Source organism: Lutimonas saemankumensis, from assembly GCF_020171465.1.
In the GTDB taxonomy this organism is placed as follows: domain Bacteria; phylum Bacteroidota; class Bacteroidia; order Flavobacteriales; family Flavobacteriaceae; genus Lutimonas; species Lutimonas saemankumensis.
The window spans coordinates 1-115,343 of sequence record NZ_JAIUZR010000003.1 but is presented as its reverse complement, the minus strand read 5'-3'; the positions used below and the strand labels follow the sequence as shown (position 1 = coordinate 115,343).

General features: G+C 38.7%; 101 protein-coding genes (1 of these 101 running past the window's edge). 50 read left to right on the top strand and 51 right to left on the bottom strand.

All coding sequences use genetic code 11. The annotated features are described in order from the left end of the window. The 5 genes in view from hemC to hemN are tightly spaced (at most 55 nt apart) and all read left to right on the top strand, a layout consistent with a single transcriptional unit that may run on beyond the window. Positions 1-1,207, top strand: partial view of a hydroxymethylbilane synthase gene (gene hemC, locus LCM02_RS01870; RefSeq protein WP_224926618.1) — the 3' portion only. Its footprint begins 374 nt before the window's first position; the window shows 1,207 of its 1,581 coding nt (coding positions 375-1,581); its start codon lies off the left edge, out of view; the stop codon is at positions 1,205-1,207. Between the two features lie 11 nt (positions 1,208-1,218). Continuing rightward, entirely contained in the window at positions 1,219-2,187 is a 969-nt protein-coding gene (gene hemB, locus LCM02_RS01865) for a porphobilinogen synthase (protein WP_224926617.1), read from the top strand. Between the two features lie 19 nt (positions 2,188-2,206). Next, positions 2,207-3,505, top strand: coding sequence for a glutamate-1-semialdehyde 2,1-aminomutase (gene hemL, locus LCM02_RS01860; protein WP_224926616.1), 1,299 nt, complete (start codon positions 2,207-2,209; stop codon positions 3,503-3,505). 37 nt (positions 3,506-3,542) lie between these two features. Then, on the top strand, positions 3,543-4,568 hold the full coding sequence (hemE, locus tag LCM02_RS01855; protein ID WP_224926615.1) for a uroporphyrinogen decarboxylase: 1,026 nt from the start codon (positions 3,543-3,545) through the stop codon (positions 4,566-4,568). 55 nt (positions 4,569-4,623) lie between these two features. Continuing rightward, entirely contained in the window at positions 4,624-5,985 is a 1,362-nt protein-coding gene (gene hemN, locus LCM02_RS01850; RefSeq protein WP_224926614.1) for an oxygen-independent coproporphyrinogen III oxidase, read from the top strand. Between the two features lie 42 nt (positions 5,986-6,027). Here hemN and msrA read toward each other — a convergent pair whose 3' ends face one another. From msrA to pxpA, 5 genes are all read right to left on the bottom strand, one after another. Continuing rightward, entirely contained in the window at positions 6,028-6,567 is a 540-nt protein-coding gene (msrA, locus tag LCM02_RS01845) for a peptide-methionine (S)-S-oxide reductase MsrA (protein WP_224926613.1), read from the bottom strand. A 167-nt stretch (positions 6,568-6,734) separates the two neighbouring features. Beyond that, positions 6,735-7,769, bottom strand: a complete 1,035-nt coding sequence (locus LCM02_RS01840; RefSeq protein WP_224926612.1) for a threonine aldolase family protein — start codon at positions 7,767-7,769, stop codon at positions 6,735-6,737. Between the two features lie 18 nt (positions 7,770-7,787). Next, on the bottom strand, positions 7,788-8,690 hold the full coding sequence (locus LCM02_RS01835) for a 5-oxoprolinase subunit C family protein (RefSeq protein ID WP_224926611.1): 903 nt from the start codon (positions 8,688-8,690) through the stop codon (positions 7,788-7,790). After that, a complete protein-coding gene (gene pxpB, locus LCM02_RS01830; RefSeq protein WP_224926610.1) occupies positions 8,683-9,414 on the bottom strand; it encodes a 5-oxoprolinase subunit PxpB in 732 nt (243 codons plus the stop codon). Before pxpB ends, LCM02_RS01835 begins: the two co-directional genes overlap by 8 nt. Next, a complete protein-coding gene (gene pxpA / locus LCM02_RS01825) occupies positions 9,411-10,121 on the bottom strand; it encodes a 5-oxoprolinase subunit PxpA (RefSeq protein WP_224926609.1) in 711 nt (236 codons plus the stop codon). The genes pxpB and pxpA overlap by 4 nt, the downstream gene beginning before the upstream one ends. Positions 10,122-10,244: 123 nt before the next feature. Here pxpA and prfB point away from each other — a divergent pair, with 123 nt between their 5' ends. The 8 genes from prfB (at position 10,245) to LCM02_RS01785 (ending at position 17,719) form a co-directional block, all read left to right on the top strand. Further along, complete coding sequence (gene prfB / locus LCM02_RS01820) at positions 10,245-11,354, top strand: peptide chain release factor 2 (RefSeq protein ID WP_224926608.1); 1,110 nt, start codon at positions 10,245-10,247, stop codon at positions 11,352-11,354. A gap of 1 nt (position 11,355) precedes the next feature. Next, positions 11,356-11,973: an HAD family hydrolase gene (locus LCM02_RS01815; RefSeq protein ID WP_224926607.1), complete on the top strand. Its 618-nt coding sequence runs from the start codon at positions 11,356-11,358 to the stop codon at positions 11,971-11,973. A 527-nt stretch (positions 11,974-12,500) separates the two neighbouring features. Continuing rightward, a complete protein-coding gene (locus LCM02_RS01810) occupies positions 12,501-13,817 on the top strand; it encodes a gluconate:H+ symporter (protein WP_224926606.1) in 1,317 nt (438 codons plus the stop codon). A gap of 12 nt (positions 13,818-13,829) precedes the next feature. Then, on the top strand, positions 13,830-14,294 hold the full coding sequence (locus LCM02_RS01805; RefSeq protein WP_224926605.1) for a RidA family protein: 465 nt from the start codon (positions 13,830-13,832) through the stop codon (positions 14,292-14,294). 8 nt (positions 14,295-14,302) lie between these two features. Further along, positions 14,303-15,403: a D-TA family PLP-dependent enzyme gene (locus LCM02_RS01800; RefSeq protein WP_224926604.1), complete on the top strand. Its 1,101-nt coding sequence runs from the start codon at positions 14,303-14,305 to the stop codon at positions 15,401-15,403. A 24-nt stretch (positions 15,404-15,427) separates the two neighbouring features. Then, positions 15,428-15,883: a hypothetical protein gene (locus LCM02_RS01795; protein ID WP_224926603.1), complete on the top strand. Its 456-nt coding sequence runs from the start codon at positions 15,428-15,430 to the stop codon at positions 15,881-15,883. Positions 15,884-15,890: 7 nt separating this feature from the next. Then, complete coding sequence (locus LCM02_RS01790; protein WP_224926602.1) at positions 15,891-16,955, top strand: dipeptidase; 1,065 nt, start codon at positions 15,891-15,893, stop codon at positions 16,953-16,955. A gap of 122 nt (positions 16,956-17,077) precedes the next feature. Next, positions 17,078-17,719: a toxin-antitoxin system YwqK family antitoxin gene (locus tag LCM02_RS01785; RefSeq protein WP_224926601.1), complete on the top strand. Its 642-nt coding sequence runs from the start codon at positions 17,078-17,080 to the stop codon at positions 17,717-17,719. A gap of 224 nt (positions 17,720-17,943) precedes the next feature. Here the strand turns inward: LCM02_RS01785 and LCM02_RS01780 are convergent, their stop codons facing one another. Then, on the bottom strand, positions 17,944-18,852 hold the full coding sequence (locus LCM02_RS01780) for a metallophosphoesterase (protein ID WP_224926600.1): 909 nt from the start codon (positions 18,850-18,852) through the stop codon (positions 17,944-17,946). A gap of 135 nt (positions 18,853-18,987) precedes the next feature. Between LCM02_RS01780 and LCM02_RS01775 the strand changes: the two genes are divergently transcribed. From LCM02_RS01775 to LCM02_RS01765, 3 genes are all read left to right on the top strand, one after another. Then, complete coding sequence (locus tag LCM02_RS01775) at positions 18,988-19,818, top strand: cyclase family protein (protein ID WP_224926599.1); 831 nt, start codon at positions 18,988-18,990, stop codon at positions 19,816-19,818. A 170-nt stretch (positions 19,819-19,988) separates the two neighbouring features. After that, complete coding sequence (locus tag LCM02_RS01770) at positions 19,989-20,384, top strand: PAS domain-containing protein (protein ID WP_224926598.1); 396 nt, start codon at positions 19,989-19,991, stop codon at positions 20,382-20,384. Beyond that, positions 20,381-21,214, top strand: coding sequence for an MBL fold metallo-hydrolase (locus LCM02_RS01765; RefSeq protein ID WP_224926597.1), 834 nt, complete (start codon positions 20,381-20,383; stop codon positions 21,212-21,214). The genes LCM02_RS01770 and LCM02_RS01765 overlap by 4 nt, the downstream gene beginning before the upstream one ends. A gap of 32 nt (positions 21,215-21,246) precedes the next feature. On the opposite strand, the gene LCM02_RS01760 is transcribed toward LCM02_RS01765, so the two are convergent. The 4 genes from LCM02_RS01760 to LCM02_RS01745 all read right to left on the bottom strand — a co-directional run bounded on the left by LCM02_RS01760 (position 21,247) and on the right by LCM02_RS01745 (position 25,615). Further along, positions 21,247-21,921 (bottom strand): luciferase domain-containing protein, encoded by a 675-nt coding sequence (locus LCM02_RS01760; protein WP_224926596.1) that lies wholly within the window; start codon positions 21,919-21,921, stop codon positions 21,247-21,249. A gap of 80 nt (positions 21,922-22,001) precedes the next feature. Then, positions 22,002-23,537 (bottom strand): YifB family Mg chelatase-like AAA ATPase, encoded by a 1,536-nt coding sequence (locus LCM02_RS01755; protein WP_224926595.1) that lies wholly within the window; start codon positions 23,535-23,537, stop codon positions 22,002-22,004. Between the two features lie 78 nt (positions 23,538-23,615). After that, on the bottom strand, positions 23,616-24,794 hold the full coding sequence (locus LCM02_RS01750; RefSeq protein ID WP_224926594.1) for a metallophosphoesterase: 1,179 nt from the start codon (positions 24,792-24,794) through the stop codon (positions 23,616-23,618). Positions 24,795-24,877: 83 nt separating this feature from the next. After that, positions 24,878-25,615, bottom strand: coding sequence for a hypothetical protein (locus LCM02_RS01745; RefSeq protein ID WP_224926593.1), 738 nt, complete (start codon positions 25,613-25,615; stop codon positions 24,878-24,880). Positions 25,616-25,756: 141 nt separating this feature from the next. Here LCM02_RS01745 and LCM02_RS01740 point away from each other — a divergent pair, with 141 nt between their 5' ends. Beyond that, positions 25,757-26,719: a hypothetical protein gene (locus LCM02_RS01740; RefSeq protein ID WP_224926592.1), complete on the top strand. Its 963-nt coding sequence runs from the start codon at positions 25,757-25,759 to the stop codon at positions 26,717-26,719. Positions 26,720-26,828: 109 nt separating this feature from the next. On the opposite strand, the gene hppD is transcribed toward LCM02_RS01740, so the two are convergent. The 6 genes from hppD to LCM02_RS01710 form a co-directional block, all read right to left on the bottom strand. Next, positions 26,829-27,986, bottom strand: coding sequence for a 4-hydroxyphenylpyruvate dioxygenase (hppD, locus tag LCM02_RS01735; protein WP_224926591.1), 1,158 nt, complete (start codon positions 27,984-27,986; stop codon positions 26,829-26,831). Positions 27,987-28,005: 19 nt separating this feature from the next. Then, positions 28,006-29,169, bottom strand: coding sequence for a homogentisate 1,2-dioxygenase (locus LCM02_RS01730; RefSeq protein ID WP_224926590.1), 1,164 nt, complete (start codon positions 29,167-29,169; stop codon positions 28,006-28,008). A gap of 201 nt (positions 29,170-29,370) precedes the next feature. After that, positions 29,371-29,607 (bottom strand): NifU family protein, encoded by a 237-nt coding sequence (locus LCM02_RS01725; protein ID WP_224926589.1) that lies wholly within the window; start codon positions 29,605-29,607, stop codon positions 29,371-29,373. Between the two features lie 45 nt (positions 29,608-29,652). Beyond that, positions 29,653-30,777, bottom strand: coding sequence for an Mrp/NBP35 family ATP-binding protein (locus tag LCM02_RS01720; protein ID WP_224926588.1), 1,125 nt, complete (start codon positions 30,775-30,777; stop codon positions 29,653-29,655). A 116-nt stretch (positions 30,778-30,893) separates the two neighbouring features. Continuing rightward, positions 30,894-32,492 (bottom strand): Ig-like domain-containing protein, encoded by a 1,599-nt coding sequence (locus tag LCM02_RS01715; RefSeq protein ID WP_224926587.1) that lies wholly within the window; start codon positions 32,490-32,492, stop codon positions 30,894-30,896. Between the two features lie 57 nt (positions 32,493-32,549). After that, on the bottom strand, positions 32,550-33,134 hold the full coding sequence (locus tag LCM02_RS01710; RefSeq protein WP_224926586.1) for a ComF family protein: 585 nt from the start codon (positions 33,132-33,134) through the stop codon (positions 32,550-32,552). Between the two features lie 253 nt (positions 33,135-33,387). Here LCM02_RS01710 and LCM02_RS01705 point away from each other — a divergent pair, with 253 nt between their 5' ends. Together LCM02_RS01705 and LCM02_RS01700 are read left to right on the top strand one after the other, a co-directional pair. Beyond that, the gene (locus LCM02_RS01705) at positions 33,388-34,293 is read left to right on the top strand and encodes a hypothetical protein (RefSeq protein WP_224926585.1); all 906 of its coding nucleotides are present in this window, start codon (positions 33,388-33,390) and stop codon (positions 34,291-34,293) included. 87 nt (positions 34,294-34,380) lie between these two features. Next, the gene (locus LCM02_RS01700) at positions 34,381-35,919 is read left to right on the top strand and encodes a glycine--tRNA ligase (RefSeq protein WP_224926584.1); all 1,539 of its coding nucleotides are present in this window, start codon (positions 34,381-34,383) and stop codon (positions 35,917-35,919) included. Here the strand turns inward: LCM02_RS01700 and LCM02_RS01695 are convergent. Genes LCM02_RS01695 through LCM02_RS01685 form a run of 3 tightly spaced genes read right to left on the bottom strand, consistent with a single transcriptional unit; the run spans position 35,909 to position 40,631 of the window. Further along, positions 35,909-39,325 (bottom strand): hypothetical protein, encoded by a 3,417-nt coding sequence (locus LCM02_RS01695; protein WP_224926583.1) that lies wholly within the window; start codon positions 39,323-39,325, stop codon positions 35,909-35,911. The genes LCM02_RS01700 and LCM02_RS01695 overlap by 11 nt on opposite strands. A 48-nt stretch (positions 39,326-39,373) precedes the next feature. Beyond that, positions 39,374-39,856, bottom strand: coding sequence for a methylated-DNA--[protein]-cysteine S-methyltransferase (locus LCM02_RS01690; RefSeq protein WP_224926582.1), 483 nt, complete (start codon positions 39,854-39,856; stop codon positions 39,374-39,376). 7 nt (positions 39,857-39,863) lie between these two features. Continuing rightward, positions 39,864-40,631, bottom strand: a complete 768-nt coding sequence (locus tag LCM02_RS01685; RefSeq protein WP_224926581.1) for a TatD family hydrolase — start codon at positions 40,629-40,631, stop codon at positions 39,864-39,866. A 72-nt stretch (positions 40,632-40,703) separates the two neighbouring features. Here LCM02_RS01685 and arsC point away from each other — a divergent pair, with 72 nt between their 5' ends. From arsC to LCM02_RS01655, 6 genes are all read left to right on the top strand, one after another. After that, positions 40,704-41,042 carry an arsenate reductase (glutaredoxin) gene (arsC, locus tag LCM02_RS01680; RefSeq protein ID WP_224926580.1) on the top strand — a complete coding sequence of 113 codons (339 nt, stop codon included), beginning with the start codon at positions 40,704-40,706 and terminating at the stop codon, positions 41,040-41,042. Between the two features lie 98 nt (positions 41,043-41,140). Beyond that, positions 41,141-43,576, top strand: coding sequence for an outer membrane beta-barrel family protein (locus tag LCM02_RS01675; RefSeq protein ID WP_224926579.1), 2,436 nt, complete (start codon positions 41,141-41,143; stop codon positions 43,574-43,576). 385 nt (positions 43,577-43,961) lie between these two features. Next, on the top strand, positions 43,962-46,433 hold the full coding sequence (locus LCM02_RS01670; RefSeq protein ID WP_224926578.1) for a TonB-dependent receptor domain-containing protein: 2,472 nt from the start codon (positions 43,962-43,964) through the stop codon (positions 46,431-46,433). Between the two features lie 126 nt (positions 46,434-46,559). Further along, positions 46,560-47,960: a class II fumarate hydratase gene (gene fumC, locus LCM02_RS01665; RefSeq protein WP_224926577.1), complete on the top strand. Its 1,401-nt coding sequence runs from the start codon at positions 46,560-46,562 to the stop codon at positions 47,958-47,960. A 63-nt stretch (positions 47,961-48,023) separates the two neighbouring features. Then, positions 48,024-48,569 (top strand): nucleoside deaminase, encoded by a 546-nt coding sequence (locus tag LCM02_RS01660; RefSeq protein ID WP_262902476.1) that lies wholly within the window; start codon positions 48,024-48,026, stop codon positions 48,567-48,569. A gap of 16 nt (positions 48,570-48,585) precedes the next feature. After that, a complete protein-coding gene (locus LCM02_RS01655; protein ID WP_224926576.1) occupies positions 48,586-48,993 on the top strand; it encodes a hypothetical protein in 408 nt (135 codons plus the stop codon). Here LCM02_RS01655 and LCM02_RS01650 read toward each other — a convergent pair whose 3' ends face one another. The 8 genes from LCM02_RS01650 to pta form a co-directional block, all read right to left on the bottom strand. Beyond that, positions 48,994-49,143, bottom strand: a complete 150-nt coding sequence (locus LCM02_RS01650) for a hypothetical protein (RefSeq protein WP_224926575.1) — start codon at positions 49,141-49,143, stop codon at positions 48,994-48,996. A 129-nt stretch (positions 49,144-49,272) separates the two neighbouring features. Further along, entirely contained in the window at positions 49,273-51,147 is a 1,875-nt protein-coding gene (gndA, locus tag LCM02_RS01645; protein ID WP_224926574.1) for an NADP-dependent phosphogluconate dehydrogenase, read from the bottom strand. 1 nt (position 51,148) lies between these two features. Beyond that, positions 51,149-52,108, bottom strand: a complete 960-nt coding sequence (locus LCM02_RS01640; protein ID WP_224926573.1) for an SMP-30/gluconolactonase/LRE family protein — start codon at positions 52,106-52,108, stop codon at positions 51,149-51,151. 23 nt (positions 52,109-52,131) lie between these two features. Beyond that, complete coding sequence (locus LCM02_RS01635; protein WP_224926572.1) at positions 52,132-52,755, bottom strand: gluconate 2-dehydrogenase subunit 3 family protein; 624 nt, start codon at positions 52,753-52,755, stop codon at positions 52,132-52,134. Next, positions 52,752-54,455, bottom strand: a complete 1,704-nt coding sequence (locus tag LCM02_RS01630) for a GMC oxidoreductase (protein ID WP_224926571.1) — start codon at positions 54,453-54,455, stop codon at positions 52,752-52,754. The genes LCM02_RS01635 and LCM02_RS01630 overlap by 4 nt, the downstream gene beginning before the upstream one ends. 176 nt (positions 54,456-54,631) lie before the next feature. Further along, positions 54,632-55,144: a DinB family protein gene (locus LCM02_RS01625; RefSeq protein WP_224926570.1), complete on the bottom strand. Its 513-nt coding sequence runs from the start codon at positions 55,142-55,144 to the stop codon at positions 54,632-54,634. Positions 55,145-55,250: 106 nt separating this feature from the next. Further along, positions 55,251-56,441, bottom strand: a complete 1,191-nt coding sequence (locus LCM02_RS01620; protein WP_224926569.1) for an acetate/propionate family kinase — start codon at positions 56,439-56,441, stop codon at positions 55,251-55,253. Positions 56,442-56,505: 64 nt separating this feature from the next. Beyond that, positions 56,506-58,599 (bottom strand): phosphate acetyltransferase, encoded by a 2,094-nt coding sequence (gene pta, locus LCM02_RS01615; protein ID WP_224926568.1) that lies wholly within the window; start codon positions 58,597-58,599, stop codon positions 56,506-56,508. 136 nt (positions 58,600-58,735) lie between these two features. On the opposite strand from pta, the gene hutI reads away from it, so the two are divergent. Continuing rightward, positions 58,736-59,971 (top strand): imidazolonepropionase, encoded by a 1,236-nt coding sequence (gene hutI / locus LCM02_RS01610; RefSeq protein WP_224926567.1) that lies wholly within the window; start codon positions 58,736-58,738, stop codon positions 59,969-59,971. Positions 59,972-60,094: 123 nt separating this feature from the next. After that, positions 60,095-60,964, top strand: coding sequence for a lipoyl synthase (gene lipA, locus LCM02_RS01605; protein ID WP_224926566.1), 870 nt, complete (start codon positions 60,095-60,097; stop codon positions 60,962-60,964). Positions 60,965-61,638: 674 nt separating this feature from the next. Here the strand turns inward: lipA and LCM02_RS01600 are convergent. The 13 genes from LCM02_RS01600 to LCM02_RS01540 all read right to left on the bottom strand — a co-directional run bounded on the left by LCM02_RS01600 (position 61,639) and on the right by LCM02_RS01540 (position 74,558). Next, positions 61,639-62,463 (bottom strand): purine-nucleoside phosphorylase, encoded by an 825-nt coding sequence (locus LCM02_RS01600; RefSeq protein ID WP_224926565.1) that lies wholly within the window; start codon positions 62,461-62,463, stop codon positions 61,639-61,641. Continuing rightward, positions 62,447-63,481 (bottom strand): tetraacyldisaccharide 4'-kinase, encoded by a 1,035-nt coding sequence (gene lpxK / locus LCM02_RS01595; RefSeq protein ID WP_224926564.1) that lies wholly within the window; start codon positions 63,479-63,481, stop codon positions 62,447-62,449. Before lpxK ends, LCM02_RS01600 begins: the two co-directional genes overlap by 17 nt. Positions 63,482-63,514: 33 nt before the next feature. Continuing rightward, the gene (ribB, locus tag LCM02_RS01590) at positions 63,515-64,660 is read right to left on the bottom strand and encodes a 3,4-dihydroxy-2-butanone-4-phosphate synthase (protein ID WP_224926563.1); all 1,146 of its coding nucleotides are present in this window, start codon (positions 64,658-64,660) and stop codon (positions 63,515-63,517) included. Between the two features lie 10 nt (positions 64,661-64,670). After that, the gene (locus LCM02_RS01585) at positions 64,671-66,107 is read right to left on the bottom strand and encodes an LptF/LptG family permease (protein WP_224926562.1); all 1,437 of its coding nucleotides are present in this window, start codon (positions 66,105-66,107) and stop codon (positions 64,671-64,673) included. 28 nt (positions 66,108-66,135) lie between these two features. Next, the gene (locus LCM02_RS01580; protein ID WP_224926561.1) at positions 66,136-66,801 is read right to left on the bottom strand and encodes a LolA family protein; all 666 of its coding nucleotides are present in this window, start codon (positions 66,799-66,801) and stop codon (positions 66,136-66,138) included. Further along, positions 66,788-69,214: an FtsK/SpoIIIE family DNA translocase gene (locus tag LCM02_RS01575; protein ID WP_224926560.1), complete on the bottom strand. Its 2,427-nt coding sequence runs from the start codon at positions 69,212-69,214 to the stop codon at positions 66,788-66,790. The genes LCM02_RS01580 and LCM02_RS01575 overlap by 14 nt, the downstream gene beginning before the upstream one ends. Before the next feature lie 67 nt (positions 69,215-69,281). Further along, a complete protein-coding gene (locus LCM02_RS01570) occupies positions 69,282-69,650 on the bottom strand; it encodes a diacylglycerol kinase family protein (protein ID WP_262902475.1) in 369 nt (122 codons plus the stop codon). A 55-nt stretch (positions 69,651-69,705) separates the two neighbouring features. Further along, entirely contained in the window at positions 69,706-70,206 is a 501-nt protein-coding gene (gene tpx / locus LCM02_RS01565) for a thiol peroxidase (protein ID WP_224926558.1), read from the bottom strand. Positions 70,207-70,302: 96 nt separating this feature from the next. Next, positions 70,303-70,560, bottom strand: a complete 258-nt coding sequence (locus tag LCM02_RS01560) for a DUF6952 family protein (RefSeq protein WP_224926557.1) — start codon at positions 70,558-70,560, stop codon at positions 70,303-70,305. 23 nt (positions 70,561-70,583) lie between these two features. Further along, positions 70,584-70,892 carry a thioredoxin family protein gene (locus LCM02_RS01555; RefSeq protein ID WP_224926556.1) on the bottom strand — a complete coding sequence of 103 codons (309 nt, stop codon included), beginning with the start codon at positions 70,890-70,892 and terminating at the stop codon, positions 70,584-70,586. Positions 70,893-70,929: 37 nt separating this feature from the next. Then, positions 70,930-71,568, bottom strand: coding sequence for a peroxiredoxin (locus tag LCM02_RS01550; RefSeq protein ID WP_224926555.1), 639 nt, complete (start codon positions 71,566-71,568; stop codon positions 70,930-70,932). Positions 71,569-71,866: 298 nt separating this feature from the next. Then, a complete protein-coding gene (lpdA, locus tag LCM02_RS01545; RefSeq protein ID WP_224926554.1) occupies positions 71,867-73,255 on the bottom strand; it encodes a dihydrolipoyl dehydrogenase in 1,389 nt (462 codons plus the stop codon). 67 nt (positions 73,256-73,322) lie between these two features. Then, positions 73,323-74,558, bottom strand: coding sequence for an ABC transporter permease (locus LCM02_RS01540; protein WP_224926553.1), 1,236 nt, complete (start codon positions 74,556-74,558; stop codon positions 73,323-73,325). Positions 74,559-74,564: 6 nt separating this feature from the next. On the opposite strand from LCM02_RS01540, the gene LCM02_RS01535 reads away from it, so the two are divergent. Continuing rightward, on the top strand, positions 74,565-75,833 hold the full coding sequence (locus tag LCM02_RS01535) for an exo-beta-N-acetylmuramidase NamZ family protein (RefSeq protein ID WP_224926552.1): 1,269 nt from the start codon (positions 74,565-74,567) through the stop codon (positions 75,831-75,833). Between the two features lie 35 nt (positions 75,834-75,868). Here the strand turns inward: LCM02_RS01535 and LCM02_RS01530 are convergent, their stop codons facing one another. Continuing rightward, positions 75,869-76,363 (bottom strand): YkgJ family cysteine cluster protein, encoded by a 495-nt coding sequence (locus LCM02_RS01530; protein ID WP_224927768.1) that lies wholly within the window; start codon positions 76,361-76,363, stop codon positions 75,869-75,871. Between the two features lie 89 nt (positions 76,364-76,452). Between LCM02_RS01530 and argS the strand changes: the two genes are divergently transcribed. Together argS and LCM02_RS01520 are read left to right on the top strand one after the other, a co-directional pair. Beyond that, a complete protein-coding gene (argS, locus tag LCM02_RS01525) occupies positions 76,453-78,222 on the top strand; it encodes an arginine--tRNA ligase (protein ID WP_394369930.1) in 1,770 nt (589 codons plus the stop codon). A gap of 123 nt (positions 78,223-78,345) precedes the next feature. After that, on the top strand, positions 78,346-78,876 hold the full coding sequence (locus tag LCM02_RS01520; protein WP_224926551.1) for a hypothetical protein: 531 nt from the start codon (positions 78,346-78,348) through the stop codon (positions 78,874-78,876). A gap of 19 nt (positions 78,877-78,895) precedes the next feature. Here LCM02_RS01520 and LCM02_RS01515 read toward each other — a convergent pair whose 3' ends face one another. Both LCM02_RS01515 and gldJ read right to left on the bottom strand, forming a co-directional pair. Then, on the bottom strand, positions 78,896-80,176 hold the full coding sequence (locus LCM02_RS01515) for a UDP-N-acetylmuramoyl-tripeptide--D-alanyl-D-alanine ligase (RefSeq protein WP_224926550.1): 1,281 nt from the start codon (positions 80,174-80,176) through the stop codon (positions 78,896-78,898). Positions 80,177-80,261: 85 nt separating this feature from the next. Then, positions 80,262-81,932 carry a gliding motility lipoprotein GldJ gene (gldJ, locus tag LCM02_RS01510; protein WP_224926549.1) on the bottom strand — a complete coding sequence of 557 codons (1,671 nt, stop codon included), beginning with the start codon at positions 81,930-81,932 and terminating at the stop codon, positions 80,262-80,264. A gap of 136 nt (positions 81,933-82,068) precedes the next feature. Between gldJ and porU the strand changes: the two genes are divergently transcribed. From porU to LCM02_RS01480, 6 genes are all read left to right on the top strand, one after another. Continuing rightward, the gene (gene porU, locus LCM02_RS01505; protein WP_449566799.1) at positions 82,069-85,926 is read left to right on the top strand and encodes a type IX secretion system sortase PorU; all 3,858 of its coding nucleotides are present in this window, start codon (positions 82,069-82,071) and stop codon (positions 85,924-85,926) included. A 37-nt stretch (positions 85,927-85,963) separates the two neighbouring features. After that, positions 85,964-87,109 carry a type IX secretion system outer membrane channel protein PorV gene (porV, locus tag LCM02_RS01500; protein WP_224926547.1) on the top strand — a complete coding sequence of 382 codons (1,146 nt, stop codon included), beginning with the start codon at positions 85,964-85,966 and terminating at the stop codon, positions 87,107-87,109. A gap of 108 nt (positions 87,110-87,217) precedes the next feature. Beyond that, positions 87,218-87,703 carry a cytidine deaminase gene (gene cdd / locus LCM02_RS01495; RefSeq protein WP_224926546.1) on the top strand — a complete coding sequence of 162 codons (486 nt, stop codon included), beginning with the start codon at positions 87,218-87,220 and terminating at the stop codon, positions 87,701-87,703. Further along, a complete protein-coding gene (locus tag LCM02_RS01490; protein WP_224926545.1) occupies positions 87,703-88,077 on the top strand; it encodes a group III truncated hemoglobin in 375 nt (124 codons plus the stop codon). The genes cdd and LCM02_RS01490 overlap by 1 nt, the downstream gene beginning before the upstream one ends. An 85-nt stretch (positions 88,078-88,162) precedes the next feature. Beyond that, the gene (locus LCM02_RS01485) at positions 88,163-89,224 is read left to right on the top strand and encodes a 3-oxoacyl-ACP synthase III family protein (protein ID WP_224926544.1); all 1,062 of its coding nucleotides are present in this window, start codon (positions 88,163-88,165) and stop codon (positions 89,222-89,224) included. An 89-nt stretch (positions 89,225-89,313) separates the two neighbouring features. Continuing rightward, positions 89,314-89,724, top strand: a complete 411-nt coding sequence (locus LCM02_RS01480; protein ID WP_224926543.1) for a hypothetical protein — start codon at positions 89,314-89,316, stop codon at positions 89,722-89,724. 1 nt (position 89,725) lies between these two features. On the opposite strand, the gene pepE is transcribed toward LCM02_RS01480, so the two are convergent. Continuing rightward, the gene (pepE, locus tag LCM02_RS01475; RefSeq protein WP_224926542.1) at positions 89,726-90,433 is read right to left on the bottom strand and encodes a dipeptidase PepE; all 708 of its coding nucleotides are present in this window, start codon (positions 90,431-90,433) and stop codon (positions 89,726-89,728) included. A gap of 96 nt (positions 90,434-90,529) precedes the next feature. Here pepE and LCM02_RS01470 point away from each other — a divergent pair, with 96 nt between their 5' ends. Then, entirely contained in the window at positions 90,530-91,312 is a 783-nt protein-coding gene (locus tag LCM02_RS01470) for a carboxypeptidase-like regulatory domain-containing protein (RefSeq protein WP_224926541.1), read from the top strand. Positions 91,313-91,351: 39 nt separating this feature from the next. Here LCM02_RS01470 and LCM02_RS01465 read toward each other — a convergent pair whose 3' ends face one another. Then, the gene (locus tag LCM02_RS01465) at positions 91,352-91,960 is read right to left on the bottom strand and encodes a DNA-3-methyladenine glycosylase family protein (protein ID WP_224926540.1); all 609 of its coding nucleotides are present in this window, start codon (positions 91,958-91,960) and stop codon (positions 91,352-91,354) included. Between the two features lie 76 nt (positions 91,961-92,036). Between LCM02_RS01465 and LCM02_RS01460 the strand changes: the two genes are divergently transcribed. The 3 genes from LCM02_RS01460 (at position 92,037) to LCM02_RS01450 (ending at position 95,486) form a co-directional block, all read left to right on the top strand. Next, positions 92,037-92,534 carry a DUF6702 family protein gene (locus tag LCM02_RS01460; RefSeq protein WP_224926539.1) on the top strand — a complete coding sequence of 166 codons (498 nt, stop codon included), beginning with the start codon at positions 92,037-92,039 and terminating at the stop codon, positions 92,532-92,534. Between the two features lie 66 nt (positions 92,535-92,600). Next, positions 92,601-94,874 carry a M1 family metallopeptidase gene (locus LCM02_RS01455; RefSeq protein WP_224926538.1) on the top strand — a complete coding sequence of 758 codons (2,274 nt, stop codon included), beginning with the start codon at positions 92,601-92,603 and terminating at the stop codon, positions 94,872-94,874. Positions 94,875-94,892: 18 nt separating this feature from the next. After that, on the top strand, positions 94,893-95,486 hold the full coding sequence (locus LCM02_RS01450) for a YceI family protein (RefSeq protein ID WP_224926537.1): 594 nt from the start codon (positions 94,893-94,895) through the stop codon (positions 95,484-95,486). A gap of 44 nt (positions 95,487-95,530) precedes the next feature. On the opposite strand, the gene LCM02_RS01445 is transcribed toward LCM02_RS01450, so the two are convergent. Next, on the bottom strand, positions 95,531-95,986 hold the full coding sequence (locus LCM02_RS01445) for an Lrp/AsnC family transcriptional regulator (protein ID WP_224926536.1): 456 nt from the start codon (positions 95,984-95,986) through the stop codon (positions 95,531-95,533). Positions 95,987-96,157: 171 nt separating this feature from the next. On the opposite strand from LCM02_RS01445, the gene LCM02_RS01440 reads away from it, so the two are divergent. After that, the gene (locus tag LCM02_RS01440) at positions 96,158-97,378 is read left to right on the top strand and encodes an aminotransferase class I/II-fold pyridoxal phosphate-dependent enzyme (RefSeq protein ID WP_224926535.1); all 1,221 of its coding nucleotides are present in this window, start codon (positions 96,158-96,160) and stop codon (positions 97,376-97,378) included. A 7-nt stretch (positions 97,379-97,385) separates the two neighbouring features. Here LCM02_RS01440 and LCM02_RS01435 read toward each other — a convergent pair whose 3' ends face one another. Together LCM02_RS01435 and LCM02_RS01430 are read right to left on the bottom strand one after the other, a co-directional pair. After that, entirely contained in the window at positions 97,386-98,339 is a 954-nt protein-coding gene (locus LCM02_RS01435; protein WP_224926534.1) for a phosphoribosylaminoimidazolesuccinocarboxamide synthase, read from the bottom strand. Between the two features lie 18 nt (positions 98,340-98,357). Beyond that, positions 98,358-99,302 (bottom strand): PhoH family protein, encoded by a 945-nt coding sequence (locus tag LCM02_RS01430; protein ID WP_224926533.1) that lies wholly within the window; start codon positions 99,300-99,302, stop codon positions 98,358-98,360. A gap of 152 nt (positions 99,303-99,454) precedes the next feature. Here LCM02_RS01430 and LCM02_RS01425 point away from each other — a divergent pair, with 152 nt between their 5' ends. The 6 genes from LCM02_RS01425 (at position 99,455) to LCM02_RS01400 (ending at position 104,481) form a co-directional block, all read left to right on the top strand. Then, a complete protein-coding gene (locus LCM02_RS01425; RefSeq protein ID WP_224926532.1) occupies positions 99,455-100,285 on the top strand; it encodes an SAM hydrolase/SAM-dependent halogenase family protein in 831 nt (276 codons plus the stop codon). A gap of 9 nt (positions 100,286-100,294) precedes the next feature. Further along, complete coding sequence (locus LCM02_RS01420) at positions 100,295-100,600, top strand: putative quinol monooxygenase (RefSeq protein ID WP_224926531.1); 306 nt, start codon at positions 100,295-100,297, stop codon at positions 100,598-100,600. A gap of 19 nt (positions 100,601-100,619) precedes the next feature. Next, entirely contained in the window at positions 100,620-101,342 is a 723-nt protein-coding gene (gene gldF / locus LCM02_RS01415; protein ID WP_224926530.1) for a gliding motility-associated ABC transporter permease subunit GldF, read from the top strand. Positions 101,343-101,378: 36 nt separating this feature from the next. Beyond that, entirely contained in the window at positions 101,379-103,004 is a 1,626-nt protein-coding gene (gene gldG / locus LCM02_RS01410) for a gliding motility-associated ABC transporter substrate-binding protein GldG (RefSeq protein ID WP_224926529.1), read from the top strand. Positions 103,005-103,136: 132 nt separating this feature from the next. Next, positions 103,137-103,979 (top strand): DUF2911 domain-containing protein, encoded by an 843-nt coding sequence (locus LCM02_RS01405; protein ID WP_224926528.1) that lies wholly within the window; start codon positions 103,137-103,139, stop codon positions 103,977-103,979. 10 nt (positions 103,980-103,989) lie between these two features. After that, positions 103,990-104,481, top strand: coding sequence for a DUF2911 domain-containing protein (locus tag LCM02_RS01400; protein WP_224926527.1), 492 nt, complete (start codon positions 103,990-103,992; stop codon positions 104,479-104,481). A gap of 108 nt (positions 104,482-104,589) precedes the next feature. Here LCM02_RS01400 and LCM02_RS01395 read toward each other — a convergent pair whose 3' ends face one another. Continuing rightward, positions 104,590-106,272 carry a sodium:solute symporter gene (locus LCM02_RS01395; RefSeq protein WP_224926526.1) on the bottom strand — a complete coding sequence of 561 codons (1,683 nt, stop codon included), beginning with the start codon at positions 106,270-106,272 and terminating at the stop codon, positions 104,590-104,592. 180 nt (positions 106,273-106,452) lie between these two features. After that, complete coding sequence (locus LCM02_RS01390) at positions 106,453-108,969, bottom strand: PIG-L family deacetylase (RefSeq protein WP_224926525.1); 2,517 nt, start codon at positions 108,967-108,969, stop codon at positions 106,453-106,455. Positions 108,970-109,326: 357 nt separating this feature from the next. Here LCM02_RS01390 and dnaN point away from each other — a divergent pair, with 357 nt between their 5' ends. From dnaN to LCM02_RS01375, 3 genes are all read left to right on the top strand, one after another. Beyond that, positions 109,327-110,445 carry a DNA polymerase III subunit beta gene (gene dnaN / locus LCM02_RS01385; protein WP_224926524.1) on the top strand — a complete coding sequence of 373 codons (1,119 nt, stop codon included), beginning with the start codon at positions 109,327-109,329 and terminating at the stop codon, positions 110,443-110,445. A gap of 238 nt (positions 110,446-110,683) precedes the next feature. After that, positions 110,684-111,379, top strand: a complete 696-nt coding sequence (locus LCM02_RS01380) for a hypothetical protein (RefSeq protein ID WP_224926523.1) — start codon at positions 110,684-110,686, stop codon at positions 111,377-111,379. A 130-nt stretch (positions 111,380-111,509) separates the two neighbouring features. Continuing rightward, on the top strand, positions 111,510-112,205 hold the full coding sequence (locus LCM02_RS01375) for a hypothetical protein (RefSeq protein WP_224926522.1): 696 nt from the start codon (positions 111,510-111,512) through the stop codon (positions 112,203-112,205). Between the two features lie 308 nt (positions 112,206-112,513). Here LCM02_RS01375 and LCM02_RS01370 read toward each other — a convergent pair. After that, positions 112,514-115,343: choice-of-anchor D domain-containing protein (locus tag LCM02_RS01370; RefSeq protein WP_224926521.1), on the bottom strand; the 2,830-nt coding region annotated here is incomplete at its 5' end.

Genomic DNA, 115,343 nt, shown 5'->3' with positions numbered 1-115,343 from the left:
TTTAAGGCGTAAGGCCCAATGGCTCTACAGATACCCGAATCATACAATTACAGACCTTCGAGGGAATGTAAATACAAGGCTTAAAAAGCTTCATGACAATGAATGGAACGGAGCCATATTTGCCCTGGCCGGGTTAAAAAGGATTGGGATCTTACCGGAAAATACGATAAAACTTGACTGGATGATCCCGGCACCGGCGCAAGGCGCGGTCATGGTAGCTGCTTTAGACCAGGACGAAGAGCTTTTAAAGGCCCTGTATGAACTTAATGACAAGGAAACTGAAATTTGTGTTGGAGTTGAAAGGGATTTTCTTAATAAACTGGAAGGTGGCTGCACGGCACCCATAGGGGCCCTTGCCACTATAAAAAACGAGGAACTAAATTTCAAGGGAGCTTTGTTCAGCACCGATGGAAAAAAGAAGATTGAATTTACAAAATCAGTTCCATTACATCGCGTCAATGATTTGTCCGAATTTGCCGCTTCTTATATCTTAGACCGGGGAGGAAAAAAATTAATGAGGAAGCTGGGAAAAGTTGAAAAAAGAATCAATATTTTCTCGACTAAAAACCTTTCCATAGGGCAAAAAAGTGCCTTAAACCCTGAAATTGGTGTAGACATGAGCGATTTTATAACGATAAGGCACAATCGTATAAAACCTGTTACTGTTAAGCAGCCCATTGAACACGTTATATTTACAAGCCAGAATGGTGTTGAAGCACTGCTTGATAATTTTATGGCGTCTGAACTTCAATTTGAAAAAATATATTGTGTTGGCAGACGCACCAAAAGATTAATCGAAAGAAAAATTGGAAAAGTTTCGCATGTAGAGAATTCTGCGGGTCAATTGGGAAAGTATCTTTCAAAAAACTTGAAAGACGTTGAGGTAACTTTTTTCTGCGGGGATAAAAGAAGGGATGAACTACCCGCTATTCTTGAAGAAAACGGAATTATTTTAAATGAGGTTATTGCCTATCAGACCCTTCTGAGCCCGAATCGTATGAATAAAGAATACGATGGCCTTCTCTTTTTCAGTCCTTCGGCAATTGAAAGTTATCTGAGCAAAAATGAACCTAAAAACGAAACAGCTTTTTGCATCGGTGGCACTACGGCCAAAGCTGCTCAAAATCACTTTAAACAGGTTGTAGAAGCTAAAATGCCCTCTGTGGAAAGTGTTTTAAAATCTGTAAATACACATTTTATTAAATAATACTTTTTGAGATGAACAGGACCAGAAGACTTCGAAAAAAGGAAAATATCAGGAGGCTCATCAGAGAAAACAGGCTTCACACGGATGATCTTATATATCCATTATTCATAGAGGAAGGCAAAGGAATTGAGAATGAAATTCCTTCTATGCCCGGAATTAAAAGATATTCACTGGACACGATATCCAAAGAACTTGACGAAGTCATCCAGTTAAATATTCCTGCCGTTCTTCTTTTTGGAATACCCACTGCGAAAGATGAAATTGGCTCGGAGACATGGAACGAACAGGGGATTATTCAACAAGCCATACGATTCATTAAGAAGCATTATCCCGACTTATATGTAATTACCGATGTGTGTTTTTGTGAATACACCAGCCATGGGCATTGCGGAATAATTCATAATAATGATGTTGATAATGACGCTACCCTGGTGAATCTTGCCAAGCAGGTAATATCTCACGCAAAGGCCGGGGCTGATATGGTAGCTCCCTCAGGTATGATGGACGGTATGATCGCAACGATAAGGGAGGCTCTTGATAATAAAGGTTACCCGGATCTGCCTGTGATGTCCTATGCAGTGAAATACGCATCCGCATTTTACGGGCCATTCAGGGATGCAGCGGATTCCACACCGAGTTTCGGAGACAGAAGGACTTACCAGATGGACCCTTCCAACAGAGATGAAGGATTGAGAGAAGCAAATTTTGACGATCAGGAAGGAGCCGACATCTTAATGGTAAAGCCTGCTCTTTCTTATCTTGACATTATCCGAGATTTAAAAAACAATTTTGACCGTCCGGTTGCCTGCTATAATGTGAGTGGTGAATACGCAATGATAAAGGCTGCTGCGGAAAAAGGATGGATCGATGAGAAAAAAGTGATGATGGAAAGTTTACTTTCCATGAAAAGAGCCGGAGCTGACATCATAATAACCTACTTTGCCAAAGATGTTGCAAAAGTGTTGAAAGAGCAGCTTTAGAAAATTAAAAGAGTAAAATATGAAACTGGATAAATCGATAGAATTATTTAACAAGGGACAAAAAAATCTTGTAGGTGCTGTTAATTCACCCGTGCGGGCGTTTAAATCCGTTGGTGGAATACCTGTTTTTATTGATCATGCAAAAGGCAGCAAGATATATGATGTTGATGGGAATGAATACATAGACCTCGTTTTGTCATACGGCCCAATGATACTTGGTCACAGACATGACAAAGTTGAAAAGTCGATTAGAAAAGCGTTGAAAAAAGGATATACTTTTGGTGCCTCGACGAACAAAGAAATAAAACTGGCCAAAATAGTTTGTGATGCCTTCCCGGGTATGGATAAAGTTCGGTTTGTCAATTCTGGTACCGAGGCCGTTCTCAGTGCTATACGTTTGGCACGGGCTTACACAGGCCATAATAAGATTATCAAATTTTCAGGATGTTATCACGGGCACACGGATGCACTGCTTGTTGCGGCAGGTTCCGGGCTGGCCACCCTAAGTCTTCCGGGGAGTAAGGGTGTACCGGATGAGGCCGTAAAAAATACACTGATCGCTGAGTTTAACAATCTTGAAAGTGTAAAACAGCACATGAACTCACATAATGATATTGCGGCGGTCATTTTGGAACCAATTGCCGGAAATATGGGAGTTGTTCAGCCCAGCAGTAAATTTCTTCATGAACTTAGGAAAATTACTCAGGAGGCTGGTGTGCTTCTGATTCTTGACGAAGTCATGACCGGCTTCCGATCTAAATTTGGAGGAGCCCAGGAATTACTTGGTATAGAGGCCGATATCACTTGCCTTGGCAAGGTCATTGGAGGAGGATTTCCTGTAGGTGCCTATGGGGCAAGAGATGAGATCATGAACATGGTTGCACCATTAGGAGGCATGTATCAGGCGGGAACACTTTCAGGCAATCCAATTGCAATGGCTTGTGGAATTGCAACCCTAAAAGAGCTTAAAAGACGAAACCCTTATAGAAAATTCAAAAAAAATGCTGCAAAAATTAAGGATATTCTCCTTAAAGCTGCCAAAAAACATGGTGTACCTCTGCAAGTAAATCATTTTGGATCGATGATCAACCCATTTTTTACCGATAAGGAGGTGATTGATTTTGAAACTGCACAAACATGTGACACCGAGAGTTTTAAAGTATTTTTCTGGCAAATGATGGAACATGGTGTATTCCTTCCTCCATCTCAGTTTGAAGCCTGGTTCCTTTCATCTGCCTTAAAGAAGAAGGACCTGAAAAAAATTGCAGAGGCCGTGGACATATCGATGGCAAAAGTTGCTGAAAAAAAGACAAATTAAGAACCACTAAAAAGACGATTTAATCGTACTGAAAATAATGTATAAAAACGATTTATATTTAAGAGCATTAAGAGGTGAATCTGTAAGCAGGCCTCCCGTATGGATGATGAGACAGGCAGGAAGGTATTTACCTGAATTCATTGCCATTCGAGAAAAATATGATTTTTTTACGCGCTGCAGAACCCCGGAACTGGCGTCAGAAATAACGGTTCAGCCCATTCGCAGGTATGGCATGGATGCAGCCATTTTGTTTTCTGATATTTTGGTAGTTCCCCAGGCCATGAACATTCCTTTTGAAATGAAACCGGGTGTTGGGCCTTATCTTCCAAATCCAATAAGGACGGCAAAAGATGTAAATGAAACCATTGTGCCCGACGTCAAAGATTCTTTAGGTTATGTTTTGGAGGCCATTAAGATGACAAAACAAATGTTAAATGATGAAATCCCTTTAATAGGATTTGCAGGGTCTCCCTGGACTGTATTTTGCTACTGTGTTCAGGGACAGGGATCCAAATCTTTTGACAAAGCAAAAGAATTTTGTTTTACCCAGCCAATTGCTGCGCATCAGCTTCTTCAAAAAATTACAGACACGACCATAACTTATCTAAAAGAAAAGGTTGCGGCAGGCGTGGATGCGGTGCAGATTTTTGATTCCTGGGGAGGAATGCTGTCCCCAGAGGACTATCAGGAATTTTCATGGAAATATATTCAGCAGATCGTTGACGCCCTTCATGAACTCGCACCCGTTATTGCATTTGGTAAAGGATGCTGGTTTGCCTTGGAAGAAATGTCAAAATCAAACGTTTCCGCATTAGGAGTAGACTGGACGGTCAGCCCGCAAACGGCAAGAAAACTCACAAATAATAGCGTGACACTTCAGGGAAACCTCGATCCTTCAAGGCTGCTATCTCCTCCGAAGGAGATCAAAAAATTAGTCACAAAAATGATCGATGACTTTGGAAAAGACAAATACATCGTAAATTTGGGGCACGGGATATTACCGAATATTCCTCTGGACAATGCGAAAGCTTTTATTGATGCCGTAAAGGAGTATGATGCTTAGATCCATAAAAAGGATCTGGCAGGAGATTTGAAAATAAAGGTTAATCTGATTTAAAATGAATAAGGAACTCATTCAGAAATACAATATACCAGGCCCGAGATACACAAGTTATCCAACGGTTCCGTTTTGGAACAAGGAAGGTATTTTACTTGACGACTGGAAGGAAACTGTTGTCAGAGCATTTAAGGAGAGTAATGAAAAAGAAGGAATCAGTCTTTATATCCACCTGCCCTTTTGTGAAAATCTATGTACGTTTTGTGCCTGTCATAAAAGAATTACCAAACGACATAGCGTTGAGCAGCCTTATATAGAAACCGTACTTAAAGAATGGGACCTTTATTGTGATCTTCTTGAGGAAAAGCCTTTGATAAGAGAGATCCATCTGGGTGGCGGGACACCTACTTTCTTCTCTTCCGAAAATCTTCGAAAACTCATTGACGGAATCTTTAAAAGAGCAGATAAATTCAAAGAATTCGAATTCAGCTACGAGGCACATCCCAACCACACTTCTGAAGAGCAGCTAAGAACACTGTATGAACTTGGATCAAGAAGGAACAGTTTCGGTATTCAGGACTATGATCCTGTAGTTCAGAAAGCCATAAATCGAGTGCAAAGTTTTGAACAGATTGAAAGAATTCATCGCCTTTCACAGGAAGTTGGCTATACTTCAATTAGTCACGATCTTGTATTTGGGCTGCCTTTTCAAACAGAAGACAGCATCCGAAATACCATAAAAAATACCATCGCCTTAAAACCTGACCGAATAGCCTATTACAGTTACGCGCATGTTCCATGGATCAAAGGAGTCGGACAACGTGGCTTTGATGAAAATGACCTCCCTAAAGACAAAGAAAAACGTCACCTGTATGAATTGGGTAAACAACTGTTCTTCGATGCGGGTTATGTGGAAATCGGAATGGATCATTTTGCACTGCCCACAGATTCACTGCACCAGGCAATGACCTCCCATAAACTGCATCGGAATTTTATGGGTTATACCGCGGGAAAAACAGAGCTCATGATCGGACTGGGAATGTCTTCTATCAGCGATTCCTGGTATGCCTTTGCGCAAAATGAGAAGTCAGTGGAGGCCTATACGGAAAGGGTAAATCAAGGGTTATTACCTGTTTTCAGAGGTCATTTGCTTACTGCTGAGGACCTTATCATCAGAAAACACATCCTTAACCTGATGTGCAATCTGGAAACAGAATGGAATGTGGGTCTCGATCCCGAAATAAAAGATCAGATAATGGAACGGCTGTCAGAAATATTTGAGGACGGGCTTATCAGATCAGAAGGGAACAAACTGATCGTAGAGGAAAAAGGTCGTATGTTCGTGAGAAATATTTGTATGGCCTTTGACCTTCGTCTGATCAACAACAAACCTGATACACGCATCTTTTCCATGACCATTTAAAAGCGTTGTATATCAAAAACTTCACCGAGGATGGAAGACCCGTTATTTGGTCTTTGCTCCGTACTTCTTCATAAATTTATCTAGCTTTGGATTTATGACCGCTCTGCAATAGCCCTGATTTTTATTGTTATTATAGTAGTTCTTATGATAGTCTTCAGCTTCATAAAAAATTTGAGCCGCTGTTACCTCCGTCACAATGGGATCGTCATAGACCCCTTCTGAGGTCAACTGGGCTATGATTGTATCAGCATCTTCTTTTTGCTTCTCGTTATGATAGAATATGGCAGACCGGTACTGCGTTCCCACATCCGCCCCCTGACGATTCAAAGTTGTAGGATCATGAGTATAAAAAAAGATATCCAGTAATTCTCTGTAACTGATGACAGAAGGGTCATATTTTATTTGAATGGCCTCGGCATGACCTGTGGTACCCGTACAAACTTCCTTGTAACTCGGATTCTTAACAGTCCCCCCTGTATAACCTGGAAGAACAGATTCTACACCTTTCAGCTGTTGAAAGATGGCCTCTGTACACCAAAAACATCCATTTCCAAATGTAGCTATTGCTAATTTTTCGTTCATTTTTCTATTATTTTGAGCATTCAAAGTAAAACTTAACACGAACACCAAAGGTAAAATAAATCCAGCTCTCCTCATTATTCAAATTTTTTCAATTGTGTCGTTACAATTACCTGTCCATTACATGCATTATTCAAAAATTCAACTTCACACCTATTTTCCCTAAAAAATCAAAAATCTATTTTTTTAAGGACCTCCAAAACACGATCGAGCATCTCATCATCAAATTCCAGATGAGTCACCACTCTAAGTTTTCCCTCCCCCATGGAAATCAATTTGATCTCATGTGCTTCGAGAAGTTCCATGAATTTATTTTCATCAAGTCCTTCTTTCAATTGAAAAATAACGATATTGGTCTCAATGGGTTCAACAGCATCCACCCAGTTGGATTCCTTGAGTGCTTTTCCGATAATGGCAGCCCGGCGATGATCTTCTTTTAAGCGGTCTATATGATGGTCCAGCGCATAAATACCTGCCGCGGCCAGGTACCCTACCTGCCTCATACCTCCTCCAAAAAGTTTTCGGATCCTTATGGCGCGCTGAATATTCTCTTCACTGGATAAAAGTAGGGAACCAATAGGCGCTCCAAGGCCTTTTGACAGACATACTGAAATGGTATCAAACAATTTACCATATAATTTCGGATCCTCTTTTTTGGCTACCAATGCATTAAAAATTCGCGCTCCATCAAGATGATAACGCAAATTATTATCTTTGCAAACCTTTTTGATCCTCACCAGTTCGTCATAATCCCAGCAGGCACCTCCGCCTTTATTGGTAGTATTCTCTACAACAACCAAACGCGTCATAGGAAGATAATACTTATCCGGATCATGAATCATTCCCTCCAGTTGCTGAGCCTTGAACATTCCCCTGTTCCCATCGATCAATTTGCAGGACACTCCGGAATGAAAAGACGCCCCGCCACTTTCATAATTATAAACATGAGAATATTTGTCACAGATAAGCTGATCCGAGGGCTGTGTATGCAATTTTATTGCAGTTTGGTTAGCCATGGTACCCGAAGGAAAAAACAAGGCGGATTCGACCCCAAAAATTGATGAAACTTTTTTTTGAAGTTCGATCACGGTTGGGTCAGAATGAAACACATCGTCACCTACTTCCGCTTCCATCATAAAGGAGAGCATCTCTTTCGTTGGCCGTGTAATGGTATCGCTGATTAGATTAATTTCTGTCTTTTTCATAATTTTCAATAATTCATATCAATCCTTAAAACGAAATACGAGCCTGCCCAGAAAATCAAAACTGCTTTCCAGGTCAAACTTAAACATATCATTTTCTTTCTTTTGAGCAAGTTGATTGATGGCCATATCCGTGAGCTGAAGAATTCTTGGGTACCCTCCGGTTGTAGGACAGTCTCGCATCATAATAATCAGTTTTCCCGAAGGAGTCAATTGAACAGTGCCCGGAATCGTGGATGAAGTAATGATTTCCTGATCCTTTATTGGTGGGAACTTATTTTTTAACTGGCAACCCATACGGTCATTCAGGCTTCCAATTTTAAACTGTTTTGAAAAAAGGTATTCTCTATGCTTTTTGGTCAGCCTGTGGAACTCAGGTCCCTTGGTTACTTCTAATTTTTTCGCTTCAAAATGAGAACGTTTCACTTTAATCTTTGAAGAGTATAATTCCATACCCGCCTCATAATTTTCAATTCTCAGACGATCTCCCTTATTCACTCTGCTTTGTGAGGTAATTCCTTCATAAAAGGAATAACTGTCCAATTTTTTTTCCGTAAGGAACCCTCCTTTTACCCCGAGATAAGTTCTTGCTCCACTTTTAAGTTTACCAAAACTAAGTACATCGCTTGTTTTCACCTCGTAAAGTACATTCATTTTGATTGGCTTATCGTTGATTTTGGGAGACATATCTGCTCCGGTAATGACGAGCAATGTAGCATCTTCAAATAATATTTTTGGCCCTGTATACGTCATTTCCATGACAGGAAGCTTTTCGTCATTATTCAGAAGCTTATTAGCAAGAATAGCACTGTATTTATCCATTGCCCCGGCAATGGGCACGCCATAGGCACGGTAACCTTTTCTACCAAGATCCTGAATGGAAGTCTGCATGCCTTCCGATAATATCAATATATTATTATCCATGAATTTCACTCTCCAGTCTGTATGCACCGGAATCTATTTCTTTTTTTATTCTAGCATGTGTTTCCAAATCGATGGGAACAAATTTCACCTTATCCCCGGGAACAGCAAAACAAGGAGGAAAACTATCGGGATCAAAAAAACGGATCGGCGAATTTCCCAGGATGTTCCAGCCTCCGGGGCTACTTCTGGGATAAACTCCTGTCTGAGACCCGGCAATTGCCACGTCGCCTTCATTTATTCTCAATCTCGGTCTTTTCTTTCTTGGAAATTCAAGCTCAGATGACATTCCTCCCAAGTATAAGAATCCAGGCAGAAAACCAATAAAATAAACATCATAGATGACCTTACTGTGCAAGGCAATTATTTTCTCTTTCTTTAACTTCTTCTCCTTAGAGATCAGATCCAGGTCCAACCCGAATTTTTCATCATAGCAAACGGGAATCTTCCAAATCTTATTTGCCGTGATTAATTTCTGGTCCTTGGAATCATAAATTTCCTTCAAATCAGTTACGACCGAAGAATATTTGGTTTTTGAGGTATCAAAAAAGACCGTTAAAGAATTATAGGCCGGGACGGTTTCCAAAACATATTCACCCATATCGACCTGAATCTTGTGCCTGAAAATACTGATGTTCTTAAGTATCTCCGGGTCTATTAGTTTTGGCCACTCCACAAGTACGGCGATACTTCCTAAAGGCTTATATTTTAACTTATATAAATTCAAGTTCTTTTCTTTAATTTGTTTAGTTCCATCAATATCTGCAATGCCTTTGGATGATCTCCGTGAACGCACAAGGTATCAAAATTAATATATAAGTTTTTACCTCCAACCGTCTCTATTACATTTTCTTTTAACATCCTTAAAGCACGCTTCCTGATTTTAACAGGATCATTAAGCACAGCCCTTGGATCGGACCTTGGCAAAAGATTCAATTCACGGTCATAATTTCGATCGGCAAAAGCTTCTGTCATATGAGAAATCCCGTTTTCCTTTGCGAGCCGTTCAAATACAGATCCGTAAGGGACTAAGATACAAAGATCCTTTTTGAAGTGTTTCACCGCCTCGATCAATACGCTTGCCATCTCCTCGGACCTGGCACAAAGGTTGTATAAAGCCCCATGTGGTTTTACGTGAAAAATCTCCACATTCAACCTGTCTGCCAAGTCAATCAGGCTTCCAATCTGCACGATCAGCTGATTTTTCAGAAGTTCCGGAGAAACTTTTAACTCTTTTCTTCCAAAATTCGCACGGTCGACAAATGAGGGGTGAGCCCCTGGTTTAACACCATGCTGTTTTGTCAGTTTCAGGGTCGCAATCATAGAATTATCATCACCTGCATGGCCACCGCATGCTATATTGCACAGATCGATCCAGGGCATAAGTTCGGCATCATTGCCCGTCCCTTCCCCTAAATCACAATTAATGTCCATTTTTCAGACTTTTTTGCCAATAATTTTTAAATGCCTTTGATTCTAATGACAGGGAATAAAAATAAGTCAACAATTTGAATTTCCTAAAAATCTCAATGTCAATTTTTAGTTTATTTTTGCCTCATGGTAACATCGGATCAAATAAAAGACGTTATACAGCGCATTGAAAACCTCAAGGATTATCTTGAGATTGACAAGAAACTGATTGAAATCTCGAATGAAGAAGAAAAAGCATCTGACCCTGAATTCTGGAACAACCCAAAAGAAGCCGAAAAAGTAATGAAGGTTTTGAGAGGAAAAAAGAAATGGGTTGAGGATTACAATCGAATAAATTCAGATGGTGAAGATCTTAGCGTACTTTTCGAGTTTTTTAAGGAGGATGAGGCTTCAGAGGAGGATGTCATCTCTCAGTTTGATAAAACTTTGGAGCTTTTAGAATCTCTGGAATTCAAAAATATGCTGTCAGAAGAAGGCGATAGCCTGAGTGCGATCCTTCAGATCACAGCAGGTGCCGGAGGAACGGAAAGTTGCGACTGGGCGCAGATGCTGATGCGTATGTATATGATGTGGAGTGAAAAACAAGGTTTTAAAATCAAAGAACTGAATTATCAGGAGGGAGACGTTGCAGGAATCAAAACCGTGACCCTCGAGATAGACGGAGAATATGCCTTTGGTTATCTAAAAGGAGAGAACGGTGTCCACCGACTGGTAAGGATTTCTCCTTTTGACAGTAATGCCAAGAGACATACCTCTTTTGCTTCAGTTTATGTTTACCCAATGGCAGATGAAACCATTGAGATCGATATTAATCCGGCAGATATCACCTGGGACTTTGCCAGATCCGGAGGTGCCGGTGGACAAAATGTGAATAAAGTGGAAACCAAGGCCATTTTAAGGCATAAACCGTCAGGTATCATGGTTGTAAACTCTGAAACGAGATCACAGCTGGAAAATCGGGAAAAAGCGATGCAGATGTTAAAGTCCCAGTTGTATGAGATCGAATTGCAAAAACAAAGAGAAAAACGGGACAGTATCGAAGCGGGAAAAATGAAAATTGACTTTGGCTCTCAGATACGCAACTATGTCATGCATCCCTACAAATTGGTCAAAGATGTAAGAACCGGAGAAGAAACCGGAAATGTTGATGCCGTGATGAACGGTGAAATTGATAATTTCATCAAGGCATTTTTGATGGAAAATTCCGACAGAACAAATCCAAAAAACGAACTCTAAAATGTCCGTAGGAATCACAACCGTTATTTTTGATCTTGGTGGGGTCCTGATAGACTGGAACCCTGAATACCTTTATCGGAAAATTTTTCCAAGTGATGAAAAAAAAATGAAATGGTTTCTTCAAAATGTCTGTACCCCGGAATGGAACATGGAACAGGATGCTGGAAGAAGTTTTGATGTTGCCTGCGATCTGTTGATTCAAAAGTATCCGGAATACAAAATGGAAATCAGAGCTTTTATTGATCGATGGGAAGAAATGATTATCGGAGAAATAGAAGATACTGTTCTTATTTTAAATGAGTTAAAAAGATTAAATAAAGTAAAGCTTTATGCTCTTACAAACTGGAGTGCTGAAACATTTCCCATAGCAAAACGGAAATATGCCTGCCTGGGTCTGTTTGAAGATATCGTTGTTTCAGGAAAGGAAAAGACCCGAAAACCCTTTGATAAAATCTATAATATTACGCTGGAAAGATTCAATCTTCAAGCTGAAAACTGCTTGTTTATCGATGACAGCTTTGATAATATAAACAAAGCTAATGATCTGAATTTTAATACTATACATTTTAAAAACCCTTCCCAACTCAAAAAAGAAATTACAATTCTGGGCCTATTGTAATCCTTTTCCTTAGTTTGAATATCAACCGATCCATTTAATTTCGTCGAAATCATCTATCTGTTTATTGCGATACGGCACGCATCCGATCCTGAATATTTACCCCGAAAATTTCTCATTTCGGAATTGGAAAATTTCCTTAGAAAACTCGATTAATTTTCCAATTCACAGACCAATTTACCCATAAAATCAATCATAGATATTTTTTATAATAAACACTTAATTTCATGTTTTTCAAATATTTGTTGATTTTACTTAATTCTTAACTTAAATTACTAAAAAAGAACTCCTCTTCCTCGTGTCAAGGTCCAAATTATTTACACTCATCTTAAATTTCAGCCCAATTTCATCATTCAAACCCGCCTTGATTTTCTCAATTCAGACTACAGGTATTGCATAAAAATTTTCAACCCTTCCGTCGATTTACAACCATTAGTCGACAACTTTAATCCTTCTGTCTATAGATATGTATTCTGACCGTTTTAATTTTTATTTTAGCGTAATCATTTTTCAATCCTTAAAATCAAGCTATGCCTCTACTAATTGCCATTACCGGAATCATCCTTTTATTTTTACTTATAGCGGTATTTAAACTGAATGCTTTTCTTTCTTTTATCATTGTTTGTCTATTGGTTGGAATACTTCAGGGAATGGAACTGGAAAGCGTGATTGTTTCAATTCAATCAGGAATTGGAAATACACTAGGGTTTCTTGTGCTGATTCTTGGATTGGGAGCCATGCTGGGCAAACTGGTGGCAGTGAGCGGTGCCGCTCAGCGAATCACGACCAAGTTAGTTGACAGTTTCGGAATTAAATATATTCAATGGGCAGTTGTCCTGGCTGGGTTTATTGTTGGTATCCCCATGTTTTACACAGTTGGGTTCGTCATACTCATACCTTTGGTATTTACAGTGGCGGCAGCAACCAACCTGCCGCTTATCTATGTTGGCTTACCAATGCTGACTTCTCTTTCGGTTACACACGGATTTTTACCTCCTCACCCGGCGCCAACGGCTATATCAGGAATGTTTAACGCAAGTATAGGAAAAACAATGCTTTACGGAATAATCGTGGCAATACCGGCCATCATTATCGCGGGTCCCTTGTTTGCAAGAACCATAAAAAAAGTAGTTGCCACTCCCTTACCCGAATTTTACAATCCGGTTGTTCTAAAGGATGAGGAAATGCCCAAAATGGGCGTCAGTATTTTCACAGCGCTCCTACCCGTAATACTGATTGGCCTTTCAACTGTGCTCGACTACGCACTGCCTGCCGATTTCCCGGCCCGAAAACTTATATTATTCATTGGAAATCCGGTCATGGCCATGTTATTGTCAGTTTTGGTTGCGATTTATACGCTTGGACTTGCCAGAGGAAAAAAAATGAAAGAAGTGATGGACTCTGTGGCAGCATCTGTTTCGAGCATTACGATGGTCCTGTTGATCATTGCCGGAGCCGGAGCCTTAAAACAAATCCTTGTGGATAGCGGGGTAAGTGATTATCTTGGCAACATACTCAGGGATTCAAGCATATCACCCCTTATACTGGGCTGGCTTATTGCGACACTCCTGAGAGTGTGCATTGGATCGGCCACGGTAGCAGGATTAACCGCCGCCGGAATAGTTTTACCTCTTGTGTCCGGGACAGGTGTTCAACCAGAATTAATGGTTCTGGCTATTGGATCCGGAAGTCTTATGCTTTCCCATGTCAATGACGGTGGGTTCTGGCTTTTTAAAGAATATTTTAACTTATCCGTAAAAGAAACACTTTCTACCTGGACAGTTATGGAAACAATGGTGGGAGTCATAGGGATAATCGGAGTACTTATTTTAAATCTATTTATCTAAAATACAGACACTATGGAAAATACAGTATCGCAAAAAATTAAGGAACTTCAGCTGAAATTCCCTCCACCTCCAAAGCCTGCAGGTGTTTACAGGCCCATTCTGGTCGTTGACAAATACCTTTATGTTTCCGGACAGGCTCCGGTTAACTTTGACGGCACACTCATGCAGGGAAGAGTTGGTGAGGACCTGGATATTGAGGCCGGCTATAAAGCCGCGAGGCAAGTAGGACTTACCATGCTCTCTACAATTATCACTCATTTTGGGGATATTGATCGAGTCAAAAGAGTTGTAAAAGTGTTGGGAATGGTCAATTCAACTCCGAATTTCCAGCGCCATCCTCTGGTTATGAATGGTTTTAGTGAGTTAATGGCAGAGGTATTTGGAAATGAACATGGAATCGGCGCAAGAAGTGCCGTTGGGATGATGCTTCCGGATGGAATCCCTGTAGAGGTTGAAGCCATGTTTGAATTGCATTAATGACGATCATGAAAGACCCCAATTGGTACCAGCTGAATGATACCAGCAATATAAAAAGTCCTTCGCTCCTGGTCTACCCTGACAGGATACAGTATAATGCCGAACTTATGTGTAAATTATCCGGCAATATCAGCAGGCTTCGGCCTCATATCAAGACCCATAAAACTTCTGAAATTGTCGATCTGCAATTAAAGCTTGGTATTGATAAATTTAAATGTGCCACTAACAGAGAAGCCGAACTTCTTGCAAAATGTGGTGCTCCTGATGTACTTTTAGCCATGCAACCCGTGGCAACTGAAATAGATTCTTATTTCAGGCTTCAGGAAAAGTATCCCAAAACTCTCTTCTCAACACTTTTTGATAACCGGGAAACCCTGGAACAACTGGCACGTATAGCGAAAAAAGAAAGGAAAAAAATTGCTTTGTGGATAGATATAAACAATGGGATGAACCGGACAGGGATTATCCCGGGAAAAGAGGCAGAATCACTTTATAAAAGGGCTTCACAGGAAAATTCAATTGACCTCAAAGGAATCCATGTTTATGACGGGCACATTCACGATAATAATTTAGCAGACAGGACGACCCGCTGCAACTCAGACTTTGAAGCCGTGGAAACATTCAAACTAAAACTTGAATCCTCTGGATTTGCTGTCCCGTTTGTGGTTGCCGGAGGAACCCCTACTTTTCCAATACACCAAAAAAGAGAAAGTGTTGAGCTGAGCCCGGGAACACCCTTACTGTGGGATGACGGGTATGCTCAGAATTATCAAGATTTAAAATTTAAATATGCGGCTGTTTTAATTACAAGGGTTATCAGTAAACCTGAAAATGACTTAATCTGCCTTGACCTGGGCCACAAATCTGTCGCATCTGAAATGCCTCTTCCACGAGTCAGGTTCTTGGGTAATCATGATTTGTCCCAGGTAAGCCAAAGTGAAGAGCATTTGGTGTTAAAATGTACAAATCCGGATCAATATCCTATTGGATCAGAACTATATGCGGTGCCGAAACATATTTGCCCCACGGTAACCAAGTACCACTCACTAATTACAGTAAATAATAATAAAATCACTGGCCAGTGGATAATAGGTGCCAGAGATCATTAATAAAGTAAAACATTAAATAATCAAATGAAAAAAATTGTAAATCTTTTGTTTATACTTATCATAATAAGTAGCTGTTCTCAAAAAACAGATGAAAAAGTTAATGAACCGGAAAAAGTGATGAACCAAATCGAAGGCTCCTGGAAACTTGTCTATGCAGACATATTTGAAAACGATTCTCTACAGATTAAAGACCTGGGGAATACGGATTTCATAAAAATCATTAATCGTACTCATTTTGCTTTTTTCAACCAAGACCGAGGCAGCAGTGAAAATTTTATGGCTGGTGGGGGAAGTTATACCTTTGATGGAAAATCGTATAAAGAAACCCTGAATTTCATAGCTTCACCAGACTACAGAGGTCACGTGTTCCCATTTGAGGTGGAGATAAAGGGAGATTCCCTGATTCAAAAAGGGCATGAGAAACTTGAAGAAGCAGGGCTTGATCGCTATATCGTAGAAAAATATATACGAATCAAATAAACGACATATGCTGATTTTCGACGCACATCTGGACCTCTCTATGAACGCCCTGGAATGGAACCGGGACCTCAGGTGGAATATTAACGACATCAGAAAGAGTGAAGCAGGCATGACAGACAAACCCGACAGAGGTTTAAATACAGTTACTTTTGAAGAAATGCGAAGGGGTAATATCGGAATCTGTGTTGCGACCCAGATTGCAAGGTATGTAAAGAAAGGGAGCCCTTTACCTGGCTGGAACTCCCCTCAACAGGCATGGGCTCAAACTCAGGGCCAACTCTCATGGTACAGGGAAATGGAAAAAGACGGGCAGTTAAGGTCCATTAAAAACCTGCAAGACCTTGATGAGCATTTAGTAAATTGGAAAAACTCTCAGGCAGAGACACCCATAGGCTATATTCTCAGCCTGGAAGGGGCAGATTCAATAATTACACCCGATTATCTTGAAATAGCCTGGCAGCAGGGCCTGAGAGCCATTGGGCCGGCACATTACGGTCCGGGAACATATGCGCATGGAACGGATTCTATTGGTGGAATAGGACAAAAAGGAAAAGATCTTTTAAAAAAGATTTCTGAACTGGGATTGATCCTTGATGCAACACATTTATGTGATCAAAGTTTTTGGGAAACCATGGATCACTATGATGGGCCGATTTGGGCAAGTCATAATAATTGCAGGAAATTCGTAAATCACAACAGGCAGTTTGCCGATGACCAGATCATGGAACTTATTAATAGGAAAGCAGTAATCGGAATGGCTCTTGATGCCTGGATGATGGTTCCGGGATGGATAAGAGGAGAATCTACCCCGGAATCCATGGGTGTTACACTTGATCTTATGGTAAATAATATTGACCATATATGCCAGCTTGCAGGAAATGCTGATCATGTGGGCATCGGTACTGATTTAGACGGAGCATTTGGAAAGGAACAATGCCCTTCAGATCTGGACACCATTGCAGATCTTCAAAAAATCCCTGAAAAACTCAGATCCAGGGGTTATAATGAATTCGATATTGAAAAAATCCTAAGTACTAATTTTATCACTTTTCTGAAAAGGTGCTGGAGCTGATCCAACATGGAATTAAAAAGAATAAAATAATGTCTCATTTCAAGACAATTACAAATAGGAATTAGCTAAATTTGGACAGAATAATTTTCATTAGAATTGTTGTTATAAAAAGATATATGAATATGAAAAATTTAATTTTCAGCATAGTTTTAGGTGGAACCCTGTTATTGGGATGTACTGAAAAGAAAACACGTATTGAGCGATCCCATTTTAGTTTTAAAAATGGAGTATTGCTCCTTGATGGTGATAAATATACAGGAATCGCTTATGAAAATTATACGAATGGCAGCCTTAAAAGTGAATGGACTTTATTGAATGGAATTGAGCATGGGCAAAGTACCACCTATTACACAAATGGACAGGTCAATGAAATATCCATTTGGAAAGATGGTGAGAAACACGGGAAGTATCAAAAATTCTATGATAACGGCCAGCAGGAAGTGAAAGGAAGTTTCAAGTTCAATGCCAAGGATGGTTATTTTGAAACTTATTATAAAAACGGTAATGTTTGGCGAAAAGGCTACTATGAAAATGGCAAGCTTGAAGGGGCCATTGAGGATTTTTTCGACAACGGAAAACTAAAGATCCTGATCACCTGGAAAAATGGCACGAAAGAAGGCCCTTATGAAGAATATTTTGATTCAGGCCAGCTTAAGACCTCCGGATATTATAAAAATAATAAGAAGGACGGAACCTTCGAAACCTTTTCTGAAAGCGGAAAGCTTTTGGAAAGGCTTGTTTTTGAAAATGGAAAACCAGTATAAAAAAAAGCACCCTGTTTCTGAATCAGGGTGTTTGCTTTTTCAAGGTATTTAGATCTAATACTTCCTTATACAATTCTTTTTCAATCGCCTGATCAATGTTTCTTTTTAGGGAAATTCTCACATACTTGTGAACTTATTTACTTTATGTTTCACTGATCAATACTCAAAGATACCTCAAACTTTACTATATTTTGACGACAAGCAATGTCATATTTGCCGTGGGATCAGAGAAACTTATCCAGCGAGACTGGCCCTTCTAAAATTGTCTTTATAATTGATCTCTCAGATGATTCAGACTCCCCTGGGTCTTCAGCCTCCTTATAGTGCCATTTTACAAGAGAAATGGAAAAATCTTCAATTTCAATTCCGATTATTGAATTAGGATGAACGCAACTTCCATCATTGAACAAGGGAATATCACCCGGATCGGGAAATCTTGGCCTGTGCGTATGCCCGCAGATAAGCATTTGTTGATTGTTCCTTACAATCCATTGATTTAGTTTTCTCTCTACCCTCACAAGGCCCTTAAAATTCTTGGCGGGACTGGTAGGATCATTAATTCCAAACCATTTTTGAAGATACTTCCAAAAATACCTGACAAAAAACCGATTGAACTTCCAGTGTTTGTAATTCATGTAATCAGCCTGATGTCCGTGAATGGCAAATATAGACCTGTTACTATTTTCAAACTCCAGTAAAAGAGCTTCATCATATTTGAGATCAAAAATTGCGTCTTTATCGGCTATATTCTTGGGAGTAAAAAAAGCTCGCATCACTTTTTCTACCATGATGGGATCACGAAATTCCATGTCGTGATTGCCCCAGATAAGATAAAGTCTCCTTTTTTCGTAGAATCGTTTCAATAATTCAAAAATAGGCCTGTAAGTTTCGTATATAGGCCTAAAAGATTTATTCTCCCACAATTCAATGCCGTCTCCTAATTCTATATAAGTAAAACCATTTTCAAAATACGACTCCATGGCATGAGAGTAGATTTGCATATTGCTTCTAAAATCGTCGGCATAACTGTTATCTCCCTTATGCAAATCACTGAAAAATATAATTTTTGCATCTCGAGGAAAAGTAATTTTCCTGGCTCTGGAAAAAGATTTGTTTAGGATAGAATTGACCATAGGCTTGAATACCGAAAATAAAACAAATTATTCGATCTCAAGGAACTGAATTCGATTTAAAATGAACCAGTATCAAAACTACCACCCTTTTAAAGGCTGCGAAATTTGGTTATATTTACGATAAATCATTATGTCATGAATTTTAAAACGCTATTAGTGGCCATCTTATTGATGGGCATAACAGGATGCCGCGACAATACAAATCAACAAGAAAATCAACCTGATGAGGGAGATACATTTTCTAAACAGCTAAAAATAATTGATCTGTCACATGATTACTCCAAGGAAACAATCTATTGGGTAACAGCAAAAGAATTTGAACTTGATACGGTTTTTATGGGAGAAACAGATAAAGGGTATTATTATGCAGCCAATAATTTTAGCACAGCGGAACACGGAGGCACACATATAGACGCACCCATTCATTTTGCTAAAGGCGCCCAGACTGTAGATGAAATACCTTTAGAACGACTTATTGGGAAAGCTGTAAAAGTAGACATATCTTCAAATGCGATGAATAACAATGATTACCTGATCAGCGTTGATGACTTCCTGAACTGGGAGAAAGAACACAACATGACCATTCCTGAAAAGGCAATCGTGCTACTTCAAACAGGACATGCTGAGTACTATCCCCAAAAAGAAAAATATTTAGGTACCGATCAAAGAGGAAACGACGCCATTGCCCTTTTGCATTTTCCCGGGCTTTCTCCTCAAGCTGCAGCATGGCTGGTCAAAGAAAGAAATATAAATGCCATTGGAATTGACACCCCAAGTATCGATTTTGGACAATCACAGGATTTTCAGAGCCATGTGATCCTACTCTCTGAGAACATTCCTGCCTTTGAAAATCTTACAAATCTGAATCAACTGCCCGATACGGATTTTGAGATCATCGCCCTGCCTATGAAAATAAAAGGAGGAAGCGGAGCACCCCTTCGGATCATCGCAATTGTAAAAGACTGATTACAAGACTATTTTGTCAATAAACAGAAGGTTTCCGATTAAATATTCCAAATAATTACTATCTTTAAAAGTGCTGGAAACTTGGAAGAAGATCCTCAGGCCTTTTTCACGGAACCCTTTTTAAGAAGGAACTTCCGGACACTGTTTTCAAGATTAAATCAAACTAAGCCATGCGATCCAGGGAAATTGAAGTCATTTTAAGCCGCCAACTGGCAGATTCATTGTCGACTCCTGTTTTTATTGTAGACACGATTGGAAACCTCATTTTTTATAATGAATCTGCGGAAAAATTACTCGGATTGCGATATGAGGAAACAGGTACTATGCCGGTTGCTGAATGGTCTTCTATTTTTACTCCAAGAGATGATGAGGGAAATATACTTCCTCCTGAAGAACTACCCCTGGTTAAAACCCTTTCAAAGCAGGTACCTGCTCATGGCGAATTCTGGATCGAGAGTTTGAAAGGAAAAAATCATAAAATTTCGGTCACCTCCTTCCCTATTATGGGGCGGCCTCATCGATTCATGGGTGGAATAGCAATATTTTGGAAAACAAAGGAAGAATGAAAATCACAATCTGGGGTTGCCGGGGCTCTATGCCATCTCCCGGGCCTGATAAATTATTTTTTGGCGGAAATACCTCCTGCGTTCAGATTGAGCATAAAAATACTTGTTTAATATTGGATGGAGGGTCAGGCATTATAAGGCTTGGTAGAAATCTTCCCGAGAACATTAAAGAGGTTAACATTCTTCTTACGCATCTACACCTGGACCATATCATGGGCCTGGGTTATTTTTCTCCGCTCTATGACCCTGACTGCAAAGTAAAGATCTGGGGGCCCTCGGGCTCGATGGAAAGTTTTATCAGCAAGCTCATGCGCTATTTTTCACCTCCTCTTTTTCCTGTGAGATTAAAGGAATTACCAGCGGATATCCAGATAAATGAAATTGAAAACACAACTTTTAATATAAATGATATCACAGTTATATCAGAATATATATGCCATCCGGGCCCTACTGTTGGCTACCGATGTGAAATAGATAATATTATCATTTCTTACATGCCCGATCACGAACCGTTGTTGGGTTCAAGCAACTTTCCAAATTCAGCCGAATGGTGCAGCGGATTTAATATTGCGAAAGAGGCTGATTTACTTTTTCATGACGCCCAGTACGATAGTGCGGAATATGATCGTCGCATTGGCTGGGGGCATTGCTCAATCAAAGATGCCATTGAATTTGGAAATCTCTCCAAAGTAAAAAAAATGGTTCTCTTCCATCACGATCCGACAAATTCAGATGAACAATTGGAAGCAATGTTCAATGAAAACGTTGAAAATAAAAACCTGAATTTTGTAGTGGTAATGGGAAAAGAGAACGATGTGTTTTTTCTATGAAGGTTCGACTTTAAACAAGAAAATTACACGGATCATTCATAATCTGCAGCCATTAGATTTTGTCCTGTGACATAATTAAACCCGTCAAGGATAAGCTGAAATGTCCAGTCGAGCTCTTCCATTGTTTGAGGTGTATATAGCAAGACAAATCCTTCCCATCCTTCTCTGCCTTCAAGCGCAAAGGGATGATAAGTGGCCCAGCCCTTTTCTACTGCCTCAAAACTTCGGGATGGTTCCAAAAAGATATGCAAACTACCATCATCATGAATGTGACCAAATTCGCGGCCTCCAATAAAATTGGGCTCAAAAACGATTATTTCTTCAGTTAACCACATTCCATGTGAACCCCCTACAACCGATGTTTGATTCTCAATTCCAGGTATGGAAAAAACTCTTCGAATTAATTCTTCATTAACTTCAGCAACAGGTTCAACACCAATCTGAACGTGAGGTATACCTGTAGTGGTTTCAGGGCGGGAAATTGCCCGTTGAGGTAATTCTACAATCGTAATTTCCTCTGGTGACATATCAAAAGTAGCCATATTGATATTTACTCCTTCAAGATTTGTCGTATTAACTTCATTGCCACGAGCCACATTGGCATCATCTCCATTACATGAAACCAATACAATTAGAATCAAAGACTTCGCAATCAAACTGATTCCTTTATTATTTAATATTTTTCTGAGCAGTAATGACAATTTCAAGTGTATTAATTCAGACAAAGATAATAAAATTGCAATTTCTACTATAAATGTCTGAATGACAATTATTTACAGTCTTATTATCATATCAGCCACCCTTCTCTGTCCAAGTTTCTGTACTGAATAGCCTCCTTTAAATGGTCGGAAGAAATGCATTCAAATCCTTCCAAGTCTGCAATAGACCTCGAAACTTTTAAAATTCGATCATAAGCTCTGGCTGACAGATTTAAGTTTTGCATAGCTCTTTTTAATATTCTTTTTGATTCTTCATTTAATTCACAATGGACACGAATATGTTTTACGTTCATCTGGGCATTACAATGCACCCTTTCCATACTTGAAAATCTTCGGTTTTGAATTTCACGTGCTTTAATAACCCTCTCTCGAATCATCCTGCTGGATTCTTCTTTGCTTTGATCAGAGAGTTTTTCAAACGGAACCGGTTGCACCTCGATATGCATGTCAATTCTATCCAATAAGGGCCCCGATATTTTACCTAAATATCGCTTCATACTTAACATAGAATTTATGCCTTGACCCTTTACAGCAAAGTTCCCATTGGGACTCGGATTCATACTTGCCACAAACATAAAATTACTGGGATAAGTCACCTTTAGTTTGACCCTTGAAATAGTGAGTTCACCTTCTTCAAGTGGTTGTCTCAATACTTCTAACGCACTTCTGCTAAATTCAGGTAATTCATCGAGAAAAAGAACTCCGTTATGTGCCAGGGACATTTCCCCTGGTTTTGGATAAAATCCACCCCCGACCAAGCCGGCTTTGGTGATGGTATGGTGTGGAGCCCTGAATGGACGGCTCCGAATCAATCCCTTTTCGCCTTTTATTCTGCCCGAAATGGAGTGGATTTTTGTCGTTTCCAGCATTTCTTTACGTGTCATTGGTGGTAAAATCGTTGTCAGACGATTTGCCATCATGCTCTTTCCCGCCCCCGGAGGGCCAATTAGCATAAGATTATGTCCTCCAGCAGCAGCAATTTCCATACACCTTTTTACCATCGACTGGCCTCTGACATCCGCAAAATCAAGATCATCTTCAGGTAAATCCTTCTTCTCAGTATGATCCGGGTTAATTTGAAATCGCTCCACAGATTCCTTTCCACTTAAAAAACCAATAACCTCTTTTAGGTTTCGCATGGGATATATCTCCAAACTCTTAACCAGGCTGGCCTCCTGGCCGTTATCATAAGGAACAATGACTCCTTTGAACCCTTTACTTCTGGCCATCAAGGAAATGGGGAGTATACCGCTTATAGAGTTGATACTGCCATCCAATGACAATTCTCCCATGATTATAAAATCCTTTAATCGTGAGCTGTTTATCTGGCCGGAAGCGGCCATGATCCCTAAGGCAATGGTTAAATCATAAGAAGCTCCCTCCTTCTTCAGATCGGCCGGGGCCATATTAACAGTAATTTTTTTTCCAGGAAATTTAAACCCCGAATTCTTTAAAGCTGCTGAAATTCTGTAACCGCTTTCTCGAATGGCATTATCCGGCAATCCTACAAGATGGTATGCAATTCCCCTGTCGATATTAACCTCAACGGTAACCAAAACACCGTGAATTCCAACCACGGCACTTCCATAAACTTTAGTCAGCATTTCGAAAACAGTTTACTTATCTGTCCCCTAATCGATTAAAGTAAACATGAAAAAAATATCTGGAAAAGAATAATCAGGTTATTCCAATGGGGAAACCACACCTTCACTGTCAATTTTAAAGGTTTCTGTGCTTCTCCTGTTTCTTTTGATAAAAAGCAGTTCTGTAGCTGCATCATCTAAATCTGTTGTCAGCAATTTTCCATCGTATTTCCTGGTGATCGTTTTGCGTGTGGTATGAGCGACAATATGTACCTTGGACTTGTATTTCTTTAGCATGGCATTAAGTTGAACATCCAGGGTATCCTGTAACACATAACCCCTGTACCAATACGGCCCGTTTTCATAAAAAAAGAAATCCCGCATACGATACCATCGTTCCACATCGTACTTCGTGCTATCGGGAAATTCCTGTGTAAGTTCCAAATACATAGGATCCTTCATATAATAGGAAACCGCTTCGTTAAAAGAATTTAGTGTAAAGGTTCCCAGATCAACGATTCCTCCGTGAGCAAAAATGAACTGATCTATTTTCAGTACCGAAGGCTTGCCACTGAGCCACAAACCCAATAAAGAATTCTGTGGATGAAACATTTGATCATAAGTCACTTTATGCCCGATAGCAATATTTTTCTCTTTGACATTGAGATATCTCAAATCTTTGGTCATAGTCATAATTTCGTGATTTCCTAAAACCAGATGCACCTTCCCTCCGGCAGATTTGGCCTGATCCTCTAATCGATAAATAAACCACAGCACCTTAGTTACCTGAGATCCCCGATCAAAAAGATCACCCAAAAAAACCAAATGTGCTTCTCCGGCGATCCAGTTGAGGTCCATATCAATCACTTTCGATTTCTGCAATAAAGTGATCAACTGAGGATATCTCCCGTGAACATCCCCAACCACATAAATTGAATTTACATTTTTGTAAACCGTTTTCAGGTCCGTTTCAGGCTTTTTTAGCACCACCTCATGCATGCCGTCCTTTTCTCCTCCAAATTTTAAAATCAAATCTTGTTTAATTTTGGCATCCAATTCAACCGAGTGAACTCTGGAAGATTCAGTAAACCCTTTGGCGAAAGGTGTTTTACCTCGCCTGGATATTTCAAAATAACCGCTGTCCTTGACCTGAGTGATCCAATGAACCTTAAGCCCGCTGTCAATTTTGACAAATAGGGAATTCGTGCCACTGAAATCAAAATTTCGCGAATTTTTATTCGAAGAAAAATCATCATGTGAATGAAATCCAAGCGCCATAAGACAAATGAATAAAAGGACTGAAATAAATATTTTTACTTTGATTCTCATCTGATCCGCATCATCATAATTTCTTTTTATCCCTAACGGTCAATTTTGAACATTGACAAATGAATGTCGTCAAGCCCTACATTATCAAAAGGATATTCCATCTGATCCTGAATATTGTAAAGTGAAATCAAAATAAATTCACTAAAGAGGACAATAAATACAGTTACCCACTTATCTGCTTCCATACCAACTCTGAATAGTATAGCGGGTGCATAAATCAAAGGGAAAATATAAATGAAAAACTCACAATAGGCTTTTAGGCTTACTGGTGTTCTGTGGGTATTGATGGCATGCAGATTTTCTATGGATTCATGCAGATCATTAAGATACTTCCAAATTTTATCTTTTAATCCTTTGGAAATTAATGTATCTTTGGAAGTAACGAATAGATAGACCTTATTGATACTTTCATCTAGTTTCTCTGTGGTATGCTCGTTTTCCTCAAGATGAACCATAGTTTTATCACTGATTTCGACAAGTATCTGTGCTGCTTCTTCTTTATCTTCCTCGGTTAAGCCTGGGGCAAAAATGAAATAGTAAGATAAGGTTTTAAGCGAGCTTCTGAATTGGCTTAAGTGCTGAAGCGCCTTTTCACGTCGCCTGAAGGATCCGCGAATATTAAACACTAACGGAAATATAATAGCTATACTCAGCAAAGTCAGATCTATATCGTATGAAAACTCAAACGTAAAGGAGGCAATCAGAACCGCTATCGCTATAAGTAGCGAGATGTATGTTCTTTTGTTGATTATGGTTACATATTTATTCATCTCGGTAGGATTGGGAAGAATGTCTAATTTAAATACAAAATTATCAAAAAGCAAATTATATACTACTTCATTTTACTGAATGTCATTGTTTTAAACTGTATACAAGGGCAGGAAACAAAAAAGGATTCAGATACGATCAAGGTGTCAAAATTATTTAGAACTGATGATAACCTAGAGCTCAAATTAACCTTTTCAAGAAAAGAATTGAAAAAGGAAACAAATGACAGTACCTATACGGTAACCCGATTTGCCTACAGGACCAAAGATGGAAACTGGGACAGTTTGACCACTGAAATAAGGGTAAGAGGCAATTACAGGCTTAAAAAATGCACCTTTCCCCCTTTAAAATTTAAAATCCCTAAAACGGAAAGAAAAGGAACCATTTTTAGCGGAAACAAAAAATTAAAGATCGTCTTTCCCTGTTCCAGCCTGGGAGGCAGCAATGATTATGTGGTTAAGGAATATATGGCTTATAAATTGTATGAAATAGTGTCTCCATATCATTATAAGGTTCGACTGGCTGATATATTATTTGAAGACCAGAAAGAAAAGAAAGCCAAAACCTATGAATTCAAGGGAATCATTATTGAGGATATAGAAAAAGTGGCCGACAGATATGGAGGCAAAGTAATCAAAAGAGGTATACACCCTCTGAATATGGATGACCTCAGCTCCGTTCAGAATGCATTCTTTCAATATATGATTGGAAATACGGATTATTCAACCTCAGGGCAGCACAACGAAAAACTTATATATGTAAATAAGAAGATAATTCCTGTTCCATTTGACTTCGATATGTCAGGCCTGGTCAATACCAATTATTCTGTTGTTTCTCAAATTGGTGGTGAAAGCCTTCCGATAGAATCGGTCACAGAAAGGCTATACAGAGGGTTTGAGAGAGATTCAAAGGTGATTTCAATCGTTCGACAACAATATGTGACAAATGAAAAAGAATTTTTCGAAGTGATGAACAACTGTAAGGATCAATTTGAAAGCCAGCGGGCCTTCGAGGAATCAAATGAATTTCTGCAAAGTTTTTTCAATATTTTGAAGGATGACCAGAAATTTGATAAACACATTATGCAAAAACTCCGAACGGAATGATCGTAAAACTTGAAATGAAACCTTCTTTCAATCAAGAAATCATTAAAATCGATCTTCAAACGTGTTCAAAAAAAAGCCCGGTAATATCCGGGCTCTTTTCTTTAGTACTCTACAGGGTTCCCCGTCTTTCCTGTTCAGCTTCAATTGACTCAAACAAAGCTTTAAAATTACCTTTCCCAAAAGACTGAGCCCCCTTTCTTTGGATGATCTCAAAAAATAAGGTAGGCCGATCCGTAAGCGGTTTGGTAAATATCTGAAGCAAATAGCCTTCATCATCTCGGTCAACCATGATCCCATGCTCCTTGAGCAGTTCAATGCTTTCAGCTATTTCTCCCACTCTTTCCCCAACAGTATCGTAATAGGTTCCCGGGACATATAAAAATTCTATTCCGCGTTTCTTCATTTCACTGACCGTAAAAACAATATCGTCCGTTGCCACGGCAATATGCTGACATCCGGCGCCTTGATAAAAGTCTATATACTCTTCAATCTGTGATTTTTTCTTCCCCTCTGCCGGTTCGTTAATTGGAAACTTGATCCTCCCGTTGCCATTGGTCATTACTTTGCTCATCAAAGCCGTATATTCGGTAGAAATATCCTTGTCGTCAAAGGTGATCAAATTGGCAAAACCCATAACTTCATTATAAAACTTAGCCCATTTATTCATTTCACCCCAATCAACATTCCCCACCATGTGATCAATATATTTCAATCCAACAGGAGTTGGATTATAATGTGACTCCCAGGGTTCAAATTTTGGAAGAAAGGCTCCGTTATAGTTCTTTCTTTCCACAAAAACATGCACCGTATCACCATAAGTATGGATACCGGATCTTACAACCTCTCCATGCTCATCCTTTTCGGTCATGGGTTCAAAAAATGATTTTGCTCCTCTTTTAGTCGTTTCTTCCCAGGATTTGGTCGCATCATCCACCCACAACGCGATAACTTTTACCCCATCGCCATGTTTTTTAAGATGATCAAATATAAAATCAGACCCGGATCCCGGCATCGGTGTTGTAAAAACCAATCGAATCTTATCCTGTACCACGACATATGAAGTTCTGTCTCTTAGGCCCGTTTCCAAGCCCGCATAAGCCAAGGACTGGAAACCCAGGGCAGTCTTGTAAAAGTGAGCTGCCTGCTTGGCATTTCCTACATAAAATTCAACATAATCAGTTCCCAGAAGGGGCAAAAAATCTTCTGCTTCGGGGAATATTTTCTCCAATCCATAATTAAAATTGTCAGCTTTTTTTAACTCACTCATATCGGTTATTTTAAATTATTCATTCGTGTTCCAGCCAGGAGGTAAAATAATCTCCATCAGCTATTTTCAAGGCCTCCTCAGTAACCATTAATGGCTTAAAGGTATCAACCATCACCGCAAGCTCCTCTGTTTCTTTCTTTCCAATGCTTCGTTCCATGGCTCCCGGATGGGGACCATGGGGAATCCCTGCCGGATGTAGAGTGATCTGCCCCTTTTCGATATTATTTCTGCTCATAAAGTCCCCGTCAACATAATAGAGCACCTCGTCAGAATCAATATTACTGTGATTGTAAGGTGCCGGCACAGCATCTGGATGGTAATCATACAATCTGGGCACAAAAGAACAAATTACAAATCCGGCCGATTCAAAGGTCTGATGAATAGGCGGTGGCAAATGCACCCGCCCGGTTATAGGTTCAAAATCATGTATAGAGAACTTATAAGGAAAATTGTAACCATCCCAGCCTACAACGCTGAAGGGATGGGCGGCATAAACATATTCGTGTACATAATCCTGTTTCTTCACTTTAATAACAAAATCCCCCTTTTCATTGTAGGTTTCCAGTTCAGAAGGAGGATGCATATCCCGTTCGCAAAACGGAGCATGTTCCAGCATTTGCCCAAACCAGTTCCTATATCTTTTTGGTGTGTAGATTGGATTCTTAGACTCAACAATAAACAATCGGTTATCTTTATCATCAAAATCAATTTGATAAATCATGCCTCTGGGAATGACCAGATAATCTCCGTAAGCAAATTCAATATTTCCCAGCATGGTTCGCAGTTTCCCTGTTCCCTTATGTATAAAAATCACTTCATCCGAGTCAGTATTTTTATAAAAATAATCTCTTAAAGAGGAACTCGGCGAGGCCAGACTTATTAAGCAGTCAGTATTGACCAGCACGGGAATACGGCTTTTAAGGTAATCTTTCTCGGGCGCCACTTTAAATCCCTTCAGGCTTAACGATTTCATGTTCTTCTTCACCGCAATTTTTGGGCTAACATCATAAGAAGACAAAACCTTTTTTACCTGGGTCGGCCTTTGTGTATGATATAATAAGGTTGACATACCATCGAAACCAATGGTTCCAAACAATTCTTCATAAATAAAATTATCATTCTCATCTTTAAAAACTGTGTGTCGTTTTAAAGGAATACTGCCTAGGGTATGGTATCTGGGCATAGTTAGAATATTTTTGATGTTAATAAAAGAAAGATGCAGGCAAATGAAGAATACCCCTTTTTATTCAGGTTTTCTCTTCATAAGAAATTTTAGAAATGATAATAATTCAGCAAAAATGCAGGTCATATTATATTTGTTCTTTCGATTTTAACAAATATAAAGAATATTTTTTAAGAATATGAGAATAATCGTCTATGGAAGTTATTTGACCTCTTCTACTTTTTTGATTTGTGGAGCGTATTTTTTGATTGTTGCCTCTACCCCGTTTTTCAAAGTCATTTGGTTGACGGTACAACCTATACAGGCTCCATGAAATTTTACATTAACAATATCATCCTCAACGGATACAAAGGAAATGTCTCCTCCATCCGTTAGTAGATAGGGCCTAATTTCACCCAGCGCCTTTTCGATATTTTCTAAAAGTTCTTTCTCTGCCATTTCATTTATATTTACCCGACAATATTTAACCATTGCCGGATTTTACTACTTTGAACTGCAACCAGACATTGTGGTTATCCTCACAACTTCTGTAGGTGGCAGATCTTCATTTCTTTTTACCAATTGAGTCAACATGTTCTGAGTCGTGTCAATAAAGGCTTTTTCCAAGGCCGTATCTTCCTGCAAGGCAACAGGATGACCAACATCACCTGCCTCTCTGATACTCTGAACCAATGGAAGTTCGCCCAAAAGTGCTGTATCAAGATCTTCAGATAAATTCTTTGCTCCATCCTTTCCAAAAATATAATATTTGTTTTCAGGCAGTTCCGCAGGTGTAAAATAACTCATATTTTCAATGATTCCCAAAACAGGGACCTGGATATTTTTCTGTTGGAACATCGCCACTCCTCGTTTGGCGTCAGCCAAAGCAATAGGCTGAGGCGTACTTACAATGACTGCTCCGGTAATAGGTACCGCCTGAACCATGGAAAGGTGAATATCTCCTGTACCCGGAGGAAGATCTACAAGAAGAAAGTCCAATTCTCCCCAGTTTGCATCAAAAATCATTTGATTTAAAGCTTTGGACGCCATCGCGCCGCGCCAGATAACGGCCTGGTTCGGATCCGTAAAAAATCCCAAAGAAAGGAGTTTGACCCCGTAATTTTCAATAGGCTGCATTTTAGATTTGCCCTGAACATTAACAGATAACGGGCGCTCTTTAGCAACATCAAACATAATCGGCATGGAAGGCCCATATACATCGGCATCCAGTATGCCTACGCTAAAACCCATCTTGGCAAGAGTAACTGCAAGATTTGCCGTCACAGTAGATTTACCTACACCACCCTTTCCGGAAGCCACAGCAATAATATTTTTAATTCCGGGAATCTCATTCCCTCTGATTGGAGCCGGTTTTGCGGGTGCATCAACCTTTACATTTACTTTTACATCCGTTTTTTCATCAACCTGATCGTGAATCACCTTCATAATTTCAACTTCAACTTTTTTCTTTGCCTGAAGTGACGGGTTCTTTATCGTGACATCAACAAGAATTTCCCTGCCAAAAATTACCACATTCGTAACCGCTTTGCTCTCTATAAGATTCATTCCTTCCCCCGGAGCCGAGATCGATTCAAGTGCTTTATATATATCCTGTTTCTTAAAACTCATTACTTTCTTAATTAAAATGATTCTAAACAACAAAGATACTAACTTCTTCGAAGTAAACAGCAATAAGAATCACAATACTCTGATCGAAAAACAAATCTTGTATTTGTTCAAATACATCAGGGTTGCAGGCTGATATTTTCCTCAAGCTCCCAATTGGCCTTGGCCTCCAGAATGGTCTTTACATAATAAACCTCTTCAGGCTGAACATTCAAGAGAAAGTTTCCGGTATCCCATTTTTTATTACCGTTATCATCGTAAATAATACGTATCATAAATCGGGAAGGTTGCAAATATCGGAATTCAAATTCCCTCATTTCAGTGGCATATTCTGAGGCCACGGTTTCCCCTTTATCATTCATCAACTCAATAATAACAGGGTATCTGTTAACATTTCTCAATGTTAAAAAGATAGAAGCATAGTCCGAAATTTTACCGGTTTTAAGTTTTGACTTGATCGTATCATTTTGCACCCCAAAAATATCCTCAACGGCACCGGGTTCGATGAACAAATTATAATTTTGATTCGTCTCTTTCTCAAAATCAAAATCAAGTTGATTTCGGCTCTCCTTCAAATGAATCCGGAAAGGAACATCGATTGAATCTTTATCTACTAAATGAATTTTTGAAGTATCGATCTTCATCAATGGGACCGAGGCTCCCAGCTTTAGGGTATCTCTCATATGCAAAACTCCATAGGTCGACATCTCGATACGCAAGGAATCGATCTTTTCCTCATTGATCCTCACTGTAACGGTGTCCAGATAAGAGCCTTTTGAAATTTCGAGAAGCATACTGTCCAGCTCAAAATTATTGAAATAGTAATTAAGGGTATCTGTTCTTCTGTCTTTTACAAAGAATGCTTTGAAGTCATCCGATGAAGCCGATAAATTCCTTATGGACACCTCCTGATGATCACCTTCGAAACCAATGATTATATGGCCTTTAGAAACATCTTTGGGCCTTGAAACCACCTTAAAAGGCAAAATTTCCTTAAAGAGTTTCAGATCAAACACACTGTCTCCGGGAATTGAAATCACTTCCGGGTAATAAGCTATTCTATCCTCTTTGGGGTTGAATTTATAATTTTTACTAAGGTCGTTTAGAGCGATCAGCCTGTAGTCTCCGGCCTTTATATTGGTGATCTCCCAGTTCAAACTATCCAATGTGCCGCCAACATAAGTAGGTTTCTCCAAAAAGATTATTGAATCTTTGTAAGACTCTTCAACCGGGTAAAGCATAATAGTTGGATTTTCAATCATTTCAAGGTCAAATGCATCCTTTATCTGGCCCTTGATCTTGAGCGAGTCAATATAATCTCCGGTGGAGAAAATATATTTAAAGTTATCAAGAATGTTTCCTTCCGTATTGTCAATGATACTTTGAGCAAAATTAAAAGTGTAGGTGGTGTTTTCCTTTAGCGTATCTGATATTTTAATCGTAATCTTTTTACTTGGAGTTCCCAGTGGTGAAATCACAGGGGCATTTTTCAACGGCGGGGATATAATGAGTTCTGAATTTACATTCTGAAGTTTGATGAACTCATCAAAGTAAATTTTAATCTGATCCTCCTTAAAATTCAGGCTTTTCATTTCCGGATCTGACTTGACCATAATGGGTTTTTCAAAATCCTTGGGACCTCCCTCCGGCCTTCCAATTCTTGCGCAGCTGGTTAAAACAGAAACCGTTACTATGATCAACAAATAAAGATATTTCATGTCTTTAAAAAGTACAAATTAACGACTATTTTGATCGAATTCTTATTTTTTTTCAAATTATGGCGTAAAAGCAATGCAAGCAAAGCTCAATCGGATACCTTGCACATTCCAAAACGGGGTACAGGCTGACTCCAGCGTAGCTCCGGAGGTAATAACATCATCTGCGATCAACACATGCCTGTTGATCAAAAAATGTTCATCCTTAATACTATATTCATTCTCAATCGCATACATTCTTGCTGTTCTTCCTTTTTTTGTCTGACTGCCTGCATTAGTATTGCGGAACAACAGGTCATTCCTGAATTCTTTCCCCATTGTTTCTGCTAGTGCTCTTCCAAAATATGCTGACTGATTGTATCCTCTTTGCCTCTTTTTCTCGGGATGTAAAGGCAGGGGCAGGATCAGATCCACACTTTCAAAGCGCCTGGATTCCAGCATTTGGGCACCTAACCATCTACCAAAAAAGGATGCTAGCAAGGGTTTTTGATTGTACTTTATCTCAAACAATATCTTCTGCACAAGGCCTCCCTTTTCAAAATACATCAAAGAAGTACCCGAAAATAGATTTACACGGCCTTTAAAAGATATCTCGAGTAGGTTATCCGTATAAAAACTATGATGTGTAAGGGGGATTTCAGACATACAGATATAGCAGAGGAAAAAATTGGGTTCCTCAACCCTATTATGGCAGTTCAGACAGGTCTCAGAAAAAAATAATTCAAATGATTCTTTGAAAAATAATTGACGTAAATATTTATTTATCAACATATAAGACAATTTGTTTGAATATATGCGGCGATCGATTTAAAAAAATTTACATTTGCACACAATTTTTCTGATTTATTACGTTATATAAGTTAAGATTAATCTAAAATGTAAACCTAATTCTATAATTATGGAAGAAAATTCTAAATCTTCAAACAGTAAAATATTAATAATTGCATTAACTATTCTGCTGTTTGGACTTATCGGCTACACTTTTTACAATAATAATGACCACAAGGAGGCCGTGAAGTTCTTACAAGATGAAAAGGAACAGATTATTGGTAATCTGACCGCAATGGAGGAGAAATATGACGTTGCAATTGCCCAAAACACAAGTTTATCTGATTCTCTTGCTCTTGAAAAAGAGAAAATTGCAATTCTCAAGGATTCTGTAAAGAATCTGAAACAGATCAACTCAAGTGTTTTAAGAAGGTACCGTGGTCAATTGGCTGCCTTGGAAAAAACGAATAACAGATTAATGGACGAAGTTGATTCTTTAAAACTTGCCAATAATATTCTTACCGAAGAAAAAGACAGTATTAACAGCCAACTTGAAATTCAGACAACTTACAACGACACACTGGTAGCTCAGAATATGGAGCTGGCAAGAAAAGTTGAGATTGGTGGTGCCATCAACGTGGAAAATGTTGAGGTTACTGCTATGAAGATGCGTTCCAATGGAAAGTACACTGAAACGAATAAAGCTCAAAAAACCGACGCAATTAAAGTAGAATTCAGGTTGATGGAAAATGAAATTGCTGAACCAGGAGATAAAGAGGCTTACATTATTTTGAAAAACCCTGCAGGTCAGGTAATTAATGCAAAAGGAACTTTTACTGTTCAGGAAGGTGCTGAAATTAAATATACAGATCAGACGATGGTCAATTACGAAAATGCTGACCTTGATGTTGTGATGCTGGTAGAAAGAAAAGGAGATAAATACGAAGCTGGAGTCTACCCCATTGAAGTATTTGTGGAAGGAAAACTTGTAGGATCTGCAAATCTTGAATTAAACGACTCTTTCTTAGGACTTTAGGAGAGGTTTAAAATAGATAAAAAAAAGGAGACACAAATTGTGTTTCCTTTTTTTATGCCCTTACTATAAATTAATTATTTTTGCCGAATGAAAAATCAAGAAGACAAATTCAAAAAGGTTATCTCCCATGCAAAAGAGTATGGATTTATCTTTCAATCGAGTGAAATATATGATGGTTTAAGCGCGGTATATGACTATGCTCAAAATGGGGTTGAATTAAAAAACAATATTCGTGAGTATTGGTGGAAATCCATGGTTCAGATGAATGAAAATATTGTGGGTATTGATGCCGCAATATTTATGCACCCAACAACCTGGAAGGCTTCTGGACACGTAGATGCTTTTAATGATCCGTTGATCGACAACAAGGATTCCAAAAAAAGATACAGAGCGGATGTCCTAATTGAAGACTATGCTGAAAAACTGAATATTAAAGCAGAAAAGGAAATTTCCAAAGCTGCTAAGAGATTTGGAGATGCCTTTAACCGAAATGAGTTTGTCACTACTAATCCCAGAGTAGTAAAATACCTTTCAAAAAAAGATGAGGTTTTAAGCCGTATGGCTCGTTCTCTTGAAAATGATGACCTGGCGGATGTAAAATCCCTGATTGAAGAACTGGAAATAGCATGCCCGGTATCAGGGTCCAGAAACTGGACCGACGTGAAACAATTTAATTTGATGTTCGGCACCAAGCTTGGAGCTTCTGCTGATTCAGCAATGGATCTTTTCCTAAGGCCAGAAACGGCTCAGGGAATTTTTGTGAACTTTGCAAATGTCCAAAAAACCGGGAGGATGAAAATTCCGTTCGGGATCGCACAGACCGGTAAAGCCTTCAGAAACGAAATCGTGGCCAGGCAGTTTATTTTCAGAATGAGGGAATTTGAACAAATGGAAATGCAATATTTTGTTCGTCCGGGGGAAGAATTGAAGTGGTATGAAAACTGGAAGCAAACTCGTCTTAAATGGCATCTCTCACTGGGGCTCGGAGAAGACAAGTACAGGTTTCATGATCATGAAAAACTGGCCCATTATGCCAATGCGGCAGCAGATATAGAGTTTCAGTTTCCTTTTGGATTTAAGGAATTGGAAGGAATTCATTCAAGAACAGATTTTGACCTTAAAGCCCATGAAGAATATTCTGGAAAAAAATTGCAGTTCTTTGATCATGAAATGAATAAAAACTACGTTCCCTATGTTGTTGAGACTTCAATTGGTCTGGACAGAATGTTCCTGGCTGTTTTCTCAACGGCCCTGCAAAACGAAACTCTGGAAGATGGTTCTGAAAGAATAGTCCTTAAGCTTCCCGCAGTGCTTGCTCCTACAAAAGCAGCTGTTTTACCATTGGTTAAAAAAGATGGCCTACCCGAAATTGCAAGGGAAATTATTGACCAGCTTAAATTTGACTTCAATGTGGCTTATGATGAAAAAGATGCGGTTGGAAGAAGATATAGAAGACAGGATGCCTTAGGAACACCGTTTTGTATTACCGTTGACCATGAAACCAAAGAAAATAATACGGTTACCATAAGAAACAGAGATACGATGGAACAGCAACGAGTAAATATTGAAGACCTCAGCAAGCTGATCAACAAAGAGGTATCCATGGCCAATTGGCTTAGAAAGTAGCACGAAGCTGAATATTTCCTGTGTGGATGGTATCGGAATTTTCCGATTTTCTACCTGAATAATTAAGATTTAGGTCAAGAAATGAAGTTAGTCTTTTCTGCATGCCAAGCAACCAGGTCAGGTTGGTTCCGGGTTGTAATCCTTCCAGCATTTGATAGGCTACAGGAGAATTTGTACTTCCCACGAAATCATTAAGGTACAGATTAAAATTTGAATTCAGGGAAAACCCCCTCTTTCCGGCATAGTTAAAATTCAATCCTCCGACATGCATTTGCAAAGTCTCCTGAGCTCCGATTGTATTTTCTTTGTCCTTGAATTTATAAAATAATTCGAGACGCGTATTCTGATCGTATAAATAAGAAAGTTTCGGGTTGAAATCGTATTGATCCAGTTTGTAATTCCTGTTGGAATAACTGACAGACTCACTCTGGGTATTGCTCAGACCCGCATTAAAATCCAACAACCAACTGGATCCGAGTTTATGAATAAACTGAAACTGATGTGTATAGGATGAAACATCCTGATCACCAAAAGAAAAAATCGTTTTTTTTCTGAAATTCAAATAGGTGTACACAAAACTGTATCGTTGCATTCCTCTATTAAAAAATAAACTATTCTTAAAGTTTTGGTCCATGCCTAAAAGATCTTCTTCGTCATGGGCGAAAGGCGTTATGGTAAAATCATCACCATCTCTTTTGGTTTTCACATCAATCAGAAAATAGGTTTGGTTGCTGAAATGGGATACTAGTTTTTTGAGACCCTCTTCATTTCGCCATCCCGAACCATTTAAATTAATAGACTGACTCCATTTGTTTTGATTCGTTCTAAGAAAAGATACCGTAGGAAGTAAAACCCTGACATAAATGGCCTGATCCTGAAAACGGGCAACAACAAATTCATCCAGTTCCTGAATTCCATTATTGTTAAAATCGATCCATTCGTAAAATCCCTTACCCGGTTCTACTTCAACATAACTAAACTCCTGTTGCGGTAATGTTCCTGAGTTTGTTTCCAGTAAAGTCTGTAAACTAATGAAATCTCTAAATATTCGCTGACGATAGGCTAGCCTGGCATTCAGTGAATTCTCATTTTGAATATTGATATTCTGTACATTTCTATAGTTTGCAAAAACTGAAAGATCCGTATTCGCATTCTGAATAAGCCTTGATTTTAAAAAATAAGTATGTGACCTGTTCACCTCGCTTAGGAATTCGTTTTGAACACTGTCAGTCAGCCGAAAATTGTAACCGACTTCAACAAAAACATTACTGGAATCACCAACTCCGGCAAATCCTTCTAATTCAGAAAATCCGTGAGACAATTCATTCAATGATTGATCAATTACATTTTGAATTTGATTCTTTTCATAGTTGAATTTCGCTCCTATCCAATACCTTGAAATCTGTTGTATAACCGAGGTGTAAAGTCGGTCAAATGAATTTTTTTCAACCAGGTTTTCGTTCTTCATGCTACTTCCGCTGAAAAGTATTTTCGTTTGATTCAATTGCAAATTAGCCTGAAGGTTGTGCCTGTCACCCTTGTAATCTTCTCCAAGGCTGAGATACTCATACCTATAGTTAAAAGTTCCCACACTATCTCGGTTTAATTCCAGTCCGCCTCTTAAAAAATTCTGCTCACCAAGGTTTGACAGGTCACGGGACAATATATTCCAATCTCTCGTAAACTCAACATTTCGAATTCGTTCAATAGACACAAAATCCTTGCTGAAATATTCATAGTCCAGCTCCGAATTCAGCTTCCATTTTTTATCGATAATTCCTTGTTTCCAGGAAGCTTTTGCCGCAAACCCCTTATTGTTTTCGTTATCAATTGAAGAAAACAGATTTTGATCATTGTCACTGAGGGCGAACTCTGAAGCAATAAGGGTCTTTTCTCCAGGATTATAATCAGCCTCTACGTGCAGCATTTGATATTTTTCAGGAGCGATGAGCTGAACAACCGGGAGATAGGCGCCCTGTTTCTGATTATTGAATTCTGGAACATATTGATAAACCCTTCCTGCCGCAAGGGTTGTTTCCAAATTATAGTCTCCATTGTTCTCTCCTACATAACTAAATGTAACCTGATATAGCTCATCATCGGGATCATTAGAGAATTCATAGATCTCCTTTCCGTTAATTATTATTTTTTTATAAAGTATTCTGTTTTCATTATACTCTGCCTCTACCTCCGAAGGAGATACCATTTTAGATTTGTCATCTCCGGCCTCGGCCAGTATTTGTTTCTGTTCATCTGAGAGATTCTGGTCCAGCGGACTGTTTTTTGCGTCAGTTTCATTAAAATATTTGATGCCTAATCTGAGCTTCTCAGATTTAAACCCAACCCCGTCATAGGTGAGAAACCGAGTGTAATTCCTTTCAGAAAGCTGATATTCCACCGTAAATCTCAAATTGGAAGTCACCGTATAAAGTGTAGTAAAACGGATTTCCCCTGTATTGTAATCTATGGTATAATCAAAATTCTCTCCCCTCCTGAGTAGTACACCGTTGGCATATACACGTTCACTTCCCGATATCATGATGATGTACTGCTGATTATCTTCTCCCAAAATTTTATAGGGCCCTTGGTTTCCGTCAATTCCCACAAACTTATAACTCCTGAACTTTCCACGCACCAAGGCTCCAGAGGCAAAAAAATCAGTGGTGGCAAGAGGTTTATCAATCTTACCTTTGACAAGAACTCCTGATATCTTCTTTTGAAATCGCATCAGGTAGTTCTCGGTATTCAAAAGATCTATATCCCCAGCCGTTAAGGACCAGTTGTCTGAGAAGAGCTCAATAAAAACCTGATCGAATTCATCCAGACGCTGTGTAAATCCACCCGACTGCAAGGGAATTTCATTGTCCGTTATAGAAGCCCTGATTCCTACCTTCTCAGACAACTTTCCTTCGATCTGAAGGTTGAAATTCGAGTTTACAACCGCGTCCTGATTGCTTCCAATGGTTACTCCCCTTGATAAACTTCCACTGGTATACAAGCCTTCAAAGGGTTTATTATTTTTTACTTGCTTTTTGGTATTTGAACTGTAAAGGTTCGACTGATCTGTAGCTTCCGAAACAATCAAAGACCTGTCAAAAGCCGAATAGGTCTTTGTCAGGAACTCAGGGTATGGTAAATATTCTATTTGAATCGTTTTACCTAAAAACAAGGTTGAATCACCGAACCATAAAAGTGCCTTGGCATAATCCACCACATATTGAGAATTGGGTACTCGAACTCCTTCGGCATCATACATTTCAAAATATCCTGGATTGATACTCAAGCTGTCAATTTTGATTGTATCAGACTCAACCTTTATCAGCTTTTTAACCACATCTTCATTTGATTCCTGACCAAAAGTCACAGCAACTGATAAGAGAATCAATAAAGACAGGATTTTTTTCATGGGATAATCAATCAATCATAGCAATTTATTCCTCCAATTTCCACGATCCTAAAACAAACTTGTCTGCCGGGTAGGACTTTCATGTTCAAGTAACCATTTCTTTCTCCACAATCCTCCGGCATAACCCGTAAGTGATCCGTTTTTACCAATAACTCGGTGACAGGGAATGATTATCCATATTGGATTTTTACCGTTGGCAGCAGCCACGGCTCTTATCGCTTTGCTATCACCTAATTTCAAGGTCTGTTCCATGTATGTTGAAGTCTTCCCATAAGGTATCGATAACAATTCCATCCAAACTTTCTTTTGAAACGCCGTACCTGCAGGATTCAATTTAATGGTAAACACTTTTCTTTCACCCGAAAAATACTCGTTCAACTGCCTGATACATTCCAAAAGTACCTGAGAAGGATTTTCAGTTACAGGCAGCCTTTCTTCAAGGACAGAAACTTCCGAAATACCTTCCTGATCCCCAACGATTTTGGCAATTCCCAGAGGTGTCTTAATGTAAGCTGTTTCGTATGAATTCATTATCGTTTTATACTCCAAAGAGTTCCTGAGAATTCTTCGTTGTGATTTTAGCTATTATTTCAGGGCTACAGCCATAAATATCTGCTAGTTTATCCAGAATATGAATAAGATAGGCACTCTCATTTCTCTTCCCGCGAAAAGGGCTCGGAGCAAGATAGGGAGAATCCGTTTCAAGCACAATATGTTCCAAGGGTATTTCTCCAATAAATTTATCCAAACCACCATTCTTAAACGTAACAACTCCCCCGATTCCCAATTTAAAACCATAGGATAAAACTTTATCTGCCTGTTCCCTGTTTCCGGTAAAACAATGAAAAATTCCATTCAGATCTTCATCGTTGACCTGATCCATCACCTCAAAAATCTCATCAAACGCTTCCCTGCAATGGATCGCAATGGGCAGATTCCTTTTTTTCGCCCAGGAAATCTGCACTTTAAAAGCTTCTTTCTGTTCTTCCAGAAAGGTCTTATCCCAGTACAGATCCATTCCAATTTCGCCAATTGCATAAAACTTGTGGTTATCCAATTGTTTCTCTACTTCCGATAATTCCTGCAAATAATCTTTATTGACGTGAGTCGGATGGAGACCAGCCATCAAAAATATATTTTCCGGGAAAGACCTCTCCAGTTCATACATTCTTGGATAATAGGAGGCGTCGATGGCGGGAATAAAAAATCGCTCTATACCCAGAGCAATTGCCTTTTCTACAATTTCCCGCCTGTCTTCGTCGAATTGTTCCACATATAAATGGGTGTGCGTATCTGTTAACATCATAGGGCAAATATAATTTAACATAAGCAAAAAATGCTTTATTTTTGAACTCACAACAAATCAAACCTGTTAAAAATGAAAATCTATCACAATCCCAGGTGCAGCAAAAGCAGACAAGGTCTTGCCATCGTTAAGGAAGCCAATGTGGATTTCGAAATCAGAGAATACTTAAAAGAACCTGTTTCAGCTGAGGAACTCACTGAAATTTTAAGGAAATTAGACATTCCGGCTATAGAACTGGTCAGAAAGAATGAAAGGGACTGGAAAGAAAATTTCAAAAATAAAAATCTGAGTGAACAGGAAGTGATTGAAGCCATGATTGAATTCCCAAAATTGATCGAAAGACCAATTTTTGTGAAAGGAGAAAAGGCCGTAATAGGCAGACCTCCGGAAAAAATCAAAGATCTCCTTTAACTATATCGAACTCAATGTAAATGACTGAAAATACCCCGAAACCACTATTTTATTTTGTTCGGAAATAAGCTATTTTTATCGAATTGCGCCTTTTTGAAATGAAACTATTTGGTATTCTGATCACGTTTCTCCTCTCCTTCAGTTTATTAGGTCAGGAACTAAACAAAACGAATCTCGTTACCGGCTATGTTAAAGATGCCGAAACTCACCTTCCCTTGCAATTTGTGACGGTGACTCTTCAGGATATCAATTCAGGTGAACTTACCGGGGATGTAACGGATAAAGAAGGTAAATTTGAATTATCAGTTCAGGATTCCAAATATTACTGCATCGTCGAGTCCTTATCGTTCCAGCCTTTTATTATTAAAGTCCTATCGGTCAATCAGGACATTGAGATGGGTGTGATAGAGCTGGAGAAGAATGTAGAAAACCTGGATGAAATTGAGTTGATTGCCAGGTCAAAACTGGTTGATCATGAAATGACAAAAAAGATTTATAATGCCTCGAAAGATATCGCTAATATTGGAGGAAATGCAATTACAGTTCTTGAAAATACCCCAACGGTAAAAGTTGATTTACAGGGAAATATAACCATAAGAGGTAACCCTGCTCTTGTCCTTGTAGACGGAAAACCTTATGCAGGACAGATTAGCAATGCGGATATTCTGAGTCTGATACCGGCCAACTCAATTAACAAGGTAGAGATCATTTCTCAATCGGCAAAATACGATGCCGAAGGAAGCGGTGCAATTTTAAATATTATCCTGAAGAAAAGAACAATTGAAGGCTATAACGGAACGGTAGAGGGACACCTTGGAATACCAGATAATGATGGTTTGTCGGCTTTTGTCAATTATAAAACAGACAAGATCAATATGTATTCTACTGTAAGTTTCAACCATGCTGTCAAAATCAAGGACACGGAGATCGAACAGATCTTTTTGGACGAGAATCAGGAACCAACGGGAAATTTTGATCAGATTCGATCTGATTACAGGCAGAGAAATAGTTTTTTGATCAATTTGGGGAGTGACTTTTATCTTGACGAAAAGAATACACTCACAACATCTGTTCTATATACCAACGCCAACAAAAACTATGATTCCGAATTGATTTTGAATGATTATCAACCCTTAAATACGTTGATAAAATCCTCCATTCGAGATGTAGATGACAATACAGATGAAGGGTTTTTGGAGGCCTATATTCGTTACGCCACCAGATTCGAAAAGGAAGGTCACCAGCTGTCGTTCGACCTGAAATACGACAACAGCCTGGCAGATAATGAAACGGATATCTTAAATACAGAAACCTTTCCTGGAAATGGTGTTTCTGAGCAAAAGTATGTTAAGGATGAATCTGTCGATAACTTCTATCTGAAAGCAGATTATACACTTCCTCTAAAAAATGATGCAAACTTTGAAGCAGGAATAAAAACCAGTTTCAGAAATTACGACAATGATTTTGCCTCGAGCAATTTAAATCCTTCAACGAACAGATTTGATTTGATCCCCGATTTTACGAGCAGAATTGCATATAAAGAAACCATTAATGCTTTTTATGCTAGTTATTCCAAACAACTTGAAAAATTGAGTTTTTCTCTTGGCCTTCGAACTGAAATCACAAATACGGAGATTGAAGAAAAAATCATAGATTCAACTTTTGCAAATGATTATACAGATCTTTTTCCAAATGCATTGATCACGTATTCTTTTAAAGAAGATAATCTTCTTTCCATCGGATACACTAAGTATATTGACAGGCCTTCGATATCCCAACTTAATCCGTTCAATTCATTTACTGATGAAAGATTTATTCTGGTTGGAAACCCTTATCTGCAACCTTATTACACAAACTATTTCTACCTTGAATACTATCATGAATTCGAAAAGGTAACAATGAATACAGCTCTTTTTTACTCAAATTCCACGGACAGGATATTAAACGTACTGGAGAATACTGGTAATCAGACCATTGACGGATTTGATATTTTTAGAAGAATACCCATTAACAATGGAACATTGAACTACACCGGTTTAGAGGTGGAAGCTACGTATAGCCCCAACAATAAGCTGAGGCTCTATGGTGTTTTAAGTCCTTACTATTCTCAACTCTCAGACACCCGTGATAATGCTTACGACTTTGATAACTGGGTCTGGTACGGGAATTTCAGGCTTCTCTACAGGATCAATAATACCTTGCGTTTCAATATAGACTATACTTATCAATCAGCTCAGAAAACTGCGATAACTGAATTAAAAGCCTTCCAGTACGCTAATCTCAACGTTGCCAAAGATTTTTGGGGAGGCAAATCTACTTTAAGCTTTAAGGTCAATGATATATTTTATACTAAGAAAGCACAATTCAGTTCTTTGGAGGCGAATACGATAACCCAAAGAGACTTTATATTCGATACACAATACCTGCTTTCCTTTTCGTATCGTTTCAATAAGAGCAATAGAAGAAACAGTCAGAACAGGGCTAAAGATATAGACAAGAATATTTTTGAAATTGAAGATCAACTCAAACAGTAGAAAAATCTCTAAAGGAAGCATAAAAAAAGCTTGTTAATTCAACAAGCTTTTCGTTTTATTTTGATTTTGCCTTTTTGGCTTCCTTCTTTAACTTCCAATTTTCGATTAAATTACCAAATAACCAATACGGAACCACCGTGGTCAACAGAAAAATCAACATCCAGAACCCCATTGTAAAGATGGTTAAAAAAACTAAAAATCCTAAAAATTGACCTATTTCCATATCCGTTTATACTTGGTTTATTTCTGTGCCAAAAATAATACATTATTTTAAAATGACAATTAATTATATGAGTAATTTAAATTAACAAAATATTAACAAGTTGTCGTTTAAACTAAAATCTATCTTGCACGTCCAAATGATGATCTTTACTGAAACGACCCTATGAGACTTTCCATACTTTTTATCTGCCTTTTTTTTATTCATTCAATCGGCTTAAGTCAAGAGCGTAAAAGACCTGAGGGAGATGGAAGACCCCAGCGGGAAACGTTTGAAATTATTGGGGTGGTTTATGAAAAGAATGAAAAAATACCCTTGGAGTTTACTACGGTTATTTTGAAACCATTAAGGGGTCAGAAGGTTTTTGGTGGTATGACCGATGACAAAGGAAAATTTCTGATTGAAGCCCCAAGAGGCAGATACAATATAAGCTTTGAATTCCTTTCTTTTAAAACTGTATCCCTCGAGAATATTGAAATCAACGAAAATATTGATCTTGGAGAAATTTTTCTTGAGGAAGATTCAGAAGCGCTTGATGAAGTTGAAGTCATTGCCGAAAAAAGTACTATGGAAGTCAGACTTGATAAAAAGATCTATAACGTAGGAAAAGATATGACGGTAAAAGGGGGAACTGCGAGTGATGTGCTTGACAATGTTCCTTCAGTAACCGTTGATGCTGAAGGTGTAGTGAGCCTTCGGGGAAATGAAAATGTCAGAATCCTGATTGATGGTAAACCAAGTGGCTTGATTGGTTTGAACGATACTGAAGCTTTGCGTCAATTCCCTGCAGATGCCATTGCTAAAGTTGAGGTTATCACGAGTCCTTCAGCCAGATATGATGCCGAAGGAACAGCAGGAATTTTGAATATTATATTAAGAAGAGACAAAGCTACAGGATTTAACGGTGTCGGTACCATAAATCTCGGTGAGCCAAAATATTACGGAGGATCAGCCAGCCTGAATTACCGACTGGAAAAAGTAAACTTCTTTACAAATATAGGCTATTCGGACAGAGAAGCACCGGGTAATGCCAGTTATGAGACGGTTTATTTTTCTCCCAATGCCACCTACCCTTTTACAGACCAGAAGATCGATTACATTAGATCGAGAAAAAACTTGAATGCCAATATTGGCCTTGAATATTATTTTACAAAAAACACATCACTTACAGGAAGTTTTTTGTACCGGGATTCGAAAAGAGGCAATTCCTCTGAAAATTTCACGGACGCCTATAATGATTTTGATGATCTGGCCAATACCACATTCAGAAATGAGAATGAAGAATCGGATGGAAACGTTTTTCAGTATGACCTGAATTTCATGCATAAATTCAAAAATGAAGGCCACCAGATTGATCTCGATCTCCAATATCAGGACAACAGCCAAACGCTTAACAGCCTGATCACCAATGAGGAACTTTTTCCTGCACAAAAGGACCTGCCATCTCAAAAAATTTATTCCGATGAAATACAAAAACGATTCCTCCTTCAAAGTGACTATGTCCTTCCTATTGGTGAGAATCAGCAGGTTGAACTCGGGGTTAGAATAAACGCTGAAGACAGGGATACGGATTACAGGTTTTATGACGAAGATGAAAATGGAGATTTCATAGTGAATGACAGCCTTACCAATTTTTTTGAATATGAAGAGCTGATATCAGCGTTTTACGGGCAATACGGGAACAAGTTTGGGAAATTTTCAGCTTTACTGGGATTGAGGGTTGAAGGAACAAATATAGATATCCGATCAACCGGAAAAAATATCGACTCAGTAAATACCAAAAATTACGTCAATTTCTTTCCTACTGTAAACCTGGTATATGAATTTACGGAGAGTGAAAACCTGACACTGGGTTATAACAGCAGGATCAGAAGACCAAGGTCCTGGTTTATTAATCCTTTTCCTTCTCAATCAAGTCAGACAAACATATTTCAGGGAAATCCGGATCTTGACCCTTCCATTTCTCATGGAATGGATCTGGGATATTTTAAAAGATGGCAAAAAGTTACTTTTAACACTTCTGTTTATTTCAGCCATGCCACAGATGTATTTCAATTTATAAGACAGGACACGGGACAAACAACCGAAGATGGCATCCCAATTATCAGAATAACTCCTATAAACCTCAGTACAGAAGATCGGTTCGGCACTGAATTTTCAGCCAACTACACCCCAAAGAAAAACTGGAGGTTCAACCTGAGCTTTAATTTCTACAACTCAACCATTGATGGAGAATACGACGGGGTTGACTTTGGGTCCAATTTTAACAGCTGGTTTACCAGGGCGAGTTCCAAGATCATGTTACCCGCTGAAATCGACTGGCAGACCACCCTGATGTTCCGGGGCCCAAGACAGAACTCTCAAACCAAAACAGATGGAATGTTTATGGCCAATATGGCTTTCAGTAAGGATATTTTGAAAGGAAACGGCACACTGGTATTTAACGTGGATGACATGTTCAATTCGAGAAAACGCGTCTCAAATACCCTTACCAACTCCTTTGAACAAAAGAGTGAATTTCAATGGCGACAGCGTCAATTCAGACTTTCCTTTACCTATCGTTTCAATCAGAAAAAACAGCGTCAGAGACAGCGTGGCGGAATGGATGGAGATGAAGGAGGAGAATTTGGCGGATAGAATCCAAACCTGCGAAAATACAAGCTTACGCTCAACCATTTCATGACAAAAATCACCTTGATTTGAGCCCTTTTCTGCCTGTTGTTTTGTATCTTTGATGCACGTTTAGAATCAAATTTATCACACATGAATTACAGAATAGAGCGCGATACAATTGGAGAAGTCCAGGTACCCGCAGATAAATACTGGGGAGCTCAAACAGAAAGATCCAGAAACAATTTTAAAATTGGGGAAGCAGCTTCAATGCCAAAGGAAATCATAGAAGGATTTGCCTATTTGAAAAAAGCAGCAGCATATACAAATCACGAACTGGGTGTACTTGATAAGGAAAAACGAGATGCCATAGGAGCGGTATGTGATGAAATACTGGAAGGTAAATTAACAGATCAATTTCCACTGGTTATATGGCAAACCGGATCCGGAACACAAAGCAACATGAACTGTAATGAGGTAATCGCCAATAAAGCCCACGTAAATCGCGGTGGTGATCTTACGGACAGTGAGCGTTTCATTCATCCAAACGATGATGTGAACAAGTCTCAATCTTCTAATGATACCTTCCCAACAGGTATGCATATTGCTATTTACAAAAAGGTCGTTGAAGTTACGATTCCCGGAGTAGAACAATTAAGAGAAACACTTCATCAAAAGTCAATCGAATTCTCGAATGTTGTAAAAATTGGAAGAACGCATTTGATGGATGCGACTCCGCTTACTTTGGGGCAGGAATTTTCAGGATATGTCTCGCAACTTGATCATGGGATAAAAGCACTTAAGAATACGCTTGAGCACCTATCCGAATTGGCCCTGGGAGGAACAGCCGTTGGAACAGGAATCAACACTCCGGAAGGATATGCGGAACTTGTGGCAAAATATATAGCTGAATTTACAGAATTACCTTTTGTCTCGGCTGAGAATAAATTTGAAGCCCTTGCAGCCCATGATGCTGTGGTTGAAACTCATGGTGCCTTAAAACAACTTGCGGTATCGCTGATGAAAATAGCCAATGATATCAGAATGCTCGCTTCAGGACCAAGAAGTGGTATTGGAGAAATCATTATTCCGGCGAATGAACCTGGATCTTCTATCATGCCCGGAAAAGTAAACCCTACACAGTCAGAAGCGCTTACAATGGTTTGTGCACAGGTCATTGGGAATGATGTTGCAGTAACGGTAGGTGGCATGACAGGGCATTATGAATTAAATGTTTTCAAACCTGTGATGGCTGCCAACGCTTTGCACTCGGCCCAACTCATTGGTGATGCATGCGTTTCTTTCAACGATAATTGCGCGGTAGGAATTGAACCAAACTATCCGAAAATTCAGGAATTACTGAACAATTCACTGATGCTGGTTACAGCTTTGAATACAAAGATAGGTTATGAGAATTCCGCTAAAATTGCCAAGACCGCTCATAAAAACGGAACAACTTTAAGAGAAGAAGCCATTAATCTTGGTTTTCTGACCGGAGAAGAATTTGACGAATGGGTTAAGCCAGAGGATATGGTTGGAAGCCTGAAAGTATAACTGAAATTGAAGGTGAAAGGCGGGTATGCCCTGTCTTTCACCTTAATATGAACCTTTAGATCCATGTGCAATAATTTTAATAAGAAATTTATTGATGAAGCTGCCAAAGCGCTCAATGATCAGAATGATGAAGTATCAAATGAAGATACTGGATATATGGATCAGGCAACGGCCATTGCAATCAAAGGAGTTATTCAGAATGAAGGAGGGCCTTTTGGATGTGTAATAGTTAAAGACGGGGAGATTATTGGCAGAGGGAATAACAAAGTTACCTCCACAAATGATCCTACGGCTCATGCTGAAATTATCGCGATAAGAGAGGCTTGTAAACATCTTGATTCTTTTCAGCTCGAAGGTTGTATCATTTATACAAACTGTGAGCCCTGTCCAATGTGCCTTGGTGCAATTTATTGGGCCAGGCCTGAAAAAGTATATTACGGCTGTAATAAAACCGACGCAGCAAAAATCGGTTTTGACGATAATTTTATTTATCAGGAGCTCAATTTGGAATTGAGCAAAAGAAAGATTCCATTTGAGCAGTTAAATCGCGAAGAGGCGTTGAAGGCCTTTAAAACATGGAAAGAAAAAGAAGATAAAATAGAGTATTAATTTAAATTATTCTGTTATGCGAAAGCTAGGTATCTGGATCGATCAAAAAGAGGCTAACCTCATTACACTCACGAAAAAATCGGTACAATCCAAAATCATCTATTCTGGGATTGAAACGAGAATCAGGGAAGAAGGGGAGAAAAAGCAATTTGGCAGGTTTGGCGATCAGTACATGGTAGATGAAAAAGGAAAAGAAAACAGAATCAAAGAATACACCAACAAATTCCTTCAGAAAATTGTCAAAGAATTGTCAAAAGCTGATGAAATACTTTTGTTTGGGCCCGCTCAAATGAAGTTTAAATTGGAAAAAATTGTTTCGGATACTCCGGATCTGGCCTTAAAGCTTAAGGCAACGAATACTACGGGTAATATGACACATAATCAGAAACTGGCTTATGTCAGAGATTTTTTCAAGATAAGCTGATCAGAGCCCTCGGCTCAGTTGCCTGATTCTATTGTAATACTCTTCGTATTCCTTCTCAGCGAGCCGTTGGGCCTTGCTGTTAAAGATATCTTTTACGCTCTGTTTCTTTCTGTCGTGATTGTCAGAAACTCCTGATCTTTCATTTTTCATTTCTTCGCAATTTTTAATAATAAACGGAAGAAACCACTAATTTATTATACCAGCATGAAGAGGTGGCGTTGATTTTAAACGGAAAACCTTATTGCCAAGCACTTCAATAATCATCTAAAAACTAGGTTATTACAACCAATTCGTATGAAAATATTCCGATTCCGGCGAATCTGTTCGCTGGTAAGTATGCGCCCCAAAAAAATCTCTCTGTGCCTGTATAAGATTGGCTGATAACCTTGCACTCGTCATATCGATCCAATAGTGATAGGAAGCTGTCAGACAATGCATGGAAACCCTGTTATCAAGAGCCACGGCTAAAACATGCTTTACGGATTGCTCCGTTTTCCTGAGTGCTTCAAAAACAGAATTCATTTGAATTAAGTCCTGCTCTGATTTGAACTCCTCATGCAACTCATTCATCAAATACGACTTAATAATGCAGCCATCGGACCATATTCTTGCTATTTCAGAGAAATTCAAATTCCAATTGAATGAGTTTGATGCTGATTCCATGAGCTTAAAGCCTTGTTGATGATTGATCAGTCTACCAAAATGATATGCCTGTTCCAAGGATTTTAGGTCTATGTTGGCCGTGCTCTTTTCTTTGGTTTCCAATTTCAAGGCCATTTTTACACGTGCTTCCTTAAAAGAAGAAATGTATCTTGCAAATACTGCCGAGGACATCATTGTGTTTGGTATACCAAGATCAAAAGCGGCTTTACTCGACCAGGACCCGGTTCCCTTGTTTCCCGCTCTGTCCAGGATCAAATCCAGCAAGTAGACATCTCCTTCCTTTTTCTCCAAAATTGTAATGGTAATGTCCAAAAGATAACTGTAAGCCTTTCCACTGTTCCAATTTTTAAACAGTGAGGCCATTTCCTGGTAATCCATCTGCTTGGATAACAAAGCATAAATCTCTGCCAACAACTGCATTTCCACATATTCGATCCCATTGTGGACCATTTTAATAAAATGGCCTGACCCTTCTGGGCCTATATAGGCACAACAGGTTTTTCCAAAATCATCTTTGGCAGCAATGGATTCCAAAATATCGGAAACCTGCCCATAACTTTCCGCACTTCCTCCAGGCATGATTGAAGGCCCTTTCCTGGCTCCTTCTTCACCTCCTGAAATTCCTGCTCCAATAAATTCGATTCCAAATTCCCGGGCGAGATCGAATCTTTTCTTTGTGTTCAGATAATGGGAATTCCCTCCGTCAATTACAATATCGCCCTCTTCAAGTAAAGGAAACAGTTGATTGAGAACCAAATCAACCGTTGGCCCGGCCTTGATCATAATAAGGATCTTTCTGGGTCTTGAAAGAGAATCAATAAAAGCCTTCAGTTCAGTAAATCCATATATATTCTTGTATTCTGAATTTTCAGATAAAAAATTATCCACCACATCTGCTTCACCCCCATCAGCCCTGTTATATACAGATAACCGGTATCCCTTATCTGCAACGTTCAAGCTGATACTGCTCCCCATTACACCCAAACCAAAGACACCGAATTCACTCTTTTTACTTTCCATATCTGATTTTATTTGATCAACGATTTCTACAGGCGACTGCGCTATATCCACATGTATTCCATACTGCGGGATCTCAAGAGCCTGAAATTGAGATTTTAGCAATTTTCCACTCATATAATGTCCGGTTCTCTTATTGATCCGATCCATGATAAGGTCATACGATCCATCAAGATAGACCCATTGAATGTTTTTAAGATTTCTGGACAATATTTTTCTATACTTTTCCTTTAAGGCGGAACAGGCAAGGACCGCTCCATTTACTGCTTCCCACTCCTGTAAATTGGAAGAAAGAATTTCCAGCCAGGATGCGCGGTCTTGGTCGTTCAAAGGTGTTCCACTCGACATTTTGTCAATGTTCTCCTGCGGATGATAGCTATCTGCATCATAAAATGGAATATCAAGCCTGTTTGAAAGTTCTCGGGCGATCGTGGTTTTACCACATCCGCTAACGCCCATCACTATTATAATCATATTATTGTCCAAAAAAATTACCTTTAACTCCCCTTACTCCTGGCTTCACCTCAAATATCGATCCTGCATCAGGGAATTTCCTTGATTCTTCTTCATTCATATCGAGACTTGACGTAGTGATATAAAGCGTTTCAAAGTTGGGGCCTCCAAATGAACAAGAAGTTACATTATGTGCAGGAATAATAATTTTCTCCATAAGCTCACCAGATTCAGGATCAAACCTAACCACAGAATTTCCATTCCAGAGAGCAACCCAAAGCTTGTCTTCTTCATCGATAGCCATACCATCTCCATAACCCAGTGATTCAGGAATCACCACAGCGATACGTTCATTGGAAATTTCACTTGTATCTAAATCATAGTCAAATGCCCTTATATGGCCAGTAGGAGTATCTATATAATACATGGTACTTTTATCCCTTGTCCAAACTATACCATTGGAAATCGTTATGCTGTCAAGCATTTTAGTACTCTCACCGGATGGGCTTATTTTGTAAAGGTTGGCCTTTGGAGCTGTCTGCTCCAAATGCATGGATCCCACCCATAAGTTTCCGTTAGGATCACATTTACCATCATTAAATCGGTTTTCATTCATTTTGGATTCCACATCTGACAAAAGTGAAATGTTCCCCGATTCAGTATTAAGTATGTAAATCCCATCCTCCAGGGCGATAACTGCTTCATGCCTACTTTTTGGCACCACGGTTCCAACACGCGACGGGGTTTCAAAAACCTGATTCGATTTTGTAAGGGGATCAAATAAAAAAACTTTTCGATCCTCAATATCAACCCAATACAATAGCTTCTCCTTATGATCCCAGAAAGCACCCTCTCCTAACTTGGCATTAATTTTTAAGCTTAATCCAACTTTGTGATTTTTCATTTCCTCATCTTCTCTTAAATTAGAAAATCCTGCCACCACGAAAACGGAAAACAGTACAATGATAAATTTACTTTGCATACTAAAAAATGAATGTTTTTTGATCAAATAGTCCAGGCATTTCCCACCTCAGATACAGGTATACAAGGTGAATATTCTCCCGGAATGGGATCAAAATTAAGTACCTGGGTTCCTACTTTTTCAGACGTGAAATAGCCAAACAATGAAAGCCCTCTAACCGTAAAAAGAAATTTGTAAAGATCAAAGTCCTTTTTTTCCTTTTCATCCAGCTCATCCCTGTTACGATACAACAAATATTTTACTTTACCCTCTTCCTTTGGATTTAGCTTGAAATATTTTAAAAACAATTCCTCTACCTCTTTTCTAGTGGTTTTTTCCGTCATTTTACCGGAAAGTTCTTCCAGCCTGACGGAAAAGATTTTACTGCCTTCATGAAATAAATGTTGCTCCTCTTCAGATAATGTATCCTTGCACATTAGGTCAATAAACTGAGGAAGATTCAATTCCAAACCGCCTGGAGTAGCACCTGAGGGTAATATGATGTCTACCAGGTCCGATACCAGCTTCTTTTCTTCGGGTTTCAAAAATAAAGCTGACCAAGTCTCCTTCTTTTCTTCACAAGACTGCAATACGCTTAAAGCGGCAGGTGTTGCTACAAGTAATCCCGTTGCCATACCCAGGCCCTTTAACGCCTCTCTCCTTTTCATATCTCTTTATTTTTGTTTTTATTAAACTCTTTGGCTGCGTGATTCGCTGCTCTTGCTGTAAGAGCCATATAGGTCAGGGATGGATTCTGACAGCCTGAAGAAGTCATACATGCCCCGTCAGTGACATATACATTTTTCACTGCATGAACCTGATTATATCCGTTCAAAACAGAAGTCCCGGGATCTCTTCCCATCCTTGCTCCTCCCATTTCATGTATGGCCAGTCCCGGTGCATAATCATTAGGGTTATCAAACCCCTGGACTTTTTCATAACCTGCTGCTTTAAGCATTGCAACAGCCTGTTCCTGAATATCGATCCTCATTTTCCTCTCATTTTCCTTAAACTCAACATCAAAGTCAATTGTGGGTAACCCCCACTGGTCCGTCTTATCGTAATTCAATGTTATCTTATTGTCGTGATAGGGAAGACATTCTCCAAATCCTGTAATTCCGATCACCCATGGGCCTGGTTTTACCAGTTCATTTTTCATAGATTCACCAAAACTCATTTCAGCAATACCTCTTCTCCAGTTCCTTCTGCTTGCAGCTCCCTGATAACCGTAGCCTCTTACATAATCTGATCGCTGTGATTTCTCATCCAGATTTCTGAATCTCGGGATATACATACCTCCGGGACGCCTTCCTTTGTAGTAGTCATCCTGATGTTCGTCAACAATGGCATAAGCGCCTACTCCGAGGTGATGATCCATAATATTGTGACCCAGTTCTCCGCTGTCATTGCCTAAACCATTTGGAAATCTTTTTGATTTTGACTGCATAAGAATCGAGGTTGATGCAATCGCCGAGGCACAACAAAAAATGATTTCTGCTTCAAAAAAAAGCTTTTCTTTTGTTTCTGAATCAATGACGCGAACCCCTGAGGCTTTTCCTTTAGCTTCATCATAAACAATCTCGTAGACTATGGAATTAGGCCTGAGGGTCATATTGCCCGTTCTTTCGGCGGCAGGAAGGGTTGATGAATTGCTGCTAAAATATCCTCCGTAAGGACAACCTCTCATACATCTGTTCCTAAACTGGCACTTTGCTCTTCCCTCATGCACCTTATCTCCGGTTATATGTGCAATTCGACCATGTGTTACCACCCGGCCGTTCATTTTATCCGCCACCCTTTCGGCAAAATCAGCCTCAACACAGTTGAATTCCATGGCTTCTGTAAATTTACCATCGGGAAGCTGACTGAGGCCCAGGTTGGTCCCGCTCACTCCAATATATTCTTCAACTTTATCGTACCAGGGCTCGATATCCTTGTATCTTATCGGCCAGTCTACCCCGTATCCGTCTTTTTTATTGGCCTCAAAATCCATTTCACTCAATCGATATGAATGCCTTCCCCAAGTGATGGATCTTCCACCTACATGATAACCCCTCATCCAGTCGAATCTTTTTGTTTCAGAATAAGGATGATCGATGTCATCAACAAACCAGTGTCTGTGTTCCTCAGCCGTGGTGTATCCCGTTCTGGATTGTTTTTCCTGCCTTTTGGCGTCTTTCACGGATGACCTGTTACGATATTTAAAATCCCAGTTTTCCTTAAACATGGTTGGGTAATCAGTTACGTGCCTGACCATTCTCCCTCTTTCCAAAACCAATGTTTTCAGACCGTTTTCACAAAGTTCCTTCGCGGCCCATCCGCCGGAAATACCCGTCCCAATTACTATAGCATCAAACTTCTGACTCATTTTCTTCTTCTGTATCTAAGTTTTTTAACCATTATTCAATCTTAACATATAATGTTTCGGCCTGGGTAGATTTTTGAAAAATACGCATAACTACACAACGCCGTGTTCACATTTTTTCACTGAAAATTTACAAACAACTCATCGCTGTAAATACCAATACTGCTCTGTCTCAGAACCTACAGGTATCTTTCCTGAATTACTCTTAAATGATGGAGAACGTGACCGCTACAGATATAACCTAAAGCTTCTACAGAAAACTCACCACTTTCAACCTCCCCGGTCAAGGCAAGAATCTCTTTGTCAAAATCCTCAAACATCAGAATAGTTGACCTTCTCAATAAACAAAATTCATCGAGGAGTTTATGAAAATCCCGTTGATTGATATCATAATTGGAAACATAGTCATTTTCGTCAAATCCTGCCAAAGTTTTTTTATCCATTCTTGAAAACCGTAAGGCTCTGTATACAAATACCCTCTCAGTATCAATCATATGCTGTACCACTTCTTTTATAGTCCATTTCCCCGGTTGATACCTGAATTCAAATTTATCTTCACTAATATCGTATAAAATCTGTTCAAACAGTTCAAGAGAATGTTCCAGATATTCCAACAGAGAAATATCTTTGTCAAGAATACGAATATAGGTGTCGAAATATGCAGGATAACCTTGTTTTTCAAGTTTATTCATAAATAGGAAAAAATAAATTCGTGCTAATTTAACCAATTCCTGTCAATCGGTTAAAAATTCACGAATTACACTGAAAAACTAGCTTAAAGACCAAGGAATCCTGTATTTACAATCTGTTCAGGAGGTTATAGGATTGATTCGCTATTTCAATTTCCTCGTTAGTAGGGATCACCAGAATTTTAACTTTTTCATTTTCGGCCTGAATTTCTCTCAGGTCACTGGATCTTACAGCGTTCTTTTCGGGATCAAGTTTGATTCCCAGATACTCCATCTCATCACAGACTAGTTTTCTGATGACATCAGAATTCTCTCCAATTCCGGCGGTAAAAACCACTGCATCTATTCCGTTCATTACAGCAATGTAGGCTCCAAGGTATTTTTTTACACGGTATGCATTCATCTTCAGGGCCATCAAACAATTTTTATCTCCTTGCTCGGCCTTAAGTTCGATTTCTCTTAGGTCACTATATCCTGTAAGTCCCTGCATTCCGCTTTCTTCCTGCAGTATTTTCTTAACCTGACCCGATGAATAACCAAGTTCCTCCATCAAAAAGAAAATGACGGATTGATCAATATCACCGCTTCTGGTTCCCATGACCAGACCATTCATGGGCCCGAACCCAAGTGAATGCTCTATGCTTTTACCATCTTTAACTGCTGTAATACTGCAACCGTTACCTAAATGAATCGATACAATTTTCGATCTTTCCCTTCCTAAATAATGTATTGCTTTTTCTGAAACGTATTTATGACTGGTCCCGTGAAAACCATAAGCCCTTATCTGCTCTTCTTTTAGAAATCTATCAGGAATTGCATATCTAAAGGCTTCTTCGGGCATAGTCTGATGAAATGCCGTATCAAAAACCGCTATTTGGACGGCTTTCTCAAATATTTTTTCAGCAACCTCAATCCCTTTCAGGTTATGAGGGTTGTGCAAAGGTGCAAGGCTAAAAAGTTCTTTGATTTTACTCTTTACCTCTTCATCAATGACCACCGTTTCTGAAAAAGAACTTCCACCGTGAACCACTCTGTGTCCAACGGCTTCTATTTCACCGGCATCTTTTAACAGGCCAACAGAATCACTGAGCAATATACCGGATATCATCTGAAGCCCCGTTTCATGATTAGGTATATCCCTTATTTCGTCAATCCTCTCACCTGACACAGAAAGTTTTATTTTCGATTGATCCAGTCCAATTCTTTCAACCATTCCCGATGCGAGAACATTTTTCTGAGGCATTTCAATCAACTGAAATTTGATCGATGAACTTCCCGAATTAATAATCAATATTTTCATATTTCTCTCGATGATTTTCTTTAAAAGTTATAACTTTTCCCATTGTATTTTCGGTCCGGATATGTCAACCTTGCTGAGCCTGAATGGCCGTGATAATGACGGTATTAAATATATCATCCACAGTGCAGCCACGGCTCAGATCATTCACAGGTTTATTTAAGCCCTGTAACATCGGACCAATCGCTATGGCCCCTGTTTCCCTTTGAACAGCCTTGTAGGTATTATTTCCCGTATTCAGATCTGGAAAGATCAATACACTTGCCTCTCCGGCAACCTCAGAGTCAGGTAATTTCTTCTTTCCAACTTTTATATCTACCGCGGCATCATATTGAATGGGCCCTTCAACCTTAATGTCAGGACGCAATTCTTTTACAATTTCGGTAGCCTTTCTAACTTTATCGACATCCGCTCCCTGCCCAGAGGAACCAGAAGAATAAGAAAGCATGGCTACCTTGGGTTCAATACCAAAGGCAGCACTTGAATCTGCCGAAGAAATTGCTATTTCCGCCAACTGCTCCGCAGTGGGGTTTGGATTTATGGCACAATCCCCGAAAACCGATACACGGTCATCGAGACACATAAAGAATATTGACGAAACTACTGATACATTTGGTTTTGTTTTTATAAACTGAAGTGCGGGCCGGATGGTATGTTGTGTGGTATTCACAGCTCCGGAAACCATCCCGTCAGCATGCCCTTTGTAAACCATCATGGTTCCGAAAAAAGAAACATCATGCATCAGATCCCGTGCCATACTGATATTAATATTTTTATGCTTTCTCAATTCATAAAATGTATTCACATAATCTTCAAAATGTGGAGAATGTTCGGGGTTCACAATATGAACCTTATCAAGATTCATACTGACTCCTAGTTCTTTCATCTTTTCCTGAATGCTGTTTCTGGAACCCAGTAAAGTAATTTCCACGATGTCAAGAACCGTTAAACGGGCTGCCGCCAGTAAAATTCTATCATCAGTACCTTCTGGTAAAACGATATGCTTTTTAATTTTTTGCGCCTTTCTCAATAAATCATATTGAAACATTCTTGGTGTCAACCCTTTTGGTTTAAAGGTCAAATACTTACGCGTAAGGTCTCCAATATCCACATACTTGTCAAATGTGTTGAGTGAAGTATAAATGCGCTGCTCATTACTGGGATAGATATGAGATCTGATCGCTCCAATTCGGTTGGCTACCTCGAATGTACCTCTGTTTATGGCCAGAATTGGAACCACTTCCCTCAAACCAGAGATGAGTTTCATCACAGATTCTTCGGGCCGTAATCCACCTGTCAGGACAATTCCGGCTATTTTCGGATAGTTGTCAGAAAGACTCGCCTGAAGAGAGCTCAGTATGACATCAGCCCGGTCCCCGGGGGTAATAACTAAACAATTTTGTTTTAGATGAATTAAAAAATTTCTCAGTTGCATGGCACCAACGGCAGAATTTTCTACCTGATTGTCGAGTTGATCTTCCCCAATAAGGACTTCTGCCCCTAATTCTTCCGCGATTTCCTTTATGGTTGGGTTATTCAGGCTCTTGATCATTGGAATAACCCCAACAAATGTCCTTTCATCAACCATTGCTTCCAAATCTTCCGAAACAGTTCTCACTTCATTCTCATCCACCTTATTGGCAACAATCCCCAGTATCTTGACTTCTTTATCAGCAAATGAATCATAAGCCAGATGAAGATTGGTCAAAAGCTCTTCATTTGATTTTCCTTTACCACTTCCTACCAAAATCACAGGTATGCCCAGGTTTTTTGCGATCACAGCATTTACATCCAGCTCAACAAACACCGCTTCACCTGAAAAATCGGTCCCTTCCACCAAAATAAAATCGAAACGCTCTTCAAGTTCCTTGTATTTTTTAATTATGACATCCAGTATTTCACCCTCCCGACCCTTGGTCTTCTTTTTTATTACTTCTGCCCCGGTCAAAGCATAACAATCTTCATACTCCATTTCAAGATTGAAATGCGTCAAAACGGTCTCTATATGATTATCCTTTTTAGAAGCGTCATGCACCTCAATTATAGGCCTGAAATACCCTACTTTCCTGGTTCTTCCCAGTAAAATACTCATCAAGCCAAGGGTAATGATTGATTTTCCGCTTTCTGCTTCCCCCGTAGCTATGTAAATGGCTCTGCTCATTATTCAAAATTTTCACAAAGATACTTATATCCATAATTCTTGCGCCAATTATGTGGTAACATTTGTAACTTTTAAGATGAGAAAAGTGATTTAAATAATTAAATTAGCCTTACGGACTAATTAGTGAAAAGAAATCATGAAAACTTTATTCTTTAACATCAAAGAGCTTGTTCAAATCCGGGATTCTTCTACTTTGAAAGTTCAAGGTGAAGAAATGAAGAAACTGCCAACGATAAAAAATGCTTTTCTGGTTGTAGAAGATGAAAAAATTACTGATTTCGGATCCATGTCCGATCTACAGAATTTCAACGCGGATCAGGTTATTGATTCAAGGGGACAAATGATTCTTCCTGCCTGGTGTGATTCTCATACACATATTGTTTACGCGGGGAACAGGGAGTCGGAATTTGTTGACCGTATAAACGGCCTCTCGTATGAAGAGATTGCCTCAAAGGGGGGTGGAATTCTTAATTCAGCTAAAAAACTGGAAGAGAGCTCCGAGCAGGAATTATTCGAACAGGCTTCACAAAGGATCAAAGAAGTAATGCGACTGGGAACCGGAGCCATTGAGATTAAATCCGGTTACGGGTTAAGCCTTGAATCAGAACTCAAGATGCTGAAAGTGATCAAAATGCTAAAAGACACTTTCGCCATGGATATCAAAGCTACTTTCCTTGGAGCCCATGCCTTTCCGAATCAGTTCAAAGAAAATAAAAATGCTTATGTGGATTTGATCTGTGATCAGATGATTCCGGAGGTGGCCTCACAAAACCTTGCTGATTTCATCGATGTTTTTTGTGAAGTCGGCTATTTTGATGTGGTCCAGACTGAAAAGATCCTGAAAGCGGGAAAAGCGTATAACATGATTCCAAAAATTCACGTTAATCAGTTTAACAGTATTGGAGGAATCGAGGTTGGTGTTAAGTGTAAAGCCCTCAGTGTGGATCACCTGGAAGTTATGAACGAAGACGATTTTGAGATATTGAAAGGTTCTGAGGTCATGCCCGTTGCACTACCTTCATGTTCATATTTTTTAAGCATTCCTTATACTCCTGCAAGAAAAATCATCGATGAGGGTCTTCCTCTGGCCCTGGCAACGGATTTCAATCCAGGATCTACACCTAGCGGGAATATGAATTTTGTGGTATCAACGGCTTGTATAAAAATGAAAATAACTCCTGAAGAAGCCATAAATGCAGCTACGATCAACGGAGCCTATGCCATGGGCCTCAGTAATTCCTCTGGCAGTATTACAAAAGGAAAGGATGCCAATCTCATCATATACAAAGATATTCCTTCTTTAAACTTTATTCCCTATGCCTTTGGAAGCAATTTAATAGATAAGGTAATGATCAAAGGGTCCTTTATCTGAGAATCCAGACATTCATGGTTAAGGCATTTGTCCTTAAAGAGCAGGAATAAAAATGAGCCGGGCCTCCTTGCTCCTCTTTAATGTTTTTCTTCGTAAATTTGCAGCCACCAAAATACTAAAGGAATGTCAGATAAATCAGTGATCACCCCAAGAACGAAAAAACCGGAATGGTTAAGAGTCAAATTACCGGTTGGAAAAAAGTACACCGATCTGAGGGGTTTGGTCGATAAATACAAGCTTAATACGATTTGTACCAGTGGAAGTTGCCCCAATATGGGTGAATGCTGGGGAGAGGGAACTGCTACTTTTATGATTCTAGGCAATATCTGTACCCGATCCTGTGGTTTCTGTGGTGTAAAAACAGGGAAACCTGAAAGTGTTGAATGGGATGAACCAGAAAAAGTAGCCCGTTCCATTCATCTTATGAAAATTAAACATGCTGTGATCACATCCGTAGACAGGGATGATTTAAAGGATGGAGGTTCAATCATCTGGGCAGAAACGGTTGAAGCGATCCGCAGAACAAATCCGTCTACCACCCTGGAAACCCTCATTCCTGACTTCAGAGGAATAAAAACCAATATTGACCGCATAGTAAAGGTGGCACCGGAAGTAATTTCTCATAACCTTGAAACCGTAAGACGCCTTACCCGCGAAGTAAGGATACAGGCGCAGTATGACAGAAGCCTGGAGGTTTTGGAATACTTAAAGGATTCTGGCCAAAAAAGGACCAAATCAGGAATTATGCTAGGACTGGGAGAGAAAGAGGAGGAGGTTATAGAGACCCTTAATGACCTATACAAGGCAAAAGTTGACATTGTTACCATAGGTCAATATCTTCAACCAAGTAAACAGCATCTTCCTGTACATGAATTCATAAAACCGGAACAATTTGAAAAATATAAAAAGATTGGCCTGAACCTTGGCTTTAGATATGTCGAAAGTGGAGCCTTGGTACGTTCTTCGTATAGAGCTGAAAAGCATTTAATATAAATATTTGAAATTAACATATGATTAACTTTTAAAATCTAATTTTTGGTATAGATTTTGATACTTAGTAAAATGAAGCAAGATTCCCCATTAATTTTGACTTCGTATGATTAATTTTGAGTTAGTAAGCAAAAAGCGCCTCTGTGAGAGGTGCTTTTCTGTTATAGCTCTTAATGTTTCTTCAAACATTTCTAACGAAGCCTACTATTTTTTAAGAAGTGCTCTTTTTTTTATGGATAAATACCTCAAAAAGGATAATAAATCATAAAAAAACGAATATTTAATAAAATATTAACATTAGCATTCAATTTTGGCACAGCATTTGCATTTTATCTACTGAAGCAAAATTCCCCACTAATTTTGTTTTCATTATGATTAATTTTGAGTTAGTAAGCTAAAAGCACCTTTAAATCAAAGGTGCTTTTTTCATTTTTTAATAGTTCGTAATTCCAAAACGGAAATTAGAATATTTTTAAATTTCTTATAATTTTGATCTTTTATTTTTGTGTATTTAGTAATAAAATAACTTTAATTTAATTTAACTATCAAAATATTTGCTCACTCACCATTAATTTCGTAAATTCGAACCAACAAGATTCCTCACAAAATTTTGTTCTTCATTTATGATTAATTTTGAGTTAGTAAGCTAAAGCACTTCTACATCCGGAGGTGCTTTGTTACTTTCTAAGAATCAATTTTCCTATAAAATCCTCAACCAAAGTACTTATTTTCTTCTCTGAAGATTTTGCTGCTATTTGCACCGCCTCATGGGATACTTCCTCAATTTTTCCCTCTATTCCAAGATCCGTAATTACAGATAGGCCAAAACATTCCATATTCATATGCTTGGCCACTATAACTTCAGGCACTGTACTCATTCCAACCGCATCGGCTCCAACCAATTTTACCATTCGGTATTCGGCAGGAGTTTCAAAAGTTGGCCCTTGCAAGGCCAGGTAAATTCCTTCTTTAACCTCAATTCCTTTTTCCGAAGCAATTTTCTTCATCAATGCTATCATCTCCAAATTATAAGGCTCGTGCATATCCACGAACCTGGGCCCAAACCGATCATCATTTTCTCCGCGTAAAGGATGCTCTGGCATCATATTTATATGATCCTTAATGATCATTACATCTCCAACCTTAAATTCCGGATTTACTCCTCCACACGCATTTGAAACAATAAGTGTATCTATTCCCAGGAATTTCATCACCCGGATCGGAAAAGTAACCTCTGACATTTCCCAACCTTCGTAGTAATGAAACCGGCCCTGCATGGCTACAACTTTTTTACCGGATAATTCTCCGTAAATCAAGGTTCCCGAATGCCCGGAAACCGTGCTTACGGGAAAATTAGGAATATCGTGGTACGGAATTCTCTTTTCAATCTGAATCATATTGACTATACCACCCAATCCGGTACCTAAAACAATACCAACCTGAGCTTTTTCAATTCCAATATCCAGAAGAAACCTTCCAGTCTCCTTAATTTTGTCGTACATAATCTTGAATTAATTTATTAAACTTTTCATCTTCACCCATTATTTTTGTCTTAATGGGAAGATAATAAACCGGCAGATCAATATTGCGGAAACTTCGAACATAATCTTTTTCAGTGGTTAGAATAAGCTTTTTGTCCTTAGACATCCCATTAAATTTGGATTCGATTTCCTTAAGCTGCTTTACACCAAAAAAAAGGTGATCCGGATATTTTATGGGTTCAAAGTCCACTTTACGGTCTCCCAAAAAGCCTACAAGCGTTGCAGGGTTTGCGATTCCTGTGACAAGTAATACCTGATAATCCTCAAGAGCACCTATTTCTAATTCATCTCCTTTATCATTTCGGATATGTTCATCATAATCAACACTGCTGAAAAATATATCTTTCTTAAAAGATGTCGAAAGTTTTCTGATAATTTCATCCTTCTTTTTCGCATCCAAATCTGAAGGACATTTTGTAACGACCACAACATCTGCTCGCCGGGCTCCTGAAACCGATTCTCTTAAATTTCCGGCCGGAAGCAATAAATCATCAGGATATAGATCGTCATAAGCGGTTAACAAAATGTAAAAACCGGCTTTGACATAACGATGCTGAAATGCATCATCCAAAAGAATCAGCTCAAGTTCTGGTTTGAGCTCTTTAAGTTTTTCAACGCCTCTCACCCTTTTCTCATCTACCGCAACGGTCAAATTACTGAATTTTCTATAGAACTGATAAGGCTCATCTCCAATATCCCTTGCCGTGCAACCGTCATGTGCCATTAAAAAACCTTTTGTTTTTCTTGAATATCCTCTGCTTAACACCGCTGTTTTGTAATTGGAACCAAAAATCCGTATCAAATATTCAATCATCGGTGACTTTCCCGTACCGCCAACATTTAAATTTCCCACAGCAATTACAGGAAAATCAAAGGATTTTGATTTTAGTATACCTAAATCAAAACACCGGTTTCGAATACTAATAATAAATCCATACAGAAGGGAAAAGGGGAACAATATTTTTCTCAGTGAATTCACCAGCAGCAATTTACAAAAATACCTGGCCAAATACTAAAAAGAAACATAGCGAACCACTTCCAGCCCGTAACCAATCATTCCCACTCTTTTTCCAGAGTATTTGCTGTTGGAAATTAACTTTATCTTATTGATATTGAGATCATGGAGTATCTGAGCACCAATTCCAAAGTCTTTTTCATCCATTTTTACCAGGGGCTCTGGCGTATCCTTGTCTGATTCAATCTTTTTTAAATGCTTTAATCGATTAATCAAGTCGAAAGACTGATATTCCTGGTTTATGAAAACAACTGCACCCTTTCCCTCCTTATTTATGATATCAAACATCTTTCCAAGCCGGTCATCCGGATTATTCATCAAAGTTCCCACGATGTCATTATTGATAAGCGTCGAATTTACCCTGACAAGAACCTCCTCTCCCAATTTCCAGTTCCCTTTAGTGAGTGCCAAATGAACCTGGCCGTTGTTGGTTTGCTGATAAGCCCTGAGACAATACTTGCCAAATCTTGTCTCAACCGAAAAATCTTCTATTTTATCGATCAGTGAATCATGATTCATACGATAAGCCACAAGGTCTTCGATGGATATGATCTTTAAATCGTACTTCTTTGAAACCTCCATAAGTTGAGGTAAACGTGCCATTGTCCCATCCTCATTCAGAATCTCTACAAGGAGACCTGCAGGTTCCAGACCCGCTAATTTAGCCAGGTCAATAGCAGCTTCAGTGTGGCCGGTTCTTCTAAGCACTCCACCATCCTTTGCGCGCAAGGGAAATATATGACCCGGCCTTCCCAGGTCCTCTGCTTTGGTTTCCTTTAAAGTCAAAGCCTTTACGGTTTTGGCACGGTCATGTGCTGAAATCCCTGTGGTGCAACCATGGCCAATCAAATCAACAGACACGGTAAACTGTGTATTGTGCAATACTGTATTCTTTCCAACCATTAAGTCAAGATCCAGTTCTTCACATCTTGATTCTGTGAGGGGGGCGCAAATCAATCCGCGACCATTTGTTGCCATAAAATTGATCATCTCAGGAGTGACCATCTCTGCGGCTGCAATAAAATCACCCTCATTCTCTCTGCTTTCATCATCTACCACAATGACCATTTTTCCATCTTTTATGTCTTCAATGGCCTCTTCTATGGTGTTCAGCTTAATCACCGATGTAGTGTTGTCCTCCATAAGTCCCGAATTATTTTTTATTCAATTTAAAAAGTTTATTAAATACTGTTGTCACTGGTTGCAGAAAAGCATCCAGATTAAACAGTCCTTTATCGTTGGTTGCCCGGATCATTAATAACACGCCAAATGGTAAAAGGATAAATGTCGCCATCCATCCACCAATAAAAGGAGTTACCCTGTTTGATTCCGCCATATTCTTGCCGAAAGTAGAAATAAAGAAATAAATCACAAAAATGGTAACGGCAATGATCATGGGAAGCCCGAACCCTCCTTTTCTGATAATCGATCCCAACGGGGTTCCCACAAAAAATAAAACCAGGCATGCCACCGAAAAAGCTATCCTTTTATGAAACTCCACATTATATCCATTGATGATCTTTGTTTTATCTTTTAAGGTATTCTTAAAATTCCTGAGATTCTCCAGATTTCCAAGAACTGTTGTACTTGCATTCTTAGCTATGACCCTCCTGTTTCTCTCATTGAAATTATCCAGAATTTCAGGTTTCAAGGTTTTCCCTCCAAGAGAATCTTTTACTAAATTATTAACTTTCAAAGTGGTATAAACCCTGGAAGCACGGTTGATAACGAAATCTCTATAAGGTGTTTGCAGGGAATCAACAAAAAAATCAAGTTGCTTTAGACTCAACATTTCCTTACCTGTTTTATACCGAACCTCATCGGGGTCAAAATCACCTATATTGGAAACATCAATATTCACCTCATAATGATCAAAATGAGCCTTGGTAAAAGGAGCCCTTTTCCTGGATTCTACGGTAGTCTTATTACCGATCATGTCCTCGGCATAGTAACCATCCTCCAGGACCAGCGTCAGATATCTGCTGCCTTCTTCAGAAACGATTTCTCCTTTTTTAGCAGTGATCACCTTATTGTTTACCGTATTTGATCTCAGGTCATAAATAAGCACATTCTTTAGAAAGTTTTCTTCCTCACCATATTTCTCATCAAATTTGATACTGTAATTCGGTATCTCCGTGTTAAAAGTACCTGGAACCAGAGCCAATCCAGGCTCCTTCATTTTCATATTATAAATGAGGTTTTTAGATTTTAACGATGCATAGGGAAACACATAGTTCAGAAACAAAAAGTTGGCAATACTCATAAAAAACATAAGGATTACCAGTGGCCTGATAAATCTTTGCAAGGAGATACCCGCAGACTTTACTGCAGCGAACTCATAATTCTCAGCCATATTCCCCAAAGCCATTATGGAGGATAATAAAATAGCAATAGGAAGGGCCGTAGGGACCATCATCAAGGACATATAGCTCAAAAACTTGAGAATGATAACCATGCTAATTCCTTTACCCGCAATTTTATCGAACTGTAACCATAATGCCTGCATGATCAAAACAAACAAGATGATAAAAAATGTTGCTAAAAAAGGGGCCAGAAAGCTCTTAAGTATATATCTGTTTAGTATCTTCATCCATCACAAATCATCAGTTGACAAGGCTTTACTTATTGATCATATAATTCAGGTCCTCATACTTTTTTTCATTGAAAACAAACACTTTGCCATTGATCTCCTGATTTGTTTTGATATTCTTGGCGGTCAAAATCGTTCTTGTTTCGTTGTTTCCAATCTCAATGATCTGATATATATGGTTTGTTTTCGTATCAATTCCAACCAGGATACTTTTAATTTCTGAATTACTGTCTATCGGAGTCAGTTGAACAAATTGAATGTTTTTACCCCCTATTTTTTTCAATTCATCCATTTTATAGGTATAGCCTGATTTATAAAATGAATAAAACTTTGAAGGTGTAAAAGTATTTTCCTCGTCAATATCGGCTTCCGAAATATTGACCTCCTCATTCTCGGGGATAATTGTATAGGTCTTTACACCGTCGAAGATCTGTGTCGAGCCAAATAGATTGACAACATATTTTTCCCCTTGAAGAAGAACATCCCCAGACATTTCCTGAGTAACATCCTCTGCCCTGTTATCGAGGACATAATCAAAATCCATGGATAAGTTTTTATATGCACTCATTGTCGATGAAGCGTTGTCAAGTATAGACTTAGCCGATGCATCATTTTGCCCATTCATTGAACTTATCCAGATCAACCCCATAAAAAGGCTGCTAATCACTTTAAAATTTAATCTACTTCTGTTCATCATCTAAAAGTTGTTGCAGAGAAACCATGTCGGAAACCAGTACCTGCCTGGCTTTACTTCCTTCAAAAGGCCCCACAATATTAGCGGCCTCAAGCTGATCAATAATTCTTCCTGCTCTGTTATATCCTAATTTTAATTTTCGCTGTAATAATGAAGCCGATCCCTGCTGAGCAATGACGACAAGTTTTGCTGCCTCATCAAAAAGTTTATCCCGGCTTTCGATATCTATGTCAAGACTCGTGCCATTTTCTTCTCCTATGTATTCTGGCAGAATATGTGCCGTTGCATAAGCCCTTTGAGCTCCGATAAAATCAGTGAGCTGCTCCACCTCAGGGGTATCGATAAATGCACATTGCAATCTGGTCAGATCATTTCCTGTTGAAATCAGCATGTCTCCTTTTCCTATCAACTGGTCGGCCCCCTGAGAATCCAGAATTGTTCTTGAATCGATCTTGGAGGTCACCCTAAAAGCCACTCGAGCCGGGAAGTTCGCTTTTATTATTCCCGTAATCACATTTACAGAAGGCCTTTGTGTTGCAACGATCAGATGAATACCAATAGCCCGTGCCAGTTGTGCCAATCTTGCTATGGGGCCCTCTATTTCCTTTCCGGCAGTCATAATCAGGTCTGCAAACTCATCAATAACAAGTATGATATAAGGTAAATACCTGTGACCATTTTCCGGGTTCAGTTTTCTTGCAATGAATTTATTATTGTATTCCTTGATATTTCTAACATAGGCATTTTTTAAAAGATCATAACGATTATCCATCTCAATACACAGAGAATTTAGCGTGTTTATCACCATTTTTGTATCTGTGATAATGGCCTCTTCGGTATCCGGCAGTTTTGCCAGATAATGCCTTTCTATTTTATTGAATAAGGTAAGTTCTACTTTTTTAGGATCCACAAGTACGAACTTTACCTCTGCAGGGTGCCTTTTATAAAGAAGTGACGCCAAAACCGCGTTTAAGCCAACAGACTTCCCCTGCCCTGTAGCCCCGGCCATGAGCAAATGAGGCATTTTTGCAAGGTCAATAACATAGGTCTCATTTGAAATTGTTTTCCCTAAAGCTATGGGAAGATCCATTTTATTGTTCTGGAATTTCTGAGAGGACAAAACGGATTTCATCGAAACTATAGAAGGTTTCTTATTTGGTACTTCAATTCCTATGGTTCCACGACCTGGAATTGGGGCTATAATTCTAATGCCAAGGGCCGACAAAGACAGTGCAATGTCATCTTCAAGATTCTTTATTTTAGAAATTCTCACCCCGGCATCCGGGACAATTTCATACAAGGTAACAGTTGGACCAATGGTTGCTTTGATGCTTGCTATCCCTATTTTATAATTATTCAGGGTTTCAACGATCCTGTTTTTATTATTCTCTAATTCCTGTTTATTTATGTTAATATTTTCATTGGAATAATCCTTCAACAAACTGAGCTCAGGGAATCTATAATTAGACAATTCCAGTTTTGGATCAAATTCTCCAAAATCCTTAACCAGGCTGTTTGCCAGGTTTTTAATGGTATGTTCCTCCTCTACGGGGCCTTCAACGACAATTTCGATTTCCTCTTCATCCATTTCCGGGGGTTCCCCGACTTGTGAAAAATCCTCTTCCGACTTCGAAGTAACTTCAGGATCTAAAATTAATTCATCTTTTACTTCGGGCTCAGGACTAATAGTTTCAAACGACTCCAGCTCCAGATCCATTTCGTCATCCAGGCTGTCATAGGTCGTTTCGGTAATAAATCCTTCTTCGGTTACATCATCTGCAAAGACATTATTTTTCTCCTTTTTGGGCCTGGGTTTAGGTTTAGGGATCCATGATTTAATCTTGGAAGGCGTAATTTTAAAGGTTGTAATCAAAAACAGCAATAAAGAAATCATGAGAAGTAGCAATACTCCAATTCCGCCTATATATATCTGTAAAAATTCATTGATCTCGTATCCAACTTTTCCACCCAGAAGAGGATATTGCGGTCTTAGATAGGCAAGCCCCAGGGATAACCAAACCATGGCAGCCAATCCGTTGAACCATGATTTGGATAACTGTTTTACCGGAATATTAAGAATAATGTATAAGCCGGTAAAGAACAATAAAATCGGAAACACAAAAGTGGCTAGACCAAATCCGTCATAAACAAAAAAATCACTAATACTCGCGCCCAATTTACCAAGTAAGTTACTGGCGCTAAGAGATTTATTCGAAAAACCCTCCAAGACACTCTGATCCTCTTTCCAATGCTGCAGGAAAGAGTAAAACGAGATTAGTAGAAAAATGGCTGAAGAAAATACAAATACTCCAAAAACCAAATGGGTTTGCTGACTTTTAAAAAAGCCCAGTATCCTGGATGGTTTTTTTACTTTTTTCTTTCTTCGGGAAGTTGTTTTTTTTCCTTTGGACATAGGTCACAAAAATACACAAATAATTTAGCTTACAAACCCTGGTAATCAATTCGAAATTTAAGGAAAATTACAGTAGTTTCGGTAAGTAAATAATGAATCCGATGACTATGGCAATAATAGCAGCAAAGCTTACGGCTCCAGCTGAAATATCTTTTATAAAGCCAATCTTCTTATCATATTCAGGTTGAATATAATCACACAGTTTTTCTATAGCCGTATTTAAAGATTCCGCTACCAGAACCATTCCGATAGCGAAAATCTGTGCTATCCATTCAAATTTCGAAATATCAAGCCAAAAACCAACAATAGTCATCAAGATAGCAATGCCTGACTGAACCATGATACTGTGCTCCGTTGTAATCAAAAGCCAAAAGCCTTTTAAAGCATATTTCAAACTTTTGATTCTGCCGGTCACAAAACCATCTTGTTCGTTCATAATCACAGATTGAGAATTTTGGATTAATATTCTGAAAACAGAATGATTAATTTGATTATTTTAAGGCCTCGAGTGCTGCCTCATAATCTGGCTCCTGAGCTATTTCCGGAACCTGCTCCGTATAAGTTACAACTCCATTCTCATCAACAATAACCACCGCTCTGGACAATAACCCTTTCATAGGGCCTGTTTTAATGGTTACACCGTATCTACGCCCAAACTTTTTGGTAATAAAATCAGAAAGTGTGATAACATTTTCTATTCCTTCTGCAGCACAAAATCGTGAGTGAGCAAAAGGAAGGTCCTTTGACACGTGCAATACCACCGTATTATCCATTCCTGCAGCTGACTCATTGAATTTTCTTAGAGAGTTTGCGCAAATTCCCGTATCTATACTGGGCGTGATATTGATCAATACTTTTTTGCCTTTAAAATCTTTTAATTTGGCCGTTGAAAGGTCAACTTTTGTAAGTTTAAATTTTGGAGCTTTTTTACCAATTTTTGGCAATTTACCAATGGTTTTTATCTGATTTCCTTTCAGAGTTATTTTTGTCATAATACTATAAATTGAATTTCTAACTCAAATTTACGTAAAATAAAAACTCCCTAAACAATTAGGGAGTTTTTAAATTTAAAAAAAAAGTAATTTCTTTTATTGATCGATCGATCCAAGAACACGTTTCATAAAACCGTTAAGGGCCTTCTTTCTTGGGGTTCCTTTTTTCACTTCGGCGTGAACTTCCAAAGCCCCGTACATGTTCGAAATCAATTCTCCTATCACGTCCAGTTCTTCATCCTTCAGTGAACTCACTTCTGTCAGATCCTCTAAAACCTCAATGGTTTCAACAATATAGTCCTCGTCATTATTTTCAATAAAGGTACTGATCTGTTTGATAATAGGTATTTTCATATTCGAAATTTGATTAAAGTTAATTAAACAATTTCATCAACAAGTTCTTTCAAAACATCAAACTTATTCGTTTGAGTCTGATTCACTTTCTCTCCATTGACAAAAGTGGCAAATGTCGGTAAATTATCCACCTGTGCTAGCTTTCTGGATTCTGGAAACTTTTCTGCATCAACGATGATAAATTCCATTGAATCATTCTCACCCGAAAGTTTTTTGAACTTTGGCTTCATGATCCTGCAATTTCCACACCAGGAAGCTGAATACTGGACCACAACCTTTGATTTTTCCGAGACAACCTCATTCAGGTTGTCAGTATTTAATTCTGTTAACATAACGAATCAATTAAATAGTTTTTTAAAAAACTCAGATCTAATTAGCGCTCAGGTAAGAGGCAACCCCGTCTCTTGTGGCCTGCATGGCTTCCTTACCTTCCTTCCAGTTGGCCGGACATACTTCTCCTTTTTCCTGTACATGCGTATAAGCATCGATTAAACGAAGATATTCATCCACATTTCTACCCAAAGGCATATCATTCACACTTTCATGAAAAATCTTTCCTTCTTCATCAATTAAGTAAGTAGCTCTGTAAGTTACATAAGAACCATCGATCATTACATTTCCGGTCTCCTCATCATATTTTTCAGAAACCACGTCCAAAATTCCTAATTGAGATGACAAGTTACGGTTGGTATCAGCCAATAAAGGAAAGGTTACACCTTCTATGCCTCCATCTTCCTTTGAAGTATTCAACCATGCAAAATGAACCTCTGCTGTATCTACAGACGCCCCAATTACAATCGTGTTTCTTGCTTCAAATTCGCTAAGAGCATCCTGAAAAGCACGAATTTCGGTTGGACAAACAAATGTAAAATCTTTCGGGTACCAGAACAGCAACACTTTTTTGCCATTTTTTACTGCTTCTTCAAATACATTTACCTTAAATGTATCTCCCATTTCGTTCATTGCATCAACTTCAAAATTTGGAAACTTTTTTCCTACTAAAGCCATAGTCTATTTTTTTTTATTAATTGTTAAAATTCATTTTTACGCTTGCAAAAATAACCCATAGATAACCTTGTAAACAACTATTATTATTTCAATATTTTATACTGAAATAGATTTTCTTTATCAAAGTTTGAAATAGCATAATTCGCCCTTTTCATAGATTTTTTGAAGCCTGACAAAGATACTATGTTTCCTGATTTCCAGCATCCGAAAAGACCAAAAAAATCGCTTATATTTTAACGTATTTTGTTCAAATAAAAAAAGCACTCTTTCGAGTGCCTGATTATGATTTTAAGATCCTTTAAAGGTGAATCACCTCGTCATAGGCATCGGCAACAGCTTCCATCACCGCTTCACTCATCGTTGGGTGGGGATGTACTGCTTTTAAAACTTCATGCCCTGTAGTTTCAAGCTTTCTTCCCAAAACTGCTTCAGCGATCATATCTGTAACTCCGGCTCCAATCATATGACATCCAAGCCACTCTCCGTATTTCGCGTCAAAAATCACTTTTACAAAACCTTCCTTGGTTCCTGCAGCAGAGGCCTTACCAGAAGCAGAAAAAGGAAACTTACCAACTTTAATATCATATCCCTTCTCCTTAGCCTGTTTCTCCGTCAAACCAACACTTGCGATCTCCGGGCTCGCATAGGTACAACCCGGAATGTTGCCATAATCAATCGGTTCAGGATTGAGACCCGCTATTTTTTCAACACAGGTTATTCCTTCAGCAGAAGCCACATGGGCCAAAGCCGGTCCGGGAACAACATCTCCAATAGCATAATAGCCTGGTAAATTTGTCTGGTAGTAATCATTAACAAGAATCTTGTCTTTGTCTGTTACAATTCCAACGTCTTCCAAGCCGATATTTTCGATATTCGATTTTATCCCTACTGCAGACAGGACAATATCAGCCTCAAGAGAAACCTCTCCCTTTTTGGTTGAAACAGTAGCTTTTACCCCTTCACCAGAAGTATCTACCTTGGTCACACTTGAATTAGTCATGACCTTTATACCTGATTTCTTAAGAGAGCGCTCAAACTGCTTTGAAACCTCCTCATCTTCCAAAGGAACAAGGTTAGGTAAAAACTCAACGATAGTTACCTCGGTTCCCATTGAATTGTAGAAATAGGCAAACTCCACGCCAATGGCTCCAGAACCAACAATGATCATCTTTTTAGGCTGTTTTGGAAGCACCATGGCTTGCCTGTAACCGATTACTTTTTCTTTATCGATAGGTAAAAATGGTAACTCTCTTGATCTGGCACCTGTAGCTATAATGATATGATCCGCACTGTATTCCGTTGATTTTCCCTTGTCATCCTCAACTTCCACTTTCTTTCCGGGCTTAATCTTTCCGAAACCATTGATGATGTCAATTTTATTTTTTTTCATTAAAAACTGAACACCTTTGCTCATACCCTCGGCAACCCCGCGACTTCTCTTTACGACAGCTTCAAAATCCTTATCTATCTCCTTTGCCTTAAGGCCATAACTGTCTACGTGTTTCAAATATTCATACACCTGAGCGCTTTTTAGAAGTGCCTTGGTCGGGATACAACCCCAGTTTAAACAAATTCCGCCTAATTCTGCTTTTTCAACTACAGCTACTTTAAATCCAAGCTGAGAAGCTCTGATTGCCGTGACATAGCCTCCGGGACCGCTTCCGATAACAATAATGTCGTATTTCATATGTTCAAAATAATTAATTTCTTATTCGATAGACCCCAATATGAGGGTCGATTTTAGGAATGCAAATTTAATCAAATTTTATCGCTTTTACCGGACTAATTTTACTTACTATATAAGATGGTACAATTAGCATCAATAAGCACAATAGCAAGGTGCCTAAATTAATATAGATAATCGCCGGAATCCCAAGGTAAACAGGGGCTTGATTTACATAGTAAGTTTCCGGGTTCAATTTGATAATTCCAAAATATTTTTGACTCAGCAACAGCCCCACTCCAATAAGGTTCCCCCAGAACAATCCTTTTGCGATCAAAAAAGACGCATTGTATAAAAAGATTTTTCTGATGCTCCAGTTGTGATTACCGAGTGCCTTTAAAATTCCTATCATTTGAGTTCTTTCTAAAATTAAAACCAATAGGGCTGTGATCATGTTAATGCCTGCGATCAAAATCATAATACCTATGATCACAACAATGTTTGTATCAAATAGCGCCAGCCACTCATAAATTGCCGGATATTTTTCTGCTGTTGTATAGGCATTCAGAGAGGGGTCTATAGCTTCGTAAACTTCAAAACCAGTCTCTCTGAGCCGGTCAAAATCGTGGATATATAATTCAAATCCGCCAACCTGATCTTCCGCCCATTTATTAATCCTTTGAATATGTCTGATGTCGCCAATCATCAATGTTTCGTCAAATTCTTCAAATCCTGAGTCGTATATACCGCTGATCACAAACTTTCTTGAATTTGGTGCCTTGTTCGGGTCGTTTTTTACAAAAAATGTATAAAATTCATCCCCGATTCCCAGACGTAATCGCGATGCCGTTTTCACTGACATAAGGACTTCATTTGAGAGATCCCCTTTTAGATCTGGAATCGATCCTTCTTTGAGATATTCTTTAAAAAAAGACCAGTTATAATCCTTGTCAACTCCCTTCAGGACAATTCCTTCGAACTCATTGGGAGTTCTTATAATTCCCGCTTTAGTGGCAAAAACCTGTACTTGTTTTACGTTTGGAACAGAAGTAAATTCGGGATAAAAATCCTGATTCTTAGATACGGGAATAACGGTCACCCTCGAATTATTACTATCGAAATTGATAATCTGTATATCTCCGTTAAATCCTGAAATTTTTTCCTTTATCTTTTTCTGTAAACCAACACCTGTGGCTACCGAAAAAAGCATGACTACGATCCCTATGGCAATGGCAAGAATAGAGATTTTTATTATAGGCGATGAAACACTATTTTTGTGTTCCTTGGAGGCGATAATGCGCCGGGCTATAAATAATTCGTAATTCAAATTGAAATGAAAAGGTTAATTCGGTCCAAAAATACATATTTAATTTTAGTAACTGAATTAATAGCCTTCGTTCTTTTACTCTCCTCTTTTTCCAAAAAAACGGAATTTATCTCCGCTCAACCTTACAACAAAAACCGGACCTTGCAAGCGGATGCTGACAGCTTGATCATTGTACCCGCTGCCGATCTGATGAATGCCTACCTTCCCTTTCTTCACAATAAGAAAATTGCCGTTGTGGCCAATCAGACAAGTATCGTTAAAAAAGGGTCCCTTAAAAGTAATGTGGAGTTTACACATTTGATAGACACCTTACTCAGTCACAACATAGTAATTCAAAAAGTCTTTGCCCCTGAACACGGGTTTCGCGGACGAATTGATGCAGGTGAAAAAGTGGAGGATGACAAAGACAAAAAAACGGGACTGACTATTATTTCACTCTATGGTAAAAACAAAAAACCAAGTGCTGAACATTTAAAAGATGTTGATCTTGTTTTATTTGATATTCAAGATGTTGGAGTTAGGTTTTACACCTATATCTCCACAATGAGCCTGGTAATGGAGGCCTGCGCTGAATCGGATATACCCATGATAATTCTGGACAGGCCCAACCCAAACGGTCATTATATTGACGGTCCTGTTCTTGATTCCAGGTACAGTTCATTTTTAGGTATGCACGAAGTTCCCCTTGTTTACGGAATGACCATGGGAGAATATGCCCAAATGGTCAATGGAGAATACTGGCTCAAGGATAGTTTAGTCTGTGAATTAAAAATAATTCCTGTCTTGAATTATACCCACTTAAGTAAATACAGCCTCCCCGTAAGGCCTTCGCCTAATCTGCCTAATGACCAATCGATCAACCTGTACCCAAGTCTTGGATTTTTTGAAGGAACCGTTATCAATGCAGGTAGAGGATCTGAATTCCAGTTTCAAAGATACGGTGCCCCTTTCTTCCCACCTTCAGAATTTAGTTTCACCCCCCAGGAAAATTTTGGTTCAAAATACCCGAAATTTAAAGGAGAAAAATGCTATGGTGTTGATTTGACAAAAGCTGAGCATCAGGCCAAAGTGAATCTGGAATGGCTGCTGGATGCTTATCATAAAACTCCAAAGGATACGGATTTTTTTGGTAAAACCTTTACCGCTCATGCAGGTAACGAAACACTCAGAAAACAAATTGAAAAGGGTCTGACTTCTGAAGAAATAAGAAAAAGCTGGACAAAGAATATTGAAAAATTCAAATTGATCAGGGAAAATTATTTGATCTATCCCTGATGTTTTTTATCTATGAATTATATGATTCGTTATTTCTATAAAGGAAGCTTTACTTTTAAGGTTTCTACAATATTGTAAACGGCCGGGCATATTTCTGTATTCTTAATTGTAAGCTCTGTCAGCTGACTAAATTTTTTCCTGTTGGTATGAGGGTACTCACTGCAGGCCTTGGGCCTTACTTCATAGATAAAACAGCTGTTATCCTGATCTAAAAAAGCACAGGGTGATGATTGAAGTACCATAAAATCATCCTCATCCCTCTTTAGGTACTGAGACACGAAATTACGCTCCTTCATCCTTAAAAATTTTGAAATTCTGCTGATATCTTTTTCCGTAAAAATCGGACTCGTGGTTTTGCAACAGTTAGCACAGGTCAAACAATCAGTATTTTCAAATTCAGCCTCGTGTATTTCCTGCATTAATAAATCCAGGCGCTTTCTCTGTTTGCTTTTCAATTTCTTGAAATACTTTTTGTTCTCAGCCCTTTTTTCAAGCGACCTTTTAGGTAAATCCCTGATTATTTTATCCATTTCATCCATCGCAGTCATCAAATGTACAATAACTCATCCATTATCAAGTGAAAATAATTATTTTTGCGGCTCTCGTAAATATAATTGTCGTGGTTCAAAATATACTCGATCCTATAGCCAAAGAAGGAATCAAATCTATTTATGAAATTGAAATAGATAAACTGGAATTTCAGGAAACAAGAAAGGACTTTAAAGGAGATATTACAATTGTTGTTTTTCCTCTTCTTAAACATATCAAAGGCAATCCGTTTCAGATTGCCACCGAATTAGGGAATTACCTGAAATCTCATGCAGAATCAGTTTCTGAATTCAACGTGGTAAAAGGGTTTTTGAATTTAGTGATTACCGACAACTATTATCTTGAAAACTTCGGCAAGATATCAGAATTTGAAGATTTTGGGATCGTAAAGGATAAGAAAGGAGCCGTTATGGTGGAATATTCTTCACCCAACACCAATAAACCATTACATCTGGGACACATTCGAAATAATCTTTTAGGTTATTCTGTTTCTGAAATCATTTCGGCAGCAGGTAAAAAAGTATACAAGACCCAGATCATCAATGATCGTGGAATACATATTTGCAAAAGCATGGTAGCCTGGTTAAAATTTGGCAATGGAGAAACTCCCGAGGGGACAGGGCTAAAAGGTGACAAGCTTGTTGGAAACTATTATGTTGCTTTTGACAAACAATATAAAAAAGAGATAGAATCTCTTGTGAAAGATGGAATATCCGAAGAGGAAGCCAAGAAGCAGGCGCCCATTCTATTGGAAGCCCAGGAAATGTTAAGAAAATGGGAAGCAGGAGATCCTGAAACGGTCTCACTTTGGAAAAAAATGAATCAATGGGTTTACGACGGTTTTGATATCAGTTACCAGGAACTGGGCGTAAATTTTGACAAGAATTATTATGAAAGTGACACCTATCTGTTAGGTAAGGAAGTTGTGGCCCATGGACTTGAGAAAGGAATTTTCTATAAAAAAGAGGACGGTTCAGTTTGGATAGATCTAACCGATGAGGGCCTGGATGAAAAAATTGTTTTAAGAGCTGATGGAACTGCAGTTTATATGACCCAGGATATAGGAACGGCAATCCAGAGAATTAAGGATTTCCCGGATATTGATGGCCTGGTTTATACCGTGGGAAATGAACAGGACTATCATTTTAAAGTACTGTTTTTAATTCTTAAAAAAATGGGATTTGACTGGGCTCAGAATTTGCATCACCTTTCCTATGGAATGGTGGACCTTCCGGAAGGGAAAATGAAATCAAGAGAAGGAACCGTTGTTGATGCGGACGATCTTATGAAAGAAATGAGTTCCACGGCCGGCGAAATTTCTGAAGAACTTGGGAAACTAGAAGGATATTCGCAGGAAGAAAAGAACAGGTTGTATAAGATCATTGGCCTGGGAGCCCTGAAATATTTTATTCTTAAGGTAGACCCTAAAAAAAGAATTTTGTTCGACCCTAAGGAATCCATCGACTTTAACGGAAACACAGGGCCTTTTATTCAATATACCTATGCGAGAATTCAGTCTATCCTGAGAAAGGCAAAATTCAAACCGGGATCAGAAATAGCAATTAAAGATTTGAATTCAAAAGAGAAAGAGTTGTTAAAGTTATTGGAGAACTTCCCGGTTGTTGTTCAAAATGCTGCGGATAGCCTTAGCCCGGCCCTGATAGCAAATTACAGTTATGACCTGGTAAAAAACTATAATTCTTTTTATCAAAGTGTTCCTATTTTTGGGGCTGATAAAGAAGAAGAAAAGCAGTTTCGGGTTCATTTATCTTATGCCGTTGCATGTGTAATTCGCTCGTCTTTTAAACTTTTAGGGATCGATGTCCCGGAACGAATGTAATGATATATACCCTCCACAGGGTATGGGCTTTTTTTTGATTACTTAAATAAAAATGATAACTTGCATACTTGTTATTTATTAAAAATACACGTTTCACGTGGTATTTTTTGATTTAAAATTATTATGAAAAAAAGAAAAATAATTGCCCCCCTCATTTTATTTTTGTCTTTTTATGTAGGTCAGGCTCAATTGATTATGATTGATGACGAGACCGGGGAATTCAGATATGAAGAAGTAGTAAGGGCAGAAGGATTAAGCAGTTCTGAGATCAAAACAAGAGCCATTGCCTGGCTTGGAAACTATTACACGCAGATAGATTCAGCAAGAATTGACTCCAACAGTGTAAAACAATTAAATACCTATCATTTTAAATGGAAATTGATTCGTAAAGATATTAAGGTAGATCTATTCTTTGACCTAAAGATCATTGCCAAGGACAATCGCTATAAATACGATTTTCATAACTTCAAGGTAGGAAAATTAAAAGGCTCTACGGTTGATGGCATGGAATTGAAGACCTACATAGACAGATTTCCAACAGATTATCAGATCCTTATTGAGGAACCTATTGATAACGAAATGACATCCGCAATAGAAAGTCTCATTTATTATGTCTCCAACAATAAAATGGAACCTACTGAGGATGACTGGTAGGATCGGTAAATAAATCTGATCACAGAAACTCCAGCGTCCGCTCCAAAGCCATTCCGCGAGAGGCCTTTATCAAAATCGTGCTGTTTTCAATACTTAATTCACGGAATTGATCTTTAAATTCTTCAAAAGAAGGATATTTGATAATAGAATCATTGGTGAGTTTCGTTTTTGAAAAGTTCTCTCCTATTAAGAATATTTTATCAAGGTTTGATTCTGAGGCAAGAGATGCGATCCTTTCATGTTCCAAACCACTGTCATCTCCAAGTTCAAACATATCGCCTAATACTGCTATTTTCCGGTCGGCCGATAGTTTCGATAAATTATCAATGGCGACTTCCATACTGTTGGGGTTGGCATTGTAAGCATCGAGAATGATCCTGTTTGAATTAATATCTAAGATTTGAGATCTGTTGTTTTTAGGAACATAGGCCTCTATCCCTTTTTTTATCTCTGTAGCTTCAATTCCAAAATATGCACCAATCGCAACAGCGACAGCTATATTGGTGTAATTATAATTTCCAATAAGCTGACTTTGAATTTCAACCTGATCAAATTCCATCCTTACAAAAGGGTCCGCGCTTAGAAAATGAGTTTTGAAGTGCACATCATTTTCGGCACCAAACAAGATCCTGTTCATACCTTCAGATCGATCCATTTGAATCTGGTCCTCACTGTTCACAAAAACTTTTTTTCCATGAGCCGCCAGGTGCCTGTACATTTCTGTTTTTCCCTGAATCACACCTTCAAAACTTCCGAACCCCTCGAGATGAACCCTTCCAAAGTTAGTTATATAGCCATAATCCGGTAAGGCAATTTTACATAACTCATCGATTTCCAACTGATGATTTGCCCCCATTTCGATGACCCCGAACTCGTGCTCGGTAGAAAGAGTGAGTAAGGTTAAAGGAACGCCGATATGATTGTTTAGATTTCCCGAAGTGGCAAGACAATTGAATTTACGCTTCAATACGGCATGTATCAACTCTTTTGTAGTGGTCTTTCCATTGCTGCCCGTCAGGGCCAAAATAGGAATATTCAACCGTTCTCTGTGGTATCGGGCCAGGTCCTGCAGACATTTCAAAACATCGTCAACCAGAATCATACGATCATCGGTATCATATATTTCCTCATCGATTACGGCAAACCTGGCTCCCTTGTCCAGAGCCTCTTTTGCATATTTGTTCCCGTTAAAACTCTCCCCTTTTAATGAGAAATACATGCAATCTCGCACGTCCTCTCTTGTGTCTTTTACAACCTTAAGACACTCCTTGTAACATGTGTATATTTCCTCTATTCCCATAAAGTAAATGTAAAAAAAAACTCAACATCAGTTCATGATATTGAGTTTTTTGAAATTATATTGCGGTCCTTACTATTTGTCCGAACTATTTAGATTGTTTCCTTCTTCTGGAATACGACATCTGACCTAATTTATCTGTGGCACATCTAAATCCGATATAGTTGGTTGCCATATATTCAGGAAGATACCTTCTTTGTGCAGGATCCATCCAGTAAGCCCTGTCTTTCCATGAACCCCCTTTGAAAACCCTTGTCTGGTCACTGATCAATGTAGTTCTGGTTTTGGTATCATATTGTTGAATGATCAATCCACTTTCTCCAATCTGCCTTGGAATTTTTGGTGAGTTGTACATTCTTGGCTTTTCCTCTGAATCGTCTTCATCTCTGAAGAATTGTTTCGTTGAAGCAAGATCCCCGTCTCGATTATCAATATTGTACGCTTTCTCATAGTTATTTCGCATGAATGCGTCTCTCTTGGTAACAGGTACATATTTCACACTTCCCGGAAGGTCTCTCGGAACAATTCTTCCGTTATCAAGTGTATCGAACTCAACAGTATTGTAATCTACTACAACAACATTTCCTTCTTTATCAATTTGCTTTTTGTTAAAAACATTACCTCTGAAGTAACTGAAATCGTTTGCATCGTTATCGATAATCGGTCTGTAAACATCTGCCACCCATTCGGCAACATTACCACTCATGTCATATAGTCCAAAGGCATTTGGTTTATAAGATTTGATTCTCATTGTGATATCCGCACCATCATTACTCCAGCCTGCTAAACCACTATAATCTCCTTTACCTTGCTTGAAGTTGGCCATTTGGTCACCTCTGTATCTTCTGGATTGCTCACGAGTAGAATTCCCGTTCCATGAATATTTCTTTCTACCGCGAATCGAATTGTATTCTCTGTTTTCAATTTCAGCTTTGGCTGCATATTCCCATTCGGCTTCTGTAGGCAACCTGAATCGCTGTGCAAGAATTCCGTCTGAGGTCTTTACATGACGTCCGGTAAATGATCCCTCTGTTTTCTTCTCCTTTTTTGAAAAATCTTTTATCCCTTTATAATAGATCGTAGAGTCTCCATCAAACAAAAGGTTAGGGTTCGTCAAATAGGTTTCAGTATCAAATCTGTTGGCACCCTCAACTTTTAAGGAATCCATATCGAATAGAGTATGAAGAACACCTTTGTCAATAAGAATTTTTTCATTAACTCTGTCAGTTCTCCACTTACAATATTCAGAAGCCTGCCTCCATGAAACTCCCACAACAGGATATTCTGCATAGGCTGGGTGTCTTAAATAGTTTTCAGTCAATAATTCATTGTATCCCAGTGTATTTCTCCATACCAAAGTATCCGGCAACGCTGCCTGATAGATCTTTCTGTAAGTATCGTCAGACGGAGGGAATACTTTCTCTAAATACTGAAGATATAATAAATACTCAATATTGGTAACCTCTGCCTCATCCATGTAGAATGACCTCACCTGTTGTTTTACCGGGGTGGTATTCCAATCAAACATGACATCGTCCTGAACGCTACCCATGGTAAAGGTACCTCCTTCAATTAACACCATACCTGGAGGCGGCCCTTGCTCACGATAATTGGAATTGGCCTGAAACCCTCCATATTTTGGGTTGTTATACTCCCAACCGGTTAAAGTGGAAACACTCTTATTACTTTTAGAACAGCTCGTAAGAAGAACGGCCGAAAACAATATGAGTAAAACTTTGTTACTGCTAAACTTTTTCATAATTATTGATTAACTATTTTTTTGATAAATACAAAAATTATTGACATGGATATTCCAGGTCGAGCCTGATACATTTTCCAGTTTCAATGCTTGTATAACGATTGTTTTAATTCTTTATTATGTGTAATGTTGTAAAATGTTTAATTTTGACTGTTTTCAGCCCTATATGACTTTCAAAAAGTATATTTTTTTTTGTTTTATTGCATTTCACACTTTGCAATCCGTTGGTCAAATTTCATCATCAAAAACATTTGATCTCATCTGGGACGATCAAAAAACGGTAAAATTGAACGAATCAAGGTCCGTTGTCTTGCCCCTGGTTGAAGGAAACTTATTTGACGGAAAAAACCTTCCAACATACACTCAAATATTTAACGTGCAAAACAACACAATCGTACATGAATACCAAATAAAAAATGTTAAATTTTCGCCATTGCCTGACCGGTTCCTTGGAGGCATCCTGAAAAAAGACATTCCATCTGAAATTCAAAGTGAATTTTCCATAGGACATTCAGCAAAAACGGACAGGGCAATACTACAAATAACACCCCTCGTAAATAACAATGGCACGATTCAAAAGATCACCTCCTTTACTTTGTCCTATACCTTAAAAGAAAGCACTTCAAACCCCTTCTTATCGGGGAACAAAAGCAGCTTAAAATCAGATCGCTCAGTCCTTTCATCCGGAAACTGGTATAAATTTAGGATCGATACGACCGGAATTTTTAAAATAGATCGGGACATGCTTCAGAAAATAGGAATTTCCACCTCGGGACTTGATCCGAGAAATATTAGGATTTATGGCAACGGAGGGAAAATGCTTCCACAGTTGAATGGTAAATTCAGATATGAAGATTTACAGGAAAATTCAATCTTTATCAGTGGTGAGCAAGATGGGGTTTTTGATGATGAGGACTATATTCTTTTTTTCGGGCAAGGACCTCATCACTGGGAATACAATTCAGACGATTTTCGATCCTCAAAGCATAAATACAACATTTACAGTGATTTTAGTTACTACTTCATTACAACTGATCTTGGAATCGGTAAACGTGTAAAAAATAAAGATCCTATTGAACTTCCTGCACAGGAACAAATCAATTCTTATGAAAGGTTTGATTTCTACGAACTGGATGAAGTTAATTTATTCGCCAATGGACAGCAATGGCTGGGAGAAGATTTTAGTTTTGAATCATCACAGATTTTCCGTTTTGATTTTAACGACATTCTTCCAAATGAAGAAATAAGTGTCCGTGTTAGAGGTGTAGCTGCATCGACCAGTAATACCTCCATGGATGTCACTCTAAATAATCAGCCCTTGATGTCATTAAGTTATACGGCTGTTTCAAACAATAGCATCACCAAAGCCACTTCAGATGACAGAAGGGCCATTGGTCAGTCAAATGCTGAACAGATTGAAATTGGAATTACTTACAACAATTCCGGAAATCCTTCATCAAGGGCTTATTTGGATTTTATTGAGTTAATTGGCAAATGCGAACTGGTCTGGAGAGGGAATCAATTCACATTTCGAAATTCAGAGGCATCTGATCCGGGAAGAATCTTTGAGTACCTCATTGAAAACTCCTCCGAATCAGCTGAAGTCTGGGACCTTCAGGATCCTTTGAATCCTGAAAAAATCGAAAATCAGGATACCGGGAGCAATTTTGTTTTCAAAACAGCAGGCCATGAAGGTTATTTTATCGTACATGGAACCGATGATTATTTTATCCCTGAAGCCATTGAGGACAATGTCGTTCCCAATCAAAATCTGCATGGCCTGCGCGATCTGGACTATATAGTAATAACGCCTAAAAATCTTAAATCTGAGGCTGAGCGTCTTACAGACTATCATACAAATGTGTCGGGTTTTAATGCTCGTGTTATTGAATTGAATGAAATTTTCAACGAATTCGGATCGGGATCCCGGGATCTGACCGCGATTCGTGATTTTATTCGATTCTTATACCTCAATGCTTCGGGAGATCAGGACAGAATTAAATATGTTTGCCTCTTCGGAGATGCCTCTTTTGATTTTAAAGACAGGATCACTGACAATAACAATATCGTTCCGGCATTTCAATCGTATGAGAGTTTTAATCTGGCAACAGCTTATGTAACAGATGATTATTTCGGGATGATGGATGATGGGGAAGGAGAATTAAGGAGTTCAGACATACAGGATGTAGCGATGGGAAGGTTTCCTGTTTCCTCACTTAAGGAAGCACGAGAACTTGTAGATAAAACTCTTAGCTACTACTCCGCGGAATCTATCGGGAACTGGAGAAATAAATTAACATTTATAGCTGACGATCCTGATAATTCAGGAGAATTCGTTCTTCAAAAGGCGCTGGATCTGATTACTGAAGAAATAGAAGAAAAAAAACCTTCCTTCAATATTAAAAAAATCTATGCCGATGCCCATCAGCAGGAATCCACGGCAGGGGGTGAAAGGTATCCTACGGTCAATGAGGCAATCAATAATGCCGTTGAAACGGGAACCCTGATGATCGATTATTTTGGTCATGGAGGTGTTAACGGATGGGCCGAAGAAAGAATTTTAGAAGTACCTCAGATTCAAAGCTGGAATAATTCAAAAACCCTCCCTCTGCTGGTTACGGTTACCTGTGAGTTTGCCAGATTTGACAATCCTATAAGGCCGACCGCAGGAGAATATACTTTATGGAACGCTCAGGGGGGAGCCTCTCACCTGATTTCCACAACACGTGAAATATTTATAAGTGTTGGGGAGGTGTTTAACCGTAACCTGATTAAAAACCTTCTTGGTTTTGACGGACAGGATTACAGCATTTCAGAAGCCTTGATGTACGCCAAACACGAATCCTTTACCTCCCAGCGCTTTTTTGTATATAGTTTTGGCGATCCAGCAATGAAAATGGCTCAGGTAAAACCTAACATTGAGATTACTAAAATGAATGGTACCGATCTCGATCAAAAACGAGATACTTTGAAAGCACTTTCCAAAATACAAATTGAAGGAAGGGTTACCGATGAAAACAATCAGCCCATAAATGATTTTAACGGCACCTTGAGCGCAACCATATATGACAAGCCTCTTGACAAGACAACTCTTGATAATGATAATCTGGGTAAAAAGATGCCTTTTACAGCCATTGAAAGTAAAATATTCAGTGGACGGTCCTCGGTAAATAACGGGAAATTTCAATTGGACTTTATAGTACCTAAAGACATTCGGATCGCCTATGGAAATGCAAAAATCAGTTTGTATGGTGAAAATAATATTTCGGACAGAAACGGAGCTGACCTGAGTATAACAATTGGAGGAATTGATGAAAATGCTCCCGAAGATTCTCAGGGGCCTGAAATCAGACTTTTCATGAATGATGAATCTTTTGTGGACGGGGGTAACACAAGTGAGTCACCGGTACTTTATGCCATCCTTGAGGATGAATCAGGAATCAATACTTCAATAACTGCGGTAGACCATGATATCATTGCAATTCTTGACGATGATAACAACAACCCTTATGTCTTGAATGACTATTACGAGACCGAATTAGATAACTTTCAAAAAGGAAAAGTCAAGTTTCCTTTCAGAGATCTGGAACCAGGATTACACACAATAAAATTTAAATGTTGGGATACATACAATAATCCATCAGAATCAACGTTAAGTTTTATTGTAGTCAATGACAACGACTTAATATTAAGTAACGTATTGAATTATCCGAATCCGTTCATTAATTATACCGAATTTTGGTTTAATCACAACAAACCAAACGAACCCTTAGACGTTCAGGTACAAATTTTTACGGTTTCAGGTAAACTCATAAAAACCCTTCACCAATCTGTGCAATCAGACGGGCTTCTATCCAGAGATATTTCCTGGGACGGTCTTGATGATTTCGGCAACAAAATTGGTAAGGGCGTTTATGTATACAAGCTTCATGTTAGATCTCAAATCACAACGGCGAAGGCTGAAAAATTTGAAAAACTTGTCATTTTACAATAACAATTTAGATCTAAATCCCAAAAATCTCAATCATTAGATGAAAAAACTAAGTCTAATTGCCATCGCTACTTTTCTAGGACTTTTCAGTTCCTATGCTCAAGACGAAGTAAATCCAATTACAACTGCCGCTCCATTTTTGTTGATAGCTCCTGATGCTCGAGCAGGCGGGCTGGCTGATATGGGAGGTGCTACCTCTTCAGATGCCAGTTCATTACATTACAACGCAGCCAAATATGCTTTTTCAGAATCACAGTGGCAGATTGGTCTAAACTATACACCCTGGCTACGGAATTTAACAAATGATGTCAGTCTGACCAGCTTGTTCGTATCGAACAAAATAAATGAGCGCAGCGCCTGGGCAACGAGTCTCACCTATTTTTCTCTGGGTTCCATAGAATTAACAGATGGGTCGGGAATTTCCCTGGGGTCCGAAAACCCGAACGAATTTGCCATTGACGGCGCGTATTCCCTAAAATTAAGTGAAGTAATATCTATGGCCGTTGGTTTGCGTTTTATCCATTCTGATCTTGCCGTCAGGGTTGATAATTCCGAAATTCAAACCGTGAATACATTTGCGGTTGACGTTTCCATGTTCTATCAAAGTGAGGAAAAAAATTACAACAGTTTTAATGGAAGATGGAGAGCCGGTGTGAATATTTCAAATATTGGGCCAAAAGTAGAGCTCGTGCTGGGAGGTGATGAGAGTTTTATTCCGACCAATTTAAAAATGGCTGGTGGATTTGATTTTATTCTGGACAACTCCAATACCATTACAGCCAATCTGGAATTGAACAAGTTATTGGTACCTACACCTCCGATCCGTGATAATGCCACCGGAGAAATCATTGCTGGGAAAGATGATAATGTGAATTTTCTTACAGGTATGGTTCAATCCTGGTATGACGCCCCCAGAGGGTTTGAAGAGGAAATGGAAGAATTTATCTGGGCCATAAGTGGGGAATATCTCTATAATGAGGTATTTTCAGTCAGAGCAGGATATTTTCATGAATCGGCCAATAAAGGAAATCGCCAGTTCTTTACCGTCGGAACCGGATTCAAATTTAGGAGCACTACATTGGACGTTTCCTACTTGATAAACGCGTCAGATGTGAACAATCCTTTGGAAAGTACACTAAGATTTTCTTTAACAATTAATCTTGGTGATTCTTACGCTTATTTTTAAACCGCTGTTTTACGCAACTGGAGCATTTGAACAGCCTTTTCAGATGACTTGAATTTTAGGCTTTAATGACCTATATTTATTGAAACTAAATTGGTTATATAGTAATCCATGCGCGATCATAAAATTACAACGGATTTCACGATCTACGAAAATGTTGATGAATTGTCATCCTCTCAAAAAAAACTTCTGCTTAAGGCAATTGAAATTAGAGATCAGGCCTATGCCCCGTATTCTCAATTTAGTGTAGGAGCAGCTGTGTTGATGGAAAATGGTGAAATCTTTACTGGAAATAATCAGGAAAATGCGGCATACCCATCAGGAATTTGTGCAGAAAGAGTTGCTATTTGGACCGCAATGGCATCGCTTCCCCAAGGACGCATAAAAACAATTTTTATTTCGGCCCGGTCGGATAAAACAATTGTAGACAGGCCGGTGGCACCATGTGGCGCCTGCAGGCAGGCAATTGCGGAGTATGAAACCAGGCAGGAAGAAGATATCGAAATTTTTTTTACGGGTGAAAAAGGTAAAATTGTCAAATCAAACTCCATTAAAGACCTGTTGCCCTGGATGTTTGATAATTCCATGCTATCCTGATGAAAGATATTGAATCGAGAGAGGACCTCCTTGCTGTAGTTACCGATTTTTATGACTTTCTCTTCCAAAGCGATGTTCTTCATCACTTTTTTTTGAAGTTCAAAGATTCGGATGTTTTGGATGAACATTTGCAGACCCTCGTAGATTTTTGGGATAATACGCTTTTCTATTCCGGTACCTATACCAAAAATGCAATGAAACCTCACCTTTTACTGAGTAAAAGAAACCCAATAAGGCCAGAACATTTTGAGGAATGGATCACTCTTTTTCATAGAGCCGTTGATGGCAGATTTCAGGGAGTCAATGCTGAAACCATAAAAAACAGAGCCTTATCAATTGCAACAGTTATGAATCTGAAGATTACCCAGGAATAGTTTTTATAGGTTTTACTTAATATATTATGCATGCATAATATGTTTTCATACCTTTGGAGCAAATAGCCTATTAAACCACATCATTATGGGTACCATTATAACAGGTACCGGAAGTTATATTCCGGAATTGATAAAATCCAATGCGCAATTTCTGTCCAATGAGTTTTATGCTGGTAACAACGATCCTTTAACAGACAACAATGAAGTTATCATCAGAAAATTCAAGGATATAACCGGAATTGAGGAAAGAAGGTATTTATCCCAGGACCTCAGTAGCAGTGACGCAGCGGCGATTGCAGGGAGAAAGGCGATAGATGCTGCCAAAATTGACCCGGAATCCATAGATCAGATCATTGTTGCTCATAATTTTGGAAACCTTGCTCACGGTTCCAATCAGTCAGATATGCTGCCCAGTGTTGCATCCAAGGTAAAGAACCTATTGGGTATTGACAATCCTGATTGCATCGCTTACGATATCATTTTTGGTTGCCCTGGCTGGGTCCAGGGTATGATTCAGGCAGATGTTTTTATTAAAGCCGGAGTTGCCAAAAGGTGTTTGGTGATCGGTTCTGAAACTCTTTCACGCATAATAGATCCTCACGACAGGGATTCCATGATCTATTCAGATGGTGCAGGAGCCTGTATAATTGAGAAGAGCGATGATACAGATATAGGGATTTTAAGTCATGCAAGCCAGACCTTTACTTCAGTTGAATCCAATTATATCTATTTTGGTGAATCCAATAAGCTTGACAGCAACGGAACAGCTAAATTTCTTAAGATGCACGGCCGAAAAATCTATGAATTTGCCTTGAACAAAGTGCCGGACGCCATGAAAACTGCTCTCGATCGATCTGGGATACCCATAGAAAAAGTGAAGAAAATTCTTATCCATCAGGCCAATGAAAAAATGGATGAAGCTATAATTAAAAGGTTTTACAGACTTTTTAAGACAAGTGTCCCGGAAGGAATCATGCCTATGAGTATCAACAAACTAGGAAATAGTTCTGTTGCTACGGTCCCGACCTTGCTGGATCTGATTCTCAATCAGAACCTGCAAAATCACAAAATTGAAGAAGGTGATGCCATCATTCTTGCCTCCGTTGGAGCGGGGATGAACATCAATGCCATAGTTTATCAGTTCTAAAACAGGACTTCTTTAAAATAGGCCCTTGATGTTGTATAGTTGAGGTGCAATTCGTAAAATTGCATATTATTCAACTATACACTCGTACTATGCAGCTAAGTGAGAATGCAAAAAAATATTTACTGGAAGCTTCTAAATGGGCCAATTTTATAGCCATATTCGGTTTTATCATTATTGGTTTACTGGTTATCATGTCTTTCTCTATAAGCAGTATAATGGCCGGCTTACCAGAAGGATCTCTTGGTGGTCTTTCCCCCAGATTCTTTTCCTTTTTCTATCTGATTGCGGCGGGTATTTATTTCATTCCCGTGTTTTTTCTTTTTCAATTCGGACAAAAAACAAGGCAGGCAATCTTGGAGGATGATCATAACCTGTTGGCCTTCGGATTAAAAAAATTAAAATCGCATTATAAATTTATTGGCATTTTATTCATAGTGTTTACTGTGTTCTATTTGTTCCTGATTCTTTTTGGGGCATTCGGAGCTTTGTTTCTGGGCTGACTCAGAGCAACTGATTAAAAATGTAACCCGGTTGAACTTCAAATGCTTCCTTATTTTTTATAAACACCCTGGCAGAAAGAGTTCCTTTGAGTTTTATTTGCGCTCCTTTGACCGAAATCCAGCTTCCTTCGCGTAATCCAATGACAGTTGACTCATTAAAGCAGTGAAATTCTTTGATTCTCGTCTCTCGGGTTTCTCCCTTATGGGTAGAATCAGGATCAGGGTCAAGATAATGCGGATTGATATTGAATGGTATTGCTCCTAATGCATCTAAAGATTCGGGATGAACGATAGGCATATCATTTGTGGTATTAACGGTTGGTCCAATTATATTGCTTCCCGCACTGGTTCCCAGGTATGGAACTCCTTTGTTTATAGCTCTTTCCAGCGGTTCGATAAGTTTTTTTTGCTGCAGCTGATCAAGCAGTACAAAAGTATTTCCTCCCCCCGTAAAAATCCCTTCAGCACTTTCCACAGCTTCGACCTGATCTTTGAACTCATGAAGCCCCTTCACTTCTATCGGCAATGATTTCAATCCTTTTCTTACTTGATCTGTATAGGCATCATGGCTTATACCTCCCGGACGAGCAAAGGGAATAAACAGCAAGGTTTTAATTTGTTTAAAGTGATCCTTTAATTCGGGTAACAAATATTCCAGAAAAGAGCTTCCATGAATTGTAGAAGTACTTGCAACGATAAGGTTTTTCATGTAGGTTTTTGCACAAACTTAAGGAATAATGCGCTTTAACAAAAGATTATCATAATTAGAGTTTTCTTTTCAATGGCAGATTCGTTACTTTGAATCATGAATCGGGCAACTCTTTTGTTCTTTTTTCTTTTTTGGTCATTGGCCCACGGTCAGGAGAACCGGCAAATCATTTCAGGTAAAGTGTTGAATGACACGATCCCTCTGGAAAACGTTCATATAATTAACAAAAATTCCAGGAAAGGGACAATTTCAAACAGACTTGGGCATTTTAAAATTTCAGTAGCCGTAAATGATACGCTCATAATTTCAGACATTCAATTTGAAAAACGAATTATTCTGGTAAATCAGGGCCATATTCTCGAAAAGTTTATTTTAATAAACCTTTATGAGCTAACGAATGAACTGGATGAGGTTATTGTACGACAATATGAAGACATGTCCGAAGAATTAGGGCTTCCAAATGCCGGTAAAAAACCTTTAAATAAGCTCGAGCGAAACCTAAATCACTACAGTCAGAAAAGCACCGCTGTAGTCATCTTACAGGCTCTTCTCTTCAAGCCCGGAGGGATAGATGATGTATACAACATTGTTTCAGGTAACAGAAAGAGGGACAGAAAATTAAAAGCCCTGATCGAGCAGGATGAACAGAACGCAAGAAACATAAGCTTTTCGAAAAAACTTAGGGAACAATTTCAGGATGACTTTTTCATTAACTCAGTAAAAATCGAGAAAGAGCACATCATCCCCTATATAAATTTTTGCATCCCCATGGGAATCATCAACCTTTATGACAAGGGAAGAATGATTGAGGTGATCGATATTTTACTCAAAAATAAAGATCCCTATTACGAATCCCTGAATACCATAGATGAATATTAAATGAAACCTTGAAAAGACGCATCTTTCAAAAACAGAAACTCAGGTACCGAGATATTTCCAAAGGTACTTTGAAGCAAGACTTCTGTAGGGCTGCCAAACGGAAGCAATTTCAATCATTTTTACCTTTAATTCTTTCTTTTCAAGTTCCAGACCGTAAATCTTTTTCATTGCATTTTGGATCCCAAGATCGTCAACGGGAAAGATATTGGGACGATCCATAGGAAACATCAATATCATCTGAACGGTCCACCTTCCGACACCTTTGATCTGACTCAGGTATTCAATTATTTCTTCATCTCCCTTTTGCTGAAGAAACTCAAAACTCATGTCATTATTCAAACTAAACTCGGCTACATTCTTCACGTAACTCGCCTTGCTGTTGGACAATCCAACACCTCTCAGCACTTGGTGTTCAATGCTCAACAAACTTTCAGGATCCGGATATCCGTCTGCAAAAAGTCCTGTAAAACGACCCCAGATAACCTTAACCACCTTTGTTGATAACTGCTGGGATACGATCGAGGCAACAAGTGAGTGATAAATATCTACATTGGGCTCGGGAAGTATCTGAATATCGAGGTTTTTGATAGTCTCAAAAAGAAGCTTATCGCGTTTGTAATGCTCTATTATTTTTTCAGGTGAGATCAATTCTGTTCAATGGATCTAATGATTGTTATTAAATGTCTGCTTACCTTTGCAAAACTAAATTAATAATTTTAACACTATGCGTAAGTACTTTTTTCTGTTAATTTTTCTAACTATACCTCTGATCTCTTTTACTTTACACAAACATTACGTCAGTCTGACACAGATAGAATTCGTGGAAGAAAAGAAGGCTGTTCAAATTACCATGAGGTGTTTTTTAGATGATATCGAAGAAGCCTTGGAAAGCAGAACTGGAGAAAAGCTTGAACTGACCTCAGAAAATGAGCATGAAAAGGCAGGATTCTATCTGGAATCCTATATTAGAAACAAATTTAGTATTTGGATAGACGGCGAGGAAATGAGCTACAGTTATCTGGGAAAGGAATATGAAAATAATGAAGTGTTCTTCTATCTGGAACTTGAAAACATTGAGAAGATCAATTCAATTTCTGTTCAAAACAGTGTTCTGCTTGAGGCTTTTGAAGAGCAGCAAAACATAGTAAAACTAAAAATAAACGGGATTGATAAAACGATTATCCTGGTGAAGGCAAATGATAAAGAAATGTTAAAATTTTAGCGTTTTTTCCTAATTTATGAAATTTCATTAATTTCGGTCGAAATTTTCAAAAAACACTTATTTCCAATGAAAAAATTTACAGTTTTTGCAGCTGCAATTCTTATATCCTTATCTGGATATGCCCAGCAGAAAGAAGGCGAACAGAACGACAAGCAGGAGGGGCATTATAATATCAGTAAATTCAGGCAATTGAAACAGGAACTTCCTACGCCCAATACATACAGAACTGCTTCAGGAGCTCCAGGTCATGAATATTATCAGCAAAAAGCTGACTATAAAATGGATATCATCCTGGACGATGAAAACCAAAGAATTTATGGCGAAGAAGTAATAACCTATTTCAATAATTCACCTGATGAGCTGGAGTATTTATGGGTCCAGCTGGATCAGAATATCAGGGCACCTGATGCAAAGACTAATGACGTAAAAGGAGCTGGTCCTTCTACTTTTTACAGGCCCAAAAAATTTACGGAAGAATTCCTTGGAGAACCTTTCCCCGGAGGCTTTCACATAGATTATGTAAAAAGCACCAGTGATAATGATTTACCCTATACCATTAATGGTACAATGATGAGAATAGATCTTCCGAATATTTTAAAATCGGGGGAAAACGTGAGCTTCAAGATCAAGTGGTGGTATAATATTCCAAATCATGTGATCGATGGAGGCAGGTCAGGGTTTGAACACTTTGAAGATGGAAACAACAACTATGTTATTGCCCAGTTCTTTCCCAGAATGGCCGTTTATAATGATGTTGAAGGATGGCAGAACATGCAGTTTCTGGGGCGAGGAGAATTTGCCCTGGTCTTTGGAGATTATGAGGTAAATATTACCACTCCAGAAGATCATATCCTGGACGGCACCGGGGTGATTACCAATCGTAAGGAGATGCTGACCGGAAAACAATGGAGACGTTATGAAAAAGCGCTAAAATCTTATGACAAACCTGTTATCATTGTAACTCAGGAAGAAGCAGAAGAAAATGAGAAGACAGTTGCCAAAGGCACAAAGACCTGGAAACTTAAGGCAGAAAATGTGAGAGACTTTGCTTTTGCTTCCTCAAGAAAATATATACTTGACGGCCAGGCTGTAAAACTGGGAGACAGAACCGTAATGGCTATTTCGCTTTATTCCAAAGAGGGAAATCCTCTATGGGAAGAATACTCTACCAGAGTCGTTGCCAGTACGGTAAAATCCTACTCCGCTCAAATGTTTGACTATCCCTACCACAAGGCAATTTCTGTTCACGCACAGCGACAAGGAATGGAATATCCGATGATCTGTTTCAATTTTGGAAGGCCAAAACCTGACGGATCATATACGGAGAGAACAAGAAATGGAATGATTGGTGTAATCATCCATGAAGTAGGTCACAACTGGTTCCCAATGATCGTGAACTCTGATGAACGCCAGTGGGGATGGATGGACGAAGGTTTGAATACTTTCGCTCAACTTTTGGCAGAACAGGATTTTGAACCTGGATTTCCCTCCAGAGGATATCCAAAAAACGTGGTAACCTATATGAGCGGGGATCAGAGCAGGCTTGCACCAATTATGACGCAACACGACAATGTTTTCAACAGTGGTTCAAATGCTTACTCAAAACCTGCCGCCGGATTGTTTATTTTGAGAGAAGTTGTCATGGGTCATGACCTGTTTGACAAAGCGTTTAAAACTTATGCGGAAAGATGGAGGTTTAAGCACCCCACTCCTGCAGATTTCTTCAGGACCATGGAAGACGCCTCAGGTGTGGACCTTGACTGGTTCTGGAGAGGATGGTTTTATACAACGCATTACAATGATATTGGCATCAAGGATATAAAAATGTATCAGGCTTCCAGCGAACCTACTGAAAAAGCGAAAAGAATGGGTAAACGTTATGGAATGAGTGATGAGGACCTGAGAAACAACTACTTGTATCTGGTTGAAATAGATTCTGATAAATCAAATGGAGATTCTGCCACGGAATCCATGCGAAATAATCCTGCCCTTAGTGAATACCTGGCAGACAACTTCAGCAAGGAAGAAAGGGAAAAACTGAGAGATACAAAATATTTCTATGAAATCATTTTTGAAAAGCCAGGTGGCCTGGTAATGCCTATTCTCGCGGAGATAACCTATGAAGATGGAACCGTAGAAAACAAATATTACCCGGCAGAGATCTGGAGGTTTAATGATAAGGAGGTCAAAAAGGTTTTAGGAACAGAGAAAAGAATTACTGGCATCAAAATTGATCCTAATGGATTAACGGCAGATGTTAATGCTGAGAATAACAGCTGGCCGAGGGAAGAAAGCGATTCAAAATTTGAATCATTTAAGAAAAAGACTTTATCGAACTAAATTAAAAGACAAAAAACTATGAAAAATTTTATAAAAAAAAGTGTTTATGCCACGTTCCTATTGTTTACGATGGTGGTTGTGGCACAGGAGCAATACGAGGCTGCTACTGCTTCCTCCAAGGTAAACTGGAAAGGGTCTAAACCAACCGGGGAACATTATGGTAAGGTAGCATTAAAAGATGGGCATTTCAAGGTTGCCAATGGAATGATCGTTGGTGGTGAGTTCAACATAGATATGAATTCAATCGTGGTTGAAGATTTGCCTCAGGATGATAAGTACAATGCCAAACTGGTAAATCATTTAAAAAGTGATGACTTCTTTGGTGCCGCAACCTATCCATTAGCTCATTTTAATGTGACCTCTACTGAAAAAAAAGGCGATCAGACCTTGATCAAGGGAGATCTAAAGATCAAAGAAAAGACCCATTCCATTTCTTTTTTGGCAGATGTATCAGTTTCGGATAAGAATTTATACCTGAAAACAGAAACCTTTACCATTGACCGGTCAAAATGGGATATCAAATATAAATCTCAGTCTTTTTTCAGCGACCTGGGAGATAAGTTCATTTCAGATGACATTGAACTCTCAGTTGTGGTTGAAGCTAATAAATGAGAAACTTGAAAGGAGATAAAAAAAGAGCCTTAATGGCTCTTTTTTTATTGAAACTCGACAGCTTGTGTATTTTTAACCTCATTGATTATAAAGGTGCTATGTGCACTTCCAATGTGGTCGAGGTATGTTAACTTGTCGTTCAAAAACTGATGATAAGCGGCCATATCTTTGACGGCAATCTTCAATAGATAGTCATAGTCACCACTTACATTATAACATTCCAATACTTCTTTGAATTTAATCACTTCCCGTTCAAACTTTACGAGATACTCATGACGATGCTCCTTTAATTTTATCTGACAAAATACCACAAAACCAAGCCCGGTAAGCTCCTTGTTCACCCTTATCGAATAGGCTTCGATAATTCCTTTGCGTTCCATCTTCCTGATTCGTTCATACACTGCCGTACCTGACAGTCCCAAATGCATCGACAATTCCTTAATTGTGATCTTACTGTCTTGTTGAAGAAATTTTAAAATCCTTTTATCCTGCTGATCCATTCCTTTTATGGAAATATTTTCCGTTTATACCACAAATATATAAAAAGATGTTATTTAATATCTATGATAATTAATATTATTAGTTTTATTTTCTATTATTTTACAATACTATTGATTTTTATTCTATTATAATTTATTTTTGTATGAATTATCAATATAAACACAAAAGTCATGAAATTCAATCCTGCCGATAATATTCAAGATTTACAGTACTTTGGTGAATTTGGAGGTGTGAATCCTTCCATTTCTGATTCCTCAACCTATACATTTCTGGCTGCAAAATCCATGATAGATACCTTTGAGGGAAATCTCGAAGGATGCTACCTCTACTCCCGGCATACAAGCCCCTCCAATTTGTATTTGGGGCAGGCGCTCGCTGCCATGGAAGGTACCGAATCTGCCAATGTATCTGCCTCCGGAATGGGTTCCATCTCTTCTGTGATCCTTCAGTTATGCTCCCAAGGTGATCATATTATATCTTCAAGAACCATTTACGGAGGAACCTATGCCTTTTTGAAAAACTTTACACCCAAATTTGGTATCTCTACTTCCTTTGTTGATATCACCGATTTGGCAAAAGTTGAAGCATCGATCAATGAAAAAACAAAGATTCTTTATTGTGAAAGTGTGAGCAACCCTTTATTGGAGGTAGCTGATATCGAGGAACTCGGCAAACTGGCCAAAAAATACAAGCTGTCATTGGTAGTTGACAACACCTTTTCTCCGCTTCAGATTTCTCCGGCTTTGTTAGGAGCAGACATTGTGATACACAGCTTGACAAAATTCATTAACGGAACTAGTGATACCGTAGGCGGTGTGATTTGTGCATCCAACGAGTTTATTGACAGCCTTCGAAATGTAAACGATGGTGCAAGTATGCTGCTCGGCCCCGTCATGGACAGCCTGCGTTCTGCCAGTGTACTTAAGAATCTCAGGACGCTGCATATTCGAATGAAGAAACATAGCGAGAATGCATTATATCTGGCAAAAAGATTCGAAGAGGACGGATTTAAGGTGATGTACCCTGGATTAAAAAGTCATCCTCAGCACGATTTGTATAATTCTATATATAATCCCGAATACGGCTACGGAGGTCTCCTTACCCTTGATGCAGGTAGCCTTGAAAAAGCCGATGACTTGATGGAACTTATGCAGGAAAGAAATCTTGGGTACCTGGCCGTCAGCCTCGGATTCTACAAAACCCTTTTTAATGCTCCTGGAACCGCCACCTCTTCCGAAATTCCGGAAGATGAACAAAAACAGATGGGTCTCACTGATGGGTTGATCCGGTTTTCCATAGGCCTGGACAACCACATAGAGAGAACCTACACGCTCATGAAGGAATGCATGGATCAAATCAACATTCAAAAAGTTACGCCTGTCAGAATGTAATTACCGGTTACTGAAGCCCAGACAGAAAAGAGGTCACATTTTCTTCAATTCTTTCAAGAATATGATCAGTGTCCGCTTTTTCAAAGGAATCACCGGTAATGTTTTCATATAATTCGATATATCTGTCAGAAATTTCATTGATCTTTTCATCTGACATTTCAGGAATAGCCTGGCCTTCCTTCCCTTGAAACCCATTGCTTATGAGCCACTGACGGACAAATTCTTTGGAAAGCTGTTTTTGGGCCTCTCCTCTGTCCTGACGGTCTTGATAACCATCAGCATAAAAATATCTGGAAGAATCAGGTGTATGAATTTCATCAATCAGGACAATTTCACCTTCCATGGTTTTTCCAAATTCATATTTTGTGTCTACGAGAATAAGATCTCTTTTTGCGGCCAACTCGGTTCCTCTCTGAAACAATTTTCTCGTATAATCTTCAAGGACTGTATAATCTTCTTCAGAAACAATTCCCTGGGCAATAATATCTTCTCTTGAAATATCTTCATCATGAAGCCCATCGTCCGCTTTGGTGGAAGGTGTTATAATGGGTTCAGGAAACTTGTCGTTCTCTTTCATACCATCAGGCATCGTTACTCCACATAAGGTTCTTTTTCCATCTCGGTATTCACGCCAGGCATGACCGGATAGATAACCTCTGATCACCATTTCTACCTTGAAGGGTTTGGCAAGATGTCCCACGGCCACATTAGGATCCGGAGTGTCAATCAACCAGTTTGGAACAAGGTCCTTTGTTGATTCAAGCATATTCGAGGCAATCTGGTTAAGAATCTGTCCTTTAAATGGGATCTGTCTTGGCATGATCACATCAAAAGCCGATAAACGGTCACTCGCGATCATAACCAGATACTTATCATTAATATTGTAAACTTCTCTCACTTTTCCCTTGTATACGTTTTTTTGACCGGGAAAATTAAAATTGGTATCGTTGATGGTATTCATGCTGTAATTTTCTTGTTTTTAATCTGTTTCAATATTTTTATAAGCATTAATGATCTGTTTAACCAGTTTGTGCCTGATAACATCTTTTTCATCAAGATGAACAAAACCTACTCCTTTGAGTCCTTTCAAGGCCAAAAGCGCCTCCTTCAGGCCTGAGATCTGTCTTCGCGGTAAATCGATCTGTCCGGGATCACCCGTGATAATAAATTTTGCATTCTTACCCATTCGTGTTAAGAACATTTTCATCTGATTATGCGTCGTATTTTGCGCTTCATCCAGAATGACAAATGCACTGTCCAGGGTGCGACCACGCATAAATGCAAGAGGTGCTATCTGGATCGTCCCTTTTTCAATAAAAGATTCGAGCTTTTCATAGGGAATCATGTCTCTTAGAGCATCGTAGAGCGGCTGCATATAAGGGTCCAGTTTTTCCTTCAGGTCGCCGGGAAGAAATCCAAGGTTCTCACCGGACTCAACGGCAGGCCTCGTCAATATGATCCTTCTTACTTCTCTTTCTTTAAGAGCTTTTACCGCCAAAGCAACTGCAGTATAGGTTTTTCCGGTTCCGGCAGGGCCAATGGCGAACATCATATCATTGGTTTTCATGATATCAACCATTTTTCTCTGGTTGACTGACTGCGCCTTGATCATTCGTCCCGAAACTCCATGAACAAGTACCCCGTCAGAATCCCTGGAATTCTTATGCTGCACTTCAGTACTCAGAATTCTTTCTATACTATTGTCATCAAGCCGGTTGTATCTGTGAAAATAATTAACAAGTGAATTGAACTTCTTTTCAAACTCATCGAGCATTACAGACTCACCATATATTCTTAGCTTATTTCCTCGTGCAACAATCTTCAGTTTTGGAAAGCTTTTTTTTATTAGCTCGATGTTGCTGTTGTGAGGTCCAAAAAATTCATTTGGAGACACCTGCTCCAGTTCAATTATTCTTTCGTTCAATACTAAAAAGTTTAGTTCAAAAATAAAGCCTTTTGAGCTTTAATAATATTTTAATTTGATTAGATTTGTACAACAAAAATAGCACATTTTAACAGCAAAAAACCATTTGTTAAAAATATTATATTCCATTTTCAGGAATCATTGAGAAAAATATGCCAATCATAACCTTAACAACCGATTTTGGTACAAAAGATCACTTTGTTGGTGCTGTCAAAGGATCTATCTATGGAGAGCTGGACGAGGTTCGGGTTGTTGATATTTCACACGATATTACACCGTTCAGCGTAACCGAAACTGCATATATCCTTAAAAATACGTATAAGAACTTTCCCCCGGGAACGATTCATATTGTTGGTGTTGATTCTGAAATAAGCATCGAAAACAGGCCGATAGCCATCAAGATGGATGAGCAGTACTTTATTTGTTGCGATAATGGGATCCTCTCGATGATCACCAATGAGATCAATCCGGATAAGATTGTCGAGATTACCCTGGCAAAACCGGAAGACATCAAATTGTCAATTCTTGGCATTTTCATTAAGGTAGCCTGTCATATAGCCCGAGGTGGTACGCTGGATGTCATTGGAAAGCAGATTTCAGAAATAAAAAAAATTCAGGAAATTCAACCTTTGGTCAATGCTGAGAAGAACCAGATCGTTGGAAGCATCATCTATATTGACAACTTTGGAAATGTCATAAGCAATATCTCCAAAAGTATTTTTCAGAACGTAGGAAAAGGAAGAGAATTTGAAATTATTGCGAGAAATTATAAATTCACACGAATTTATGAAAAATACAATGACATAGTTGACTATAATACCCCTGTTGAAAAGAGACAGGATGACGGAAAGAAACTGGCAATTTTTAATTGTGCGAATTATCTTGAAATTTCAATTTACCGCAGTAATTTAAAGACAGTAGGAGGAGCTTCCAATTTACTGGGGTTGGATTACAGAGATAATATCACGGTTCGTTTCTTTTAATTTAGGACTATGCTGATCAGAATTGTTAAAATGACTTTTTTACCAGACAAAACAGATGCTTTTCTGACTCGTTTCCATAAAATCAAACACAAGATCATTGATTTTGAGGGATGTGAATACCTTGAAATATACCAGGACAAAAACAATGAATGTATTTTTTTTACTTACAGTCACTGGCAATCAGAAAAAGATCTGAATGCTTATCGAAATTCCGACTTTTTCAAAGAAGTATGGGCAAAAACCAAAACCATGTTCTGTCGCAAACCAGAAGCCTGGAGTGTAGATAAAATCGTAAGTTTGAAAAAACCTGAATGATCATTAATTGAGATAAGATATGTTCGCAATATTGAAAAAAGAACTTCAAATGTTTTTTGCCACCCCGATCGGTTATTTGGTCATTGCCATTTTTTTACTGATCAACGGATTGTTTTTATGGGTGTTTAAAGGAGATTTCAATATTTTGAATGCAGGTTTTGCCGATTTGAACAGCTTCTTCTTTATCGCTCCCTGGTTCTTTATTTTTATGATCCCAGCTATAACGATGCGTACATTTTCGGATGAGATCAGGTTAGGAACGATTGAAATTATAAAGACGAAACCTATCAGTAGCTGGGATATTGTGATCGGAAAATATCTGGGATCCCTGATTTTGATTTTAATCGCACTGGTTCCTACACTTATTTATGTTTACACCATTTTCAAGTTGGGTGCGACTCCCGAAAATATCGACTTTGGAAGTATTATAGGCTCCTATTTTGGCCTCCTGTTCCTCGCCAGTTCAATCACAGCAATTGGGATGTGGACCTCTACCCTTTCCAATAATCAGATCGTTGCCTTTATTTTAGGTGTTGCTTTTTCATTTTTTATCTTTTATGGATTCGAAGCCCTGGATGGAATTTTTTCTATTGAAAAATTTGATCTCAAAAGTCTTGGGCTTTATGCGAGATTTGTCAATATAGGCAGAGGAGTCATCGATACGAAAGATCTAATCTATTTTTTAAGTGTAACCTTTTTGTTCCTCTTTTTTACAAAGACGAATTTTGATTTGAAACAATAAGAAAAGAAAATGATGGTGACCGAGAAAAAAACATATTTGAACATATTCATTGTTTTCATCGTACTTGTAGGCCTGAATATTGCAGGAAGTTTTTACTACAAAAGATATGATCTTACCCATGATAAACGCTATACTTTATCAGACGAAACAAAAAGATTAATCAGTGAGATCGAAAAACCTCTGTCAATTAAGGTGTATCTACAGGGAAGCTTTCCTGCGGAATTCAAAAGGCTGCAGCTGGAAACCAATCAGTTGCTTCAGGAATTCAATGAAATCAATGAATTAATACAGTTTAGGTTTATTGATCCGATGAGTTCCTCCAAGGAATTGGTCAAAAAAGGGCTTCAGCCAAGCAGGTTAACGGTACAGGAAGATGGAAAAGTTTCTGAAGAGGTCATTTTTCCATGGGCAGTCGTTAATTATGGTAATCAAGAGGAAAACGTACCTCTGCTGGTCAGTGCCCTGGCTCCCAGTCAGGAACAGCAATTGCAAAATTCGATCGAAAATCTGGAATATGAATTTTCCAACGCCATACATAAAATAAGTCAGGGAAAGTCAAAAACCATAGCTGTATTAAAAGGAAATGGCCAACCGGAAGATATTTATCTTTACAGTTTTCTAAAAAAGCTGGGAGAATATTACAAGCTGGCTGAATTCACAATGGACTCAGTTTCGGAAAATCCTGTAAGAACTTTCCAGCAGCTGTCCGCCTATGACCTTTCTGTCATCGTAAAGCCATCAAAAAGATTTGAGGAAAATGAAAAACTGGTTCTAGATCAATATATCGCACACGGGGGAAGAACACTTTGGTTACTTGACAACGTTTATGCGGAAATGGACAGTTTAATGACCTCCGGTACCTCACTTGCCTTTAACAGGGATCTGAATCTGACCGATTTACTATTTAGCTACGGAGTCAGGATAAATTATAATGTCACCAAGGACCTGTACAGCAGCAGTATCAGACTTGCTGCCGGCAACACGGGTAACCAGGTTCAATATCAAAATTTTCCATGGCTTTACTTTCCGCTGGTATTTGCGGATAATACGAATCCAATTACCAAAAACCTGGATCCGGTTTTATTGAAGTTCCCGAGCAGTATTGATACACTCAATAATGGAATAAAGAAAACCCTGCTCTTACAATCTTCTCCTGTGGCAAAGATTACGGGTACACCTGTGAACATTAGCCTTAATGAAGTTGCCATCCCGGTGGATAAAGAAAAATTCAAAGATGCCCAGACGAATTTTGCCGTGCTTTTAGAAGGGTCATTTAACTCGGCTTATTCAAATCGCGTGCTACCCTTTGAACTTGAAAACTACAGGCCCAAAAGTTTAGCAAACCAGATGATTATTGTTAGCGACGGAGACATTGCAGTGAATGAAGTCATGAGCAACAATCCTTTACCACTGGGTCAGGATAAATGGACCGGTCAAAATTTTGGTAACGAGGACTTTTTACTTAACAGTGTTCATTATTTGCTGGATGATTCAGGTTTACTGCAACTCAGGGGAAAATCACTGCAGATCCAGTTCCTGGATAAGGAAAAAGCTTATGGAGAAAGAAATTACTGGCAGCTCTTGAACATAGCATTTCCCTTGGTCATTCTTTTTCTTTTTGGCATTTTGTTTAACTGGAACAGAAGAAGAAAATACAGTTAAAATTGCAGTTGCAATACATTGACCCGTCATCAGTTTGAATTCCTCTTAAATTTTTGTTAAATTCTCAAGGAATTTCGGATCAAGCCCGAGAATTGAATTAAATTTAAGATTTATTAACGAAAACTCTATTTTATGCAATTTAAACTAACTATTCTAACATTCTTATGTGCCATATTTTCTTTACAGGCACAAATTCAAACCCCACAACCCAGCCCGGCGGCAAAAGTATCTCAGACTATAGGATTATCCGAGGTTTCTGTTGAATATTCGAGGCCAGCTGTGCGCGGAAGAACGATCTTTGGCGACCTTGTACCTTATGGTAAAATCTGGAGAACCGGAGCCAATATGAGAACTAAATTCTCAACGAGTACAGATCTAAAAATAAATGGTGGAGAATTAAAAAAAGGAACTTACGCCATATTAAGTGTTCCTAATTCAGATTCTTGGGACATTGTATTCTACACAGAATATCAGGCAGGGGGTGCCCCGGCTGAACTTGATGAAAGTAAGGTAGCGCTTAAGGTAACGGCCAAGACCATGCCTATGGATTACCCAATGGAAAACTTTACATTTGGTTTTGGAGACCTTGCTGACGGAACTTCCGGAAATATGTATATCATGTGGGAAAAAACCATGGTAATGCTAAAAATTGACACTCCAACAGATGAAATGGCTGTTAAAAGCATTGAAAGTGCAATGGCAGGGCCAACTGCCAACGATTATTTTAGTGCCGCCTCCTATTACAGGAGTTCAGGTAAGGATTTGAATCAGGCGCTTGAGTGGGTAAGTAAAGCTGTGGAAATGAACCCAAATGCATTTTGGATGTCACGTCAAAAATCATTGATTCAGGCCGAGCTCGGAGATAAGAAAGGGGCCATAGAAAGCGCTAAAGTTTCTTTAGCTGCCTCTGAGAAAGCAGGAAATGACGACTATATCAAAATGAACAAAGAATCCATCGCAGAGTGGAGCAAATAAAAATTAAATTATGAAAACTTTTAGCTTAATACTCTCATTCTTTTTTATTGTTTCCGTAAGCTGTGCGCAAAAAAGCCCTAGATTAAGTACCAAAGGAACCGTTAATGGCGCAAATATTGTAATCGATTATGGGGCACCCAGTGTCAAAGGAAGAAAGATCTGGGGAGGCTTGGAGAAGTATGGCCAGGTCTGGAGGGCAGGCGCCAATGAGAACACAACTGTTTCTTTTGATAAGGACGTGAGTGTTGAAGGTAAAAAACTAGCTGCCGGTAAATACGGATTTTTCATCATTCCTAATGAAGCCGGTGACTGGGTGGCTATTTTTAACAAGAAGAATGATGCCTGGGGGGCTTATTCCTATTCTGAATCGGATGATGCTTTGCGTGTAATGATAAAACCTGAATTTGATACAAGTACTCAGGAACAGTTGATGTACGCCGTGGATAAATCGGGTATCGTTTTTTCCTGGGATAAGGCACGACTCCATATTAAAGTTGAATAAAGTCAACGAATTAATTTAAATAAAAAGCCCTGATAATCAGGGCTTTTTTTTCATGTAATTTGAGGTATTTAAAACATATATTCACCTGACTTGCAGAAAGAAATCAAACTAAACCTTATTGGTATTCCTGGCTCCGGTAACAAACTGAATTATCACGGCCAGAAGCATAACCAGCACACATCCCAGCAGATTGAGCCATAAATATGGAAGTACATCCATAAAGTAGATCCAGATAACGACGAGCTGCGTTAACAGTGCACCTGTAAATACAGCATTTCCCCTGACGAATCGGATAAAAAAAGCAATGAGGAAAATACCTAATATGTTACCGTAAAAAATAGAACCAATGATGTTAACCAACTGGATCAGATTGTCAAACAAATTGGCAACACTCGCTACAAGTATAGCCAACACACCCCAGGCAAGAGTAAACCATTTTGTAACAGACACATAATACATGTCATCTCTTTTCTTATGATCGTTTCGTTTGTAGAGATCCATAGTGGTCGTAGCCGCCAAAGCGTTTAGTTCAGATGCGGTTGAAGACATAGCTGCGGATAAAATTACCGCCAGCAAGAGCCCTATAAGGCCACGTGGAAGATTATTGAGAATAAAATGAATAAAGACATAGTCCTTATCATTAACCTCTTGATTTGCGTCTGCCTTTAGTATGAGTTCCTTTGCTTCTTCCCGATAAGCCAGCTCTCTTTCTTGAAGTTCACTGATCTTGTTACCGAGCTCGATCTGATCCGGATACTCAGCATACTGCAACTGCAGTTCTTTCTTTTCCTGTAAAAGATTCAAATGATTCTTTTCCAATGCGTCATATTCCTCAGCATATATTGACTCCTTCACCACATCGGTAGCAGATGGATTAAAATTCAAAGGGGAATTATTAAATTGATAAAAAACAAATACCATAACCCCTACAAGCAAGATAAAAAATTGCATAGGGACCTTTAAAAATCCGTTGAAAAGAAGTCCTAACTGACTCTCTCTTATCGATTTACCCGATAAATACCGCTGCACCTGGGACTGATCCGTCCCAAAGTAAGAAAGCATTAAAAACGTACCTCCCAAAAACCCCGTCCAAACCGTGTATCTGTTGTTAAGGTCAAATGAAAAATCAAGAACCTCCATTTTTCCGCTTGCCCCGGCAATTTCAATGGCCTTGGAAAAAGTAACGTCCTCGGGCAGATAACCCAGTATAATGAAAAAGGCAGCAAACATTCCGGTAAAAATAATAGCCATCTGCTGCTTTTGTGTAACGCTTACCGCTTTGGTACCTCCACTTACTGTATAAATGATCACAAGAACTCCTATGATTATGTTCAGTGTCAGAAGGTCCCAACCCAAAACTGCGGATAATATAATGGCTGGAGCAAAAATGGTAATTCCCGCTGCAAGACCTCTTTGAATCAAAAACAAAATTGCGGCCAAAGACCTTGTTTTCAAATCAAAACGAGTCTCTAAATATTCATAGGCCGTAAAAACTTTTAATTTGTGGTAAATAGGAATAAAAACCATGCAAATAATAATCATGGCAAGAGGCAATCCAAAATAAAACTGGACGAAACCCATCCCACTGTGAAATGCCTGTCCCGGTGTTGATAAAAAGGTTATGGCACTCGCCTGGGTTGCCATTACCGACAGGCCTATAGTCCACCATTTGGCCTCATTTCCGCCTTTAATGAAATCTTTGACATTCTTGCTTCCCCTGGTTTTCCATGATCCGTAAATCACTATAAACAAAAGTGTCGCCAATAAAACGATCCAGTCCAATAATACCATTGATCAATTATAAAGTTGTGTAATAATATAGAATATCACAATGTAAATCACATTGGCAATCAGCATATAGGTGTAAAGCCCACGCCATTTTTTTGAAACTACTTTTCTTTCTTCCATTTGATTTCTCAATTTATGCCAGAAATAACATTAATATGCTACCGGCCCCAAACAAAGCCTTGGCTATTCCTTAATCTCCTGCTCCAGATCATTTTTCCCAATGGAAATCATATTGGCAAATAATTTATAAGCCCCGGGAACACCCGCCGGCAACTCCCTAAAGAAGGAAAGGCCTGTATAAATATAGTGTCCTTCTCCGTACTTTGCAACCAAAAGGCTCCCGTTCATTTCAGGATCCCCGTTTTCTTTAAAAGACAATACGGGTGTAAATTCTTCTGACCATTGATCTGGAAAATACAATCCTCTTTCCTGCACCCAGCCATCAAAATCTTCCGTTTTTATCGTATTGGGAAAATTTAAAACCTCGTGATCCTTGTTCAGGAATGTCACTTTTGCTGTTTCATCCGTAATCCGATCTCTTGAAAGTTTAAGAGGATAAGGTGCCAGGTTTTCATTAACAACAAGATTATGGCTTGTGTTGTACTGAACGATCAAATTACCTCCCTTATTTACATAATCTAAAATATACTTTTGCTTTGATTCCAGTTCCGGTACCGTATTATAGGCTCGAATCCCCATGATTACGGCGTCAAATTTATCTAAAGAACGCTCTGAGATCTGTTCCGGGGAAACTTCAGTAATGGAATATCCAATTTGCTTTAAAGACTTTGGAACCTCGTCTCCTGCTCCCTTTACATAGCCTATCTCCTGACCTTTTTTAAGAATGTTCAATCGAACTACTTTTGATTCTGAGGGCAACAGAACCGACTGTTTCGGAATGTGGTCATAGTTAATTTCTACCAAAGACTTCGTAAAGGTATTCATGTTTGAACTTATCACGGGTTTGATAAACCCCTGGCTCTGATCCGGGCTTGGTTTTACAATAAAATTCAGGGTCAGGTCCTCTCCCTTGTTTTCTATTTTGAAATCTTTCATTTTAGGGCTGACCTCCCATCCTTTGGGAACGACAAGTTTTATGGATCCTTCGGCACCGTCTCTAAAAGCTTTGACCTGGACCGGTATTTCCTTGGGCGCTTCATCGCTAAAGATGATCACTTTTGAAGCAATACTTGAAACCAGTTCAGGAAGAATTTCAAAAGGTTGATACACTTCACCTTTAACCGGGTCATTGTACTTGTAAATCACGGGTCTTGTATAATCAATACTGATTCCCTCAAACTCCATTTGAAATAGAACCTGATGCGATCTCAAAGGCAAGGGCCTTCCTATATTTCCGGAATCCTTTACCTCGTACATGCCCAGGCTACCTCTATTTTCCAACCAGTAGGGACTTGTGATCATTGCATTTTCTTCAATGATCATTTCCACTTCCCTGCTAAAAGGAACATTGTCCTTTAAGTCGATTTTTAGATCCACCTTATTATCCTCAGGTAACAACTTAACGGAATTTAATTGAATAGGCTGTGAGCTCCTGTTCACCGCCTCAATTTCTACCTTTATCTTTTGATTCTCTGTAGCATAAGCCTGCGAAGCAACAACCTCTAGATAAAGCCCTGAACAGGCCGCAATGATGTCTTTTATCTCAGGAAGTTTCTGTGCCTTCCAATGACTGTCTTCAAGTGAATCAATCAAGGCATAGGCCTTCATCAAATCAGGGATACTTTTTGACGGGTCTGAAAAATCATAATCATCTTGAACTTTTTGAAGGATAACTTTGATCTCCTCACCTCCCTTTACCCTGGACCAGCTTGTATCTACACCCTCAAATACATTTTGCCTGTCTGTTGGCATTTTACCCTTGAGTAGTTCAATATATTCCATTTCCGTACCTCGTGTTCCGGTACTTCCAAAACCCTGGGACTTATGCATGCTTCTGCTTAGCGAAGATATTTCAGAATTCGATAATCCTAGGGTAGGATAATAAACCCCTGTATCAAAAGAGATCATCTCAGACTTATCGACTTCCTCAAACTTCTCCCTGCTACCATAAAACCACCAATGGGTATTAAAAAAAACCCTTTGGGTTTCCCATGCCTTTAAACCGTAAGACTCATAATTGGGATCTGCAGCTAAATCAAATGCCTCCAGACTTAAAATTGCAGAAGAAGTATGATGGCCGTGTGTTCTTCCTGCCGAATTGGCATCAAACCGGTTGATAATCAGGTCAGGCTGAAATTCTCTGATGACCTTGACAACGTCTTTAAGGACCTCGTCTTTGTTCCATAACTTCAGGGTTTCATCAGGATGCTTTGAATAACCAAAATCATTGGCACGGGTAAAAAACTGTTCTCCTCCATCTGTTTCCCTGGCCCTTAGCAGCTCATTTGTTCTGATCACACCTAATAACTCCCTGATCTCAGGGCCTATAAGGTTTTGACCTCCATCTCCTCTGGTTATGGATAAATATGCAGTCCTTGCGTGTACGTTATTTGCAAAATAGGATATGAGCCTTGTATTCTCATCGTCCGGATGCGCTGCCAGATAAAGAACAGACCCCAGAAAATTCAATTTTTTAATGTCTTCGTAAATTTCTGAAGATCCGGGTTTTCTTGGAGCTTGCGAAATTACGTTCAAAGAGGTTAAAATCCCAATTACAAATAGAGTTAATCGTCTTTTCATAGATTATAATAGAAATAAATCATTCAGGTTTAAAATTGTTGTTCTGATAACTGTCAGAATCGACTTGATACAATCATTCATTACAGATGTTTGTGATTATCAGACAGTCGAACAAATCTAAATAAATTATGTTCGACGGCAGTAATTATTAAGAAAACCTTAACATATCATTTTGTTAATATACAGACCAAATAAATTTTCAAAGTTCAACTTTAAAATAATATATTTGTATGCTTATGTAGTGCCAAAAGATCAAAACTTGACTGCCTATTTATATCAGGGTTTTAAAGTTTCGACAGGAATTGAATCTTCTGGTAAAAAGATACATCAAATCAAGACTATTTTAAAATAAAAAGAATGAAGTTTATAGTTTCCAGTTCTCAGTTATTGAAGCAATTACAAATATTAGGCGGTGTTATTAATACGAATAATACACTTCCTATTCTGGATAATTTTCTATTTGAGTTAACGGATGATCAATTGCGAATCTCTGCTTCTGATCTTGAAACTACGATGAGCACCTCAATTGAAGTGGAATCAGATGCAACTGGTGCTATTGCGGTGCCGGCAAAACTTCTTTTAGACATTTTAAAAACTTTTCCGGAACAGCCTTTGACCTTTAAGGTTGAAGATAACAATACAATAGAGATCAGTTCTGATAGTGGTAAATATGCTCTGGCTTATGCGGACGGGGAAGAATTCCCAAAGGCAGTCGAACTGGAAACGCCAAGCAGCACTACCTTAAAAGCAAGTATTCTTGCGGCAGGAATATCGAAAACCATTTTTGCCTCCGGGAACGATGACCTGAGGCCCGTGATGAGCGGTGTTTTTTTCCAGCTAAGCCCGGAAAACCTTATTTTTGTTGCAACTGACGCTCACAAACTGGTTAAATATATCCGTAAGGATGTGAGCGCAAACGAAGTGGCAGAATTCATCATGCCTAAAAAGCCACTGACTTTATTAAAAAATATTCTTTCTGGAAATGATGAGGATGTAGTTATCGAATACAATGATACTAATGCTAAATTTTCTTTTGGAAACAGCACTCTGATTTGTAGGCTAATCGATGGTAAATACCCGAATTATGAAGCCGTAATTCCAAAAGAAAATCCGAATAAGCTAACCCTCGACAGAAATTCATTTTACAATTCGGTTCGCAGAGTATCTATTTTTTCGAGCAAAACTACCCATCAGATCAGACTGCGTATGGCCGGGACGGAACTTAAGATTTCTGCAGAGGATCTTGATTTTTCCAATAAAGCGGATGAAAGGCTCATATGTAGTTATGAAGGAGATGATATGCAGATTGGATTCAATTCAAGGTTCTTGCTTGAAATGCTGAATCATTTAAATTCAAATGACATTCTTTTAGAGATGTCTTTACCAAACAGAGCGGGTATTCTTACCCCGATTGACGGGTTGGAAGAAGGGGAAGAAATAACCATGCTGGTCATGCCTGTGATGCTCAGCAATTAGTGTACAGATCTGTTAACTTTCTAATTTTCTTAGGTTTAACCTGTATTTTCCTGGACGAAAATTGTGCTTAAATTTGGTTTGTAAGCTGTTTTGCCTTATATTGCCCCCAGAAAAATAGTTGAATCCCCTAAAGTTCGATTTATTTTTTAGTAAAACTGATCAACTAATAATTAGATAACAATCTGAATATTAGTGTTTTATGTTTATCGTAAAAGAAAAGTTGAACGAAATTGCGCCTATGAAAAGAAAATTACTCGTAACCTACATCTTGTCGGCTTTTACGTTTTTTGCATTTGGACAAATGGATTATTCAAATGTGGAATTCAGAAGTTATATCTATAAATATAAGGAAGTCGACCCCAGAACCTCCGAACTTGGTATTGAAAAAGAACTCTTAGAAGAGATTGTTGCCCTATTGGGTAAAAACATCTATTCTAAAGAAGAACAGGAAGAAATTGTATACAAAACCTGGTTGGCTATGGCCAAGCCAAGAGTTTTCGATTATGTTTATAAAGATTTCTCCGTATCCTCAAACAAAAACTGGGGTTCGGAAAATGCTAACGGAGAGATTGTGCTCGAACCTAATCCATATCTCACCGATTGGACTGTGAGTGATGATGAATACCCCTATTTTCAATTAGCTTTGAATAAAATCCTTGAATATTTTCAATTGATGACCTATGGTGACGATGCTGAAAGTGTTGCTTCCTCCTTTAATGATCTACTGATTACAAAGGATTTTGATTTTAAAGCCCCAAAGGATGATGACTGGGCCTATTCATATATAGAAACGGTTAATTCGGAGCTGGAAGAAAAAGGGTTAGTAGCCCTTGTAACCAAAGGATATTACAACATTGTGGTCTGTGATATTGACAATAAAGAGCAGATAACAGAGTTATTCGAAAAATTTAGGTGGGAATTGGTTCAACCCTAATTTCCATCAAAGTTCCCCTCATTGATCTGCTTTATTAATTTAAAGCAGATTTTTTTTTAAATTTATCCAATAATTGAATGCTTATCACGTTTATAAGGGAATCAATCAAACCGCAAAATTAATTAGAAAGGTGAAAAAATCCATACTCTTACTTTTTCTATTACTCAATGGGATTTGGGCCTTTCCTCAGCAAAAAGACTATACAAAGATCAAGTTCAAGAGCAAGCTGAGAAATTATACCAAAGTTTTACCAAAAACTGAGGAATTTGGAATCGACAGAGAGCTCTTTGTTCAGTTAGCCGATATGCTGACCATGGACGCCTTTACTGAGTCTGAAAAGACTGCTTTAGCGAACAAATTATGGCTGGCGGTATCAAACCCTCAGAAATTCGATTTTGTGTATAAGGATTATTCTCTGAATACAATTAAAAACTGGGGAGTCAAAATAAAATTTGAAGACCCGAATTTTGAGCCTAACCCCTATTTGGCAAAATGGACGGTTACCGAAGATGAATTCATCTATTCACATTGGGCAATTACCCAGATACTCACTTATGAAGGGCTAATGGCTTACAGCGAAAAAGCCAAAGTAGCTCAAAAAGCTATAAACGAATTAGTTGTTCTTAAGGATCTGAATTTCTATCAGGCAAAACCGGATGAGTATGCCTATGATTATCTTCACAGAAACAATAACCTGCTTAAAAAAAGAGGCCTCGTTATTTTAATCTATAATTTCCACTTTGATTATATCGTATGTAAAATTGAAGACAGGGAAAAAGTACAGGAACTCCTCAGCAGGCTCAAATTAGAGTATGTAATGCCTTAGACAGGCTGAAAACCAAATTCACCTAATGAAAGGGCCTTGCTGTTAAATGTTCTTAGTGACCATAAACTTAACTTCGAAAGCATCATAGCGGGTATTCACAATACATATCAGTATCTACTTTAGAAGAGTTTTAACTAAGGATTCCTGATTCACTGACCTTGATTATTCAAAAGTTAGAAATGATCAAAACGAAGCCAGGATTATGAATATTTAATATGGAATGCTATCAAACTGTGGTAATTCAGTCCATAAAAAAGGCCGCCCATATGGGCGGCCTTCAAAGGTTAGTTTATTTTGGCAAAATTATTCTAATACTTGATTGATTTGGTACTGATCATACTTCCATCATCCAACTTCGCCTCTATCAACATTACCGTTCCAATTTTTACATTAACGGTGCTCAATTCAAATGATCTTTGTTTTGGGCTGTCCTGAATTATCATTCTTCCAAGAAGATCATAAACTCTTATTTCATTTACCGATTTTCCTGAATTTACTTTCATCACATCAAAATTATTGACAACTGTAAATAAGCTTTCATCAAGAATATCTTTATCCCCAAGATCAGCGTTTCTATTCACAAATTCCAGTTTAAATCGATCAGCGTACTCTCCTTTTTCGGTAGCTTCAAACTCATAATCAGATCTGTTAAGGTCATGTCTTATGTTCAGATAAGTATCAACAAGGATAATATCTGAATCATTCATGGCTCCTTCTTTCCTGTTAATGCTCATTTTGAACCATCCTGCTTTCTTAGTGTCGAATCCAAGGCCAACTTCTCTGCCAGCTCCAAATGTACCCAGTTCCTGAATTACAAATTTATCCTGACCAATGGTTGAGTAAAATTTAGAATTCTTCTCAATCAGACTAATTTTGGTACTGTATAAGGTTCCGTAAGAATCAAAATACTTATCATAAGAATCCGTAGCATCCTTATTGAATCCAACTACAATTTTTCTGTTCTCTCTTCCATTTCTTAAACTCAACCATACTTTTCCTTCCAGTTCATCGCCACTGTCCAGTTCATCCTGTATTTCGGATTTGGCATTTCTGGTTTTGTAGAACTGATCGTTTTGACCAATTAATAGATGTGAAGTATTGATGGTCAGAAAAGTCTCTGCCGTACTTCGAATCATAAAGCCCTGGCTGGAAGAAATATTCTTTGTTACTCCGTCCGTGGAAGTTCCGTCAGCATTTATAATTACATAATCCGCGTCATCATATTCTCCTGTATCAGGATCAATTTCAGTCTGTTGAGACCAAAGTGCCACATCCAGAACACTTCCGTTGTCCTGCATCACTTTTACAATGTCAATGGCTGCCGGATAGGGATTTCCAATTAAATTAAAATTCTCATTTGCCGTTGGTGTATTGTCCGGGGTTCCACTGTAATATAAGTTCTTTCCATATGTTCCGTTATAAGGAATACCTGTAAAAGTCAAAGTCTGCACCCCGGGAGCAGATCCAGGGGCTGCATAGCCCTTACCTCTTTCCATGGCACCTGATGCTACCGCCCAATATCCAAAATCTGGATTAGAAGGATTCGTTGTACCCGCATTAAACTCAAAAATACGATTTGGTGCAACACCGGCAAAAATTGTCGATAACTGGGCTCCCTCAACAGGTGATGACCAATAGGTCATATCCGTTAAATAATTATTTAAAGGATTTGAATTCTCCAGTTTCGTTATCGTACCAAGAGTTGCTGTATTATCCAGAACCACTAATGACTCCTTGTCACCTATGGTCAAACTACCGTCAACCTGAAGATCTCCATACAAAACAATGCTATTGCTTGTAGCCCCATTCGAATCAAATTGAACGTTAGAACCAGCATTAATTATCAAATTACATGCCGTAAAAGTCTCCGCTGCTCCCGTAAAACTGCCATCGATAATAGCTGTTCTCGACTGATCCGGATCACCATTATCCCAGTTAACACCGTCAGAAGATGTTGTTGGGCCGACTATTTGTGTACCTAAGGCAATATTTGAAGTTTTCAAAGCTGCATCCACATCAGATAAAGGAATGTTTGTCCAATCATTTATGTCAAATGTGGTATGCGCCGATTCCGATGAACAACCTCCCTTAATAAGGCATAACAAATCACCCCAAGGTTCAGGTGCTTCTGTAGGGCCTGGAGAAATATTCCCCATAATATCGACTCTTGAATTATAGGAATTACCATTATTATTACTTGATATTAATATGACATCATCTCCATTAAACGAGCATACTTCATCGCTAATTACCTGTGTGGCATCACCTATGTTGCCCGTGCCAGGTGTTGATGCAGCCCCGTTTCTGAATAAAATAGTTTCTCCCGGATCAATGGCTGGAATTCCCACACTTAAAGGAGTGGCTGTTTCAATAACTCCGGTTCTTGCCAGGTCATCTTCAAACAAACAAAGAAAATAGGTGTCAGCAGCAATTGGATTATCGGAAATATTTGTTACTTCTATCCAATTATTCACCCCGCCAAAACCATGATAATACTGAGAGATCATGATCTGGTTCGGTAAAACAGTAACTCCTTGACCACTTAAATTCAACACGAACACAGCAGTATCAGCATCATTACTTTGAATAATGATACTTCCACTTTTTACACCTTCAGTAAGCGCATTAAAAGTAACGTCAAATGTTTCGCTAGTTCCGGCCGCTATCGTAAAATTTGGAGTAGTATTTGAAAAATCAACAGGATTCGTATTAAAGAACAATGTTATAACTAAATCTTCATCACCCGTATTCTCAACAGTAAATTGATTCGTTGCTGGTGATCCAATAATAACGGACTCAAAATCAGAACCGTTTAAAGGGTCCGCCGCGGCACTACTCACTATATCAATTCCGTTACCAGTAACGTTAATTTGCGGACCTGAAGGTCCCGGTGGCTCTGGTGCATCAACATCTATTGTCCATCCTCGATTGATCAAATTTGTGTACCCATCATAGGATAAACTACTTAACTCATCTCCAGTCGATTGATTTCTTATCTGTAGATCTCCGTTACTAGCTCCATTAGCATCCAGATCATTCACTATCTTGTCGAGCTGATCCGTCGGAAGATCATTATTAATAACATATACAAGGTCCAGCAAATCATTTGCCGAAAAATCTATGGATGTTAAATCAGTA

Coding starts and splice junctions, on each gene's coding strand:
- LCM02_RS01440 (WP_224926535.1), top strand. CDS start 96,158: ATGAAATTCAATCCTGCCGATAATATTCAAGATTTACAGTACTTTGGT.
- pta (WP_224926568.1), bottom strand. CDS start 58,599: ATGAGCAGAGCCATTTACATAGCTACGGGGGAAGCAGAAAGCGGAAAA.
- LCM02_RS01570 (WP_262902475.1), bottom strand. CDS start 69,650: ATGAACGAACAAGATGGTTTTGTGACCGGCAGAATCAAAAGTTTGAAA.
- LCM02_RS01720 (WP_224926588.1), bottom strand. CDS start 30,777: ATGAGTTTTAAGAAACAGGATATATATAAAGCACTTGAATCGATCTCG.
- pxpA (WP_224926609.1), bottom strand. CDS start 10,121: ATGGACATTAATTGTGATTTAGGGGAAGGGACGGGCAATGATGCCGAA.
- msrA (WP_224926613.1), bottom strand. CDS start 6,567: ATGAACGAAAAATTAGCAATAGCTACATTTGGAAATGGATGTTTTTGG.
- LCM02_RS01530 (WP_224927768.1), bottom strand. CDS start 76,363: ATGGATAAAATAATCAGGGATTTACCTAAAAGGTCGCTTGAAAAAAGG.
- LCM02_RS01395 (WP_224926526.1), bottom strand. CDS start 106,272: ATGGTATTATTGGACTGGATCGTTTTATTGGCGACACTTTTGTTTATA.
- LCM02_RS01585 (WP_224926562.1), bottom strand. CDS start 66,107: ATGAAGATACTAAACAGATATATACTTAAGAGCTTTCTGGCCCCTTTT.
- LCM02_RS01425 (WP_224926532.1), top strand. CDS start 99,455: ATGCCAATCATAACCTTAACAACCGATTTTGGTACAAAAGATCACTTT.
- LCM02_RS01600 (WP_224926565.1), bottom strand. CDS start 62,463: ATGTACGACAAAATTAAGGAGACTGGAAGGTTTCTTCTGGATATTGGA.
- LCM02_RS01480 (WP_224926543.1), top strand. CDS start 89,314: ATGCAGCTAAGTGAGAATGCAAAAAAATATTTACTGGAAGCTTCTAAA.
- hemB (WP_224926617.1), top strand. CDS start 1,219: ATGAACAGGACCAGAAGACTTCGAAAAAAGGAAAATATCAGGAGGCTC.
- LCM02_RS01405 (WP_224926528.1), top strand. CDS start 103,137: ATGCAATTTAAACTAACTATTCTAACATTCTTATGTGCCATATTTTCT.
- LCM02_RS01705 (WP_224926585.1), top strand. CDS start 33,388: ATGGAAGAAAATTCTAAATCTTCAAACAGTAAAATATTAATAATTGCA.
- LCM02_RS01790 (WP_224926602.1), top strand. CDS start 15,891: ATGCTGATTTTCGACGCACATCTGGACCTCTCTATGAACGCCCTGGAA.
- LCM02_RS01560 (WP_224926557.1), bottom strand. CDS start 70,560: ATGAAAATACCTATTATCAAACAGATCAGTACCTTTATTGAAAATAAT.
- LCM02_RS01770 (WP_224926598.1), top strand. CDS start 19,989: ATGCGATCCAGGGAAATTGAAGTCATTTTAAGCCGCCAACTGGCAGAT.
- LCM02_RS01775 (WP_224926599.1), top strand. CDS start 18,988: ATGAATTTTAAAACGCTATTAGTGGCCATCTTATTGATGGGCATAACA.
- prfB (WP_224926608.1), top strand. CDS start 10,245: ATGGTAACATCGGATCAAATAAAAGACGTTATACAGCGCATTGAAAAC.
- LCM02_RS01685 (WP_224926581.1), bottom strand. CDS start 40,631: ATGATGTTAACAGATACGCACACCCATTTATATGTGGAACAATTCGAC.
- LCM02_RS01445 (WP_224926536.1), bottom strand. CDS start 95,986: ATGGATCAGCAGGATAAAAGGATTTTAAAATTTCTTCAACAAGACAGT.
- LCM02_RS01670 (WP_224926578.1), top strand. CDS start 43,962: ATGAGACTTTCCATACTTTTTATCTGCCTTTTTTTTATTCATTCAATC.
- pepE (WP_224926542.1), bottom strand. CDS start 90,433: ATGAAAAACCTTATCGTTGCAAGTACTTCTACAATTCATGGAAGCTCT.
- LCM02_RS01490 (WP_224926545.1), top strand. CDS start 87,703: ATGAAAGATATTGAATCGAGAGAGGACCTCCTTGCTGTAGTTACCGAT.
- tpx (WP_224926558.1), bottom strand. CDS start 70,206: ATGACAAAAATAACTCTGAAAGGAAATCAGATAAAAACCATTGGTAAA.
- LCM02_RS01745 (WP_224926593.1), bottom strand. CDS start 25,615: ATGAATAAATATGTAACCATAATCAACAAAAGAACATACATCTCGCTA.
- porV (WP_224926547.1), top strand. CDS start 85,964: ATGAAAAAACTAAGTCTAATTGCCATCGCTACTTTTCTAGGACTTTTC.
- LCM02_RS01695 (WP_224926583.1), bottom strand. CDS start 39,325: ATGAAAAAAATCCTGTCTTTATTGATTCTCTTATCAGTTGCTGTGACT.
- LCM02_RS01785 (WP_224926601.1), top strand. CDS start 17,078: ATGAAAAATTTAATTTTCAGCATAGTTTTAGGTGGAACCCTGTTATTG.
- LCM02_RS01460 (WP_224926539.1), top strand. CDS start 92,037: ATGCGTAAGTACTTTTTTCTGTTAATTTTTCTAACTATACCTCTGATC.
- LCM02_RS01420 (WP_224926531.1), top strand. CDS start 100,295: ATGCTGATCAGAATTGTTAAAATGACTTTTTTACCAGACAAAACAGAT.
- LCM02_RS01535 (WP_224926552.1), top strand. CDS start 74,565: ATGAAAAGGTTAATTCGGTCCAAAAATACATATTTAATTTTAGTAACT.
- hemE (WP_224926615.1), top strand. CDS start 3,543: ATGTATAAAAACGATTTATATTTAAGAGCATTAAGAGGTGAATCTGTA.
- hemN (WP_224926614.1), top strand. CDS start 4,624: ATGAATAAGGAACTCATTCAGAAATACAATATACCAGGCCCGAGATAC.
- hppD (WP_224926591.1), bottom strand. CDS start 27,986: ATGAGTGAGTTAAAAAAAGCTGACAATTTTAATTATGGATTGGAGAAA.
- LCM02_RS01640 (WP_224926573.1), bottom strand. CDS start 52,108: ATGCAAAGTAAATTTATCATTGTACTGTTTTCCGTTTTCGTGGTGGCA.
- LCM02_RS01675 (WP_224926579.1), top strand. CDS start 41,141: ATGAAACTATTTGGTATTCTGATCACGTTTCTCCTCTCCTTCAGTTTA.
- LCM02_RS01620 (WP_224926569.1), bottom strand. CDS start 56,441: ATGAAAATATTGATTATTAATTCGGGAAGTTCATCGATCAAATTTCAG.
- LCM02_RS01575 (WP_224926560.1), bottom strand. CDS start 69,214: ATGTCCAAAGGAAAAAAAACAACTTCCCGAAGAAAGAAAAAAGTAAAA.
- hemL (WP_224926616.1), top strand. CDS start 2,207: ATGAAACTGGATAAATCGATAGAATTATTTAACAAGGGACAAAAAAAT.
- LCM02_RS01795 (WP_224926603.1), top strand. CDS start 15,428: ATGAAAAAAATTGTAAATCTTTTGTTTATACTTATCATAATAAGTAGC.
- LCM02_RS01450 (WP_224926537.1), top strand. CDS start 94,893: ATGAAAAATTTTATAAAAAAAAGTGTTTATGCCACGTTCCTATTGTTT.
- LCM02_RS01625 (WP_224926570.1), bottom strand. CDS start 55,144: ATGAATAAACTTGAAAAACAAGGTTATCCTGCATATTTCGACACCTAT.
- LCM02_RS01805 (WP_224926605.1), top strand. CDS start 13,830: ATGGAAAATACAGTATCGCAAAAAATTAAGGAACTTCAGCTGAAATTC.
- LCM02_RS01380 (WP_224926523.1), top strand. CDS start 110,684: ATGAAAAGAAAATTACTCGTAACCTACATCTTGTCGGCTTTTACGTTT.
- LCM02_RS01630 (WP_224926571.1), bottom strand. CDS start 54,455: ATGAGTCAGAAGTTTGATGCTATAGTAATTGGGACGGGTATTTCCGGC.
- LCM02_RS01730 (WP_224926590.1), bottom strand. CDS start 29,169: ATGCCCAGATACCATACCCTAGGCAGTATTCCTTTAAAACGACACACA.
- LCM02_RS01660 (WP_262902476.1), top strand. CDS start 48,024: ATGTGCAATAATTTTAATAAGAAATTTATTGATGAAGCTGCCAAAGCG.
- porU (WP_449566799.1), top strand. CDS start 82,069: ATGTTTAATTTTGACTGTTTTCAGCCCTATATGACTTTCAAAAAGTAT.
- LCM02_RS01435 (WP_224926534.1), bottom strand. CDS start 98,339: ATGAATACCATCAACGATACCAATTTTAATTTTCCCGGTCAAAAAAAC.
- hutI (WP_224926567.1), top strand. CDS start 58,736: ATGAAAACTTTATTCTTTAACATCAAAGAGCTTGTTCAAATCCGGGAT.
- LCM02_RS01690 (WP_224926582.1), bottom strand. CDS start 39,856: ATGAATTCATACGAAACAGCTTACATTAAGACACCTCTGGGAATTGCC.
- gldF (WP_224926530.1), top strand. CDS start 100,620: ATGTTCGCAATATTGAAAAAAGAACTTCAAATGTTTTTTGCCACCCCG.
- LCM02_RS01715 (WP_224926587.1), bottom strand. CDS start 32,492: ATGAAATATCTTTATTTGTTGATCATAGTAACGGTTTCTGTTTTAACC.
- LCM02_RS01515 (WP_224926550.1), bottom strand. CDS start 80,176: ATGGGAATAGAGGAAATATACACATGTTACAAGGAGTGTCTTAAGGTT.
- LCM02_RS01710 (WP_224926586.1), bottom strand. CDS start 33,134: ATGTCTGAAATCCCCCTTACACATCATAGTTTTTATACGGATAACCTA.
- LCM02_RS01520 (WP_224926551.1), top strand. CDS start 78,346: ATGAAAAAAAGAAAAATAATTGCCCCCCTCATTTTATTTTTGTCTTTT.
- lpdA (WP_224926554.1), bottom strand. CDS start 73,255: ATGAAATACGACATTATTGTTATCGGAAGCGGTCCCGGAGGCTATGTC.
- LCM02_RS01725 (WP_224926589.1), bottom strand. CDS start 29,607: ATGGCAGAGAAAGAACTTTTAGAAAATATCGAAAAGGCGCTGGGTGAA.
- LCM02_RS01470 (WP_224926541.1), top strand. CDS start 90,530: ATGAATCGGGCAACTCTTTTGTTCTTTTTTCTTTTTTGGTCATTGGCC.
- LCM02_RS01650 (WP_224926575.1), bottom strand. CDS start 49,143: ATGAAAAATGAAAGATCAGGAGTTTCTGACAATCACGACAGAAAGAAA.
- LCM02_RS01550 (WP_224926555.1), bottom strand. CDS start 71,568: ATGGCTTTAGTAGGAAAAAAGTTTCCAAATTTTGAAGTTGATGCAATG.
- fumC (WP_224926577.1), top strand. CDS start 46,560: ATGAATTACAGAATAGAGCGCGATACAATTGGAGAAGTCCAGGTACCC.
- gndA (WP_224926574.1), bottom strand. CDS start 51,147: ATGATTATAATAGTGATGGGCGTTAGCGGATGTGGTAAAACCACGATC.
- LCM02_RS01800 (WP_224926604.1), top strand. CDS start 14,303: ATGAAAGACCCCAATTGGTACCAGCTGAATGATACCAGCAATATAAAA.
- arsC (WP_224926580.1), top strand. CDS start 40,704: ATGAAAATCTATCACAATCCCAGGTGCAGCAAAAGCAGACAAGGTCTT.
- ribB (WP_224926563.1), bottom strand. CDS start 64,660: ATGGAGGACAACACTACATCGGTGATTAAGCTGAACACCATAGAAGAG.
- LCM02_RS01765 (WP_224926597.1), top strand. CDS start 20,381: ATGAAAATCACAATCTGGGGTTGCCGGGGCTCTATGCCATCTCCCGGG.
- LCM02_RS01810 (WP_224926606.1), top strand. CDS start 12,501: ATGCCTCTACTAATTGCCATTACCGGAATCATCCTTTTATTTTTACTT.
- LCM02_RS01780 (WP_224926600.1), bottom strand. CDS start 18,852: ATGGTCAATTCTATCCTAAACAAATCTTTTTCCAGAGCCAGGAAAATT.
- LCM02_RS01750 (WP_224926594.1), bottom strand. CDS start 24,794: ATGGCGCTTGGATTTCATTCACATGATGATTTTTCTTCGAATAAAAAT.
- cdd (WP_224926546.1), top strand. CDS start 87,218: ATGCGCGATCATAAAATTACAACGGATTTCACGATCTACGAAAATGTT.
- LCM02_RS01580 (WP_224926561.1), bottom strand. CDS start 66,801: ATGAACAGAAGTAGATTAAATTTTAAAGTGATTAGCAGCCTTTTTATG.
- LCM02_RS01835 (WP_224926611.1), bottom strand. CDS start 8,690: ATGGATAATAATATATTGATATTATCGGAAGGCATGCAGACTTCCATT.
- LCM02_RS01555 (WP_224926556.1), bottom strand. CDS start 70,892: ATGTTAACAGAATTAAATACTGACAACCTGAATGAGGTTGTCTCGGAA.
- LCM02_RS01755 (WP_224926595.1), bottom strand. CDS start 23,537: ATGCTGACTAAAGTTTATGGAAGTGCCGTGGTTGGAATTCACGGTGTT.
- dnaN (WP_224926524.1), top strand. CDS start 109,327: ATGAAGTTTATAGTTTCCAGTTCTCAGTTATTGAAGCAATTACAAATA.
- LCM02_RS01700 (WP_224926584.1), top strand. CDS start 34,381: ATGAAAAATCAAGAAGACAAATTCAAAAAGGTTATCTCCCATGCAAAA.
- LCM02_RS01455 (WP_224926538.1), top strand. CDS start 92,601: ATGAAAAAATTTACAGTTTTTGCAGCTGCAATTCTTATATCCTTATCT.
- LCM02_RS01390 (WP_224926525.1), bottom strand. CDS start 108,969: ATGAAAAGACGATTAACTCTATTTGTAATTGGGATTTTAACCTCTTTG.
- LCM02_RS01655 (WP_224926576.1), top strand. CDS start 48,586: ATGCGAAAGCTAGGTATCTGGATCGATCAAAAAGAGGCTAACCTCATT.
- LCM02_RS01635 (WP_224926572.1), bottom strand. CDS start 52,755: ATGAAAAGGAGAGAGGCGTTAAAGGGCCTGGGTATGGCAACGGGATTA.
- LCM02_RS01840 (WP_224926612.1), bottom strand. CDS start 7,769: ATGAAAAAGACAGAAATTAATCTAATCAGCGATACCATTACACGGCCA.
- LCM02_RS01400 (WP_224926527.1), top strand. CDS start 103,990: ATGAAAACTTTTAGCTTAATACTCTCATTCTTTTTTATTGTTTCCGTA.
- lipA (WP_224926566.1), top strand. CDS start 60,095: ATGTCAGATAAATCAGTGATCACCCCAAGAACGAAAAAACCGGAATGG.
- LCM02_RS01485 (WP_224926544.1), top strand. CDS start 88,163: ATGGGTACCATTATAACAGGTACCGGAAGTTATATTCCGGAATTGATA.
- gldJ (WP_224926549.1), bottom strand. CDS start 81,932: ATGAAAAAGTTTAGCAGTAACAAAGTTTTACTCATATTGTTTTCGGCC.
- LCM02_RS01815 (WP_224926607.1), top strand. CDS start 11,356: ATGTCCGTAGGAATCACAACCGTTATTTTTGATCTTGGTGGGGTCCTG.